The following is an 83,631-nucleotide window of genomic DNA, read 5'->3' as shown; positions in this document are numbered from 1 at the left end:
ACCCCCCCGCCCGCCCCTGCCCCCGCGCCGCGCCCGTGGGCCGCCACCACGCGCCGGTGGCCGCGCGGCCGCCGCGCGCCGACGGCACCGGCTCCCCGTCCGGCCCCGACACGGCGTACCTGCTCCAGGAGATCCAGGCCGTGTCCCAAGCCCTCCGCCACCCCGACGAGATCACGGCGGTACGCGCCCGCGCGACCGCCCCGGCAGAGAGCGTGTCCGCGCATGAGTGAAGCCTCCTCCCCCGCCAGAATCGCCGTCGTGCTGGGGGGATCCCACACCGGCATGCTCGCGGCGCGCGCGCTCGCCGAGTCCGCCGACCGGGTCGTCGTCGTCGAGCGGGACGCCCTGCCCGAGGGCCCCGAACCCCGCAAGGGGCTGCCGCAGGCCCGGCACGCCCACATGCTGTGGTCGGGCGGGGTGCGGGCCGTGGAGGAGCTGCTGCCGGGCATCACCGACGCGCTGAAGGCCGCCGGGGGCCGCCGCCATCCGGTCACGACCGGCGTGGTGGCCCTCTCCGCGCAGGGCTGGTTCCGGCGCTGGCCCGAGTCCCACCACGTGATCCTGGCCGGCCGGGACCTGCTGGACGCGACGATCCGCGCACAGGTCCTCGCCGACGAGCGGATCGACCTCCTCGACGGCACCGAGGCGCTGGGCCTCACCGGCACCGGCGCCGCCGTCACCGGCGTACGGATCCGGGCGCGGGACGGCGCCGAGCGCACCCTTGCGGCCGGCTTCGTGGTCGACGCCACCGGGCGTGGCTCCCGGGCCGCGCGCTGGCTCGCGGACCTGGGGCTGCCCGCGCCGCGCATCCGCGAGGTCGACCCGGGCCTGGTCTACGCGAGCCGGCTCTTCCTCGCCCCCGAGGCGGCCCGGGAGGGCTTCCCGGTGGTCAACCTGCAGCTCGATCCGCGAGGCGAGGGTCCCGGCCGCTCCGGCTTCCTGCTCCCCATCGAGAACGGCCGCTGGATCGTCACCCTGCAGGGCACCCGGGGCGGCGAACCCACCGCCGCGAACGAGGAGTTCATCCCCTTCGCCCGGGAGAAGCTGCGGCATCCGCTGCTCGGTGAACTGCTGGAGCGCGCCGAGCCGCTGTCCGACGTGTCGGTCACCCGCGCCACGCTCAACCGCCGCCACTTCTACGAGCGCATGCCGGCCTGGCCCGAGAACCTCACCGTCCTCGGCGACGCGCTCGCCGTGTTCAACCCGGTCTACGGCCACGGGCTGTCCGTCGCCGCACAGAGCGCGGTGCGGCTCCGCCAGGTGATACGACGGCACGGCTGGGGCACGCCGGGGCTGGCGCGCCGTGTGCAGCGGGCGGTCGCCCGCCCGGTCCGCGCGGCCTGGGACCTCGCCCTCGGCCAGGACGTGTTCCACCCCGGCGCGACGGAGCACGGCCCCACTGTGCGGGACCGGCTCCTGTCCGCCTACGTCGACCGCCTGATGTACACCGCGACGGGCAACGGACGCATAGCGCGCCGGGTGACGGACGTGACGTCCCTGGAGCGCGGGGCGCAGGTGCTGCTGACCCCGGGCATGCTGCTCGCGGCGGCGGTGGGTCCGCTCCGACCCCCGTTGGCGGGACCGCCGCTGACCACGGAGGAGCGGAAGGCGGTGGGCGTGGTGTAGGCCGCGGGGGGATGCCCCCGGCCGCCGCCAGGCACGGTCAGCCCTGGAACGCCGGTTCGGGCAGGCCCCTGCCCGCCCCCGGAACCACCAGGAGCGAACCCGACAGCGGATGCGGAGCCGGCAGACCGGTCCGGGCCGTCGTGACGTACAGGTCGGTCAGGCCGGCACCGCCGAACGCGCAGGCCGTCGTGCGCGGGGTCGGCAGCGGGATCACCCGGTCCAGTCGGCCGCCCGGCGTATAGCGGCGCACCGCACCCCCGTCCCACAGCGCCACCCACACACAGCCCTCCGCGTCGACCGTCAGGCCGTCCGGGAAGCCCGCGCCCTCCTCGATCTCCACGAACGGGCGACGGGCGTGGACGTGCTCGCCGTCGTGGTCGAAGACGTCCACCCGGCGGGTGGGAGTGTCGACGTAGTACATGAGGCGGCCGTCGGGGCTCCAGCCCGTGCCGTTGCTGACCGTGGCGTCGGACAGGACCGTCCGAGCCGTGCCGTCGCCGGTCAGCCGGGTCAGCGTGCCCCCGCCCGGCGCCTCGTCGTAGCGCATGGTGCCCGCCCACAACGAGCCGTCGGGCGCCACCGCGGCCTCGTTGGCACGGCGGCCCGCGACCGGCTCGTGGTGCAGCCAGCGGAAGGTGTCGTCGGGGTCCAGCAGGCCGACGCCGTCCCGCAGGTTGAGGACCAGGCCGCCGCCCGCGCGGGGCTTGACCGCGCCCACGTGCTGCTCCGTCGTCCGCACCGTCCGCCGGCCCGTGGCCGGGTCGTAGGTGTGGACGCGCATGCCCAGGATGTCGAGCCATAGCAGCCGGCCCGTCGCCGGGTCCCAGGTCGGCCCCTCGCCCAGCTCCGCCTCCGCCCGTACGGCGACCTCGTACCCGGCGCTCACGCCGCGCCCCGGTGACCCAGCCGCTCCGACAGCTCGGCCGCGCCCTTCACCGCCAGCTGCTCCAGCTCGGTCCGGCGCTCGTCGCTCCAGCGGATCATGGGGACCGAGATGGACAGGGCCGCGACCACCTGCCCCGTGCGGTCGCGCACCGGTGCGGCCACGCAGCTCACGTCCGGGTTGGACTCGCGGCTCTCCACCGCGATGCCCCGCTGCCGGATCTCGGCGAGCGCCTCGCGCAGCGCGGCGGGGTCGGTGATGCTGTTGGGGGTCATCGCGGTCAGCTCCGCGTCGTCCGGGATCCGTGCCGTGAGCTCCTGCTCCGGCAGCGAGGCCAGCAGCATCTTGCCGACGGAGGTGCAGTGGGCCGGGAGCCGGCGGCCGGCGGCCGAGACCATGCGGACGGCGTGCGTGGAGTCGACCTTGGCGATGTAGATGACGTCCGTGCCCTCGAGGATCGCCACGTGGACCGTCTCGTCGCAGGTCTCGGCGACCGAGCGGGCCACCTGCTGGCCCTCGGCGGCGAGGTCGAGCTGCTCGGCGTAGCGGCTGCCGAGCTGGTACGGGCGTACGCCGAGCCGGTAGCGTCCTGGCTGTCCCGGCACCTGCACGATGTACGACCGTGCGGCGAGCGTGGTGACCAGCTCGTGCACGGTGGTGCGCGGCAGCTGGAGCCTGCGCACGATGTCGGGGGCGGAGAGCGTCCCGTCCCCGTCGAGGAACAGCTCAAGAATGTCCAGAGCCCGGGTCACGGCAGGCACGAGGCGTCCCACGTCCGGCCCCCTCCCTTGGGTCTAAGCGCCCGGTCGACACCTCGACACCGAGATGTTCGAGATATCAACAGGCGATCGGCATGACGAACACAGGCTAGTCATGGAGGGTGGCGCGGGCAATGGGCGTGACCAGGCCGGGCACCATGGGTGCCATGGATCTCGACTTCCAGCTGGTGCTGCTGCGCCGCATGGCCGACCACAACCCGGATCTGGTCGAGGACGCCCGGCACCGGCTCGGGGTGTCCATCGCCGAGATGCGGGAGACCAACAAGCGCTGGCAGGCGATGGTCCGCTCGCCGAGGGCCCGCTCCGCCGCCGCCCGGTACCGCTCGGTCCTGGGCGAGCCGGAATCCGTCCTCCCCCGCCGCCTCGGCGACGTCGACTGCGAGGCCCGGCGCTGGGCCCTGCCGCTCTGGCCCGACCTGCGCTTCGAGGTGCTGGTCGGGCCTGACGGGGCGGTGTGGAACGAGTGGCTGGTACGGGCGCCGGGCGCCCCCGCGCCGAAGCTGGAGACCTTGGACGACCTCGCTCCCTGGTCCTGCACGGTGGACGAGGCCGCCCGCGCCTTCGCCCCGGCCCGCCCGCTGGAGGGCACCGCGCCGACCCGCTGGGGCCTCGCCTTCACCGCGCCCGGCCCGGACGGTGTACGGCACGAGGTGGTCGCCGAGTTCACCTGGGGGCTGCTGCAGCGGACGGCCGTCCTAGACGGATAGCTCAGGCGTCGAAGGCCGTCGCCCGGGTGCGCTTCTCCCAGGCGGTGACCTCCTCGCGGACCTGATCGAGGTGGCCCAGGACCGCGCTCACGCCGTCGTCGCCGAGCGGCAGCCGCAGCGGGGTGTCCTCGGCCTCCAGCGCGGCCAGGATCAGGGCGGCCGCCTTGGCCGGGTCGCCGGGCTGGCTGCCGTGTCCGCCCGCGACGGCACCGCGGGTCTCACCGACCCTGGCGTACACCCCGGCGTCGGAGCTGGCCCCGGCCCGGTCGGCCTCGAACAGCGAGGTCCGGAACGCGCCCGGCTCGACGATCAGCACCTTGACGCCGTACTCCCGCACCTCGTCGGCGAGCGCCTCGGACAGGCCCTCCAGGGCGAACTTCGTCGCGCTGTACGCCCCGAAGCCCGCGAAGGACATCTGGCCGCCCATGCTGCTCATCTGCACGATCGCACCCGAGCGCCGCTCCCGCAGGTGGGGCAGCACCGCCCGGACGAGCGCCGCCGGGCCGAAGAAGTGCAGGTCGAACAGGTCGCGCAGCTCGGCGTCGGTGGTCTCCTCGACGGCGCCGACGTGGGTGCGGCCCGCGTTGTTGACCAGCACGTCGATCCGCCCGTGCCGGGCCACGACATCGCGGACCGCGGACTCGGCGGCGGTCACGTCGGTGACGTCCAGCCGCAAGGCCTCCACCTGGTCGGGATGGGCGGCCACCAGGTCGTCCAGGGCCTCGGGGCGCCGGGCCGCGCCGACCACCACGTCCCCGGCGGCGACGGCCGCCTCGGTGATCGCCCGCCCGAAACCGCTGCTCGCCCCGGTCACCAGCCAGACCTTGTTCATCAGAACTCCTCATGGATGTCGTCGGGTTCGACACGCACCACACTGCGGCCGCATGCCGTTGCCCGTCCAAGACCCTTGGTGATAACCAACGGCTATGACCATGGACGTCCACGGCCGCGATCTGCGCTACTTCGTCGCGGTCGCCGAGGAGCTGCACTTCACCCGCGCCGCCGAGCGGCTGTACGTCTCACAGCCCGCGCTGAGCAAGCAGATCCGGGCGCTGGAGCGGCAGTTGGGGACGGAGCTGCTGCGGCGCGACCGGCACGGGGTGGCGCTGACACCGGCGGGCGAGGCGCTGCTGCCGCACGCACGCGCCGTACTGTCCGCGTGGGAGGCGGGCGCTGCGGCCGTGGAGGCGGCCAAGGCCGCCCAGCGCAGCACGCTGGTCGTGGGCATGAGCACCAGTCCGGGCCGGGGCGGGCTGCTGCCGGCCATCCGCTCCCGCTTCACCGCCGCGCACCCGGAGACGACGGTCCGGCTGCGCCAGATGAGCTGGGCCGATCCGACGGCGGGCCTGGCGGACGGGACCGTGGACGTCGCCTTCGTGTGGCTGCCGCTGCCCGACGAGGAGCGCTACGCCTGGACGGTGGTCGCCGAGGAACCCCGGCTGCTCGCCCTTCCCGAGACACACCCGCTCGCCGCCCGTCCCGAGATCGACTTCGCCGAGCTGCTGGACGAGCCGTTCCTCGCCCTGCCCGAGAGCGCGGGCCGGCTCCGGGACCACTGGCTCGCCCTGGACGCCCGCGCGGGCCGGCCGCCCCGGATCGGCGCGGAGATCTCCGGGGCGGAGGAGACGTACGAAGCACTCGTCGCGGGCCTGGGCGTCTGCCTGGTGGCGGAGGGCAACGCCCCGCTGATCAGCCTGGGCGGCGTCACCACCCGCCGGGTCCGGGGCATCGGGCCGAGCCGCTATGCGCTGGCGTGGCGACGGGAGGACGGCAGCCGACCGCTGGTACGGGCGTACGCGGAGGCATGTCGAGAGACGGTGCGCTGAGCTAGGCCGCGGCCGCCAGCACCGCCTCCGCGACCCGCTCCAGCGACCCGGGATGCAGCCACAGGAACAGATTCGGCTCCACCAACTCCAGCTCCATCAGCCGGGGTTCGCCCTCCTCCCCGTCCACGAGATCCACCCGCGCGTACAGCAGCTCTGCACCACCGGGCACCACACCCAACGCCTTCTCGGCGACAGCCAGTTCGGCCTCCGTCGGCTGCCAGCGCTCCAGGTCGGGATGCGCCACCTTGTCCGCGTCGTACGGCGTGCCGGGCGCGAGGACGGCGCCCTTGCGGCTGGCGTGCAGCAGCCGGCCGCCGAAGAACTGCAGCGCCCGTTCCCCGCCGGCGTCGATGCCGCGCATATACGGCTGGACCATCGCGGTGAAGCCCTCGGCGTGCATCCGGGCGAGGTGCCGTACCGCCGTCTCGTGCCGGTCGGGCGTGTAGCGGGCGGCGAACCGGGCGCCGGCACCCGAGGTCGGCTTGATCACATACTCGCGGTCGTCGGGCAGGTCGGCCGGCTCGCCCGGCGCTATGTAGCGCGTGGGGACGGTGGGGACGCCGGCCGCCGCCAGCTCGCCGAGGTAGCGCTTGTCGGTGTTCCAGCGCACCACGGGCGCCGGATTGGCGAGCCGGGTCAGCGCGCCGACCCGGTCCACCCAGGCCCCGAACTCCGCGGCGCGCCAGCTGTAGTCCCAGGTGGAGCGGATGACGACGAGGTCGTAGCCGCCCCAGTCGGCGTCCGGGTCGTCCCAGTACCGCGCCTCCGCCTCGGCGCCCGCGTCCGTGAGCGCCCGTACCAGCTCCGGCAGGTCGGTGTCCTTGCCGGGCTCGGCGCCGGGGTCGTAGGTGGCGAGGGCGATGCGGGGCACGGCGGACTCCCTGTCGTACGGCGGTTCGGTCAACGGCGAGGCTAACAACCGCAGGGAACCGGAGCACCGCGGTTGACCTTCACCTTTGGTGAAGCCCCAGCATCGGTGGCGGAGGACGAGGAGCGCGAGGTGCTCATGGAGCTGCTGACGATCGGCGCCTTCGCGAGGGCGAGCCGGCTCTCGCCGAAGGCGTTGCGGCTGTACGACGAGCTGGAGTTGCTGCGGCCCGCCCGGGTCGACCCCGGCACCGGCTACCGCTACTACGCCGTCGAGCAGCTCCGGCAGGCCCGGCTCGTGGCCTGGCTGCGGCGGCTGGGCATGCCACTGGCCGAGATCCGCGCGGTGTGCGCCCTGGACCCGGCAGCCGCCGCGCGGGAGATCCGGGCGTACTGGGCGCGGGTCGAGGCGGAGACGGCCGTACGGCGGGATCTCGCCGCGTTCCTCGTGGACCAGCTGACCGACCAGTCGAGAAGGGACCACACCATCATGCTGGAACTGTGCTGTTCCGCCCACTCCGACCGCGGGCTCGTCCGCCCCGCCAACCAGGACACCGTGTACGCGGGCCGCAGACTGCTCGCCGTGGCCGACGGTTTCGGCCCGGCGGGGACGCCCGCGAGCAGCGCGGCGGTGGAGGCTCTGCGGTTCTTGGACGAGGCCGAGGAACTGCCCGCGGACGGTGTGCTGAGCGTGCTGGAGGACGCGGTGCGCTCCGCGGACGCGGCGGTGTGCGATGTGGCCGAGGGCACCGAGGAGGTCGGCACCACGCTGACGGCGCTGCTGTGGACGGGGGCGCGACTCGCGCTGGCCCACATCGGCGACTCACGGGCGTACCTGCTGCGGGACGGGGACTTGATCCGCATGACCCGGGACCACCGGGTGGAGCCGGAGTCGCTGCTGCTGCTCAAGGCCCTGGCCGGCGGGATGGACCCGGTGCCGGACGTGCGCCTGCAGGAGGTCCGGGAGGGGGACCGGTATCTGCTGTGCTCCGACGGGCTGACCGGGGTGGTGCCGGACGCCCGGATACGGGAGGCGCTGCGCACGTCCTCCGCACCGGGCGACGCCGTGGTAGCGCTCATCACGGCGGCCAACGAGGCGGGTGGCCCCGACAACGTCAGCTGCGTGGTCGCCGACATCGTGGCGGCGGCCGCCTGAGGCAGGGCGGGACTGCGGCCCACCGCGCCCGCAGCCGCAAACGGTGAGGGCCGGCAGGCGGCCGGCCGCCGGTGCGCGTGGCCGAGTTGCGGCTCGCGGCGGACTTGAGCGCGGTCGTCGGGGCCGGGCTCCTGGTGTAGGAAGGGTGGCGACGGTCGACCGACAGTTAGGAGTGCGCCGCGTGTCCTCCCTCTTCCCCGCTGTGACGGGCGGTCCGGGCGAGCGCATCGCCCTGCGGTTCGGCGAACGGTCGCTGACGTACGGCGAGCTGGCCGGGGCCGCCGGTGCGCTCGCCGCCCGGCTGCGCGGTGCCGGCCGGGTGGCCGTGTGGGCCACTCCGGAGCTGGAGACCGCCGTCGCCGTGACGGGCGTGCTGCTCGCCGGGGCGGCCGCGGTGCCGCTGAACCCGAAGTCGGGCGAGAAGGAACTCGCGCACATCCTCTCCGACAGCGCGCCGAAGCTGGTGCTGGCCGCGCCGGGCACCCAACTCCCCGACGTGCTGGGCGAGTTGGAGCGGATCGATGTCGACGCGTCCGCCCGGACCGGCGCCGTACCGGAGGAGGCGGCCACCGACGGGGACCCGGCGCTGATCGTCTACACCTCCGGCACCACCGGCCCGCCCAAGGGTGCCGTCCTGCCCCGCCGGGCCCTCGCGACCACCCTGGACGCGCTCGCCGAGGCCTGGCAGTGGACGGCGGACGATGTGCTGGTGCAGGGGCTGCCGCTGTTCCATGTGCACGGGCTCGTGCTGGGCGTCCTCGGCCCGCTGCGGCGCGGCGGCAGCGTCCGGCACCTGGGCCGGTTCTCCACCGAGGGCGTGGCGCGGGAGCTGAACGCCGGCGCGACCATGCTGTTCGGCGTGCCGACGATGTACCACCGCATCGCCGAGGCCCTGCCGGGCGACCCGCAGCTGGCCGCCGCCCTCGGGCGGGCCCGGCTGCTGGTCTCCGGCTCGGCCGCGCTGCCCGTGCACGACCACGAGCGGATCGCGGCGGCGACCGGGCGCCGGGTGATCGAGCGGTACGGCATGACGGAGACGCTGATGAACACCAGCGTGCGGGCCGACGGGGAGCCGCGGGCGGGCACCGTGGGCGTGCCGCTGCCCGGTGTCGAGCTGCGGCTCGTGGAGGAGGACGGGACGCCGATCACCGCGTACGACGGGGAGAGCGTCGGAGAGATCCAGGTGCGCGGGCCGAACCTGTTCACCGGGTATCTGAACCGGCCCGACGCCACGGCCGCCGCGTTCACCGCCGACGGGTTCTTCCGCACCGGTGACATGGCCGTCCGAGAGCCCGACGGCTATGTGCGGATCGTCGGGCGCAAGGCCACGGACCTGATCAAGAGCGGCGGGTACAAGATCGGGGCCGGTGAGATCGAGAACGCGCTGCTGGAGCACCCGGGAGTGCGGGAGGCGGCCGTCACCGGGGAGCCGGACGCGGACCTGGGCGAGCGGATCGTCGCCTGGATCGTCCCGGCGGATCCGCAGGCGCCGCCCGCCGCCGAGGAGTTGGCCGACCACGTGGCCCGTCGCCTCGCCCCGCACAAGCGCCCCCGTGTCGTCCGCTATCTGGACGCGCTCCCCCGCAACGACATGGGGAAGATCATGAAGCGGGCGCTGGCCGATGTCTGAGCGCCACTCGGCCCGGGAGATCCTGGCCCTGGTCGCGGACCCGGGCAGCTTCAGTGAACTCCCATATGTTGTAAGGGAGTTGACGTCCGACGCACCCCTCGGCTGGCAGGGCTACGACGCCTCGCGCGCCCGTGCCGCCGAACGCACCGGCGAAGAGGAGTCGGTCGTCTGCGGCACCGCGAGCGTCGAGGGCACCCCGGCCGTGCTGATCGCCTTCGAGTTCGGCTTCCTGGGCGGCTCCCTGGGCGAGCGCACCGGAGACCGGCTGGAGGCGGCGTACGGCCATGCCCGAGCGCACCGGTTGCCGGTCGTGCCCCTCATCGCGACCGGGGGCAGCCGGATGCAGGAGGGCATGCTCGCGCTGAGCCAACTCCAGCGCGTGGCCCGGCAGTCGGCGCTCACCCGGGAGTCCGGGCTGCCGCAGATCGCGGTGCTGCGGGACCCGACGACCGGCGGCGGCTGGGCCACGCTCGGCGCCGGAGCGGACGTCGTCCTGGCCCTGCCGGGCGCCCAGGTGGGCTTCGCGGGTTCCCGGGTCCGGCCCGCCGACGCCGACCCGGCGGCCTACACCGCCGAGGGGCAGGCGGCAGTGGGCTCGGCGGACGCGGTGGTACGGCCCGAGGAGCTGCGGGAGACGCTGGGACAGTGGCTCCGGCTGCTCACCACCCCCGCGCAGGAGGCCCCCGTGCCACCGGCCCTCGGCATCGCCGGCCTGCCCGCCACCGGCTGGGAGGCCGTCCGCCGGGCACGCTCCCCCGAACGCCCGCGCGCACAGGCGTACCTGGACGCCTGTTTCACTCACCGCCGCGAGATCAGCGGCGACCGGTGCGGGGGTACGGACACCGGCGGCATGCTGTGCGGGTTCGGTGAGCACAACGGCCGTACCGTCGCGTTCGCCGCGCAGACCGGAACCGCGACCCGGCCCGCCGGGTACCGCACCGCCGCCCGGCTGATCCGGCTCGCGGACCGGCTGGGCATCCCGGTGCTGACGCTGGTGGACACCCCGGGCGCCGCCAACGACGCGGAGGCGGAGCGGCAGGGGGCCGGCGCGGCCATCGCGGAGGTCTTCGGGGCGGTGGCGTCCGCCCGGGTCCCGATCACCACCCTGGTCATCGGCGAGGGCGGCTCCGGCGGGGCCCTGGCGCTGGCCGCACCGGGCAACACCTGGGCCACGCCGGACAGTTACTTCTCGGTGATCGCCCCGGAACTGGCGGCCGCCATACTCAAACGGCCGAAGGACGACGTGGAGGCGACCGCCGAGCAGCTGCGGATCCGGCCGCAGGACCTGGTGGAGCTGGGGGTGATCAGAGGGATCGTGCACCACCCCACCGAGTCCTTGTCGTCGTAGGCCGAGGCCCGTAGCGAGCGGACAGGTTCAGTCGCCTTCCGTCACAATGGAGTTGGCGGATGAGGGAGAGCACGGGGGGCTGACCATGAGCAGACTGGTGGAGTTCACCACGGAGGACGGTGCCGTGGTCGTGGTGGAGACCGCGGACCCGGCGGGCGGCACCCGCCTCGTCTCCCGCGGTGACGGACCGGCCGCCCAGGCCACCCGCACCTTCGAGGGCGCCCTGGACAGCGTGCGCGCGGCGGCCCACTCCGCCCTGCGTGTCCTCCGGGACGGCGCTCTGCGCCCGGACTCCGTGCAACTGGAGTTCGCCGTGAAGCTGACCGCCGAGGCGGGCGCCGTGATCGCCAAGGGCGCGGCGGAGGGACAGCTGGTGGTGCGGCTGGGGTGGTCGGCGGAGCGTCCGGCGGTGGAGCAGCGGACGGAGCCGGTCTCGGCGGACGCGTCGGACACCTCGGCGGTGAGCGGCTCGGAGCCGGCGTCACGGTCATGAGAGGTGCTTCCTGGCACGCCCGCATTGAGTGCGCGGGCACGGTGGCCGGCGCGGGCTTCCTGGTGACTCCCACCACCGTGCTGACCTGCGCGCATGTCGTGCGGGACAGTGAGCCGGGGACGCTGACGGTGTCGTTCCCGCAGCGTCCTGACCTCGGCGGGCTGCCCGCGACGGTGGCCGTGCACGGCGGCTGGCGGGGCGGTGCCACCGACCCCGGCGACCTGGCCGTCCTCGAACTGGCCCGGGACGTGCCGCTGGCTCCGGCCCGGTTCGCCCCGCTGGACGCCGAACCGGCGCTGCCGGAGCTGGCGTTGGAGGCGTACGGCTTCCCCGAGGGTTACGACGAGGGGCAGCTCGCCTGGTACCGGGCACGGTCCGCCACGCGTATAGCGGGCGAGTGGGTGCAGCTGGAGGCCATGACCGGGCACGGGCAGCCGCTGACGCACGGCTTCAGCGGCGCCGCGGCGGCCCTGCCCGACGGCCGGGTGGTCGGCATGGTCGCGCAGGTGGCCGGCGAGCCCGGCGTGCTGGTCGCCCGCATGCTGCCCACCGAGGTGCTGGCCCGGCACTGGCCCGCGCTCGGGGAGCTGGTCCCGGCGCACCAGGGCGCAGGCGATCCGGCGCGGCGGGTGTACGAGCTGGTGCGGCGGGCCGAGGGCACCGGTCTCGTCTGCTCACCGGACCAGCTGTTCGTGGACGCCGTCGGCGACTTCGGTCCGCCGCTGCCGCCGGGCGGCTTCCCCTCGCTGCGGGCGGCGGCCGGCTATGTGCAGTGGGAGGTCGAGGGGCCGGCGGAGGCGCTCACCCGGTTCGCCGACCGGCTCACGGAACTGCTGGAGGGGCCCGGCCCGGCCGCACCGGCACCGGCCGGCTCCGCCTGGGCGCCCATCCTGGTCGAGATCGACCGCAGCGGAGCCGGTCCCGACCAGGTCACGGTCGCGGTGTCGGCGTACCGCGACGGACGCCGGCGGCCCGTGGGCACGGTCCGGTTGCCGCGCGCCGAGGTGCAGGCCCACGTGCAACGGGGTATCGACCGAGCCTTCGCCGAACTCTCCTTCGGTGCCGACGAGTTGCTGGCCTTCGCGCTGCCGCGCGAGCTGCTGAACCTGCCGGTGGCGCACTGGGCGTGCAGCGCGGACGACCCCACGCCGCTCGGCTGTTCCCACCCGGTGGTCGTCACCGACCGCTCCCGGCACCACAGCGCCCGGCTGCGCCACCAGCTCGGCAAGCAGTGGCGGAAGCTGGACGCGGGCGGGAAGCCGGCGCTCCATCGCGTGGACTGCGACACCCCGGCCCTGGGTCTACGCAAACGCTTGCGCGAGCAGGAGGCGGGCCTGGCGGGCTTCGCCGCCCCGCCCACCACCGTACCCGGGCACTTCGACGCCGGCCTGAACATGCCCGTTCCCGTGCTGCTGTGGCCGCGCGAGGGCTGTCCCGGTGCCGCCGCACACACCGCACCGTGCACCGGTACGGCGTTCCTGGACGCCCTCGCCCCGCACGTGGAGGGCGTCCACCCGGCCGAACTGCCGAGACGGATCCAGCTGCTGCGGGAGGAGGCGGAGGAGGAGCCCGCACTGCACTGGGCGAGGGAGGTCCAGCTGCTGTGGGACGACCCGCGCTGCTTCCCCGAACCCGCCGCCAGCCTGCACACCCCCGTGGCCTGAGCCGACCGAGAAGGACCGCATCCCATGCCCCTATGGCCCGTGTACACCGGCGCGACGGAGCCGCACGACGGCATCACCCGGCTGCCGCCGCCCCCGCCCTGGCGGGCCTTCGACGGCGGCCCCGCGCTGAACACGCCCGCCGACGCCACCGACGCCGCGGCCACCTCGCCCGACCGCACCCACCGCGCGGAGACGTACCGGGCCACCCCGCGCACCGTCCAGCTGGTCAACGCGGCCCTGTACCTGCGGCGACCGCTGCTGGTCACCGGCCCACCCGGCACCGGCAAGTCCTCGCTGGCCTACGCGGTGGCCCGCGAGCTGAGACTGGGCCCGGTGCTGCGCTGGAACATCACCAGCCGCAGCACGCTGCAGGACGGCCTCTACCAGTACGACCCCCTCTCCCGCCTGTACGCCGCCCGTCAGGCCCCGGTGACGCCCACGCCGGAGGCGGGCCTGGAGGACCATCTGCGGCTCGGCCCCCTGGGCACGGCCCTGCTGCCCTACGCCCGCCCGCGTGCACTGCTCATCGACGAGATCGACAAGAGCGACCTGGACCTGCCCAACGACCTGCTGAACGTGCTGGAGGAGGGGCAGTACGAGATCCCCGAACTGGTCCGCGCCGCCCAGCACGTCCCGACGGCACGGGTGATGGTCGACGGCACCCACGACCAGGTCCCGGTCGAACGCGGCCGGGTCCGCTGCCGCGCGTTCCCCTTCGTCGTCCTGACCAGCAACGGCGAGCGCGAGTTCCCGCCCGCCTTCCTGCGCCGCTGTGTGACGCTGCGGCTGCGGCAGCCGGACGACCGGCAGCTGGCGGACATCGTCCGCGCCCACTTCGACGACGAGCCGGACGCCTACGCCCAGACCCTGATCAGCCGCTTCCTGTCCCGGGTGGGCGGCGGCGACCTGGCCACCGACCAACTGCTCAACGCGATCTACCTGGCCCGCTCCGCCGACCTGCCCGCCGACTCCCTGGACGACCTCGCGGCACAGCTGATGCCCTATCTCGGCGAAGGCCGGCACACCGATGGGCTCTGACGCCTCCGCGCCCGCGGACCCCCTCGCCCGCCTGGCCGACGCGCTGACCCGGGCGACGAGGGGGATGCGTCCCACGCCGCTGGAGCTGGCCGAACTGCTGTGGCTGGCACGGCAGATGGAACCGGAGCCCGCGGACGCCGATCCGGAGCCCACCGCCACCGGCGCTCCCGGACCGGAGCCCGCCGAACCCCCGGCCCGGGAGCCGCTGCCCCAGCCACCCGCGGCACCGCCCCGGGAACGGCCCCCGACCCCGCCGCCGCAGCCCGCCCCGACCGGACCACGGCAAGCGCACCGGGCCCCGCTGCACCTGCCGTCGCCGGCGCCGGGCGACACCGGCCCGTACAGGGGCCTCCTCGCACCCGCGCCGCCGATGCTGCGCCATCCCCTGGACCTGCAACGCGCACTGCGCCCGCTCAAACGTCACGCCGACGCCCCGGCCGGCCACCGGCTCGACGAGCACGCCACCGCCGACCGCATCGCCCGCCTCGGCGCCTCCCCCGACTGGTGGCTGCCGGTGCTGCGCCCCGCCAAGGAGCGCTGGCTGCGCCTCAACCTGGTGTACGACACGGGTCCGACGATGCCCGTGTGGCGTCCCCTCATGCGCGAACTGCACACGGCGCTCGCCCAGTCGGGCGTCTTCCGCACGGTGAGCCCGGTCCGGGTCACGCCCGAGGGCACGGTGCACGGCGAGGGCACGTTCGGCCCGGCCGACGGCCGCACCGTCACCCTGGTGATCAGCGACTGCATGGGCCCGCAGTGGCGGCCCGGCCCGGCGGGCGGCCGCTGGGAGGCGACCCTGCGCCGCTGGTGCCGCCGGATGCCGGTGGCCGTCGTACAGCCGCTGCCCGAGCATCTGTGGCGGGACACCGCGCTACCGACCGCGCCGGGCCTGCTGACCGCCCCGTCCCCGGCCGCTCCGGCCGCGGCGCTGGCGTTCGCCCCGTACGACGGCGATCCGGCGCGGTTCACGGGCCGGGGCACGGTCGCGCTGCCCGTCCTGGAGGCCGGTCCGCGGTGGCTGGCCAACTGGGCGGCCCTGCTGACCTCGGCCGGCGGCAGCGGAGTGCCGGGCTCGGCCGCGCCGCTGGGCAGCCACCCCGCCCCCGAGACCCGTACCGACCTCGGCCGGCTCTCCCCCGAGGAGTTGGTCCTGCGGTTCCGCGAGACCTCCTCCACGGAGGCGGTGCGGCTGGCCGGCCATCTGGCCGTGGGCCGCCCCGACCTGCCGGTGATGCGGCTGGTGCAGCGCGCGGTCGAGCCCGATCCGCGCCCCCAGCAACTGGCCGAGATCATTCTCAGCGGCCTGCTGACCACGGCCCCCGGACCACCGGGCAGCTACGCCTTCCGCCCCGGCGTGCGGGACCTCCTGCTGCGCGGGCTGCCCCGCTCGTCCCGCAACCGGGTGACGGACCTGCTGGCCCGGGCGGGCGGGCTGATCGAGGAGCGGGCGGGCACGGCACCGGGAGAGTTCCGCGCGGTGACACCGGCGGCGGACGGCACCGGGACGGAGGCGGCGCGCGGGGAGGCGTTCGCGACGGTACGCCCGGAGAGCGTGCGCAGGCTCACCGGAGCCGGGGGGCGGTCGGTGCCGCCGGGGGTGGGCGGCCGTTACCGGCTGCTGCGGCGGATGAGCCCGAGCGGCGCCCTCTGGCTGGCCGAGGACCCCGCGGAGAACCGGACGGTGGTGGTGCGGCTGCACGAGCCGGTCACCGACCGGGAGCGGCGCGCGCAGTTCCTCCGGGAGACGAAGGCGCTGAAGGGGCTCGACCACCCGAACGTGGTGACGGTCCACGAGTTCGGCATCGAGGACGACATCCCGTACGTCGTCATGGAACACCTGGACGGCATCCCGCTGAACACCTTGGCGGCACCGAACGGCTACCACCTGCCGGCGCCGCTGACGGTGTCCATCGGCGCGCAGCTCGCGCGCGCTCTGCGAGCCGCACGCGCGGGCTGGGTCCGGCACGGCGCCCTGGGCATGTCCCGGGTGGTGCTCCTGCCCGACGGCACGGTGAAACTCAGCCTGTTCGAGCCGTTCCTGCCGTCGAATGTGCCGAGGGACGAGGACGAGCGGGCGCTGGGTCAGCTGATGCTGCACCTGGCCGCCGGGAACCCGCAGGCCGACGCGGAAAGCACGCTGCGCCGTCTCCCCGAGCCGTTGCGTCGACCGTACGCGAAGGCTTTCTCCTCCCTGCTGTCCATGCCGCAGTACGGCGAGGGCATGCCGACGCTCCAGAACGACCGGATGCTGGAGGAGGCCCGGAAGGCGTACCGCCCACGGTCCTACTCGCTCCTCGGCCCGGTGACCGTCGACGTACCCGGCCGCCCGGCGGAACTCCCGCCGCCGGCCCGCGCGCTGCTCGCCATGCTGCTGCTCCGGCACGGCCGCAAGGTGACGCACGACGAGCTGCGGGCCGGACTGTGGGCCCCCGCCGAGGAACCGAAGGACGCGATGGCGGTGCTGGGCCGCCTGGCGTCGGCGCTGCGCGAGACCCTGGGCCCCGGGGCCGCGCTGGCGACACTTCCCGACGGGTACGCCCTCCACGCCAGCGCCGACCGCGTGGACCTGCTCGACTTCGAAGAACTGGAGCGTACGGCCGCCGAGCTGGACGCTCGGGGCTTCGCCCGGCAGGCGCGGGACCACCTGGACCAGGCACTGGCCCTGTGGCACGACGCCGGCCCCCTCGCCGACGTCCCCGGCCCCGCCGCCCGCACCGCCCGCACCCGGCTCCTGCAGCTGCGCCTCGCCCTGTACCGCAGGCGGGCCGAACTCGACCTGGACCTGGGCGAGTTCGAGCGTGCGGCGGCGGACCTCGGCGAACTCCTGCGCGCGCACCCGGCACGCGCGGACTACCGCCGCCTGCTGCTGCTCGCGCTGCAGCGGCTGGGCCGCGTCGAGGAGGCCCTGGAGGCGTTCTGGGAGTACGAGGAGTCCGGCGGCGACGACCCCGCCCTGCTGGCTCTCGGGCACGAACTGCGCCGTGACCACGCCGACCACGCCGAGCCGGCGGACGCGGAGGAGCCCTCCGAGTACGACCCGGACCCCGGCCACGCCTGGACCGAGGGCCCCGACGGGCTGCCGCTGGGCTCGTTCCCCACCGAGGACGATCTGCCCTCGCTCCTGTACGGCCCCGAGGACGCGGCGGAGGACCGGCCGCTGCCGCAGGACGACGTGCCCGACAGTCTCTTTTCGGCGGAGGACGCCCCGACCGCTTCGGCCCTGCGCGCCGTGGCGCTCTTCGAGCTCGCGGACGGACCCGGGGACGCGGACGACGTGTCGGCGCTCGGCCGGGCGGTGGTGCGGCTGCTGCTGGCGGCCGGGCTGGACCCGGACGACTACGAGCTGCGGACCGAGGGGAACGGATACCTTGTCCTGCTGCGCGTCGGTGTGCCGGAACTCGGGTTCCTCTCCGTCACCCTGCGGGAGTTCCGGGACCGGGTCGCGGAGACAGGCCGGTTGCGGTGGCGGGTGACGTTCGCGGAACCCTCGGACGACGACCCGGAGCTCTGGCGGGCGGCGGAGGGGTTCCCCGACCACGTGCTGGACGAGAGCGGCGCCCTGGGCGTCGTGACCTTCCCCGACGCGCTCCGGATCGGGCTGGCCGCGGGCGGCCTGCTGGACGGAGTCCCGGTGCTCGCGACCCGTTTCGGGCCGGCCAACGGCTGGTACGTCGTCGCGCCTGTGCCGGCCGCCGGTGCCGTCGAGCCGATTCAGGGTCCCTTCCGGCTGCCCGCCGGGGTGCCGCTGCCCGAGCCCGCGGGCAGGACGCGTGCCGTCGTCTTCACGGCATACGGTCCCGGGTTCACCCTTGACCGCCCCGGCGGCGACTCCTTCTACTACGAGGTGGATCTCACCCGGCGCCGGCTGGAGCTGACCGAACTGGGTCCGACGGTCAACGGCGTCCCCGCGTTCACACTCACCGGGGAGGCCGGCTGGCGGATCGAGGACCCGGTCCGTGCCGTGCCGGACGCGTCCCGGCGCGCTCCCTCCGCGCTCGTCGTCGAGCATGTGCGGGACAGCCTGGGCATGGTCTCGCCGCTCTACCCGCCGCGCCGGGCGGCCGAGGCCCACGCCCGGCTGGAAGAGGTGGTGCGCGATCACCCCCCGTCCGGGTACGCCGTCACCTGGCAGGGCTCGCTCACCCCGACCCGCGGCTCCCTGGTGGCCCCGCCTCGGGAAGAGGTCGACGGAGAGCTCGTCGAGGCCCTGCGCACGGCCGATGCCGTGCTCCTCGGCTTCGACGGGGTGCTGACCCGCCTCTACGGCCGCCGGGGCGCCGACCGCGACGGGGCGACGCCCGTGCAGAAGGCGGCCCACCACCTGTCCCGCGAGTACGGCGGCGGGGAGAGCGGCAGCTACCTTCCCCCGCTCGACCTCCTTCGGGCCAGGAGGTCGATCTCGGGCAGCCGGCTCGAACGGGACGTGCGGCTGCTGGAGACGACCGCCGTACAGGACGCGGAGCCTGTGGCGAACGCCGAACTGTTGCTGCGCACTCTGGCTGACAAGGGCCTGCCGTTGGCCGTGGTCACCGACTGCTCGACGGAAGCGGCCACCCTGTACCTGGCGCGGCGCCGGCTCCTCGAGGAGCTGGCCGGCGGCGTACACGGGCGTGACCGCCTCGACAGGCCGCTGATGCCCCATCCTCGGCGCATCCTCCAGGCCGTGGCCGGGCTCGGTGTGCCGCCGGACCGGTGCCTGATGATCGGCACCGGCGACGCCGAGTGGGAGGCGGCCCGCGCCGCCGGAGTCGTCTTCGTCTACGTGGACGCCGCATCCCTCGAGGTCCACCGCACTTCCGTGTTGACGAGCTTCGGCCTTTTACCTCTTCTGCGCGCCGCGCAGAGCCTGTGACGCGCCCAAGGCCGCGAAGAACCCCCCGTTCAGCGGCACCCCGCCCGGCCCCCTCCAGCAGGCGCCCGCCCCCGGGCGCCGCGCAGGATGCAGTGAGAGGAGGACACCCGCCGAGCGGCGGGCGCCCAAGGCCCGCGCACTCGGGAGGACCCGCCGTGACCGTCAGTCTGGAGCAGTTGCGCCGCTGCCACTTCGCCGTCGACCTGGGCGCGGCCCGCACCCGGGTGTATGTGAAGGGCGCCGGACTCATCGTCGACCAGCCCTCGGTCGCCGCCGTGAACACCCGTACCGGAGCGCTCATAGCCGTGGGCGACTTCGCGGAGCAGATGACGGGACGGACGCCGGGGTACATCCGGGTCGTCCGGCCCATCTCCGGCGGCACGGTGGTCGACATCGAGATGGCCCAGCGCATGCTGCGGCAACTGCTCGGCGACAAGGCGCGCCGTCAACTGCGCCGAAATCTCCGGCTGCGCGCGGCGGCCTGCACCCCGCACGACGCCGATCCGCTGGCCCAGCGGGCGACCGTCGAGACGCTGGTCGGGCTGGGGGCGCGCCGGGTCGAACTGGTGGACACGCTGATCGCCGCCGCGGTGGGGTGCGGGCTGCCGGTGGAGCTCCCCGAGGCCACGATGATCATGGTGTGCGGGGCCGCCGCCACCCAGGTGGCCGTCCTCTCGCTCGGGTCCATCGTCACCGCCGAGCGGATCCCGGTGGGTGGTGAGGCCGTGGACCACGCGATCGTGCAGCTCCTGCGGCACGAGCACGAGCTGATGCTGCCCAGCCAGTCGGTACGGCCGCTGCAGCTGGCCCTGTCCGGCAACGGGCTGACCCCGCAGGGCCCGGAGACCACGGAGATCCACGGCCGGGACGTGGCCACCGGGCTCGCCCGCAGTGTGCACGTCGACACGGCCACCGTGCGGGACGCGATCCAGACCCCGCTGACCGCCGTCCTGGACGGCATCGGCAAGGTGCTGCGCGGCTGCCCTCCCGACCTGGTCGCCGACCTCGCCGACCGCGGGATCATCATGGTCGGCGGCTCGGCGCTGCTGCCCGGCTTCGACCAGATGCTGCGGCAGGCCACCGGGATGCCGGTGCACATCGCCGAACGGCCCGACATCTGCGCGGTCCAGGGCCTCGGCGCCATGCTGGAGGGCAGGATCGAGCCACTCGTCCTGAACCCGCTGGCCGCCTGAGAACGTGGACCGCTTCGGCCGTGACCTGCCGGCCGGAGCCCAGCAGACGCTGCTGCAGGGCTCGATGGCGGCTCTGCTCCCCCACCTGCGGGCGCGGCGTCAGTACGGCAGGATGCGCCCCGACGGCGTCCTGCGGTCGATCTCCCGGTCGCGCGGGGCGGCGGGGCGTCGGATGACGCGTACCCGGATGCGACGGTCCATGACGCCCTCCCTCTGCCGAAGTGGCCCGGCGATCGGCACCGGTAGGAGGTGGGTGCCCAGGACACGGGCTGTTCAAGCATGTACGGGTCAACCAGTCGGGTGCGGGCGGCAGTCGGCGCGCCGGGTCAGTCCTTGATCTCGCAGATCGTCGCGCCGGAGCCGAGCGTCGCCCCGACCTCGGCCCTGAGGCCGATGACGGTGCCGGACTTGTGGGCGTGGACCGGCTGCTCCATCTTCATCGCCTCCAGCACGACGACGAGGTCCCCCTCGGCGACGGTCCGGCCGTCCTCGACGGCGACCTTGACGATGGTGCCCTGCATCGGCGACGCCAGCGTGTCACCGGAGACCGCGGAACCGGACCTGCGGGCGCCGCCGCGCCGCCTGACCGAGCGGGTGGCCTCCGCCGCCGTGTCCGGCTGCGGCCTGCCGAGGGACGCCGGGACGGAGACCTCGATCCGTTTGCCGGCGACCTCGACGACGACGGTCTCGCGGCCCGAGCGCTCCTCCTCGGTGCCGCCGGCGCCGGGCGCGTAGGGCGGGACGGTGTTGTGGTACTCGGTCTCCATCCAGCGGGTGTGCACGCGGAACGGTTCGTCCGTGAAGGCGGGGTCGGTGACGACGGCGCGGTGGAAGGGCAGGGCGGTGGCCATGCCCTCGACCCGGAACTCGGCCAGGGCGCGGGCGGCCCGCCGCAGCGCCTGGGCGCGGGTGGCGCCGGTGACGACGAGCTTGGCGAGCAGGGAGTCCCAGGCGGGGCCGATCACGGAGCCGGTCTCCACCCCGGCGTCCACGCGCACCCCGGGGCCGCCGGGCGGCTCCCAGCGGGTGACGGTGCCGGGGGCGGGCAGGAAGCCGCGGCCGGGGTCCTCGCCGTTGATGCGGAACTCGATGGAGTGGGCGCGGGGTTCGGGGTCGTCGTAGCCCAGCGGCTCGCCGTCGGCGATGCGGAACATCTCGCCGACCAGGTCGATGCCGGTGACCTCCTCGGTGACCGGGTGCTCCACCTGGAGGCGCGTGTTGACCTCCAGGAAGGAGATGGTGCCGTCCTGCCCGACGAGGAACTCGCAGGTTCCGGCGCCGACGTACCCGGCCTCCTTGAGGATGGCCTTGGACGCGGAGTACAGCTGCTCGGTCTGCGCGCCGGTCAGGAACGGGGCCGGCGCCTCCTCGACCAGCTTCTGGTGCCGGCGCTGCAGCGAGCAGTCGCGGGTGGACACGACGACGACGTTGCCGTGGGTGTCGGCCAGGCACTGGGTCTCCACGTGGCGGGGCCGGTCGAGGCAGCGCTCCACGAAGCACTCCCCGCGCCCGAACGCGGCGACGGCCTCGCGCACGGCGGAGTCGTACAGCTCGGGGATCTCCTCGAGGGTGCGGGCCACCTTCAGGCCCCGGCCGCCGCCGCCGAACGCGGCCTTGATCGCGATCGGCAGGCCGTGCCGCTCGGCGAAGGCGACGACCTCGTCCGCACCGGAGACCGGGCCGGGGGTGCCGGCGACGAGGGGCGCGCCGGCACGCCGGGCGATGCCGCGGGCGGCGACCTTGTCACCGAGGTCGCGGATGGCCTGCGGGCCGGGGCCGATCCAGGTCAGTCCGGCGTCCAGGACGGACTGGGCGAAGTCGGCGTTCTCGGAGAGGAATCCATAGCCGGGGTGGACGGCGTCGGCACCGGAGCCGGCGGCGGCCCGCAGCACCTTGGCCTGGTCGAGGTAGCTGGTGGCGGGGGTGTCGCCGCCCAGCGCGAAGGCCTCGTCGGCGGCCCGGACGTGCGGCGCGTCCCGGTCCGGGTCGGCGTACACGGCCACCGAGGCGATGCCGGTGTCCCTGCACGCCCGCGCGACCCGGACCGCGATCTCACCGCGGTTGGCGATCAGCACCTTGCGCAAGACCATGGTCTGTTCCCGTCTTCTCTCGGTGACGTGCGACAGTGGATTCGGCTGCTGTGCGTGCGGGACCACGGATCAGTCGATGCCGCGGTGGATGTGCGGGTCGAGCACGGCCTCCTCCTCGTCCTCCCCGGCGAGCAGGGGAAGGGGGGCGTGTTCCTCGCGCTCGGAGGGCTGCTCGTGCGAGTGCTTGCGTGGTGGCGGCTCCATCTGCGTCGCTCCTCCGTTTCGCCGCTGGGCCGTTGACGGGACGTCAGCTCTGCCAGCTGAGCGGGGAGCGGTAGAACGCGTTGCGCTCCGGGCGCTCCCAGCCCGGGACGACCGGGGCGACCGGCCGGTCCCCGGGCCGGGCGGCACCGGTGCCGGCGCGGGTGAGGAGTACGGCGGTCAGGGCCGCCAGTTCCTCGTCGGAGAGGGTGCCGCGCTCGACGCGGACGGACCGCTGGTCCGCGGGTTCCATGACGGTGGTCACCGGTTCACTCCTTCTGCCCGGTCAGTGGGGCGGGTTGCCGTGTTTGCGGGCCGGCAGGCCGGCGTGCTTGGTGCGCAGCATGTGCAGGGAGCGGATGAGCACCTGCCGGGTGTCGGCGGGGTCGATGACGTCGTCGACCAGGCCGCGTTCGGCGGCGTAGTACGGGTGCATCAGCTCGGCCTTGTACTCCTCGACCACGCGCCGGCGCATGGCCTCGGGGTCCTCGGCGGCCTGGATCCGACGGCGGAAGACCACGCCCGCGGCGCCCTCGGCGCCCATCACCGCGATCTCGTTGGTCGGCCAGGCGTACGACAGGTCCGCTCCGACGGAGCGGGAGTCCATGACGATGTAGGCACCACCGTAGGCCTTGCGCAGGATCAGCTGGATCCTCGGCACGGTGGCGTTGCAGTAGGCGTACAGCAGCTTGGCGCCGTGCCGGATGATGCCGCCGTGCTCCTGGTCGACGCCGGGCAGGAAGCCGGGCACGTCCAGCAGGGTGACGACGGGCATGTTGAAGGCATCGCACATCTGCACGAAGCGGGCGGCCTTGTCGCTGGCGTCGATGTCCAGGACCCCGGCGAGGGACTGGGGCTGGTTGGCGACGATCCCGACGGCCTGGCCGTCCAGCCGGGCCAGGGCGACGAGCACGTTGGTCGCCCAGCGCTCGTGGATCTCGAGGTACTCGCCGTCGTCCACGACCGCCTCCAGGACGGCCCGCATGTCGTAGGGCCGGTTGCCGTCGGCCGGCACCAGGTCCAGCAGCTCCTCGCAGCGCCGGTCGGCCGGGTCCCTGGTGACGGCCCGGGGCGCGGTCTGACGGTTGTTCTGGGGCAGATAGGACAGCAGGTAGCGGACCTCCTCCAGGCAGGACTCCTCGTCGTCGTGGACGAAGTGGGCGACGCCGGAGACCTCGGCGTGCACATCCGCGCCGCCCAGGCCGTTCTGGGTGACCTGCTCGCCGGTGACGGCCTGGACCACGTCGGGTCCGGTGATGAACATCTGCGAGGTGTCGCGGACCATGAAGACGACGTCGGTGAGCGCCGGGGAGTACGCGGCGCCGCCGGCGCAGGGGCCGAGCATGACGGAGATCTGCGGGATGACCCCGGAGGCCTTGGTGTTGCGGGCGAAGATGCCGCCGTAGCCGGCCAGCGCGCTGACGCCCTCCTGGATGCGGGCCCCGGCGCCGTCGTTGAGGGAGACCAGTGGCGCGCCGGCCGCGATGGCCATGTCCATGATCTTGTGGATCTTGGTGGCGTGCGCCTCCCCCAGCGCGCCGCCGAAGATGCGGAAGTCGTGGGCGTACACGAACACCGTGCGCCCGTGCACCGTGCCCCAGCCGGTGACCACGCCGTCGGTGTAGGGCCGCTTGTTCTCCAGCCCGAACCCCGTGGCCCGGTGCCGGCGCAGCGGCTCGACCTCGTTGAACGATCCCTTGTCCAGGAGCAGTTCGATCCGCTCCCGTGCCGTCAGCTTGCCCTTGGCGTGCTGTGCCCGCGTCGCCTGCTCGCCCGGGCCGGCCGTGGCCTGATCCCGGATGTCCCGCAGCTTGGCCACCCGGCAGTGGGTGCTGTCCGTGGTCACCACGTGAGCCTCCTCGTCGTTTCCGCCTGTGAGGGAACGCCGGAAATGCCGCGCCGGTAAATGTAGCCGCCGAACTCACCGGCCAGGAAGGAAACAACGGCGATGGTCTCGTTCGCGTTTCCGGCAACGGTTCGGTGTCATATCGGTTGAGTGATTCCCGTGAACTCGAAGTGTTTTGGTGACGCGTGGGTGAACGGGCTCGTCGCGATCACTCGGGTACGGCAATTCCCTGTCAGCGCAACACCAGTCGAGAACACAGCACGCTCGGGAGACTGGCGGTATCAGGCCACAGGAGAAGCGCTTTCATTCGAGGGTAGGTGGCGTGAAACTATCGGGGGCCAGTGTGATTCAACCGGCAGGCATCAATCCGACTCAGGTCGAAAGCGTCCCCATCATGTCGCTGCGGGCCGGCGAGTCGCCGCGGCTGAACGGGGACGACAAGGCACACATCGCCAGGCTCGCCGAGACGGAGGGGCCACTGCCGCCCATCCTGGTGGACCGGCGCACCATGCGGGTGATCGACGGGATGCACCGCCTGATGGCGGCGTCCCTCCAGGGCCGCCAGTCCATCGACGTGGTCTTCTTCGACGGCAGCGAGGCGGACGCGTTCCTGCGCGGCGTCCAGGAGAACGTCACGCACGGGCTGCCGCTCACCCAGGCCGACCGCCGGGCGGCCGCCGAGCGCATCATCGGGACGCACCCGCACCTGTCCGACCGGGCCATAGGCCAGGTGACGGGCCTGGCCGCGAGGACCGTCGCCGCGATAAGGAAACGTTCAACTGAAGAGTCGGCGCAGTCGAACGCCAGGGTGGGCAGGGACGGCAGGGTCCGGCCGCTGGACAGCAGCGAGGCCCGGCGGCGCGCCGCGGAACTGCTCACCGGGCAGCCGAGGGCGTCGCTGCGGCACGTGGCGCGCGCGGCGGGCATCTCCCCGGCGACGGTCCTCGACGTGCGCAAGCGCCTCGAGCGCGGCGAGTCACCGGTGCCGCAGCGGCCCGCCGCGACCGGCACCGACGGGTCCGGAGAGGCGGCCGCGGAGGCGGCCGCGGCCGCCTCTCCGGCCCGGGAACCGCTCGATCCGCCACGGCGTCCGGGCACCCGGACCCCGGCCGCCGCCGACCCGGCCGCCACCGTGGAGAGACTGCTGCGCGACCCGTCTCTGCGGAACACCGAACGCGGAAAGGGAATGCTCCGCCTGTTGCACATCAATGCCGTCGGAGAGGCCCAACTGCCCGACACGGTCGAAGCCGTGCCTCCGCACTGCGCCGCGATCGTCGTGCAGCTCGCCCGTCATTACTCGAAGATGTGGCAGGACTTCGCCAAGGAACTCGACGGCAGGGCGCGGATCGCGGACCCGTCGGCCGCCGGACGCTGACGTTTCCCGGAAACCTCGGGGAAACAGAACAAGGGAGTGCGGGAAAGGGCCGGTCGGCAAGCCGACCGGCCCTTTCTATTGCGAGAATTGTTCACGTTCCGACGGCGTGAAATCCGCCGTCCACGTGGACGATCTCACCGCTGGTGCTGGGAAACCAGTCCGACAACAGGGCGACACATGCGCGGGCCGCGGGTTCGGTGTCGGTGACGTCCCAGCCCAGCGGCGCGCGTTCCCGCCAGGCGGATTCGAAGCGGCCGAAGCCCGGGATGCTGGTGGCCGCCTGGGTCCGCAGGGGTCCGGCGGCCACCAGGTTGACCCGGACGCCGGAAGGACCGAGGTCACGGGTGAGATACCGGGTGACGGACTCCAGCGCGGCCTTCGCCACACCCATCCAGTCGTAGCCGGGCCAGGCGACCGAGGCGTCGAAGTCCAGCCCGACGACCGAGGCGGGCCTGGCCAGCACCGGCAGGCAGGCCGTGGCGAGCGCCTTCAGGGAGTACGCCGAGACGTGCACGGCCGTCGCCACGTCCGGCCACGGCGTGTTGAGGAACCCGCCGCCCAGCGCGGACTGCGGCGCGAAGGCGATCGCGTGCAGCACGCCGTCGAGCTGCGGGTGATACGCGCCGACCCGCTCCGGGAGAGCGGCGAGGTCCGCCTCGCTGGTCACGTCCAGCTCGATCACGGGGGCCTTGGCCGGCAGACGCTCCGCGACGAACCGGGTGATACGGCCCGCACGCCCGTAGGAGGAGAGCAGCACCTCGGCGCCCTCCTCCTGGGCCCGGCGGGCGACCGCGTAGGCGATGGAGGACTCGGTGAGCACCCCGGTCACCAGGATGCGCTTACCCGCGAGCACACCGGCCATCAGCCGGCCACCACCAGCTCGCGGGCGCGGCGCAGGGTGGCCACGCTGTTGCCGCCGATCGACCGGCGGACCAGCGCGCCGGCCTGCTCCACCGTGGCCTCGGGGCCGAGCACCGCGGTGATGGCCTCCTCCTTGAGGACGACCGTGTGCCGCGCGACCGTCGTACCGTCCTCCCGCACGTGCCACGAGCCGACATGGGCGTGCAGGAAGGCGGGCAGCGTGGTCTGTTTGTACACGATCGTGTCCGGGGACAGCAGGACGCGGACCGAGACCGTGGTGTGGACGTCGTCGCCGCCGGAGCTCTCCACGGTGTCCATCTCCAGGTACTGCACACCCTGCGGTTCCTCGGCCAGTTCCACCCGTGCCACGTGCGGGATCAGCCCGGGCCACTTCCCGGCCTCGGCGAGGAAGCCGAAGACCTTCTGCTGTCCGCCGCCGACGGCCACCTCGTCCTCGAAGTCCACCAGCAGGTGGGCGCGGCCGGCCGCGGCACGCAGCGAGTCCAGCTCGGCCCGCGAGTTGCGGTCGACGACCTCCTCGATCTTGTCCAGGAGGGCCGCGTCGTCGCCCTCGGCGGAGAACCAGTGCCGGAAGACGACACGGGACTCGGCACCGGACGGGACGACGGTCCACTCCCCGCGCATGGCCGCCACCGGAGCGGCGGGCTCGGTCTGGCGGAAGCCGATCCGGCGGGCCGCACCGTCCAGCGTGCGGTGCGAGACCCAGCACTTGACGGCGCCCCCGGCGAAGGCCCAGATCTTCAGCCGCTGTTCACCGCCGGGAGCGGGCGGAAGGTACTCGACGTGGACGGTCGGGGTGAAGATCGCGGGCCAGCGAGCGGCGTCCGCGATCAGGTCGTAGACGGTGTCGGCCGCGGCGGGAACGGTGATGACGTGTTCGGTGTGCCGGGTTCGCATGACTGCCTCTCAGTAGTTGCCCAGGCCACCGCAGACGTTGATGGCCTGGGCGGTGATGGAGTCGGCGGTGTCCGTGGCCAGGTAACCGATCAGGCCGGCCACCTCCCGCGGCGTCGAGTACCGGCCCAGCGGGATCTTCGCCAGGAAGCGCTTCAGCACCTCCTCCTCGGAGATCTGCCAGCCGGCCGCGTACCCCTGGCGCACCTTGGCGGCCATGGGGGTCTCCACGTATCCGGGGCAGACCGCGTTGACGGTGATCCCGCTCCCGGCCAGCTCCAGGCCGAGCGCCTTGGTGAAGCCGATCACCCCGTGCTTGGAGGCGGAGTACGGGGCGGCGTACACCACGCCCTGTTTGCCGCCGGTGGAGGCGATGTTGATGATCCGCCCCCACGGGCGCGCGGCGAGTCCGCCCGCCTTCAGCACCTCACGGGTGACGCGGAAGGTGCCGGTGAGGTTGGTGTCGATGACCGCCTGCCACACCTCGTCGGTGACGTCGGCGGTGATCCCGCCGCCGCCCCGCCCGGCGTTGTTGACGAGGACGTCGATCCGCCCGAAGCGACGCGTGGCCTCCCGCACGAGCGCCGTCACGTCCGGGCCGGACGACACGTCGGCCACGGTGCCGTCGGCCTCCAGCCCCTCGTCGGTCAGCTCCTTGACGGCCGTGGCGATGCCGTCGGCGCCCCGTGCGCACAGGAACACCCGGTGGCCGGCCGCGCCCAGCGTCCGGGCCGCCTCCAGACCGATGCCGCTGGTGGCGCCGGTGACCAGCGCCACCCGCGTGCTGTCGTCTGCCATCACCACTCCTTACGGGATCTCGATGACCTGGCCGGCGTAGACCAGGCCGGAACCGAAGCCGATCGTCAGCGCGCGCATCCCGCTGCTCACCTCGCCGGACGCCAGCAGCCGGTCCAGGGCGAGCGGGATGGAGGCGGCCGAGGTGTTGCCGGTCTCGACGATGTCGCGGGCGACCACCACGTCCTTGCGCAGCCCCAGTTGCCGGACCAGCTCCTCGATGATCAGGAGGTTGGCCTGGTGCGGGATGAAGACGTCGAGGTCGGCGACGGTCAGCCCGGCGGCATCGACCGCCCGGCGCGCGGCGGGGGCCAGTTCGGTGCTGGCCCACCGGTAGACCCGCCAGCCCGACATGCCGAGCCGTGGCCAGGGCAGCGACGGGTCGCCGTGCAGCGCGGGGTCCCAGTAGCCGGTCATGCCGACGGCGTCGGCGCGGGACCCGTCGCTGCCCCAGGCGACCGGGCCGATGCCCGGCCGGTCCGAGGTGCCGACGACGACCGCACCGGCGCCGTCGGCGAACAGGAAGGCGGTGGAGGCGTCGTCCCGGTCGAGGATGTCGGTGATCCGCTCCGCGCCGATCACCAGGACGTGGTCCGCGGTGCCCGCCCTGACCAGGTCGGAGCCGAGGGCGAGCGCGTAGGGGAAGCCGGCACAGGCGGCGAGGATGTCGAAGGCGGCCGCGTTCCGCGCGCCCAGCGCGTGGGCCACCTGCGAGGCCAGGGACGGCATCTGGGACAGATGGGTGGTCGTCGCCACCACGACACAGCCGAGGGCCGCGGGTTCGACACCCGCGCTCGCCAGCGCCTTCCCCGCCGCCTCGCGCGCCATCATCAGCAGCGTCTCGCCGGGCTCGGCGTAGCCCCGGTGTCTGATGCCGGAGCGTTTGACGATCCAGTCCTCGTCGATGCCCAGGCGCCCGGCGATCTCGGCGTTGCCGACCGAGCGCCCGGGCCGGTGCACGCCGAGCCCGAGTATGCGGCTGTGGCGTGTCATCGCACGCTCTCGTGGAGCTGCCGGTTGACGTAGTCGAGCACGTCCCGCGGAGTGGTGAAGTCGGCCACCGCGTCGTCGGATATGGCCAGGTGGAAGTCCTGCTGGATGTGGGTGACGAGTTCCAGCACGGCCAGTGAGTCGAACGCCAGGTCCGTGAAGGGCTTGTCGAGGAAGTCGCCCTCCAGGTCAAGGCCGATCTCCTCGGCGATGCTCAGCATGGTGTCCTTGAGCTCCAGGACGGTGAAGCCGCTCATGTCTCGCTCCCTCGGGGTTCCGTGACGGATTCGGTCGGCGCGGTGAGGACCACCGCGGAGTTGAAACCGCCCAGGCCCCTCGCCAGGACCAGGGCGTGCTTGACGGTGTGCGGGCGGGGCTCGTCCAGGACCAGGTCCAGGTCGATACCGGGCGCCTGCGTGGTCACGTTGACGGTCGGGGGGATGACGCGGTCCCTGATCGCCAGCAGCGCGGTGACCAGGTCGACGGCACCGCCGCCCGCGTACAGGCGACCGGTCATGGTCTTCGGCGCGGTCACCGGGACGCCCCGCGGGCCGAACAGCTCGGTGATCGCGGTGGCTTCCTCCAGGTCGGGACCCGGCAGGCCCCAGGCGTCGGCGAACACCACGTCGATGTCGCCGGGCGCGATCCCGGCGTCGGCGAGCGCCAGTTCGGCGGCGCGGCGCAGCCGTGGCACCCGGCCGGAGCCGCGCGGTGGATCGTAGGCGCGGGCGTCGGATCCGGGACCGTCGTCGTCGGCGGGCGGGTCGAAGGTGGCCGCGTAGCCGGTGATGGTGCCGTAGCAGCCGGGCGCGCCCCGGGTCCGTGCGGCGGCCCCGTCCTCCAGGACGAGGACCGCACCCCCGTTGCCCGGCAGATATCCCCTGGCGTCGCGGTCGAAGGGCACATAGGCGCGGGCCGGATCGCCCTCGGTGCTGAGCATGCCCGTGGCGATCTGGAAGGCCAGGCCGCCGGGGGACAGCGAGGCGTCGCTGCCGCCCGTGACCATCAGCGGGGTGCCGCGCCGGATCTGCCGTCTGGCGTGACCGACCGCGTCCAGCCCGCCCGCCTGTTCGGCGGCGAGGACGAGCGCCGGCCCCTTCATGCCGTGCCGGATCGACAGCTGCCCGGCGGTCGCGGCGTAGAACCAGGCCACCGACATGTACGCCGAGACGTACGTCGGCCCCTGCGACCACAGCCGCTGCAGCTCCCGCTGGCCGAACATGATCCCGCCGGAGGAGTTGGCCACCGTGACGCCCATGTCGAACTCGGGCAGCTCGGCGGGGTCCACTCCGGCGTCCTCGAGCGCCATCACGGTGGCCGACATGGCCAGATGGGTCATGTGGTCGGTCTGCACCCGGAACTTGCCGGGGATGTGGGCGGCGGCGTCGAGTTCGACCTCGCCCGCGAGCTTCACGGGGTAGGGGCCGGCGTCGAACAGCCGGATCGGGCCGATGCCGCTGCGGCCGGCCAGGGTCGCCTTCCAGAACTCCTCCGTGCCGACGCCGTTCGGGGCGGCGACACCGACTCCGGTGATGACGGCCTCGGTCATGACACCGTCCGATCGGGCGCGGCGAGCACCATCGCCGACTGGAAGCCGCCGAAGCCGCTGCCGATGGTGAGCACGGTGCCGGCGCGCTGCTTGCGTGCCACCAACGGCACGTAGTCCAGGTCGCACTCGGGGTCCTGCTCGGTGAGGTTGGCGGTGGGCGGGATGATCCCGTCCTGGATGACGAGCACGCAGGCCGCGATCTCTATCGCTCCGATCGCACCGAGTGAGTGGCCCACCATCGACTTGATGGAGCTCATGGGTACGTCGTAGGCGGCTCTGCCGAGGGCGTTCTTGACCGCGTTGGTCTCGTGCAGGTCGTTCTGCCGGGTGCCGGAGCCGTGTGCGTTGACGTAGCCGATGTCGCCCGGGGTGACGTGTGCCTGGTCCAGAGCGGCCCGGATCGCCTCGGCGAGTTCCAGCCCCTCGGGCCGCAGACCCGTCATGTGGTAGGCGTTCGCGCGGTTGGCGTAGCCGACCACCTCGGCGAGGATGTTCGCCCCGCGGCGCCTGGCGTGCTCGAGCTCCTCCAGGACGAAAACGGCCGCGCCCTCGCCGAGCACGATGCCGTCCCGGTCCCGGTGGAAGGGACGGCAGCCGCTGGCCGGGTCCTCGTTCCTCGGCGTGGTCGCCTTCAGCGCGTCGAAACACGCCATCGTGATCGGGGTCAGCGGGGCCTCCGTGGCGCCCGTGACCATGACGTCGGCGGTGCCGTCCTCGATGAGCTGCACGGCGTGGCCGACGGCGTCCAGGCCCGAGGTGCAGCCGGCCGACACGACCATGGCCGGGCCCTCGCAGCGAGCCGCCCAGGCCACCTCGGTCGCCAGCGTGCCCGCGGCGATGTACGAGTAGGAGTAGGGGACGGCGAAGCGGTGGTCCACCAGCCAGTCGCGCCCGCCGTCGCTGATGGCGACGTACTCCTCCTCCATCCGGGTCGAACTGCCGACGGCGCTGCCCAGGCTCACTCCGAGCCGCGACCGGTCGACGGTGTCGTCGAGCCCGCTGTCCGCCAGCGCCTCACGGGTGGCCACCACCGCGAACTGACCCGCCCGGTCCATGCGGCGGATCTCCTTGGGCGACAGTCCCTCCCGAGCCGGGTCGAAGTCGACCTCCGCGGCGATGCGGCAGCGGAAGGGCGAGGCGTCGAACAGGGTGATGGGGCGGGTGGCGGTGCGCCCGGCGGTCAGCAACTCCCAGAAGGCCTTGGTGCCGACGCCGCCCGGCGCGACCACGCCGAGGCCGGTGATCACGGCCCGTCGCGTCCGCCCGGTCACCGCGGGCTCGCCTTGATGACGACCGGCTTGAGGACGTCCCCGAACCAGCGGTCGGCGACGCCGGCCGCGTCCGTGTCCGGATGCCCGGCCGCCCAGGCCACGTGCCCGTCGGGACGGACGACGAGCCGCACGTCCTGCTCGCGGTCCCCGGTCACGATGACGGCCTGCCGGCCCAGCGCGGCCGTCTCGCTCGGCAGCGGTTCCCTGCGCAGCGCCCGGACGAACCGGGCCGGAGACAGCCGCGGCCCGGTCCGGGTGCTGCCCATGTAGTGGGTGTCGAGTCCCGCTATGGAGCGCGCGACCTGCCGCCGGAACGCCGGCGACCGCTCCAGCCGGGCTCGCGTGGCTTCTCCCGGCCGCCGGTCGGCCCCGAAGATCAGGGCCTCCTGTTCGCGGACGCTCTGCTGCATCCTCGCCGTCGCCTCCGCCCGTTCTCGTCCGTAGGTGGCGGCCAGTTCGCCAGGTGCCCCGGCGCACAGGGCCGCCAGTTTCCATGCCAGGTTGTGGACGTCCTGCAGGCCGGAGTTGAGCGAGCTGCCGCCCACCGGGGGCTGGTCGTGGGCGGCGTCACCGGCGAGCAGGACGTTGCCCGTGTCCCACCGCGCGACGGTCGTACAGCCGTTGGAGAACTGGTCCAGCCAGACGCACTCGCCCTTGTCGACGTGCTCGCCGGTGGCCGCCAGCCAGTCCCGGCACACGTCCTCGAACGTGACCGTGTCCGTGGCCCGGTACCGGGGCGCGTAGAGCATCAACCGGGCGATCTCTGGGGAGATCTGACCGGCCGTCACCACGGCGTCGCCGTGCCGCTCGAACCTGCGCGGTGTCACGCTGATCCCCGTGACGTCGCAGCGGATCATGTGGCGGGTGGCCGCCACGTGCAGGGGGGTGAAGCCGAGCGCCGTCCGCACCGCGCTGCCGGCGCCGTCCGCGCCGACCAGGTACCTGCTCTCGTAGGTCTCGCCCGCCGCGCCGTACACGAGCACCGACGACGGCCGGGCCTCGGCCCGGGTGAAGGTCACCCCGGTTCGCACGACGGCACCGCTCGCCACGGCCCAGTCCCGCAGGAGCCGTACGAGGTCGGGCTGCGGCATCCGCCACAGGCCGGCCCAGGGGCTGTCGACCTCGTCGAGGCCGACCGGGATGCCCCCGTAGTGTCCCGTCGTCGAGTGCGGTCTGTCCTCGAGGCCGGGGACCTCCAGGGAGGACATGATCTCCATCGAGCGGGAGTTCAGGGTGCTGGCACGGGTCTGGTCGGAGATGCCGGTGTCGCGCTCCAGCAGCAGCGCGGAGGCTCCGTGCCGGGCCACCGCGCCGGCCAGCAGGGTCCCGACCGGACCCGCGCCGACGATGACGACGTCCCACTGCCCGGTCATCACGGCTGCCATCGGTAGAAGGAGGACGCCATGGCGTCCTTCGGGCTCTGCCAGTTCGGGTCGTACGGGTCGAAGAACGGGCGGAGGTCCTCGCTGATCTGGATGAACCGCGGGTCCTTGCGGGCCGCTTCCACCTGCTCGGGGCCGTGGTCCTCGGCGAAGTCCTGGGCGTGGATGTACAGGTCGTGGTAGTGGAAGAGCTGCCGCCGCAGGGTGCCCATGCGATGCGGCATGTCCGTCTTGTCGAACTCCCCGAAGAGCTCGGAGATGGCGCCGAAGTCCGGCTTCTTGAAGCGTGCGATGATCAGTGTGCTGTACATGAGATGCTCCGATCTCGGTGTCGGAGGTCCTCCGGCCGGCGGAGGTCCTCTAGCCGGCGGTGCCGAACCAGCGCGTCAGCGCGTCGGAGAGCGGTTCGGTCCCGTGGGATGTCCAGGCCACGTAGCCGTCGGGGCGCACCAGCAGGGCGGCGTCGGACCGCTCGCCGGTCCCGGGCACGGTCGTGACGTCCACGCGCGCCTTCCACCGGCGCAGGAGGGCTTCGGTCTCGTCGTCCTCGGCGTCCTTGCCGGACCTCAGGAAGAGTCCGCGGCCCTCGCGCAGCAGCCCGTGGGGCGGGCCGTCCTCACCGGGCAGCCGCAGGTGCCTGGTGGGGAGCAGGCGGCCGACGGGCTCGGGGGCGCCGTCGCCCGTGTCGTAGCGCAGCGCCATGCCGGTGACCTCGTCCGCGGCGAGCGATGCGGCCTCGGGGATGGTGAAGAGGCGTTGCAGCAGGCCGCGTATGGGGTCGACCTCCGCGCCGCGGAGGAAGAGCTGGCCCTGGGCCCGGGTGTTCGCCAGCAGCTCGGCGGCCGCCTGGCGGCGTTCGGTGTCGTAGGAGTCGAGCAGGTCGTCCGGGGCCCAGCCCTGGACGGCCGCCGCGAGCTTCCAGCCCAGGTTCACCGCGTCCTGGAGGGAGACGTTCATTCCCTGTCCGCCGGCGGGGAGGTGGATGTGGGCCGCGTCGCCGGCCAGGAAGATGTTGCCCATGCGGAACCACGGGGCCATGCCGGAGGCGTCGTTGAAGGAGCTCGCCCAGCGGATGTTCCCGGCCGGGAGGTCCTCACCGGTGACGTTCCGGTACGCCTGTTCCAGGTGTTTCGCCTCGACCCGGGTGCCGCGTTCGAGCGGCTCGGCGTGGAAGTCGCAGACGATCAGCCGGTCCACCGTGTCGGTGAGCGGTCCGGACATCACCATTCCGTGGGGCGTCTTCTTCCCGAAACGGTTGTTCGGCAGGCCCACGTGCTCGATGTCGGCCAGCAGCATCTGCACGTTGGGCGGGGTGAGGGGGAATTCGAGGCCGGCTTTCTTCCGCACGGTGCTGTGCGCCCCGTCGCAGCCGACGACGTACCGCGAGCGTACGGTGACGGTTCCGCCGGGGCCCTCGGCGACGGTCTCCAGGGCTCCCTCGAGTTCCCGGACATCGCGCACCGTGTGTCCCGGCCGGACGGCGGCGCCCAGACGGGTGGCCCTGCCCCGCAGCACGGCCTCCGTCCTGTACTGCGGAAAACGCATGGCCGACGGATGCGGGGACGAGATGTGATCGGCGGGAATGACGATTCCCGCGAAATGCACGGCATGACTCAGCTCGAGCGGGCCGAACTCCTCGAGCATGTCCCGGTGCGCGAATATCTCGAGAGTACTGGGCGTGAAACCCAGGGCGCGCGACTCCCACTCCGGGGTTGCCGCGGTGCCGAGCACCAGGCAGTCGACACCGCACAACTGGAGTTCGCTGGCCAGCATGAGGCCGGTCGGCCCCATTCCGACGATGAGGACGGGTATTTCAGCAGGAATGGACTGTTGGTCGCTCATGGACCCCTCGCCTGGGAATCGTGTGACCTCCTCGAAAAAGGATCCAGGTGACCGCGGGTTAAATCCAGTTCGGGCGGGGGTGGTTGAACAGACCCTGGCCCCGTTCAACTGGTGCACATAAGCAGTTGAACGGCAACACAAAAAGGGTCCTCCCGGCGCACACCCGGTCAGGGGCGTGCCGGGAGGACCCGGTGACACATGTGCGGAAGAAGCGCGGCCGGCTACGCGGCGGACCCGGAGTGCTCGACCCGGTAACTGTTCCAGTCGCTGGAAATCGTCAGCGCGTTCCGCTTGATTTCCGTGGCGCGCCGCGCCGGCGACCACTGTGCGGCGGGAGAGGCACGGAACGCGTCGTAGGCCTCCTTGCCGTCCCACTGCGAGTAGACGACGACGAAGGAGTTCTCGGCGCCCACCTCCTTGAGCGCGTTGTCGCCCTCGGGACCGCGGGCGCGCACGCCGCGCAGCACGCTCTGCGAACGGTACCCGGGGATTTCCACCAGCCATTCGTGAGCGGCGCCGACAGCGGCGATCAGGGCGCTCTGGCTTTCCGGCGCCACGTCGAGGACCTCGACGACCGTGTAGTCGTCGCGGTCGGCCGAGATTTCGGCGACGTCACCCAGCCCCGGGCGGCACTGGCTCAGTTCCGCCTCGGCCTGCAACAGCCGGGCGAAGGTGAGGAGTTCCAGGAACAGCGCCATGTCATGGTGTTTGAAGATCTCACCGGCGTACCACGCGGCGAGATCTTCCGCACTGCGCCACTGGATGAAGTTCAGTGTGCCGAACCTGTCCTGGCCGCCGTGGATGGTGCTCGAGATCCATCCGGGGAAATCCGCCTGGTCGATGATCTGCCGCGCCGCGCCGAGCAGCCGCTGCTGCTTCTCCGCCGAGTCGGTCTTCAGCAGGTTCATGACGGTGAGGTAACCGTCCTTGGGATTGATGAAGGGCACTGTCTCCTCGCCTTTCGTTGGCAGGGATGATGCGGGTCCGGGTGATCGCGCCGCGGACTACTGCGGCTCGTCTGCCTGGTACGGCGGCGCGGGGTAGTACTGCAGGCGCCACTGCACCGCGCGGGCGTGCTCCCGGCCGTGCAGCTGTCCCACGACCCACAGCGCCATGTCGATGCCGGCCGTGATGCCCTGGGTGCTGATCACATTGCCGTCGACGACGTACCGCGCGTCCGGGACCACCGTGACGTCGCCGAAGGCCCTGAGCTTCTCGAGGTAGGCGTGGTGCGTCGCCATCCGGCGCCCGCGCGCCGGCCCGGCCTCGCGGAGCAGGAAGGCGCCGGTGCACACGCTGGAGGTCCAGGCGGTGCTGGGGGCCGTCTTCCTGATCCACTCGGTGACCACCGGGTTCTGGAGCTGCTGCAGGGTCCCGCTGCCGCCGGGCACCACCAGCACGTCCAGCGGCGGGTGGTCCTCGAGGGTGTGGCTCGGCACCACCTTCATGCCCTTCTGGCAGCTCACGACGTCCCGGTTCTGGGCGATCAGCACGGAGGTGTCGGCGTCGTCGCGCAGGATCGAGGAGACGTTGAACACCTCCCAGGGGCCGGTGAAGTTCAGTTCGTCCGCGCCGTCGAAGATCAGCATTCCGTACGTGGTCATCTGTACCTACCTTCCGTTGTGGACCGGAACCGATCCCGATACGTGGCGTGTGCGATGCCGGCGCGCAGGGGGGAAACGCGCCACGCGCGCTCTCTCGCGAGGGCGAGGTCACGCCGTCCTGCGACGGCGCGGACCGGCCGGTGGCCGGGCTCCGGGGTGGCACGAGCGCGCCCGGCAGGGATCACCGGCACGGCGCCGCGGAGGGGGTCGCAGGCCGGCTGGCGCCGACCCTAGCGCCGGGGCCGGGGCGTTCAACAGCGACCGCCGGCGGCACCGGGACGCGGTCGACGGCCGGGCGGACGGCGAGGTCTCACGAGGTGAACGCCGGTCGCCCACGGGCGACTTGGCCGCTGGGGCCGTGGCAGACTGTCGGGCGCGCCGGGGCTCCGGCGGACGGGGCGAGCGGACTCACCGCCGTCGACCGGAGTTCCGCCGGGTCGGTCACGGCCCCTTTGCCCGCCATCGGTTCGCATCCGCCTGCCGGGCCCGCACCGTCCAGGCACCGCACCGTCCAGGCATCGCCACGGCCCTGCCGGCATCCGAGCACCCGCATCGCCGGGGAACCGTTCACCACACCCCGCGCCGAACGTTCACCGCACCCGCGCCGAGCGAGAAAGCGAGCTGTCATGACCCAGTGCACCACCGTCTGTGACGTCCTGGTCGTGGGGGCCGGTCCGGCCGGCCTGACCGCCGCCCACGAGCTGGTCCGCAACGGTCTGTCCGTCCTCCTGGTCGACGCGGCCGACGGCCCCGCCACCACCAGCCGCGCCCTCGGCATGCACGCCCGCACGCTGGAGACGTTCGACCAGATGGGCGTGGTCCGCGACATCCTCGCCCAGGGCCGCAGGGTGGATCACCTCACGCTCTACCAGAACGGCGGCCGGCTGGTCCGGTTCGACGCCGACTACGGCCGTCTGCCGACCCGTTACCCCTACACGGTGATGATCGACCAGGCCCGCGCCGAGCGGATCCTGCGTGACGCCGTGACCCGCCAGGGCCTCGGCATCGAGTGGGGCACGAAACTCGTCGGCTTCACCGACGACGGCGAGGGCGTCACGGCCGAGCTGGCGCGGACCGACGGCGGCACCGAGTCGGTCCGCGCGACCTGGCTGGTCGGCGCCGACGGCGGCCACTCCACCGTCCGCAAGCGCCTCGGCCTCGAGATGCGCGGCAAGCAGACCGAGACCTGGCTGATCGCCGACGCCGAAGTCCACTGCGATCTGCCTCCCGACTCCATCTACTGGATGCGCACCCGCGAGGGCACGGTGATGCTCGTGCCGTTCCCGGACGAGGGAAGGTGGCGGCTCGTCGACACCCGGGACGTCGGTCATGTCGACACCGGTGACCGCGAGGCCCTCGCCGCGCGTCTGGCCCGCAAGATCCAGGCCGGCATCGGCGCCCCGGTCACCGTCGAGGCCCCGAGCTGGGTCTCGGTGTTCACCATCCAGCAGCGCATGGTCCCCGCGATGCGGTCGGGCCGCTGCTTCGTCGTGGGCGACGCGGCGCACGTCCACAGCCCCGCCTCCGGGCAGGGCCTCAACACCGGTGTCCAGGACGCCTGCAACCTGGCCTGGAAGCTCGCCGACGTCCGGCACGGCCGCGCGGACGCGCGCCTGCTCGACAGCTTCGGAGCCGAACGCCTCCCGGTCGCGGCCACGTTGCTGGATTCCACCCGGTTCGTCACCGCGCTGACGCAGCTGCGCAACCCGGTCGCGGCGGCCTGGCTGGGGACGATGTTCACGGTCGTACGGAACGTCAGGCCGCTGAAGTCGAGGATCGAACGGAAGATCATGGCCGGCATGTCGGCGCTCGGCCTGAGCTACCCGGCCGGGCCGGCCGGGTCCGACGCCGCGCTCGCGGTGGCGGCGGGCGAGCGCGTCGCCCGGGTCACGGCCTCCCAGGAGGCGGCCTCCGGCGGCTGGCGCTCGCTGCTCGCCGAGCTGCGCAGGCCCGGCTGGCTGCTGCTGGCCTTCGCCCGGAGGGGCGACGGCCCGGCCCTGCGCCGACTGGCCGAGGAGTACGACGGTGTGCTGCGGGTCTGCACGGTTCCGGCGCCGGATGCGCGTGGCGGGGACGACACGGTGCCGGGTCCGCTGCCGGATCCGGGCGGGCTGCTGGCGGACGGACTCCGGGCCCGGCGCGGCAGCTGGCTGCTGATCCGGCCGGACGGCTACCTCGCCGCCTCCGGCCGGCTGGGCTCGTCCGACCCGGCCGCCGCTGCCGCCTCCCTCGGACTGCGGACCCCCACCGGCAACCACACGGCAACCCCGCTGCCCGACCCGACGGCAACCCCCTGACCACCGCACGCCACGCCCGGCGCCGATCGACGGCGCCGGGTTCAGCGCCCAGCGGCAGGAGCGCGCGCCGCTGCCTGCCGGTGCCCTCTTCGGCGCGCTGGTGGTGGCACCGGCCCCCCGGCTCTCCTTCTCCAAGGCCCCGGCGCGGGCGGCGCGCGCGTGCCCGTCGGGCGGCATGGGGTGCATCGGTCCCGGTCGGCAACCGGCGGGCACGGAGGGGGAGTTGAGCGTCGGCGTCGGCCTCAGCGGCGCGCGGGGGCCCGCTGCGGGAGGGCGGCCACCAGAAGCAGCGCGACCAGGACGAAGCCCGCGCCGGCCAGCATGGCGAGCTGGGCACTGTGACCGTACGCCCGCGCCAGGGTGTCCCGGCCGGGTCGGATGTCGAGGGTGCCGAACAGAACGGTGCCGACCACCGCGATGCCGATGGCGCTGCCGACGCGCTGCGCGGTGGTGAGGGTGCCGCCCGCGGTCCCGGCCTCCTCCCGCGGCACGTGTGCCATGACGAAGTCCTGGTTGGGCGCGATCACCATGCCGCTGCCCAGCCCCGCGGCCAGCAGCGGGCCCACCAGCTGCCACCCGCCCGGATGCGGCGCGGCGAGATGGAGCACCCCGGCGGTTCCCACGAGGCCGGCGCAGACCAGCACGCATCCGATGAGCAGCACCGTGCGGCCCAGCCGTGCCGAGAGCCTGGCGCCGGCCGCCGCCCCGGCCAGGCTGCCGAAAGCGAACGGCATCACGACCAGCCCGCTCGCCAGCGCACTGTGCCCGAGCCCCACCTGCCACAGGATGGACAGCGCGAAGAAGGCGCTGGTGAAGCCGGCGAAGAAGACGATCGCGAGGGCGGCGCCGGCGGCGAACGACGCGCGCGCGAGCAGCGCCGGCTTGAGCAGGGCGTCCCCGCCCCGCCGTTCGGTGCGCACCTCCCAGACCGCCAGCAGGGCCAGTGCCACCACGGATGCGCCGATGCATCCGTAGGTCCAGCCGGGCCAGCCGTTCTGCTGTCCTTCGATCAGCGGGATGAGCAGCAGCAACAGGCCCGCGGTGAACAGGGCGAGACCGACCGGGTCGATTCCCCGCCGCATGCGCGCCACCGGTGCCGGGAGCAGCCGGGCGGCCAGCGGCAGCGCGATCGCGCCGACGAGCAGGTTGACCAGGAACACCCACCGCCAGCCGTCGGCCGCGCCCGCGGCCTGGATGATCAGGCCGCCGAGCAGCGGCCCGAGCGCCGCGGACGCCCCGATCACGGCGCCCAGGGTCCCGAACGCCTTCGACCGCCGGGGGCCGGTGAAGGTGAGCTGGATCGTGGCGGAGATGGCCGGGTAGTACACCCCGGCTCCGACGCCCTGCACCACGCGGGCGGCGATGATCTCGCCGGTGGTGCGGGAGATCCCGCAGGCCACGCTGGCCAGCGTGAACAGCGCGAGCCCGGCGATGAACTGCCGCTTGTGGCCGATCCGGTCGCCGACGCGGCCGGCGGGAACCAGGACCAGGCCGTAGGCCAGCGCGTACCCGGACACGATCCACTCCAGGCCGGCGGGCGAGGCGTGCAGGGCGGTGCGGATCGACGGCAGCGCCACGTTCACGATCGTGGTGTCCAGCAGGGCCATGAAAGCTCCGACGAGGACGACGGCGACGGCCCGCCGGCCATGGCGGCCGTCCTGTCGCGAGGCGCCGGGCGCAGGGGGTGCCTCGGTGGTCTCTCGGGTCATGCCCACATGGTGTGTCAGACCTAAACTTATGTCAAACCTAAGATATGGGGGGCGTCGGGACCCTGGTTCGCGACAACCGGTTCTTTAACTTCCCTTTTTGAGGGGCTGGTTGCTCGACCGGGTTGAACACCGCTGAATGGAGGGGCTGCGAGCCACCCCCCTCATCCGAACAGGACAGACGGAACGGGAAGCGCATGCGCCGAGACAACGGGGAGCCGGCCGCCCGGCTGGCTGACGTGTTACGCCACCATCGCCGCAGAGCAGGGCTCACCCAGCAGGAACTGGCCACGAGGGCGGGCCTCAGCCTCGCCGCCCTCAGAGACCTGGAACAAGGCCGCAGGCGCCGGCCCAGACCCGGATCCCAGGCGGCCCTGGTGCAGGCGCTCGACCTGGATCCCCGGGAAGCCGCGGAGCTGACCTCCAGCATGACCGTGCCCCGGCGGCGCACGGCGCCGGTGACCGAGTCCGCGGCACCGGACGCCGGTCCGCCGGGCAGGGCGGGAGTACGGCAGGGGCTGTGGCTGCGGGTCCTCGGCCCCCTGGAGGCCTCGCGCGACGGCACACCGCTGCCGCTCGGACCCCCCAGGCGCCGGGCGGTGCTCGGCCTGCTGGCGATGAATGCGGGCGGCGTCGTACGGCGGGACTCCATCATGGACGCGCTGTGGGGGCAGTCGGCCCCGAGTACCGCGCCGAACCTGGTCCAGGCGCACATCAGCCGGCTCCGCAGGCTCCTGGCGCCGCAAGGGAAGGGCCACGAGATCATCGCGTCCGCCGGGGGCGGATACCGGCTGAACGTCCCCGTCGAGCAGCTCGACCTGCTCTCCTTCAGGGCGCTGGCGGCCGATGCCGAGGCCGCGTGGGCGCTCGGCGAGAAGCCGAGGGCGTGCGCCCTGTACGAACAGGCCCTGGGACTGTGCCGCGGCGAGCCTCTGGCCGACCTCGACGTGCTGCACGATCAGCCCGGGGTGGCGGCCCAGCGGCGCCAGCAGGCCGATGCGATCCTGCGGTACGCCGAGGCCGCCTGCGGTCTCGGGCTCCACGACCGGGTGCTGCCCCGCCTGCACGCACTGGCGGCGGCGGAACCGCTGGACGAACGCGTCCACGCCCACCTGATGATCGCGCTCGCCGGGGTCGGCCGGCAGGCGGCGGCCCTCCGCGTCTACGAGGAGCTGCGCGACCGCCTGAACCACGAGTTCGCGATCTACCCCGGCGAGGCGCTCACCGAGGCGCATCTGCGGGTACTCCGCCAGGACATACCCGTCGTACGGCGCACGTACGGGCAGCCGCCGTGGCCCGACTGTGCCGAGAAGGCGGACTGAACCGTCGGCTCTCACCGTGCCCACAGGGACACACCGCCGCCGGCTCGCCGACCAGGTGGCCGGCGGCGGCACGGGACGGACGACGACAGGGACGGACACACCGTGGGCCGGGCCCTGTCGCCAGACCGGGCCGGGGCCGCAGACCGCAGACCGCAGGCCGCGGTCACGCCGAACGGAAGCGACGGGACATCAGCAGCCGCGGAGCGCCCGGCCATTGGGGAAGCGGCTGAGGACCCGGTCCGCTCAGGCCTTGACGCCGTAGTCCCCCAGGGACGGTTCGAGCAGGTCGAAGGCCTGGCGGGCGGCCTCCGCGAGGATCTGACGGATCTCGTCCCGCGACTGACCGTCCAGGATGCGCCTGGCGCCTTCCGCGAACAGCACCCGGTGCACCGAGGCGAGCTGGGCCGCGACGATCCGCTGCTGCGGGTCGTCCACGCCGGACTCCGCGGCGATGGCGTCGCCGAGCGCCTGCTCGCACAGATCGGCGATCTCCCGCCTCCGGCCGGTGAGCACATGGCTGTTCTGCACCATCCGGGCGAAGGCCGGCGTGGGCACGCCGAGGGTGACGTCGCCCGCGGCGATCCGCTCGGCGAAGTCCCGGCGGATCGCGGTGAGCAGGCTCTCGCCGGGCGCCCGGGCGGCGACCGCGTCGGCCAGGCTGCGGATGATCACCTCGGCCCGGTCGAAGACGAGGTCCTCCTTGCGGGCGAAGTAGTTGGTGACGGTCATCTTCGACACCCCGGCCGCCTCGGCGACCTGAGAGATCGTCACCTCGTCGAAGCCCTTGGCCGCGAACATCTCCATCGCCACACCGGAGATCGCCTGCCGGGCCTCCTGTTTCCGGCGCTCCCGCAGTCCTGTCGTCACGCTGCCACGATACCAGCGGCTTAGGGCGAGCCGAAGATTAGGTTTGACATAAGTTTAGGTCTGACCTAGCTTGATTGCCGGCAGGTTCCTTCCTCCATGCGACCGAGCCGGTCCGCCTTGCGGCACGCAACGCGACTTCGAGGCTCGTAGGAGATCACGATGTCGACACTGGGAATCGTCGGCCGCGCTTGCTTCCGTCACCGCTGGATCACACTGATGGCCTGGATCGCCGCGCTGGCGTGCCTGGTCACCCTGTGGCAGCTGTACGGGGCCGGCTCCGACAACGACTTCAACACCAGCGATCCCGGGCAGACGCTGCTCGATCGGCACTTCCACCAGCAGTCGGGTGACCGCTTCACGCTGGCGATCAAATCCACGGCGCCCGTCACCGACGCCTCGGTGCGCTCCCGCGTGGGCGCGGCCATCGCACCGCTGCGTGGCGCGCCGCACGTCACCGAGGTGAGCGACCCCTACACGCACGTCTCCCGGAACGGGCACATCGCGTTCGCCACGGTGCAGTTCGACGAACCGAGCGCGTCCATCCCGACCGCCGAGGTCCAGAAGATGATGGACCGCGCGACCGCGTCCTCCGGCCACGGGGTGGACTTCAACCTCGCCGGAGACGTCGTGGACACCATCGACACGCCCGGCGGCGGATCCTCCGACGCGTTCGGCGTCGTGGCGGCCATGATCGTGCTGCTCATCGCGTTCGGCTCGCTGCTGGCCATGGGACTGCCGATCGCGACCGCCCTCTTCGGCATCGGCACCGGCCTGTCGCTGCTCGCGCTGCTCGGCCACCTCTTCCCGGCGCCGTCCTACTCCGCGATCATCGCTTCGGGCATCGGCCTCGGCGTGGGTGTGGACTATGCGCTGTTCATCGTCACGCGGTTCCGCGACGAACTGCGGTCGGGCGCCGACCCGGAGACGGCGACGGTGACCACGATGCGCACGGCCGGCCGCTCGGTGCTCACCGCGGGGGCCACCGTCGTGATCGGCATGCTCGGACTGCTGGTGCTGCGCGAATCGCTGATGAACGGCGTCTCGGTGGCCGCCTCCGCGACGGTGGCCATGACCGTGCTGGCCTCGCTGACGCTGCTGCCCGCACTCCTCGGATTCAGCGGGACGCGACTGGCCAGGCCGTCGCGTTTCACGCTCCGCCGCCGGCGGCCCGCCGCGGACGAGGCTCCGGACGCGGCGGAGAGCGGACCGCATCCCGCCGAACGGTGGGCACGGCTCATCCAGCGGCGCCCGGTGACGGCGGTGGCCGCCTCCACGGTGGTGATCCTGGCCCTGGCCGCGCCCGCCCTGGCCATGAAGCTGTCGATGCCGGACGACTCGACCCAGCCGCGTCACTCGATGGGCTACAAGGCGTACGCGACGATGTCCGAGGGATTCGGCCCCGGGTTCGACGCCCCCCTGATCGTGGCGGCCAAGCTGCCCCGACCGGACGCCGCCGCGTCGGACGGCGGGCGTATCGTCGACGCGCTGCGGACGGTGCCGGGCGTGGCCGAGGTGACACCGCCGGTCACCTCCTCCGACGGCAAGGCCCTGATGATCGTCGCCTACCCCACGACGCAGAAGCAGGCCCCGGAGACCAACGCGCTCGTCAACACGCTGAATACGACGACGCTGCCACGAGCGACCGCCGGAACCGGGATGCACGCGTACCTGACGGGCCCCAACGCGGGGAACGTCACCTTCGCCGACTTCATGGGGCGCAGGCTCCCCTGGGTGATCGCCACAGTCGTGGTGCTGTCGGTGCTGTTGATCCTCGCGATGTTCAGGTCGGTGGTGATCGCGCTGACGGCGGCGGTGATGAACCTGTTGTCGGTCACCGCCTCCTACGGCGTGCTGACCGCCGTCGCCCAGTGGGGCTGGGCCGGGAAGCTGTTCGGCTTCCCGGAGAAGATGCCCGTCACGACCTGGGTGCCCGTCTTCCTGTTCGTGATCCTGTTCGGGCTGTCGATGGACTACGAGGTGTTCCTGCTGTCGCGGATCCGGGAGGTGTGGCTGCGCGGTTCGGACAACTCCACGGCCGTGACCCGGGGCCTCGTGGTCACCGCGCGCGTGATCACCGCCGCCGCGGCGATCATGTTCCTGGTCTTCCTCGGGTTCGTCGCCACACCCGATGTGGCGGTCAAGCAGATCGGCCTCGGGCTCGCGGTCGCGGTGCTCGTCGACGCGACGATCGTGCGGCTGGTGCTGGTGCCGGCGGCGATGGAAGTCCTGGGCAAGGCGAACTGGTGGATGCCGTCCTGGCTCGACCGGTGCCTGCCGCGCATCGAGGAGGAGACCCTGAGCGGTCAGGAGCCCGTGAAGGTGCCGACCGCCTGAGGCCGGCCACCCCGACGCCCCACGCGGCGGCGCGAACGGGGCCACACCGGCCCCCACTTCGCGCCGCCGCACGCGTTTGCACAGTTCAGAACGATTCTCTTACCCGTTCTTGGTGGGGCGGGTGGGACTCGAACCCACGGCCGACGGATTATGAGTCCGCTGCTCTAACCGGCTGAGCTACCGCCCCATAGCGGCGTGTCGCGTACAAGTGTGCGCGCCTGCTGCCGCAGCATAGCCGCTCATACGATCTCCTGCTTCAGGATGGTCGGCTTCTGCGCTGCTCATGACCTTGAGGACATGGACGCAGGCGCGGCGGTTCCCGCGGACATGAAAAAGGACCCCCAAGGGGTCCTCGTTCATCGCGCTCCCCCGACTGGACTCGAACCAGTAACCTGCCGGTTAACAGCCGGCTGCTCTGCCAATTGAGCTACGGAGGACCGAAGCTCCCCCGACTGGACTCGAACCAGTAACCTGCCGGTTAACAGCCGGCTGCTCTGCCAATTGAGCTACGGAGGATCGCCTCGATTGCATCGAACGTACCTACCTGGGTATTCGCCAGGGGGCGGGCGCTCGCTGCGACACATACATTAGCGCAAGCAGGGGGGTGCTCCGCCAATCGGTTCCCCCGGCGCCCACGTCGCTCCAGCAGACCCAGGCAAGGGAAGGGTGGCAGCCATGCGCTACCGGCTCACGTTCGTCGCCGGACTGGCCCTCGGTTACGTACTCGGCACGAGGGCCGGACGCGAGCGCTACGAGCAGCTGAAGAAGTCCGCTCGGCGGATCGCGCAGAACCCGGCCGTCCGCAACACGGCCGAGACCGCCGCCCAGCAGGGCCGCCAGTACGCCGGCAAGGCCTTCCACACGGTCAGCCACAAGGTCGGCGACCGGGTCCCCGAGACCGTCGCCCAGCGGGTACGTTCCCTCCGCGAGCGGAACCTGAACGGCACGCCGGAGGACGACTGGGGCACCAGCAACACGTAGGGCCGCACACTTCCCCACACCCCCTTGGCCGCCCTCGGCCACCGCATCCACAGGAATGCTGCAAAATTCAGGGCATGGGGATAGTCGCCGGCTTGGACAGCTCACCGGACTTCACACGCATCGTGGTCTGCGACACGGACACCGGTGCCGTACTGCGGCAGGGATACGCCTCGCACCCAGTGGAGGGCCGCCCGAGCGACATAGATCCGCAGGCCTGGCTGCTCTCCCTCGGCGAGGCGGCCGGCGGCGGCCTCCTCGAGGGCGTGCAGGCCATCGGGGTGTCGGCCCAGCAGAACGCGCTGGTCCCGCTGGACGCCCAGGGCAACACCGTGCGCCCGGCGCTGGTCGGCGGCGACAAGCGGGCCCAGGTCGCGGCGGCCGACCTCGTCGACGCGCTCGGCGGACGGGAGGCCTGGGCGCAGGCCGTGGGATGCGTACCGTCGGCCGCACAGCCCGTCACCAAGCTGCGCTGGCTCGCCAAGACCGAGCCGGAGAACGCCCGCAGGACGGCCGTACTGCTCCAGGCGCACGACTGGCTGGTCTGGCAGCTGCTCGGGCGGCCGGTGCGCAGGACCACCGACCGCGGCGGCGCCTCCGGCACCGGGTACTGGTCGGCGGCCACCGGCGCCTACCGGCCCGACCTGGTCGAGCTGGCGCTCGGCCACCAGGCGATGCTGCCGGAGGTGATCGGCCCGTCGGACGCGGCCGGTACGACCCCGGAGGGGCTGCTGATCTCCGCCGGGACCGGGGAGACCATGGCCGCCGCGTTCGGGCTCGGGATCGGGCTGGGGGACGCGGTGGTGTCGCTCGGGGCCTCCGGGTCCGTCATGGCCGTGCACCCCGAGGCGCTCGCCGACCAGTCCGGGATGATCACCTCGCTCGCCGACGCCACCGGCATGCACCTGCCGGTCGTGACCACCCTGAACGCCGTACGGGCCCTGCGCGGGACCGCCGAACTCCTCGGGCTGCCGGACCTGGAGAGCCTGTCAGAGCTGGCGATGAAGTCCACACCGGGCGCGCACGGGCTGGTCCTGCTCCCCTATCTGGAGGGTGAGCGGACGCCGAATCTGCCGCACACCGCCGGGACTCTCGCGGGCCTGAGGCGCGAGTCGATGAAGCCCGAGCATCTGGCGCGGGCCGCGTTCGAGGGCATGCTGTGCGGGCTCGGCGACGCGCTGGACGTGCTGCGCGGGCGGGGCGTGGACGTACGGCGGATCTTCCTGCTGGGCCCGGCCGCCGAGCTGCCCGCCGTACAGGCCTCGGCGCCCTCGCTGTTCGGCGCGCAGGTCGTCGTACCGCAGCCCGCGGACTACGCGGCGATCGGCGCGGCCCGGCAGGCGGCCTGGGCGCTCGGCGTGTCGCAGGGCACCCTCGATCCGCGCACCCCGCCGGCCTGGCAGGGCGCGGCGGCGCAGGTGCTGGAGCCGGGCGACGAGCTGGCCGTGGGGCAGGCGGTGCGGCAGCAGTTCACGGCGGTGCGGGAGCAGACCCACCCGGGGGCGTTCCGCGGGTGAGACGTAGGGCCGGCGGCCGAGGACCCTCGGCCTTTGGTCCGCTGTCGGGTTAATCGGTTGAGGTAACGCGGGTGGAGTGACCGACGATAGGGGCCAGGGGCAACCGACCAGCCCCCACCCGCCGACTCCGAGAGACCTAGCGTGCTCATACGACTCCTGCGGACCTATCTCAGGCCCTACAAGAAGCCCATAGCCCTCCTGGTGCTGCTGCAGTTCCTGCAGACCTGCGCCACCCTCTACCTGCCCACGCTGAACGCGCACATCATCGACAACGGTGTCGTGAAGGGTGACACGGATTACATCCTGTCCTTCGGCGCCCTGATGATCGGCATCTCGCTCGCACAGGTCGTGTGCAACATCGGCGCCGTGTACTACGGCGCGCGGACCGCCTCCGCGCTCGGCCGGGACGTGCGCGGCGCCGTCTTCGACCGGGTGCAGTCCTTCTCCGCGCGGGAGGTGGGTCACTTCGGAGCGCCCTCCCTCATCACCCGTACGACGAACGACGTACAGCAGGTCCAGATGCTGGCCCTGATGACGTTCACCCTGATGGTGTCGGCGCCCATCATGTGCGTGGGCGGCATCGTGCTGGCGCTCGGCCTGGACGTGCCACTGTCCGGGGTGCTGGTGGCGGTGGTCCCGGTGCTCGGCATCTCCGTGACGCTGATCGTGCGCCGGCTGCGGCCGCTGTTCCGGTCGATGCAGGTCCGCCTGGACACGGTGAACCGGGTGCTGCGCGAGCAGATCACCGGCAACCGGGTGATCCGCGCCTTCGTCCGCGACGAGTACGAGATGGGCCGTTTCGGAAAGGCGAACGGCGACCTGACCGAGATGCAGCTGGCCACCGGTCGGATGCTCGCGCTGATGTTCCCGATCGTCATGACCGTGGTGAACCTGTCGTCGATCGCGGTGGTGTGGTTCGGCGCCCACCGCATCAACAGCGGCGGGATGCAGATCGGCGACCTGACCGCGTTCCTCGCCTATCTGATGCAGATCGTGATGTCCGTGATGATGGCCACCTTCATGTTCATGATGGTGCCGCGCGCCGAGGTGTGCGCCGAGCGCATCGAGGAGGTCCTCGGGACCGACTCCAGCGTGGTGCCGCCCCTCGCGCCCGTCGCCGAGCTGCGCCGCCACGGCCACCTCGAGATCCGGGGTGCGGGCTTCCGCTATCCGGGGGCCGAGGAGCCGGTGCTGAAGTCCATCGACCTGGTGGCCCGCCCCGGTGAGGTGACCGCCGTGATCGGCTCGACCGGCAGCGGCAAGTCGACCCTGCTCGGGCTGGTCCCGCGGCTGTTCGACGCCACCGAGGGCGAGGTCCTGGTCGACGGCGTGGACGTCCAGGAGGTCGAACCCCGGTTGCTCGCGCGGACGGTCGGGCTGGTGCCGCAGAAGCCGTACCTGTTCGCGGGGACGGTCGCCACCAACCTGCGCTACGGCAACCCGGACGCCACCGACGAGGAGCTGTGGCACGCGCTGGAGGTGGCGCAGGCCAAGGACTTCGTGAGCAAGCTGGAGGGCGGCCTGAACGCGCCCATCGCGCAGGGCGGTACGAACGTCTCCGGCGGCCAGCGCCAGCGCCTCGCCATCGCGCGCACCCTGGTCCAGCGCCCGGAGATCTACCTCTTCGACGACTCCTTCTCCGCGCTCGACTACGCCACCGACGCGGCCCTGCGCACCGCGCTCGCCCGCGAGACCGCCGAGGCGACCGTCGTCATCGTCGCCCAGCGGGTGGCGACCATCCGGGAGGCGGACCGGATCATCGTGATGGACGAGGGCCGGGTGGTCGGCTCCGGCCGGCACCGGGAACTGATGGCGGGCAACGAGACGTACCGGGAGATCGTGCTCTCCCAGCTGACGGAAGCGGAGGCTGCCTGATGGCCGGGCCCATGCGCATGATGGCCGGGGGCGGGCCCGACCAGCGCTCGATGGACTTCAAGGGGTCGGGCAAACGGCTCGTCTCCCTCTTCAAACCCGAACGGCTCACGATCTACGGCCTGCTGCTGTGCGTGGTCGTCAGCGTGACCCTCAGCGTGATCGGCCCGAAGATCCTCGGCAGGGCCACCGACCTGGTCTTCGCCGGCATCATCGGCCGGCAGATGCCGGCGGGGGCCACCAAGCAGCAGGTCCTCGACCAGATGCGGGCCCATGGCAAGGGCTCCATCGCGGACATGCTGAAGAGCACCGACTTCACGCCCGGCAAGGGCATCGACTTCGGTGCCGTCGGCGACGTCCTGCTGCTCGCGCTCTGCACGTTCCTGGTCGCCGGCCTGCTGATGGCGGTGGCGACCCGGCTGGTCAACCGGGCCGTGAACCGCACGATGTACCGGATGCGCGAGTCGGTGCAGGCGAAGCTGTCGCGGCTGCCGCTGTCGTACTTCGACAAGCGCCAGCGCGGCGAGGTGCTCTCCCGCGCGACCAACGACATCGACAACATCGGTCAGACGCTCCAGCAGTCGATGGGCCAGCTGATCAACTCGCTGCTGACCATCATCGGCGTGCTCGCGATGATGTTCTACGTCTCCTGGATCCTGGCACTGGTGGCCCTGGTCACCGTGCCGCTGTCGTTCCTGGTGGCCACCCGGGTCGGCAAGCGCTCGCAGCCGCACTTCGTGCAGCAGTGGCGCTCCACCGGCAAGCTGAACGCGCACGTCGAGGAGATGTACACCGGGCACACCCTGGTGAAGGTGTTCGGCCGGCAGCAGGAGTCGGCGAAGCAGTTCGCCGAGCAGAACGAGGCGCTGTACGAGGCCGCGTTCAAGGCGCAGTTCAACAGCGGTGTCATGCAGCCGCTGATGATGTTCGTGTCGAACCTGAACTACGTCCTGGTGGCGGTGGTCGGCGGCCTGCGCGTCGCCTCGGGTTCCCTGTCCATCGGTGACGTCCAGGCCTTCATCCAGTACTCGCGGCAGTTCTCGATGCCGCTGACCCAGGTGGCGTCGATGGCGAACCTGGTGCAGTCCGGTGTCGCCTCGGCCGAGCGGATCTTCGAACTCCTGGACGCGGAGGAGCAGGAGGCGGATCCGGTGCCGGGCGAGCGGCCGGCGGAGCTGCGCGGCCGGGTGCGGCTGGAGCACGTGTCGTTCCGGTACGACCCGGAGAAGCCGCTGATCGAGGACCTCTCGCTCACGGTGGAGCCGGGTCACACGGTGGCGATCGTCGGTCCGACGGGCGCGGGCAAGACCACGCTGGTCAACCTGCTGATGCGGTTCTACGACGTCTCGGGCGGCCGGATCACCCTCGACGGGGTCGACATCCGGAAGATGTCCCGGGACGAACTCCGGTCCGGGATCGGCATGGTGCTGCAGGACACCTGGCTGTTCGGCGGCACGATCGCGGAGAACATCGCGTACGGGGCGTCCAGGGAGGTCACCCGTGGGGAGATCGAGGAGGCGGCACGGGCTGCGCACGCCGACCGGTTCGTCCGCACCCTTCCCGACGGGTACGACACCGTGATCGACGACGAGGGCACGGGCGTCAGCGCCGGTGAGAAGCAGCTCATCACCATCGCGCGGGCGTTCCTGTCCGACCCGACGATCCTGGTGCTGGACGAGGCGACGAGTTCGGTCGACACCCGCACCGAGGTGCTGATCCAGAAGGCGATGGCGAAGCTGGCGGCGGGGCGGACGTCGTTCGTGATCGCGCACCGGCTGTCGACCATCCGGGACGCGGACACGATTCTCGTCATGGAGAACGGCTCGATCGTGGAACAGGGCGCGCACACCGAGCTGTTGGCGGCCGACGGTGCGTACGCCCGGCTGTACAAGGCCCAGTTCGCGCAGGCCGTGGCCGAGGTGGACTAGCCGCACGGGGGCCGCCGGCGGGCGGCCCCCGTTCAGTCCAGGTAACCCCTCAGCTGGTCCGCGAAGGCATGGTCCCGGAGCTTGTTGAGGGTCTTGGACTCGATCTGCCGTATCCGCTCCCGGGTCACCCCGAACAGCCGGCCTATCTCCTCCAGGGTGCGGGGCCGGCCGTCGATGAGCCCGTAGCGGAGCTGCACGACCTTCCGCTCCCGCTCGCCGAGGGTGGAGAGGACGGCCTCCAGGTGCTCCCTCAGCAGCAGGAACGCCGCCGACTCCACGGGGCTCGCGGCATCCCCGTCCTCGATCAGGTCGCCGAGGGCGACGTCGTCCTCCTCGCCGACCGGGGCGTGCAGCGAGACCGGTTCCTGGGCCAGGCGCAGCACCTCGGAGACCCGTTCGGGCGGCAGGTCGAGGTGCGCGGCGACCTCGTCGGGCGTCGGCTCGTACCCCCGCTCCTGGAGCATGCGCCGCTGGACGCGCACGACCCGGTTGATCAGCTCCACCACGTGCACCGGGACCCGTATGGTGCGGGCCTGGTCGGCCAGGGCCCGGGACATGGCCTGGCGGATCCACCAGGTGGCGTACGTCGAGAACTTGTAGCCGCGGGCGTAGTCGAACTTCTCCACCGCCCGGATCAGCCCGAGGTTGCCCTCCTGGACCAGGTCGAGCATGGTCAGGCCGCGGCCGACGTACCGCTTGGCGACGGAGACGACGAGCCGCAGGTTGGCCTCGATGAGCCGCCGCTTGGCCATCCGCCCCATGACGACGAGCCGGTCCAGGTCGAGCGCCAACTGGCTGTCCAGATCGGGCGCGTTGCCGAGCTTCTCCTCCGCGAACAGGCCGGCCTCGACCCTGCGGGCCAGTTCGACCTCCTCGGCGGCGGTGAGCAGCTGGATACGGCCGATCTCGCGCAGGTACTGGCGGAACAGGTCGGCCGAGGGCCCGCCGGTCTCGGCCCGGGCCGGGACCGGCGTCTCGACGGGCTCGGCCGCGTCCTCCGGCTCGTCCGCGAGCGCTTCTGCCGGTGGTTCCGAGGGTTCGGCGGGCACCGCCTCCGGGTGGAGGGCGGCGCGGCCCTGCGGCGGCACGGCCACGACAACGTCCGTCTCCGCGTCCGGCTCGTCAGCGGTCATGGCGGTGGTGCTGGTGGCACTGGTCGCGCTGTCGGTCTGGCTGAGGGTCTGGGTCTGCACGGGGGCGACCTCCAGGATGATCGCTGCTGAAGGCTGTGCGGCAGCGGTACTTCGGGAGCGGAGAGTCGACGGCCTGCGCTCCTGGGACAGGCCCCGGGGACTCGGGCACCGGACCCAGTGTGGAGTACGACACATCCCCGCCACGAGGGGCTTGCGGTGACTTTTTGCGTCCGGTTCGTGACCGGCTGGTGATCCGGGACCGAAAACCGGGCGTCGTATCCGGCCGTGATCTGGGAGGATCCCCGGGTGTCCGGACTCCTGTACGAAACCCATGTGACCGTCCGCTGTGCCGGCCCCGCCGAGAGGGAGCGGCTGCGCGGCTGGGCGGAGGCGGCCGGGCTGAAGCTGACGCACATCGTGCTGGCCCGCGGCCGGATGCGGGACCAGCCGATGCTGACGCTGACCGGTTCGTCCTCGTACGCCGAGCAGTCGGCACGGGCGGCCAGGACGGTGGCGGCACTGCGGTCGGCCGGTTTCGCGCCGGTCCGGGTGAAGACGGAGTCGGCGCCGTGCGCACCGGAGGTGCCGGACGGGCCGTGCGGGGGCGGGCGGTACTTCGAGCACCACGTGAAGCTGCTGCTGGACGCGGAGACCGACCTGACCTCGTTGACCGCGCGGGTCGTCCCGCACGGCGCGCATCTGTCGTGGAACGCCCGGCGGGTCCGCGAGGGCGGGCGGCACGAGCGGTTCGTGACGCAGCGCTGCCGGGGTGTGCGGGACGCCGAGGCCGAAGAGGCGCTGCGCCTGCTGCTCGCGGAGCTCGACGGGCTCGAAGTCCTGTCCGTGGAGCGGGAGTTCGTGCTGTACGACAGCGACGAGTCGGTGGACGAGGGATGGCTGGAGGTGTCGGCGTGAGCGAGATGTGGCGCGCCCTGTGGCGCAGCGAGCGGCTTCCCGCAGAGCCCCTGGACGAGGCGACCCGGCGGGCGAACGACCTGCCAAGCACACTGACGCAGGTACCGGGCGACGACGTGACCCAGCGGCCCGTCTTCGAACCGGCCCTCAAGCAGTACCAGAACGCCTACCGCGCCACCGACCCCGCCTTCGCCGACCCGGCGCGCGGCGAGGCGTGGCGTACGGCCCGGCGGCGGGCGCTGCATCTGGTCCTGGCCGGGATCGGGGACTCCGAGTGGGCCGAGTCCCTGGTGCTGCGCGGCAGCCTGCTGATGTCCCTGTGGTTCGGGGAGGCGGCCCGCGAGCCCGGTGACCTGGACTTCGTGGTCGTACCGGCGGACTGGGGGATCGAGGAGGCGCGCACGCCCCGGATGCTCGACGGCATCGCGGAGGCGGCCCAGGCGCGGGCGGCGGCGGATGCCGGCGGAGTGAGGTTCGCGGCCCGGAGCACCCTCGTGGAGGACATCTGGACCTACGACCGCGTGCCCGGCCGCCGCATGCTCCTGCCCTGGTCGGCACCCGGCCTGCCCGGCGGGCACGTGCAGCTGGACTTCGTCTTCACCGAGGAGCTGCCCGAGCCGCCGGAGCCGGTCGAACTGCCCGGCCGAACCGTGCTGTTGGCCGCGTCCCCCGCGCTGTCGCTGGCCTGGAAGCTGATGTGGCTGATCGACGACATGCATCCCCAGGGCAAGGACCTGTACGACGCCGTGCTGCTGGCCGAATCCCACCCGCTCCCCTACGACCTGCTGCTGCGGGTCTTCCAGCTCTCGGGCAGCGCCGGCCGGGACCGCGAGCTGGTCACCCTGCGGGAGGTGGCACAGGCCGCGGAGTACGCCGAGTGGGACCACTTCGTCACCGAGTACCCGCGGTTCGCCCACCGCGGGCGCGAGTTCGCGAAGCGGCTGGTGCAGGCGGTGACACCGACCTTCGCGGGCCGCTAGAGCGCCTCCGCGCCCCGCTCCCGCAACGCCTGGTCGTACTGCTGCAGGACCCACATCTCGTTCTGTACGGCCGCCAGCTGGGCCGGGTCGCCGCCGGTGGCCAGGCGGGTCAGCTGGGACTGGATGTCGTGGATACGGCGTTCGACGGCGCGGCGGCGGATCTGGACCAGGACCGTGCCGGCGTACGTCTCGTCCACCGTGCGGCGCAGGATCGGCTCCACGGCCAGCTCGGTGACCATCGCGCGGACGGTGTCGTCGGGCGCGGCCTCGCGGACCCGGACCAGGTACTCCTGCGGGTCCTGGACGCCGTACTCCGCGCCGCCCGCCTCCGCGACCGTCTGGCGCACGGCCGCGTACGGCGGCGCGGTGAACTCGTCCACGCCGTACGCGTCGAAGGCCGGGGAGACCAGTTCGGGGCGCTGCAGGGCGAGTTTGAGCAGTTCGCGTTCGGCGGCGTGGACCGGGTTGCGCAGGGTCAGGGCCGGGCCGCTGTTCGCGGGACGCGGCGCCGCAGCCCACTGCTGGTCGGCCGCGCGGGGACGGCCCTGCTGCTGCGGGCCCTTGCCCTCCCGGGCCCAGCGGGCCAGCTGGGCCACCCGCCGGACCACGAACTGGGTGTCGAGGATGCCGAGCATGCCGGCCAGTTCGACGGCGACCTCGTGCTGGGCGCCGCTGTTCTTGATGCGGGCGACGATCGGCGCGGCCTCGTCCAGCGCGGCCGCCCGGCCCGCCGGGGTGTCCAGGTCGTAGCGGCTCAGGATCTGGCGGAGCGCGAACTCGAAGAGCGGCGTCCGCGGTTCGGCCAGGTCCGCCACCGCCTCGTCGCCCTTGGCCAGGCGCAGCTCGCACGGGTCCATGCCGTCGGGCGCGATCGCGATGTAGGTCTCGGCGGCGAACTTCTGGTCGTCCTCGAAGGCGCGCAGGGCCGCCTTCTGGCCGGCCGCGTCGCCGTCGAAGGTGAAGATGACGCGTGCGCTGCCGTTGTCCATCAGCAGGCGGCGGAGGATCTTGATGTGCTCGCCGCCGAAGGCCGTACCGCAGGTCGCGATGGCGGTGGTCACTCCGGCCAGGTGGCAGGCCATGACGTCCGTGTAGCCCTCGACCACGACCGCGCGGCTGGTCTTCGCGATCTCCTTCTTCGCCAGGTCGATGCCGTACAGCACCTGGCTCTTCCGGTAGATCGCCGTCTCCGGCGTGTTCAGGTACTTCGGGCCGTTGTCCGCCTCGTACAGCTTGCGGGCGCCGAAGCCGACGACCTCGCCGCCGATGTCCCGGATCGGCCACATCAGACGGCCCCGGAAGCGGTCGATGGGGCCGCGGCGGCCCTCCTGGGACAGGCCGGACAGGAGCAGCTCCTTGTCGGAGAAGCCCTTGCCGCGCAGATAGCGGGTGAGGTGGTCCCAGCCCTGGGGGCTGTAGCCGACGCCGAAGTGGACGGCGGCGGCCTGGTCGAAGCCGCGCTCGGCGAGGAAGATCCGGCCGGTCTCGGCCTCGGGGCCGGTGGCGAGCTGCTCGGCGTACCACTGCGCGGCGATCTTGTGCGCCTCGACCAGGCGGATGCGCTCGCCGCGCTGGTGGGCCGGGTTGTACCCGCCCTCCTCGTAGCGCAGGGTGATGCCGGCCTGGGCGGCGAGCCGCTCGACCGCCTCGGAGAAGGAGAGGTGGTCCACCTTCATCACGAAGGTGATGGTGTCGCCGCCCTCCTGGCAACCGAAGCAGTGGAAGAGTCCCTTGCTGGGGCTGACCTGGAAGGACGGCGACTTCTCGTCGTGGAACGGGCACAGCCCCTTGAGGTTGCCGCCGCCCGCGTTGCGCAGCTGGAGGTACTCGGAGACCACGGCGTCGATCGGGACCGCGTCCCGTACCGCCTTCACGTCCTCGTCGTTGATCCGTCCTGCCACGAGGCGATTCTACGGGGGTGCACCGACAGTCCCGCCGTTCCCGGTGTTCCCGGTGGTCAGGAAGCGAGGCCGTCCAGAGGGACGTGCGGGTCGGCCAGGGCCTCCGTGTTCACCCGGGCCCTGGAACGGATCAGCTTCTGGATCTGCTCTGTGACATCCCACACGTTCACGTTCATCCCGGCCAGCACGCGTCCCTCCCTCACCCAGAACGCGATGAACTCCCGCTTGCCGGCGTCGCCCCGGATCACCACCTCGTCGTACGACCCGGCCGGCGCCCAGCCGCTGTACTCCATGCCCAGGTCGTACTGGTCGGTGAAGAAGTACGGCACGCGGTCGTACGTCACGTCCTGGCCGAGCATCGCGCGGGCCGCCGCCGGGCCGCCGTTCAGCGCGTTCGCCCAGTGCTCGACCCGCAGCCGGGTGTCGAACAGGGCGAGGGGGAAGTTCGCCACGTCACCGGCCGCGTAGATGTCCGGGTCGGACGTGCGCAGCCGCTCGTCGACGACGATGCCGCCGCCGTGCGCCCGGTCGGCGATCTCCAGGCCCGCCGCCTCGGCGAGGCCGACACGCGGGGCCGCGCCGATCGCGGCGAGGACGTCGTGCGCCGGGTGCTCCTCGCCGTCGTCGGTGCGGACCGCGAGGACCATGCCGTCCTGGCCGACGATCTCGGTGAGCTGCCGCCCGAAGTGGAAGCGGACGCCGTGCTCGCGGTGCAGCTCCGCGAAGACGCCGCCGAGCTCGGGGCCGAGGACGCCGTGCAGCGGGGTCGGCGCCGGTTCGATCACCGTGACCTCCGCGCCGTACTCGCGGGCCGCCGCCGCGACCTCCAGGCCGATCCAGCCCGCGCCCGCGATCACCAGGTGCCCGTTGTCCCGGCCGAGGGCCGTGAGAACGCCCTTGAGGCGCTCGGCGTGGGCGAGGCGGCGCAGATGGTGCACGCCCGCCAGGCCGGTGCCGGGGATGTCCAGGCGGCGGGGCTCGGCGCCGGTGACGAGCAGCAGCTTGTCGTAGCGGACGAGGGTGCCGTCGTCGCCGAAGCGGACCGTCTTCGCGCTGCGGTCGATGCGGTCCACGAACTGGCCGAGGTGCAGCTCGATGTCGTTCTGCGCGTACCAGGCCGGTTCGTGCACGAAGACGCTGTCGCGTTCCTTCTTGCCGAGCAGAAAGCCCTTGGACAGCGGCGGTCGCTCGTAGGGGTGGTCGCGCTCGTCGCTGATCAGTATCACCCGGCCGGTGAAGCCCTCCGCCCGGAGTGTCTCGGCCGCCTTCGCGCCGGCGAGACCGCCCCCGACGATGACGAATGTCTGATCCGCGTCGACCACTTGATGCCTCCTCGTAAGGGTGCCGCCATATGCGAGCGTCCCGCACCGGGCGTGCTGCGGGAAGAGGGAGTGACCCGATCAGGCCACGGAGGGTCATGTTCCTCTCACATATGCCCCGTAAGTCTCGCGTGCAGCGAGCGCGCGGAGGCGTCGGTGAGGGAGGCGATCTGGTCGACGATCACCCGCTTGCGTGCATGGTCGTCGCCTGCCCCGTCGAACAGGGCCCGAAACTGTGGATCCAGCCCGTCCGGCGCGCGGGCGGTGAGCGCCTCCGCCAGCTCCGCCACGACGACCCGCTGGTCCGCGCGCAGCCGCTCCTGCTCCGCGCGCTGCATCACATACCGGTCCGCGACCGCCTTGAGCACCGCGCACTCCATGCGGGCCTCGCGTGGTACGACGAGTTCGGCGTCGTAGCGGGTGAGCCGGCCGGTGCCGTACGCGGCGCGGGTGGCGCCCTCGGCGGCCAGGCAGAACCGGCCGATGAGCTGGCTGGTGGCGTCCTTCAGCCGGGCCTGGGCGACCGCGGTGCCGTCGTAGCCGTGCGGCCACCACTCCTCGTCCTGGAGGCGGTCGAGGGCGGCGGCCAGTTCGGCCGGGTCGGTGTCCGCGGGGACGTACCGGCCGATGGCGACCTCGAACACCGCCTGCCGCTCGGGCTCGGCGTGCAGGCAGTTGGGGTCGATGTGACCGGCGTGCAGGCCGTCCTCGACGTCGTGGACCGAGTACGCCACGTCGTCCGACCAGTCCATGACCTGGGCCTCGAAGCAGGTGCGGGTGCCGGGGGCGTGCGCCCTGACCCAGTCGAACACCGGGCGGTCGTCCTCGTAGACGCCGAACTTCCGCGACGCCGGGTCGGTGGGGTGGGCGCCGCGCGGCCAGGGGTACTTGGTGGCGGCGTCGAGGGTGGCACGGGTGAGGTTGAGGCCGACCGAGCGGTCCTCGGTGAACCGTTTCGGCTCGATGCGGGTGAGGAGCCTGAGGGACTGGGCGTTGCCCTCGAAGCCGCCGCAGTCGTCAGCGAAGGCGTTCAGCGCCTGTTCGCCGTTGTGGCCGAAGGGCGGGTGACCGAGGTCGTGGGCGAGGCAGGCGGCCTCCACCAGGTCGGGGTCACAGCCGAGGGCCGCGCCGAGTTCCCGGCCCACCTGGGCGCATTCGAGTGAGTGGGTGAGCCTTGTTCTGGGGCTGGCGTCCCATACCTGGCTGTGGGCTCCTGGGGTGACGACCTGGGTCTTGCCGGCGAGTCTTCTGAGCGCGGCGGAGTGGAGGATGCGGGCGCGGTCGCGTTGGAAGGCGGTGCGGCCGGGGCGTTTGTCGGGCTCTGGGGCCCAACGCTCCGCCGAGGTCGGGTCGTAGGGGCCGTTGTCGAGTGCGGTGCCTTCCATTCTTCGACAGTATGCCCACTCGTCCGCCCTGTTCCGTTCTGGGGCGCGTGCGGGTCGTGGGTGGCTTGTCGCGCAGTTCCGCGTGCCCCCTCTTTTCGCAGCCCTTCTTTCAAGCCGAGGCCGGTTCGGCCACTGTCACCGCTCTCACCTGGTCGTATCTGTGCAGGATCAGGCGGGCCATCGCCGGATGCGCGCCCAGGGGGGCCGAGGCCGTCCACGGCGCCGCCTTCGCGCACTGCGTCGCGAAACGCCCCGGGGCCGTGAAGTACGAGGCGACCGCCACCCGGTGCCGGCCCCTCGCCGTCAGGGCCCGTATCGCCGTCGGGACCGTCGGGGTCGCCGCCGAGGCGTAGGCCGGGACGACCGGCACGCCCAGCCGGTCCGCCAGGAGCCGGGCCGTGCGGCGGGTGTCGGTGGCCGAGTCGGGGTCGCGGGAGCCGGCCGCGGCCAGCACGACCGCGCTCGCACGGCGGGTGGCCGGGTTGGGGGCCGTGGGCCAGCCGGCCTCGAGGAGGCGGTCGTAGAGGGTCTCCACCAGGAGCGGGTGCGGGCCGAGCGGGGCGGCCAGTCGGGTGGGTGCCTGTGCGGCGGCGGCCATCTGGGGGATGTCCTGCTTGACGTGGTAGCCACGGGAGAGGAGCAGCGGGACCAGGACGGCGGGGGTGTCGCCGAGCGCGGCGAGGGTGTCCGGGAGCAGGGGCTCGTTCAGCTCGATGTGGCCCAGGTGGACGGGGAGGCCGGGGCGCAGTTCGCGTACCCGGTCCGCCAGCGTCCGTACGGTCTCCAGGGCGCGCGGGTCGCGGCTGCCGTGGGCGACCAGGACGAGGGCGGGCGGGGCCGTGCGGCGGTGGCCGAGCGGGGAGACCAGCCGGAGCCGGCCGGCGAGCTGGCTGCCGATGCTGTTCATGAGGTGCGCCGTGCTGTCGAGGTCGACGCGGGGCTCGGAGCGGGGAGGGTGCGACGCCGTCATGCAAGGATCCTGACGGCACCAGGTTGCGCGGCCGTTGCCGGGCCGTCACGAGCGTTTTCCGCTGCTTCACGTCGTACGGATGCTCGATGTGAGGCGAACCGGACGGCTGCCGGTGGCGTCCTCCATGGTCGGAACCGGTCGGAACCGATCCCTGGGGGCCATATGAAGATCCGTCGACCGCGGCTGCCGCGCACCCGCACGGGGCAGCGGCGGCTGGTGCAGGCCGTGATGGCCGGGTGTGTGCTGGCGCTGCTGCCGGCGACCTGGCTGTTCGTGTCCACGGCGGACCGGCTGCGCACGACGGCGGACGCCCCGCGGACCCAGGTCGCCATGGTCTTCGGGGCCGGGCTGTGGAACGGGGAACCGTCGCCGTATCTCGCGCACCGGCTGGACGCGGCGGCGCGGCTGTACCGGGCGGGGCGGGTCCACGTCGTGCTGGTCACCGGGGACAACAGCCGCAAGGACTACGACGAGCCCGACGCCATGCGCGCCTACCTCACGCACCACGGGGTGCCGGGTGACCGGATCGTCAGGGACTACGCCGGGTTCGACACCTGGGACTCCTGCGTCCGGGCCAAGAAGATCTTCGGTGTGGACCGGGCCGTGCTGATCAGCCAGGGCTTCCACATCCGGCGGGCGGTGGCCCTGTGCGAAGCGGCAGGGGTGGACTCGTACGGGGTCGGGGTGGCCGACAAGCACGACGTGACCTGGTACTACGGCGGGACGCGCGAGGTGTTCGCGGCGGGCAAGGCGGTGCTGGACGCGGTGTTCCACCCGGATCCGACGTTCCTCGGGCCGCGGGAGAGCGGAGTCACCAAGGCGCTGGCGGGGGCCCGGGACTGAGCATGGAGATCACGGATCTGACGCCCGCCGAGCGCCGCGTCCGCGACGCCTTTCCGCTCGGCGAAGGGGTCGACTTCCGGGAGAGCGACGACGAGGACCCCGCGCAGGGCGCCTCATGGGGCCCGGAACGGACGCTACGGGCGGAGGTGCTGCGGGCGCTGCTGCTGGACGGGCCGGTGCGGGGCGACCGGATCGCCGGGCTGAAGGTGTGGGGCGCGCGCATCACCGGGGTGCTCCAACTGATGTACGGCACGGTCGACCACCCGGTCCGGCTGCGGGCCTGCCACTTCGACGAGACCCCGAACCTGTACGGGGCGAGCATTCCCGCCCTGGTACTGGCCGATTCGGTCCTTCCGGGGCTCACCGCGGGCACCCTCCGCGTCGGCGGGGCGCTCCGGATCACCTGCTGCCGTGTCACGGGTCCGGTACGGCTGGCGGGCGCGAAGATCTCCGGGGCGTTCTTCGCCAATGGTGCGCTGCTCGGCAGACCCGGCGAGGTCCCGGAGGAGCCGGTGCTCCAGCTGGGCCACGCCGAGGTGGCCACGGACGTGTGGGCGCCGGGACTGGTCGCGCACGGAAAGGTGCACCTGAACGGCGCGGTCGTGCGCAACCAGGTGAACCTGAACGACGCCGAGCTGAACGCCCCCGGCGAGACCGTGTTGCACGCCGAGGTCCTGACGGTCGGCACCGACCTGCACGCCATGCGGTTGCGGGCCCGTGGCCGGGTCAACCTGGGCGGTGCCCGGATCCCCCGCCAGCTCAACCTCGCCTACGCCCGGCTGTCCAATCCGGGCGGCCAGGCCCTGCGCGCCAGCAGCAGCGCCGTCGGCGAGCTGTGGCTGCGGGAGGCCGCTCCCGTCGAGGGTGCCGTGAATCTGCGCCGGGCCCAGCTCGACCTGCTGCACGTGCCGCCCGAGGTATGGCCCGGGCAGGTCCAGCTCGACGGGCTCAGCTACCGCGTCCTGACCCCGCACCTCCCGGCCGAGCAGCGCCTCCCGCTGCTGGAACGCGAGACGGACGGCTATCTTCCCCACCCCTACGAGCAGTTGGCCACGGCGTACCGCACGGTGGGCGACGACGCCGCAGCGCGCACCGTCCAGCTGGCCAAGCTCCGCCGGCACCGCCGTACCCTGCCGCCGTACGCCCGGGTGTGGGGCCGGCTCCAGGACGCGGCCGTCGGCTACGGCTTCCGCCCGATGCGGGCCGCGGGCTGGCTGCTGCTCCTGCTGTGCACCGGCACGCTCGCCTTCGCCCTGCACCATCCGCCCGCGCTCAAGCCCGGCGAGGCGCCCGCGTTCAACCCGCTCTTCTACACGCTCGACCTGCTGCTGCCGATCATCGACTTCGGCCAGGAGGCGGCGTACGCGCCGCGCGGGTGGTACCAGTGGCTGTCGTATCTGCTGATCGTCACCGGCTGGGTGCTGGCGACGACGATCGCGGCCGGCGTCAGCCGCTCGCTGAGCCGGCAGTAGGGACCTCACGGCCTCCCCGGCCCCGCGGGGAGGTCGCCGTGCCGGGCGTGTAACGGGAAGCGGCCGGGGCCGTAACACGCCCGACGCACGCTGGCGGCATGGAACCGATCGCCTCGACGCCCACCCACTGCCCGTACTGCGCCTTGCAGTGCGGGATGAACATCACGCCCCTGCCGCAGGGGGGCGTCGAGGTGACCGAACGGACGGACTTCCCGGTGAACCGGGGCGCGCTGTGCGGCAAGGGCCGTACCGCGGCCGAGGTGCTGTCGCCGGCGGTACGGCTGACCTCGCCGCTGGTGCGGTCCGGTGGCCGGCTGGTCGAGGCGAGCTGGGCCCAGGCCCTGGACCGGATCGCGGAGCGGCTCGGGAGCACACGGCGGGAGTACGGCGCCGACGCGCTGGGCGTGTTCGGCGGGGGCGGGCTGACGAACGAGAAGGCGTACGCGCTCGGGAAGTTCGCCCGGGTGGTGCTCGGCACCTCGCAGATCGACTACAACGGCCGGTTCTGCATGTCGTCGGCCGCGGCGGCCGGGACGAGGGCGTTCGGCCTCGACCGGGGCCTCCCCTTCCCCCTGGAGGACATCCCGAAGACCGGGTGTGTGATCCTCGTCGGGTCGAACCTCGCGGAGACCATGCCGCCGTCCCTGCGCTTCTTCACCGAACTGCGCCAGAACGGCGGCACGTTGATCGTCGTCGACCCGCGCCGGACGAGGACGGCCGAGCAGGCGGACCTGCACCTGGCCCCCCGCCCGGGCACCGATCTCGCCCTGGCCCTCGGCCTGCTGCACCTGGTGGTGGCGCAGGGGCGGACGGACGACGAGTACATCCGACAGCGGACGACGGGCTGGGAGCAGGCGCGCGCGGTGGCGATGGCGCACTGGCCGGAGCAGGTGGAGCGGATCACGGGAGTGTCGGTTCCGCAACTCCGGGAGGCGGTACGGCTTTTCTGCGAGCCGGAGTCGGCGATGGTGCTCACCGCCCGCGGGCCGGAGCAGCAGTCCAAGGGCACGGACACGGTGGGCGCGTGGATCAACCTGTGCCTGGCGACCGGCCGGGCGGGCCGCCCGCTGTCCGGATACGGCTGCCTGACCGGGCAGGGCAACGGGCAGGGCGGCCGCGAACACGGCCAGAAGGCGGACCAGTTGCCCGGCTACCGCAGGCTGGACGACCCAACGGCGCGGGCGCATGTGGCCGGGGTGTGGGGCGTGGACCCGGATGCGCTTCCCGGCCCCGGACGCAGCGCGTACGAGCTGCTCGACGCCCTCGGCACGGACATCAGGGCGCTGCTGCTGATGGGCTCCAACCCGGTGGTGTCGGCGCCGCGCGCGGCCCATGTCGAGGAGCGGATCAGGTCCCTTGATTTTCTCGCCGTTTGCGACGTGGTGATGTCGGAGACGGCTCAGCTGGCGGACGTCGTCCTGCCGGTCACCCAGTGGGCGGAGGAGACGGGCACCACGACCAGCCTGGAGGGCAGGGTCCTGCTGCGCCGCCGGGCGGTCACCGCGCCGTCCGGGGTCCGCAGCGACCTGTACGTCCTGCACGAGCTGGCGGCCCGCCTCGGCGTGGAGAAGGGCTTCCCGACCGACCCCGAGGAGGTCTTCGCCGAGCTGCGCCGGGCGAGCGCGGGCGGCCCGGCGGACTACTCGGGGATCACCTACGGGCGGCTGGCCACGGAGAACGGGGTGTTCTGGCCGTGCCCGGAGCCGGCGGAGGGCACCGCGGCCGAAGTCCATCCGGGCACTCCCCGCCTCTTCCTGAACCGTTTCGCCACGGACGACGGCCGGGCCCGGTTCGCCCCCGTGACCCACCGCCCGACGGCGGAGGAACCGGACGCGGAGTATCCGCTGCTGCTGACCACCGGCCGGGTGGTCTCGCAGTACCAGTCGGGCGCCCAGACCCGGCGGGTGGCCGAGCTGAACGCCGCCGCTCCCGGCCCCTTCGTGGAGCTCCACCCCCGGCTCGCGGCGCGTATCGGCGCGGCCGAGGGGGACCGGGTGACCGTGACCTCCCGCCGGGGCCGGGCGACCGCCCCCGCCCGGATCACCTCCGCCATCCGCCCGGACACCGTCTTCATGCCCTTCCACTGGCCCGGCGAGGGCCGCGCCAACACCCTGACCAACCCGGCCCTCGACCCGACGTCCCGGATGCCGGAGTTCAAGTCGTGCGCGGTGCGGGTGGAGACGGCGACATCCCCGGGGGCCTCGTCATGAACGCCGGCGGCCGCAAGGGTGCGTTCGTACGACTTCCCTGGTGAGCGCGGGCACCGGCGGCGGTGTGTTCGTACGGATTCCGTGGAGATGGACTCAGCACAGGCGACTGAGACATGCGTACGGGGGAGAGCGGCGTGGCGTGGGACGAGTGGGAACGGCTCAAGCCGGAGGCCCGCAGCAGCTACAGCCACCTGACCATCCCGCACAAGGACCTGGTCCCGGTGATGCGGGCGATGGCCGAGGACGGGCACGCGTTCGCGCAGGTGCATGACGCCGAGACACGACAGGGCGCTGGCCAGGGACTTCCGGGCGGCGCTGGCCCGCGCGGGCGGCTGCGTGTAGAGGGTGCCGGCTGCCGTGGATTGCCGGTATGGCTGACATGGACCGGTTCGACCTGAGCGCCTACCTGGAGCGGATCGGACGGCGGAGCGGCGGCGGGCGGGCGGGGCGGGTCGTACTCGAAGGGCCCCTGGAACTGCTGGAGTTGCAGACGTACGAGCGCCAGGAGCAGGACTGGGTGGGCCAGTACGCGTTCGCCCTGGAGCCGTTCGCCGCCCCGGACCACGAGGTGTTCGACCGGCACGTCGGCACCAACCCCCGCTCCCCCTTCACCAGGCGCCCGTACCTCCAGCGGACCACTGCCGAGTGCCATCTGGAGGAGTTCGGGATCGTGGTGCCGGAGGGGCTGACGCTGCTCGCCCGATTCAGCGCCCAGACAGCCAGTCGCCGTCCTCGATCGGTTTTCCCTCGGCACGCAGCCGGGCGGCGACGGGCGGGGCGGCCAGGTAGACCCAGGCGAGGGCGGTCGTGCCGTCGGCGGTGCGCAGGACGGTGCGCGCCGCGCGTTCATAGAGGTTGCGGGGGTCGCCCGGGGTGTACTCCTCCAGGCGGTCCAGCGCGGCGAGCAGTTCGGCGTACGACTCCGGCCGGGCGGTGATCAGTTCGCCCCGGACCTCGCCGCCCGCCCGCTCCACGGCGTAGGGATAGCCGGGGCCGTCGTACAGCGCGGCGTCCCGCAGGCGGGCCGGTTCCTCCCAGGCGGTGCGGCCCCGCAGGAACAGGTCGTGGTTGGCCTCGCCGGGGCGGAGCGTGCCGTAGACGAAGAAGGGCAGCGGGGTTCCGGGCTCCTCGGGGTCGTTCTCGTTCTTCTCGGTGATCACGGAAACGATTCTCTACCCCCTTCGGCTCCCCACACATCTCCATGAAGGAGCTATGGACATGACATGTCAGGGCCCCTTGAATCACTGGGTACATCAGCGCCGCCCCCACGCCTTGACGGGCGCTTCCCCGAGGAGATCCATGAGCCGGATACGCCAGCACGTCCGAGGATCCCGTCGTCTCACCACCGCCGGCGTCGCCGTCACCACCGCGACCCTGCTGTCCGTGGCCCTCTCCCCCGCCGCCCACGCCGACGCCAGACCGACCAGGGCCGCCGCGATCCAGCACGCGGCGTCGGCACTCCTGGCCCATGCCGCGAGCCTGGGCCTGACCTCCGCCGAGGACACCAGCGTCCGCGACGTGATCGTGGACAGGAACGGCACCCAGCACGTCCGCTACGACCGCACCTACCACGGACTGCCCGTACTGGGCGGCGACTTCGTGGTCCACCTGGCCCCGAACGGTGCCTACCGCAGCGCGAACCGGGCGACCCGCGGGACCATATCCCTCGGCTCGATCCTCCCGGCGGTCCCGGCGTCCAAGGCCACCGACCTCGCCGTGAACGCCCTGCGCGCCGCCAACCTCGGTGATGCGCTCAAGCAGGTCAAGGCCAGGCCCGAGCTGATCGTCGACGCCCTGCACGGCACCCCGAGGCTCGCCTGGCGCACCACCGCGGCCGGCCTGGACTCGCTCGGCAACCCGGTAGCCCGGACCGTGCTGACCGACGCCCGCACCGGCCGCCAGATCGACGCCTGGGACAGCATCGAGACCGCCGCCGGCGACGGAAAGTCGCTGTACAGCGGGACGGTGCCGCTGGAGACGACCCAGTCGGGATCGTCGTACCAGCTCAAGGACCCGACACGCGGCAACACCTACACCGGCGACGCCGAGGGCAAGACGGACCTGTGCTTCTTCGGCATCTGCTTCAGCCGGGCGCCCGCGGACCTGTTCACGGACGCCGACAACCACTGGGGCACCGGCACCACCTCCGACCGCGCCTCGGCCGCCGTCGACGCCCAGTACGGCACCGACATGACCTGGGACTACTACAAGAACGTCCAGGGGCGCAACGGCATCGCGGGCGACGGCAAGGGCTCGTACAACCGCGTCCACTACGGCAGCAACTACAACAACGCCTTCTGGGACGACAGTTGCTTCTGCATGACGTACGGCGACGGTGACGGGACCACCTTCGGTCCGCTGGTCGCCCTCGACGTCGCCGGGCACGAGATGACCCACGGAGTCACCTCCAAGACGGCCGCGCTGACCTACTCGGGCGAGTCCGGCGGCCTCAACGAGGCCACCTCGGACATCCTCGGCACGATGGTGGAGTGGTACGCGAACAACCCGTCCGACCCCGGTGACTACCTCATCGGCGAGAAGATCGTGAAGCCCGGCTTCGGCCACACCGCCCTGCGCTACATGGACAAGCCGTCCAAGGACGGCAACTCCGCGGACTACTGGAGTTCGTCGGTCGGGAACCTCGACGTCCACTACTCCTCCGGTGTCGCCAACCACTTCGCCTATCTGCTGGCGGAGGGCAGCGGTCCGAAGACCATCAACGGGGTCAGCTACGACTCCCCCACCTACAACGGCTCCACGGTCACCGGCATCGGCCGGGACAAGGTCGGCCGGATCTGGTACCGGGCGCTGACGGTCTACATGACCTCCTCCACGAACTACGCCGGGGCGAGGACGGCGACGCTGAACGCCGCCAAGGACCTGTACGGCGCGGGCAGCACGGAGTACGACGCGGTGGCGGCGGCCTGGAGCGCCGTCAACGTGAACTGACGGCCGCCTCCATTCGTGTTTTCTTCATACCGGTCATTCCTCTGGGGCCCCCGCACTCCTGCGACCTGCCGGAATCCGGCGGGGGCTGGGCCGTGTGGGGGCCGGGGAGGACACCCGTTCACCGCAATTCTGACGGGCCATCAGGGAGCGCGGCTCCCGGACTGCGACTTACCTCGGTAAGGGACAGACCGAGACGCGAGACCTGGGGAGCACCATGCGACGCATCGCCCGTCTGCTGGCCGGTACCGCGCTCATCGTGGCGGCAGCCACACCCGCCTGGGCCGGCACCGGCAGCCTGGACGTGTACCCCTCCGGCGTGGCGCCCGGCGGCCAGGTCTCGGTGAACACCGCCGCGTGCGGCGACAAGGGCTCGGCGGTCGGGGACGCGAGCGCCGTCGGCGCCGGCACCTTCACACTGGCGCCCAGCTCGCACGACGGCGAGGCGATCGGACAGTTCCAGGTGCCGGAGGGCGCGCAGCCGGGGACGTACGAGATCGTCGCCAAGTGTGCGGAGGGCAAGCGGCAGGTGACCGGCGACCTGGTGGTGACCCTGAGCGCGGCGCACGAGCAGGTGCAGCCGCGAGGAAGCGTGAAGACGGGGGTCGGCGGCGCACTCGGCACCGACCCCGTGAAAACCGCGGCGGGTGTGACGGCGCTGGCCGTCGCCGCCGCGGGCGGTACCTGGCTCCTGCATCGCCGGGCGAGAGGCGACGGGTTCTGACGGACACCCTCCGCTGTCCGTCAGCCGGTACCGCACATCCCGCCCCCTCCGGGTCCGATGCCCCTCGTGGCCCGGAGGGGGAGGGAGCCAAGGACGGTCGAGCCCCCGGCCCTCGGGGGCCAGGCCCCCGGTCTTCGGGTCCGGCCCCCGGGCCTTCGAGGCTCCGGCCCCCGGAGTTCGGGGCCCGCCCCCGGTCTTCGGGGGCCCGGCCCCCGGTTGTCCGGGGCCCGCCCCCGGTGTCTGGGGCCCACCCCCGGTCTTGGGGGTCTGCCCCCGGGTATCCGGGGCCCGGTCCCCGGAGTTCGGGGCCCCCAGTGCTTGGGGACGGCCCCGGTCTTCGGGGGCCCGGACCCTGGTTGTTTCGGGGCCCGCCCCCGGTGTCTGGGGTCCGGCCCCGGTGTCTGGGGTCCGGCCCGCGGTATTCGGGTCCGGCCCCCGGTATTCGGGTCCGGCCCCCCGGTATTCGGGTCCGGCCTCCGGGTCTTCGGCGGCCGCCCCGGGTCCTCGGGGATCCGCCCCCGGGAGAAGGGTTCGTATGCGCACCAGAACCAAGCGCGACAGGCTCGGCGACACCGCGATAGCCGCGGTCACCGTCGTGGCCCTCGGTTCCGGGGTGTGGCTGCTCGGCGGCGGCGCCGGGACGCACACGCCGCCGCAGCCCGCCGCGGCCGAGGGGCGCCCGGAACCGGGACGCGAGCGGCTCGCGGCCCCCGCCCTCGCCCCCTCCACGCCCACCCGCATCCGCATCCCGGCGATCCGCGTGAACGCCCCGCTGATGGGCCTGGCCCTGACCCGCTCCGGCAGCCTGGACGTCCCCCCGGCCCAGAACAAGAACCTCGCCGGCTGGTACGAGGCCGGCACCATACCCGGCGAGACGGGCACCGCGATCGTCGCCGGCCATGTCGACAACGCCGAGGGCCCCGCCGTCTTCTACGACCTGGGCGCACTGAAACGGGGCACCCGCATCGAGGTGGACCGCCGGGACGGCTCCGTGGCCGTGTTCACCGTGGACGCGGTGGAGGTGTACGCGGCGAACAACTTCCCCGACGAGAAGGTCTACGGCGCGGCGCCCCGCCCCGAACTCCGTGTGATCACCTGCGGCGGCGGCTACTCGAGGGCCACCGGCTACCTGGGCAACGTGGTCGTCTTCGCGCACCTGACCGGGAGCCGCGCCCCTTCGGCGCACTAGTGTGCCGTCTCGCCGCCGAGGACATGCTCCCTCCCCCACGCCCCGAGCGGCGCCAGTGCCTCGTTCAGCAGGGCGCCCCGCCGTGTCAACGCGTACTCGACCCGCGGCGGCACCTCCTCGTACTCCTCGCGGTGCACGATCCCGTCGGCCTCCAGCTCGCGCAGCTGCGCGGCGAGCACCTTCTCCGTGACGCCGGGCAGGGCCCTGCGCAACTCGCCGAAGCGGTGCGGGCGTTCCTGCAGCGCCCAGAGGATGAGCCCCTTCCACTTGCCGCCGATGACGTCCATCGCCGCGTCGATTCCGCAGACGTACGCCCCGGGCCGTCGTCCGACCGGCATGCCCTCCCCCTTCGTGGCCTGCATCCTTTCCTCCGGGTAACCACCCACTTCCAAGTGGGTACTTACGCCGGGCGGCTCCCCCGGCGAGCCTAGCCGTCATGACCGACATCTCACCCCTGACCCTGCTCGGCACCGGCACGATGGGCACCGCGCTCGGCCGGGCCTGGCTGGCCGCCGGGCACCCCCTGACCGTCTGGAACCGCACCCCCGAACGCACCGCCGCCCTCACCGCCGAGGGCGCGGTGGCCGCCGGGAGCGCGGCGGAGGCGGTGGCCGTGAACCGGCTCACCGTCGTCTGTCTGCTGGACGACGCCTCCGTGGGCAGCGCCCTGGCGGACGCCGACCTGACCGGCCGGGACCTGGTGAACCTCACCACCGGCACCCCCGCCGACGCCCGCGCCCGGGCCGCCTGGGCCGAGGAGCGCGGCGCGCGCCTGCTGGACGGCGGGATCATGGCCGTACCGCCGCTGATCGGCACGCCCGGCGCGTACGTCTTCTACAGCGGCCACCGGGAGCTGTTCGAGGAGACCCGGGGCACGCTCGCCGTGCCGGCCGGCACCCGGTACGTCGGTGCCGACCCCGGCCTCGCCGCGCTGCACGACGTGGCCCTGCTGAGCGCCATGTACGGCATGTTCGCCGGCATCACGCACGCCTTCGCCCTGGTGCGCGGGGCGGACGTGGCGCCGGGGGAGTTCGCGGACGTGCTCGTGCCCTGGCTGGACGCGATGGCCGGCATGGCCCACCGGACGGCCGAGCGGCTGGACAGCGGCGACCGCACGAGCGGGGTGGTCTCCCCCCTGGCCATGCAGGTCGCGGGCGCCGGAACCCTGCTGCGTACGGCGCAGGAGCAGGGGGTGAGCGCGGAGCTGCTCACCCCGTTCCTGGACCTGATGGCCCGGCGTCTCGCCGACGGTCACGGCCAGGAGGACACCGCAGGCCTGGTGGACCTGCTGCGTCGCTGAGGTCCGGTCCGCGCCTCCTCACAGCCCTCCCCCGCCCGCGCACGGACCCCTCACACCCCCCGCCCGCCCCCGCTGAGGGCAGCGTTCCTCACGGGAAACAGGCGTGATGCGGCCGGGTAACGTCGGGACCGCACGCTCAAGGGCATGACCTCGAATACGCGTGTGGTGGTGATCGGCGCCGGCCTCGCGGGCGTACGGCTCGCCCTGCGGCTCGGCGAGCTGGGCGTGCCCGCGCTGCTCGTCGGCGAGGAGGAGCACCCGCCGTACAACCGGGTGCTGCTCGCCGAGGTGCTGGCCGGACGGTACGCCCCCGAGGTGATCGCCCTGCCGGCGCCCGAGGACCTGCTGCGCGCCCGGGTCACCCGTGTCGACCGGGGTGCCCGGACCGTCGAGTGCTCCGACGGCTCCTCGATCGCATACGACACGCTGGTTCTCGCCACCGGGTCCAATCCGGTGCTGCCGCCGCTGCGCGGTCTGTTCACCCCGGATCACCAACTTCCGGAGGGCGTCCACGCGTTCCGTACGATGGACGACTGCCAGGGGCTGGCGAAGGCGGTCCGGCCGGGTGCGCGCGCGGTCGTCATCGGCGGCGGGCTGCTCGGTGTGTCCGCCGCCCGCGCGCTCGCCGTGCGCGGCGCCCAGGTGGTCCTCGCCCAGCAGGCCGAGCGGCTCATGGAACGCCAGCTGGACCCGGACGCCTCCCGGCTGGTGCTGCGGCACCTGACCGACCTGGGCGTCGAGGTGCACACCGAGTGCCGGGTGCGGGACGTGCGCTGCGTCGCGGGCGCCGTCCGCTCGGTGGAGATGGCCGACGGTTACGCCCTCGACGCCGACCTCGTCGTCCTCGCCTGCGGGGTACGGCCGCGCACCGGACTGGCCGAACAGGCCGGTCTCGCCGTGCACCAGGGCATCCTCGTCGACGACGCACTGCGCACCTCCGACCCGCACATCCACGCCGTCGGCGACTGCGTCCAGCACGACGGCACGGTCTACGGCCTCGCGGCACCCGCCGTGGAACAGGCCGACGCCCTCGCCGAGCTGCTCGCGGGCAACCCCGGTGCCCGGTACTCCGGCACCCGTTCCCTGACCCGGCTGACCCTCACCGGCCCGGGCTCCCCGTTCGACCTGGCCGCGTTCGGCGAGACCGAGGCGCGTCCCGGCGACGACGTCGTACGGCTCGCCGACGCCACCCGCGGCACCTACCGCAAGGTCGTCGTCCGCGAGGACCGCCTGGTCGGCGGGGTCCTCGTCGGCGAACTCGGCACCGTCGGCGCGCTCGCCCGCGCCTGGGAGGGAGCAGAGCCGCTCCCCGCCGACGGCGGCCCCCTGCTCCACCTGCTCACCAATGATGGAGGCTCCTGATGACCACCGCCCTGGGGGCCACCCCCACGATCGTGCTCGTCGGCCACGGCATGGTCGGCCAGCGCTTCCTCGAAGCGCTCGCCGAGCGCGGCCTGACCGCCACGCACCGCGTGGTCGTGCTGTGCGAGGAGCCGCGTCCCGCGTACGACCGCGTCGCCCTCACCTCGTACTTCTCGGGCAGGACCGCCGAGGACCTCTCCATGACCGACATGGGGTTCATCAAGGACCACGGCATCGAGCTGTACGTCGGCGACCCGGCGGAGACGATCGACCGCGAGACGAGGACGGTCACCGCGAGGTCCGGCCAGGTCTTCGCGTACGACACCCTCGTGCTGGCCACCGGGTCCTGCCCGTTCGTGCCCCCGGTCCCGAACAAGGACGCGACCGGCTGTTTCGTCTACCGGACCATCGAGGACCTCCTCGCCATCGAGGAGTACGCGAAGACGCGGGCGACGACCGGCGCCGTGGTCGGCGGCGGCCTGCTCGGCCTGGAGGCGGCCGGCGCGCTCAAGGGGCTCGGACTGGCCACGCACATCGTGGAGTTCGCGCCGCGCCTGATGCCGGTGCAGGTCGACGAGGGGGGTGGCGCGGCGCTGCTGCGGACCATCGCGGGCATGGGTCTGAGCGTGCACACGGGCGTGGGCACGCAGGAGATCGTCACGGACGCGTCCGGCGCGGTCACCGGCATGAGGCTGTCCGACGGTTCCGAACTCCCCACGGACATGGTGGTGTTCAGCGCCGGTGTCCGCCCCCGCGACCAGCTGGCCCGGGACTGCGGCCTGACGGTCGGCGAGCGCGGCGGCATCACGGTGGACGAGCAGTGCCGTACCGTCGGCGACCCTCACGTCTTCGCGATCGGCGAGTGCGCGCTGGCGGCGGACGGCCGGGTGTACGGCCTGGTGGCGCCCGGCTACGAGCAGGCGCAGACGGCCGCGGCGACGATCGCCTCCGACGAGGCCGCTTTCGTCGGCGCCGACCTGTCCACCAAGCTGAAGCTGCTCGGCGTGGACGTGGCGTCCTTCGGCGACGCGCACGGCACCACCGAGGGCTGTCTGGACGTCGTCTACTCCGACTCCCGCGCCGGCCTGTACAAGAAGCTGGTCATCGGCCCGGACGGGACGCTGCTCGGCGGCATCCTGGTCGGCGACGCGGAGGCGTACGGCACCCTGCGCGCCCTGACCGGCTCGGTGCCCCCCGTCTCCCCCGAGTCGCTCGTCCTGCCCGCCGGAGCCGACTCGGGGGCCCAGCTGGGCCCGTCCGCGCTCCCGGACGAGGCGATCATCTGCTCCTGTCACAACGTCAGCAAGGGCACGATCCGGGGCGCGGTCACGGAGCACAGGTGCACCACCGTGCCCGAGGTGAAGAAGTGCACCAAGGCCGGTACGGGGTGCGGCAGTTGCGTCAAGGTGCTCGGCCGGCTCGTCAACGCCGAGCTGGAGGCGTCCGGCGTCGAGGTCGACAAGGGCCTGTGCGGCTGCTTCCCCCAGACCCGCGCGGAGCTCTACGAGATCGTCCTCGCGCTGCGCATCACGTCGTACCAGGAGCTGCTGGACCGCTACGGCCGCGAGGGCGCCCGGGGCGGCGACGGCTGCGAGACCTGCAAGCCGGCGGTCGGCTCGATCATCGCCTCCCTCGCCCCGGCGATCGGCGCGAGCGGCTATGTCCTGGACGGCGAGCAGGCCGCCCTGCAGGACACCAACGACCACTTCCTGGCCAACCTGCAGAGGAACGGCTCGTACTCGGTCGTGCCGCGCATCCCCGGCGGCGAGATCGCGCCCGAGAAGCTGATCGTGATCGGCGAGATCGCCCGGGACTTCGGCCTCTACACGAAGATCACCGGCGGCCAGCGCATCGACATGTTCGGCGCGCGGGTCGAGCAACTGCCGCTGATCTGGGCCCGGTTGGTGGACGCCGGCTTCGAGTCGGGCCACGCCTACGGCAAGGCGCTGCGCACGGTGAAGTCGTGCGTGGGGCAGACCTGGTGCCGCTACGGCGTTCAGGACTCGGTCCGCATGGCGATCGACCTGGAGCTGCGCTACCGGGGCCTGCGCTCCCCGCACAAGCTGAAGTCGGCGGTCTCCGGCTGTCAGCGCGAGTGCGCCGAAGCCCAGTCGAAGGACTTCGGGGTGATCGCCACGGCCAACGGCTGGAACCTGTACGTCGGCGGCAACGGCGGCGCCACCCCGCGCCACGCGGACCTGCTGGCCCAGGACCTCTCCGACGCGGAACTGGTCCGTCTGATCGACCGTTTCCTGATGTTCTACATCCGCACGGCCGACCGCCTGGAGCGCACGAGCGTGTGGCTGGAGCGGATCCCGGGCGGCCTGGACCACGTACGGGACGTGGTGGTGCACGACTCGCTCGGCATCTGCGACGAGCTGGAGCAGCTGATGCGGGCGCACGTCTCCCACTACCGCGACGAGTGGGCGGAGACCATCAACGACCCCGAGAAGCTCGCCCGGTTCGTGTCCTTCGTGAACGCCCCGGACACCCCGGACCCGGTCGTCGCCTTCGTCCCCGAGCGCGACCAGATCAAGCCCGACCTGCCGCTGCTGAGCATCGGCCTGCGGCCCGCCGACGACGTCCTGGAAGGAAGCGCCCGATGACCCTGGCTGTCGAGACCACCGACCTGAAGGTCCAGCTCCGGCTCACCGACGACGACTGGTTCACGGCCTGCGACCTGAGCGCGCTCACCCCGGGCCGCGGGGTGGCCGCCCTGCTGCCGGACGGCCGCCAGGTGGCCCTCTTCCGGGACCGCGCCGGCCGCCTGTACGCCGTCGACAACCGCGACCCCTTCACCGGCGCGGCCGTCCTCTCCCGCGGCCTGACCGGCACCCACCAGAGCCGCCCCTTCGTGGCATCACCCCTGCTGAAGCAGCGCTTCGACCTGGTCAGCGGGGAGTGCCTGGACGACGGGGAGGTGCGGGTGGCCGCGTACGAGGTGCGGGCGGCCTAGCCCCCGCCCCGGTTTGTTTGACCGATCGTTACAGAAAGCCTAGGCTGCGGTACGTGGCCAGGACCAAGGAGTTCGATCCGGACGCCGCGCTGCAGTCGGCCCTGGAGCTGTTCTGGCGGCGCGGCTACGAGGCGACGTCGATGGCCGACCTGGTCGAGCACCTCGGCATCGGCAGGGCGAGTCTGTACGCGACCTTCGGGAACAAGCACGAGCTGTACCTGAAGGCGCTGGAGCGCTACGAGGAGTCGGGGCTCACCCGGATCGTGCGGGAGCTGTCCCAGGCGGGCCCCGCCCTGCCGGCCGTACGCGCGGTCGTACGCCGGTACGCGGCGGAGGCGGCCGACGAGCGGCTGCGGCTGCACGGCTGCCTGATCACCAACACGGCCGCCGAGCTGGCCCCGCGCGACCCGGCGGCCGCCCGGCGCGTCGAGCGCAACTGGGACCACCTGGAGACACTGCTGCATTCCGCGCTGGTCCGCGCCCAGAACCAGGGCGAACTGCCGGCCGACCGCGATCCGCTCGCCCTGGCCCGCACGCTGCTGGTGCTGATGCAGGGCCTGCGGGTCGTCGGCAAGGCGTCGGCGGACCCCGCCCGGGTCCGGGACGCGGCGGAGCAGGCGCTGGCGCTGCTCGATTGACGAACGCCCTCCGCCCGAGGGCGTTTTTTCACACCCCCATACTGAACCGATCGTTCTAAATAAAGGAGATCACCATGGCTCGCTTCACCAGCCGGACGGCACTGGTCACCGGCGCCGGATCCGGCATCGGCCGGACCGTCGCCCTCGCCTTCGCCGCCGAAGGGGCCCAGGTGGTCGTCGCCGGCCGGCGGCCCGAGCCCTTGACGGAGACCGTCCGGCTGATCGAGGAACAGGGCGGCAAGGCCCTCGCGGTGAGCGCCGACGTCGCCCACGCGGAGGCCGCGGAGACCTTGGTCCGCGCCGCGGTCGAGAACTTCGGCTCGCTCGACGTGGCGGTCAACAACGCGGGCGTCTTCCGCGGCGGCCGGCCGATCACGGACCTCCCGGAGGAGGACTGGCACACCCAGCTCGCGACCAACGTCACCGGCGTCTTCCTGGCCCTCCAGGCGCAGATCCGCCGGATGCGCACCCAGCCGGGGGGCGGCGCGATCGTGAACATCTCCTCCACCTTCGGCTTGCACACCGCCTCCCCCGGGGCCGCCGCCTACGCCGCGACCAAGGCCGCCGTGACCGCGCTCAGCCGGGGCGCCGCGCTGGACCACATCCGCGACGGCGTCCGGATCAACGTCGTCAGCCCCGGTGCCACCGAGACCTCCATGTCCCTGCGTTCCGGCGAGAGCGAGGCGGACCGGGCCGAGCGCGCGCGGGCCGCCCTCCCGCTCGGCCGCATCGCCACCACCCGGGAGATCGCCGCCGCCGTCCTCTACCTGGCCTCGGACGACGCGGCCTCCGTCGTCGGCACCGATCTGGTGGTGGACAGCGGCGCAACACTGTGAACCGTCGGGGGTCAGTCGATCCCCGAACGCTCCACCCCCGCCACGATCCACCGCTGGAAGCACAGGAACACCAGCAGCAGCGGCAGGATCGACACGACGGCCGCGGCGAACAGTTCGTGCAGCCGGATCACCTGGGACGTGGTGAACGACGACAGCGCCACCTGCACCGTCCAGGCACTCTGGTCCTGCCCGATGACCAGCGGCCACAGGAAGGAGTTCCAGGCGCCGAGGAACACGATGGTCCCGACGGCGGCGAACACCGGCCGCGCGTTCGGCACGACCACCAGCCAGTACGTGCGCCAGTACCCGAGCCCGTCGACCTGCGCCGCGTCCTCCAACTCCCGGGGGAAGCCGAGGAAGTACTGCCGGAACACGAAGCAGGCGAACGCCGAGAACAGCGTCGGGACGACCAGCCCCCGATAGGTGGAGATCCAGCCCAGCGACGACACCAGCACGAAGCTGGGTACGAAGGTGACGGCGGCCGGGACCATCAGCGTGCCGAGGATGCCGTAGAAGACCTTGTTCGCGTGCCGGTAGGGGATGCGGGCGAGGCCGTAACCGGCGAGGGAGGCCAGGAGCAGGGTGCCCAGGGTGGTCGCGACGGCGATCAGCGCGGAGTTCAGCAGCGAGCGGGCGAACGGGACGGACGGGTCCTCGAACAGCTCCCGGACATTCCCCCACCTCAACTCGCCCGGGAAGAAGGCCCATTCGGGCGAGGTGATGTCCTGCTCGCTGGACAGGCCGTTGCGCACCAGCAGATAGAAGGGGATCAGGAACAGCAGGGCGAGCGCGATCAGCAGGACCAGCCTGAGTGCCCGTCCCACCCGTACCAGGGCGTCATCCATCGGCGTCCGTCCTCCCCAGCCGCAGCCACCGCGCCTGCCCCACCGTGACGACCGCGATGATCAGCGCGAGGATCACCGCGCCCGCGCTGCCCAGCCCGAGGTTCTGCCCCTGCCCGAGGGCGGTGTAGTAGAGGTAGACCAGCGGCGGCCGGGCGTAGGGCGGATACCCCCGCGCGTCCGAGAGCAGGTTGTAGAACTCGTCGAAGGCCTGGAAGGCGTTGACGACGAGCAGCAGCACCACCGCGACCGAGGTGGCCCGCAGCTGCGGCAGGGTGATGTGCCGCAGCACCGTCCAGCCCGGCCGGGCCCCGTCGACGGCGGCCGCCTCGTACAGCACCGGGTCGATCCGCTGCAGCCCGGCCAGGAACAGGATCATGTAGAACCCGGCCTGCAGCCACAGCCGTACGGTCACGATGACCAGCCAGTACCAGGGCGGATCGGTGCCGGCCAGCCAGGCGACGGGATCCTGGCCGACCCAGCCGAGGACGGTGTTGGCGAGCCCGAACCGCACCCCGTTGAAGAGCGACATCTTCCACACCAGCGCGGCGACGACGTAACTGCACGCGGCCGGAAGGAAGAAGACCGACCGGAAGAACGCGCGAGCGTGTGCCAGGCGGTTGACCATCAGGGCGAGGGCGAGGGAAAGGAGGTACGTGACCGGCACGATGAAGGCGGTGAAGAGGAGAAAGGTCCGCAGGCTGGCGACGAACGCGTTGTCCTTCAGCATCGCGGTGTAGTTGTCCAGCCCGACGAAGTGCGTGGGCGTGACGGTGTTGTGCGCGTCGAAGAAGCTCAGGCCCACGCTCCACAGCAGCGGAACGCAGGTGAACAGCGCGAGCCCGAGCGCGAACGGCCCGACGAACACCCAGAACCAGAGGGTCCTGCGGCGCCTCACGACGTCTTCTTCACGTTCTTCACGCGGTCGAGTTCTGCGGCCACCTTCCGTACGACGGCCCGCAGTTCACCCTCCGGACTCGCCCCGCTGCCGATGATCCGGCTGAGCGCGTCCTGGTAGGCGGTCTGGGCGGCCGGGGTCCACAGCAGCGGCTGGGCGCAGCCGTGGTCGGTGGTGAAACGCACGGCCTCGGCGGCGGCCCCCGACCGCAACCGGGTGGCCCTCCTGGCGAGGGAGATCCGGGCCGGGATGTGAAAGCCGTACGACAGCGCGAAGTCCTCCTGGAAGTCGGTGCGTTGCACCCACAGCCACCGCACGAACTCCTTGGCGGCCTCCTTGTGCTTGCTGCGCGCGCTGACGGCGGCACCGTAGGCCCCGACGGGTACGGCGGGCCTGCCCTGGCCGCCGTCCTTGGGAAAGGGAAGGACTCCGAAGTCGTCCCCCAGCTCCTTCTGGATCTGCGGCAGCGCCCACAGCCCGGACCACTGCATCGCGGTCAGCCCCTGGGTGAAGGCGGACGGGTCGGACCAGTCGGCGGGCGCGCCGAGGAGGAGGGACTTGTCGGCGTACAGCCGGTGGAGCTTGCCGAGGGTGCGGGCGGCGGCGGGGTCGTCGAAGCCGACCTTGCCGTCCTCGGTGACGAGCTGCAGCCCGGCGGCATACAGGGGCGTACCGCCGAGCACACCGGCTCCCCCGTCGTTCCCCAGGAACAGCCCCTTGACCTTGCTGCCGGTGAGCCTGCGGGCCGCCTCCACGAGGGCGTCGAGCGTGTCCGGCGGCTCGACGCCGGCGTCCCTCAGCAGGCTCTTCCGGTAGTAGAGCATCTGCATGTCGATGACCTGCGGAACGCCCCAGACCCGGCCGTCGTACGTCTTGGGCGCGAGCACGGCCGGATCGAAATCGTCCCTGACATCCTTGACGAGCTCGGTGAGGTCGACGACCTGACCGCCCTGGATCTGGTCCAGCGTCGGCCCGTTGACCTCGAAGACGTCCGGCCCGGAGTCGGTGAGCAGGGCGGCGGCGGTCTGCTGGTCGTAGTTCCCCGGCCGCCACTGCACGCTGACGCGCGCCTTGCGGTAGGCGCCGGCATACCGCTCCACGGCCTGCTCGGTACCGGGCTCACCGTACTGGTGGTACCACTGCGACAGCTCCGTCCCCTTGCCGTCCCCGCCCCCGCGCCCGGTGTTGGACCCGCAGCCGGCGAGCAACCCGGCCCCTGCCGCCGTCCCGGCTCCCGCGGCCAGCACTCCCCTACGGCTCATCGTCATCGTCGGTGCCCCCTGACGTCGGTTCTCTGCGTCATCGATGCACGGCCCAACGATCAACCATGCGGGTCGATTACGAAAGGCGGGTTGCGGCCGTATGTCACGGTCGGCGGACTTCGCGGGACATCGGCGGCGATCCACAACTTTTCCGGCCCGCAGCGCATCCAACGAAGTGACCTTCATCCACCCATCCACCCCTTCACCCGATGGAGGCGGATGCACCATGTCCCGGTATCCGTATCCGTATCCGCACACGTATCCTCCGAGAATCCTCCGGACGCTCCCCAGGCGCGGCGCGGCCGCCGCGCTGACCGCCGCTCTCCTGGGCCTCACCGCCGCGGGAGCCGCGTGGAGCGCGACCCCGTCGGCGGCACGGGCCTCGACCACGGTCCGGACCTGCGCCGTGAGCGACCTGTACCTCTCCATGGGCCGCAAGGAAGGCGCGGCGGGTTCGCTGTACTGGTCGATCCGCTTCACCAACACCAACACGACCAGTTGTGCCCTGCGCGGCTACCCGGGCGTCAGCGTCCTGGACACCGCCCACCACCAGACAGGTCCGGCCGCCACCCGCAGCGGCCGCTCGTACGGCACGGTCACCCTCGCCCCCGCCCATTCGGCCTCGGCGGTCGTCCGCACCACCAACGGCCCGATCGGCGGCCCCTGCCTGCGCACCGGCACCTACCTGCGCGTCTACCCCCCGGCCTCCCGCACGGCGACCCTGGTCCCGGCGCCCTGGACGATCTGCTCCGACGTCTTCCAGGTCGGGCCGGTGAACGTACAGGGCGCGTTCTGAGAGGGGGCAGAAGCACCGAACGGGCGGCACCCACACCGGGTACCGCCCCACCGTCGCTGTGCCTTCCCTAGTCCCGCCGAATCAACTCCGGATCGATCCGCCGGCCGACGAGGGGGAGGGAGCCGAGGGCGGCGACGACAACGGCCCCTGACGCACAGGCGAGCAGCAGTGGCACGCCCTTCCCGTCCCAGAAGATCGCACCGCCTCCAGTGACGAGGTAACTGGACTCGGCGGCCTTCCCGGTGACGACGGCCAACACCAGCCCCACGGCCAACGGCACCACGACCTGCGCGACCTGCGCGGCTCGCAGGGTGCGGGGACGCGCACCGAGCAAGGCCAGTGCCGTGACCTGTGCCCTCCGTTCCATGGCCCGGTCCGTGGCCGCGACCATGTAGGCGGCCACACCGATGGTCAGGCCGAGCACCATGCCGATGGCAAGCAGGGTTTTGACGACGGCGATCTGCTGGAGGGCGGTGACGTTGATGCCGTAGGGGTCGACGGCGATCGTGGGATCGACGCCGCCGATCCCGTCCAGCACGTCGCGCACGGTCGCGGGGTCGGAGTCACTGACCAGAACCAGGGTGGCGCTGTCGGGACGGTAACCGGCGGGGACGAAGGACGGTGGTACGAGGACGTCCGCGTCCATCGCCTGAATGTCGCTCCAGTCGCGGTACCGAAGGATGTCATGCGGCACTTTCAGTCGCTTAACGCGGCGCTGTCCGTCCTTCCAGAAGCGAAATGGGAAGGTCGCACCCGGCTTGACGTCGTCGTGACGATATCCGTTGGCGGCGTCGAGCAGCCGGACGGGGTGTCCGTCGACACACCCGTCCACTTTCGGCACCGACGCTCGCAGCTGGCCGCATGTGGCGATCACCGCGTCGAGAGTGGGTTGATAGGAGTCGACCCGGAGATCCGTCCACGAGTGCACTCGGACGCCATGCCCCCGAACGCCTCTGATGCTCTCCAAGGCGCGCTGTTGTTCAGCCGTCACGCCGTCGAGTCCGACGCCGTAGATCTGTACCGGCGAGTTGTGCTTGGAAATCTGGTCGAGTTCGATCAGTACGCCCTGGACGAGCGAGGCCGCGTACACCAAGAGGACGAGGCCCGTCGCCACGCGGAGGGCACCACCCGGTTCCGCCTCATTGCGACGCATGGCCAGGCCCAAGGACAGCGAGTCGCTCGAATGGGCCATCCTGCGGGCAAGGACCTGTGAGAGGAGGGGAAGCGTCAGGGCGAGACCGGCACCGACCAGTACGACGGCGAGTGGCATGAGGACGGCGGACATTCGGGTGTCCCGCGGCGCATGGCCCGTCGCACCCACCACGCAGTACCCGGCGACGATACCCAACCCGGGAACGAGGGGGAGCAGCCCCCACTTGGCGGGCGGTTTCTGTACGGCACTGCGCCGCACGGCCAGGGGGTTCAATGCCGCCTTCCGAGCACTCGCCCGACCCACGAACCATGCGAGGGCGGGGCAGCCGAGCAGGCAGACAAGGATCGTCGAGAGGCTCGGAGTGCCGTCACTCGGATACCACTTGAAGCCGGGGAGGCCCGCACGGCTGATCATTTGATTGACCAGCTCGTAGATACCGAGGCCGAGCACGGCACCGAACAATGCGGCAGCAACCGTCTCGGCCGCATTCACCCGCTGAACAGCCTTCGTACTCAAGCCGAGAAGTCGTAGTGCGGCCAACCGCCGTACTCGGACGGCCGCAGAGAGTCTGGCGCACACCGAGAGGAAGACCCCCAGTGGCAGCAACACGACGCCGGCGAGGGTGAACCGCACGATGTCGAGGGTCGAGCTCTCCACTGTCCGGCTCGGCGGGTAGGGCGTGCCGAAGAGGGTTACGCCGTCGGCGTCCTTGAGCCTGTCCGGGGAGACGCCGATGTACGCGTACAACTCATCGGGATGTGCGAGTCCTTGGGCTCCGATGAGTCCCCGCTCCCGCCCTGGGAGGAGTTGGGCGAGCCCTGGCTCCCCACGGAGCACCTCGTGCAATCGCGGAGACAGGAAGATCTCGCCCTGGCGCGGGAGGGCCGCCAGCCCCGGTGGCGGTGCGATGTGTTTGGTACCGGCTGCCATGAAGACGCGGGTCATGGGCCGGGAACCGAGCGGGTCCGTCATGGTCAGTTCCCGTGGGGCCCCCTTGGCTCCTGTGCAGTGCCCCTGTGAGTCCCTGGCACAGGTCGGCTGGCGCGCTGCCATGCGGGCGTCCTGGGCAGCCAGGATCCCCGGGATGGTCAGGACCACAGCGAGGCAGCCCACACCGATCGCGCTGCCCAGGGTCATGAGGAGGAACCTCACCCGGCTTCCTCGCCCGCTGCCCAGGAGCAGGCGCAGCCCCAGGAGCAAGTCCCTCATGTCGCCTCCCGGGCCAGGGTGCTGAGAGAACCGTCGCGCATCGTGTAGTGGGTGTCAGCTCGGGCTGCCACCTGCTGGTCGTGCGTGACGAGCACCACCGCCGTTCCCTGGGACCGTGCGAGTGTCAGGAACTCCTCGAGTACAGCGGTGGCGTTGGCACTGTCGAGGGATCCTGTGGGCTCATCGGCGAACACCACGGCCGGCTGGTGCACCAACGCGCGAGCCACGGCGATGCGCTGGTTCTGCCCTCCGGACACCTGAGAGGGCCGGCGTCGCCGCAGATCGGCGAGGCCGAGCCGACCGAGTACCTCGCCCGCGGCGGCGAGCGCCGGGGCCTTGCGTTTTCCAGCTAGGCGAAGAGGCAGCGCTGTGTTCTCCTCGATGGTCAGCTCGGGGAGGAGTTCGCCGTACTGGAAAACAAATCCGAACTGCTCACGGCGGAGGGCGCTGAGTTCCTCGTCGGGCAGCTCGGCGAGCACGCGCCCCTCGAATCGGACCTCGCCACAGGCGACGGGCAGCACTCCGGCCAGGCAGTACAACAGCGACGACTTGCCCGAGCCGCTCTGCCCTGTGATCGCCGCCACCTCGCCGCGACGCAGGGAGATCTCCGCGTTACGTACCGCGGGGGTGTCACCGTAGAAGAGGCCGACACCCGCGGCGGACAGGACTACTGACGTATTGATGGCTTCCCCTTAAGACGTCGTCTCATTTGGTGTTCTGGGTAGTCTGCACCGTGTGGTGATGGTCGAGCGCATGGTGCCGGACGAGTTGTGGGAACTGTTCCAGCG

At 72.4% G+C, this 83,631-nt stretch carries 68 protein-coding genes, 3 tRNA genes and 2 pseudogenes; 36 read left to right on the top strand and 37 right to left on the bottom strand.

Annotated features, from left to right (window positions below):
- Positions 1 to 230: pseudogene (locus ABT288_RS17820) on the top strand (hypothetical protein); the annotation flags it as partial.
- Positions 223 to 1,626: an FAD-dependent oxidoreductase gene (locus ABT288_RS17815; protein WP_351608271.1), complete on the top strand. Its 1,404-nt coding sequence runs from the start codon at positions 223 to 225 to the stop codon at positions 1,624 to 1,626. The pseudogene ABT288_RS17820 and the gene ABT288_RS17815, both read left to right, overlap by 8 nt.
- Before the next feature lie 37 nt (positions 1,627 to 1,663).
- On the opposite strand, the gene ABT288_RS17810 is transcribed toward ABT288_RS17815, so the two are convergent.
- On the bottom strand, positions 1,664 to 2,512 hold the full coding sequence (locus ABT288_RS17810; protein ID WP_351608269.1) for an SMP-30/gluconolactonase/LRE family protein: 849 nt from the start codon (positions 2,510 to 2,512) through the stop codon (positions 1,664 to 1,666).
- The gene (locus tag ABT288_RS17805) at positions 2,509 to 3,282 is read right to left on the bottom strand and encodes an IclR family transcriptional regulator (protein ID WP_351608267.1); all 774 of its coding nucleotides are present in this window, start codon (positions 3,280 to 3,282) and stop codon (positions 2,509 to 2,511) included. The genes ABT288_RS17810 and ABT288_RS17805 overlap by 4 nt, the downstream gene beginning before the upstream one ends.
- A 152-nt stretch (positions 3,283 to 3,434) precedes the next feature.
- Here ABT288_RS17805 and ABT288_RS17800 point away from each other — a divergent pair, with 152 nt between their 5' ends.
- Positions 3,435 to 3,995 (top strand): hypothetical protein, encoded by a 561-nt coding sequence (locus ABT288_RS17800; RefSeq protein ID WP_351608264.1) that lies wholly within the window; start codon positions 3,435 to 3,437, stop codon positions 3,993 to 3,995.
- Position 3,996: 1 nt separating this feature from the next.
- Here the strand turns inward: ABT288_RS17800 and ABT288_RS17795 are convergent, their stop codons facing one another.
- Positions 3,997 to 4,827, bottom strand: coding sequence for an oxidoreductase (locus tag ABT288_RS17795; protein ID WP_351608261.1), 831 nt, complete (start codon positions 4,825 to 4,827; stop codon positions 3,997 to 3,999).
- A 94-nt stretch (positions 4,828 to 4,921) separates the two neighbouring features.
- Here ABT288_RS17795 and ABT288_RS17790 point away from each other — a divergent pair, with 94 nt between their 5' ends.
- Positions 4,922 to 5,821, top strand: a complete 900-nt coding sequence (locus ABT288_RS17790) for a LysR family transcriptional regulator (RefSeq protein WP_351608259.1) — start codon at positions 4,922 to 4,924, stop codon at positions 5,819 to 5,821.
- A gap of 1 nt (position 5,822) precedes the next feature.
- Here ABT288_RS17790 and ABT288_RS17785 read toward each other — a convergent pair whose 3' ends face one another.
- A complete protein-coding gene (locus tag ABT288_RS17785; RefSeq protein WP_351608256.1) occupies positions 5,823 to 6,692 on the bottom strand; it encodes an ATP-grasp domain-containing protein in 870 nt (289 codons plus the stop codon).
- Between the two features lie 135 nt (positions 6,693 to 6,827).
- On the opposite strand from ABT288_RS17785, the gene ABT288_RS17780 reads away from it, so the two are divergent.
- The 8 genes from ABT288_RS17780 to ABT288_RS17745 all read left to right on the top strand — a co-directional run bounded on the left by ABT288_RS17780 (position 6,828) and on the right by ABT288_RS17745 (position 20,062).
- Positions 6,828 to 7,844, top strand: coding sequence for a MerR family transcriptional regulator (locus ABT288_RS17780; protein WP_351608282.1), 1,017 nt, complete (start codon positions 6,828 to 6,830; stop codon positions 7,842 to 7,844).
- A 181-nt stretch (positions 7,845 to 8,025) separates the two neighbouring features.
- Positions 8,026 to 9,474, top strand: coding sequence for an acyl-CoA synthetase (locus tag ABT288_RS17775; RefSeq protein WP_351608253.1), 1,449 nt, complete (start codon positions 8,026 to 8,028; stop codon positions 9,472 to 9,474).
- The gene (locus tag ABT288_RS17770; RefSeq protein WP_351608250.1) at positions 9,467 to 10,822 is read left to right on the top strand and encodes a carboxyl transferase domain-containing protein; all 1,356 of its coding nucleotides are present in this window, start codon (positions 9,467 to 9,469) and stop codon (positions 10,820 to 10,822) included. The genes ABT288_RS17775 and ABT288_RS17770 overlap by 8 nt, the downstream gene beginning before the upstream one ends.
- Positions 10,823 to 10,907: 85 nt before the next feature.
- Positions 10,908 to 11,315: a CU044_2847 family protein gene (locus tag ABT288_RS17765; protein ID WP_351608247.1), complete on the top strand. Its 408-nt coding sequence runs from the start codon at positions 10,908 to 10,910 to the stop codon at positions 11,313 to 11,315.
- Positions 11,312 to 12,979 carry a VMAP-C domain-containing protein gene (locus ABT288_RS17760; RefSeq protein WP_351608245.1) on the top strand — a complete coding sequence of 556 codons (1,668 nt, stop codon included), beginning with the start codon at positions 11,312 to 11,314 and terminating at the stop codon, positions 12,977 to 12,979. The genes ABT288_RS17765 and ABT288_RS17760 overlap by 4 nt, the downstream gene beginning before the upstream one ends.
- 24 nt (positions 12,980 to 13,003) lie before the next feature.
- Positions 13,004 to 14,017 carry an AAA family ATPase gene (locus ABT288_RS17755; RefSeq protein ID WP_351608243.1) on the top strand — a complete coding sequence of 338 codons (1,014 nt, stop codon included), beginning with the start codon at positions 13,004 to 13,006 and terminating at the stop codon, positions 14,015 to 14,017.
- Entirely contained in the window at positions 14,007 to 18,869 is a 4,863-nt protein-coding gene (locus ABT288_RS17750) for an SAV_2336 N-terminal domain-related protein (RefSeq protein ID WP_351608240.1), read from the top strand. Before ABT288_RS17755 ends, ABT288_RS17750 begins: the two co-directional genes overlap by 11 nt.
- 155 nt (positions 18,870 to 19,024) lie before the next feature.
- Positions 19,025 to 20,062 carry a rod shape-determining protein gene (locus ABT288_RS17745; protein WP_351608237.1) on the top strand — a complete coding sequence of 346 codons (1,038 nt, stop codon included), beginning with the start codon at positions 19,025 to 19,027 and terminating at the stop codon, positions 20,060 to 20,062.
- A 326-nt stretch (positions 20,063 to 20,388) separates the two neighbouring features.
- Here the strand turns inward: ABT288_RS17745 and ABT288_RS17740 are convergent, their stop codons facing one another.
- From ABT288_RS17740 to ABT288_RS17725, 4 genes are all read right to left on the bottom strand, one after another.
- Complete coding sequence (locus tag ABT288_RS17740) at positions 20,389 to 22,146, bottom strand: acetyl/propionyl/methylcrotonyl-CoA carboxylase subunit alpha (RefSeq protein ID WP_351608280.1); 1,758 nt, start codon at positions 22,144 to 22,146, stop codon at positions 20,389 to 20,391.
- A gap of 75 nt (positions 22,147 to 22,221) precedes the next feature.
- A complete protein-coding gene (locus tag ABT288_RS17735) occupies positions 22,222 to 22,356 on the bottom strand; it encodes a hypothetical protein (RefSeq protein WP_351608234.1) in 135 nt (44 codons plus the stop codon).
- 43 nt (positions 22,357 to 22,399) lie between these two features.
- Positions 22,400 to 22,618, bottom strand: coding sequence for an acyl-CoA carboxylase subunit epsilon (locus ABT288_RS17730; protein WP_351608228.1), 219 nt, complete (start codon positions 22,616 to 22,618; stop codon positions 22,400 to 22,402).
- Positions 22,619 to 22,639: 21 nt separating this feature from the next.
- Complete coding sequence (locus tag ABT288_RS17725) at positions 22,640 to 24,202, bottom strand: acyl-CoA carboxylase subunit beta (RefSeq protein ID WP_450860098.1); 1,563 nt, start codon at positions 24,200 to 24,202, stop codon at positions 22,640 to 22,642.
- Positions 24,203 to 24,593: 391 nt separating this feature from the next.
- Between ABT288_RS17725 and ABT288_RS17720 the strand changes: the two genes are divergently transcribed.
- Positions 24,594 to 25,574, top strand: a complete 981-nt coding sequence (locus ABT288_RS17720; protein ID WP_351608223.1) for a ParB/RepB/Spo0J family partition protein — start codon at positions 24,594 to 24,596, stop codon at positions 25,572 to 25,574.
- A 91-nt stretch (positions 25,575 to 25,665) separates the two neighbouring features.
- Here the strand turns inward: ABT288_RS17720 and fabI are convergent, their stop codons facing one another.
- From fabI to ABT288_RS17660, 12 genes are all read right to left on the bottom strand, one after another.
- Positions 25,666 to 26,436, bottom strand: a complete 771-nt coding sequence (gene fabI, locus ABT288_RS17715; RefSeq protein WP_351608220.1) for an enoyl-ACP reductase FabI — start codon at positions 26,434 to 26,436, stop codon at positions 25,666 to 25,668.
- Entirely contained in the window at positions 26,436 to 27,353 is a 918-nt protein-coding gene (locus ABT288_RS17710) for an aromatase/cyclase (protein WP_351608217.1), read from the bottom strand. Before ABT288_RS17710 ends, fabI begins: the two co-directional genes overlap by 1 nt.
- Positions 27,354 to 27,362: 9 nt before the next feature.
- Positions 27,363 to 28,148 carry an SDR family NAD(P)-dependent oxidoreductase gene (locus ABT288_RS17705; RefSeq protein ID WP_351608214.1) on the bottom strand — a complete coding sequence of 262 codons (786 nt, stop codon included), beginning with the start codon at positions 28,146 to 28,148 and terminating at the stop codon, positions 27,363 to 27,365.
- A 9-nt stretch (positions 28,149 to 28,157) separates the two neighbouring features.
- The gene (locus tag ABT288_RS17700; RefSeq protein ID WP_351608212.1) at positions 28,158 to 29,138 is read right to left on the bottom strand and encodes a beta-ketoacyl-ACP synthase III; all 981 of its coding nucleotides are present in this window, start codon (positions 29,136 to 29,138) and stop codon (positions 28,158 to 28,160) included.
- The gene (locus ABT288_RS17695; RefSeq protein WP_351608210.1) at positions 29,135 to 29,392 is read right to left on the bottom strand and encodes an acyl carrier protein; all 258 of its coding nucleotides are present in this window, start codon (positions 29,390 to 29,392) and stop codon (positions 29,135 to 29,137) included. The genes ABT288_RS17700 and ABT288_RS17695 overlap by 4 nt, the downstream gene beginning before the upstream one ends.
- Complete coding sequence (locus ABT288_RS17690; protein ID WP_351608208.1) at positions 29,389 to 30,684, bottom strand: ketosynthase chain-length factor; 1,296 nt, start codon at positions 30,682 to 30,684, stop codon at positions 29,389 to 29,391. Before ABT288_RS17690 ends, ABT288_RS17695 begins: the two co-directional genes overlap by 4 nt.
- Complete coding sequence (locus tag ABT288_RS17685) at positions 30,681 to 31,955, bottom strand: beta-ketoacyl-[acyl-carrier-protein] synthase family protein (RefSeq protein ID WP_351608206.1); 1,275 nt, start codon at positions 31,953 to 31,955, stop codon at positions 30,681 to 30,683. Before ABT288_RS17685 ends, ABT288_RS17690 begins: the two co-directional genes overlap by 4 nt.
- On the bottom strand, positions 31,952 to 33,340 hold the full coding sequence (locus tag ABT288_RS17680; protein ID WP_351608204.1) for an FAD-dependent monooxygenase: 1,389 nt from the start codon (positions 33,338 to 33,340) through the stop codon (positions 31,952 to 31,954). Before ABT288_RS17680 ends, ABT288_RS17685 begins: the two co-directional genes overlap by 4 nt.
- Entirely contained in the window at positions 33,328 to 33,648 is a 321-nt protein-coding gene (locus tag ABT288_RS17675; protein ID WP_351608202.1) for a TcmI family type II polyketide cyclase, read from the bottom strand. Before ABT288_RS17675 ends, ABT288_RS17680 begins: the two co-directional genes overlap by 13 nt.
- A 49-nt stretch (positions 33,649 to 33,697) precedes the next feature.
- Positions 33,698 to 35,179, bottom strand: coding sequence for an FAD-dependent monooxygenase (locus ABT288_RS17670; protein ID WP_351608199.1), 1,482 nt, complete (start codon positions 35,177 to 35,179; stop codon positions 33,698 to 33,700).
- Positions 35,180 to 35,400: 221 nt separating this feature from the next.
- Positions 35,401 to 36,087: an antibiotic biosynthesis monooxygenase family protein gene (locus ABT288_RS17665; protein WP_351608196.1), complete on the bottom strand. Its 687-nt coding sequence runs from the start codon at positions 36,085 to 36,087 to the stop codon at positions 35,401 to 35,403.
- Between the two features lie 96 nt (positions 36,088 to 36,183).
- Positions 36,184 to 36,783, bottom strand: coding sequence for a DJ-1/PfpI family protein (locus ABT288_RS17660; RefSeq protein ID WP_351608193.1), 600 nt, complete (start codon positions 36,781 to 36,783; stop codon positions 36,184 to 36,186).
- A gap of 626 nt (positions 36,784 to 37,409) precedes the next feature.
- Between ABT288_RS17660 and ABT288_RS17655 the strand changes: the two genes are divergently transcribed.
- Positions 37,410 to 39,080 carry an FAD-dependent oxidoreductase gene (locus ABT288_RS17655; RefSeq protein ID WP_351608190.1) on the top strand — a complete coding sequence of 557 codons (1,671 nt, stop codon included), beginning with the start codon at positions 37,410 to 37,412 and terminating at the stop codon, positions 39,078 to 39,080.
- Positions 39,081 to 39,322: 242 nt separating this feature from the next.
- Here the strand turns inward: ABT288_RS17655 and ABT288_RS17650 are convergent, their stop codons facing one another.
- Complete coding sequence (locus ABT288_RS17650) at positions 39,323 to 40,789, bottom strand: MFS transporter (RefSeq protein WP_351608188.1); 1,467 nt, start codon at positions 40,787 to 40,789, stop codon at positions 39,323 to 39,325.
- 194 nt (positions 40,790 to 40,983) lie between these two features.
- Here ABT288_RS17650 and ABT288_RS17645 point away from each other — a divergent pair, with 194 nt between their 5' ends.
- Positions 40,984 to 42,108, top strand: a complete 1,125-nt coding sequence (locus ABT288_RS17645; RefSeq protein WP_351608185.1) for a BTAD domain-containing putative transcriptional regulator — start codon at positions 40,984 to 40,986, stop codon at positions 42,106 to 42,108.
- Between the two features lie 243 nt (positions 42,109 to 42,351).
- Here the strand turns inward: ABT288_RS17645 and ABT288_RS17640 are convergent, their stop codons facing one another.
- A complete protein-coding gene (locus tag ABT288_RS17640) occupies positions 42,352 to 42,975 on the bottom strand; it encodes a TetR/AcrR family transcriptional regulator (RefSeq protein WP_351608183.1) in 624 nt (207 codons plus the stop codon).
- A gap of 159 nt (positions 42,976 to 43,134) precedes the next feature.
- Here ABT288_RS17640 and ABT288_RS17635 point away from each other — a divergent pair, with 159 nt between their 5' ends.
- Entirely contained in the window at positions 43,135 to 45,309 is a 2,175-nt protein-coding gene (locus ABT288_RS17635) for an MMPL family transporter (RefSeq protein WP_351608181.1), read from the top strand.
- Positions 45,310 to 45,419: 110 nt separating this feature from the next.
- Here the strand turns inward: ABT288_RS17635 and ABT288_RS17630 are convergent.
- From ABT288_RS17630 to ABT288_RS17620, 3 genes are all read right to left on the bottom strand, one after another.
- Positions 45,420 to 45,496: transfer RNA gene (locus ABT288_RS17630), tRNA-Ile, on the bottom strand.
- Between the two features lie 177 nt (positions 45,497 to 45,673).
- A tRNA-Asn gene (locus ABT288_RS17625) sits at positions 45,674 to 45,746 on the bottom strand.
- A gap of 6 nt (positions 45,747 to 45,752) precedes the next feature.
- A tRNA-Asn gene (locus ABT288_RS17620) sits at positions 45,753 to 45,825 on the bottom strand.
- Between the two features lie 159 nt (positions 45,826 to 45,984).
- On the opposite strand from ABT288_RS17620, the gene ABT288_RS17615 reads away from it, so the two are divergent.
- The 4 genes from ABT288_RS17615 (at position 45,985) to ABT288_RS17600 (ending at position 51,604) form a co-directional block, all read left to right on the top strand.
- Positions 45,985 to 46,290, top strand: coding sequence for a YtxH domain-containing protein (locus tag ABT288_RS17615; protein ID WP_351608178.1), 306 nt, complete (start codon positions 45,985 to 45,987; stop codon positions 46,288 to 46,290).
- 74 nt (positions 46,291 to 46,364) lie between these two features.
- Positions 46,365 to 47,804: an FGGY family carbohydrate kinase gene (locus tag ABT288_RS17610; protein ID WP_351608176.1), complete on the top strand. Its 1,440-nt coding sequence runs from the start codon at positions 46,365 to 46,367 to the stop codon at positions 47,802 to 47,804.
- 141 nt (positions 47,805 to 47,945) lie between these two features.
- Positions 47,946 to 49,679 (top strand): ABC transporter ATP-binding protein, encoded by a 1,734-nt coding sequence (locus tag ABT288_RS17605; RefSeq protein WP_351608174.1) that lies wholly within the window; start codon positions 47,946 to 47,948, stop codon positions 49,677 to 49,679.
- Positions 49,679 to 51,604: an ABC transporter ATP-binding protein gene (locus tag ABT288_RS17600; RefSeq protein WP_351608173.1), complete on the top strand. Its 1,926-nt coding sequence runs from the start codon at positions 49,679 to 49,681 to the stop codon at positions 51,602 to 51,604. The genes ABT288_RS17605 and ABT288_RS17600 overlap by 1 nt, the downstream gene beginning before the upstream one ends.
- Positions 51,605 to 51,636: 32 nt before the next feature.
- Here ABT288_RS17600 and ABT288_RS17595 read toward each other — a convergent pair.
- Positions 51,637 to 52,915 (bottom strand): annotated as a pseudogene (locus ABT288_RS17595) (RNA polymerase sigma factor).
- 128 nt (positions 52,916 to 53,043) lie between these two features.
- Between ABT288_RS17595 and ABT288_RS17590 the strand changes: the two are divergent.
- Both ABT288_RS17590 and ABT288_RS17585 read left to right on the top strand, forming a co-directional pair.
- Positions 53,044 to 53,652 (top strand): hypothetical protein, encoded by a 609-nt coding sequence (locus ABT288_RS17590; RefSeq protein WP_351608171.1) that lies wholly within the window; start codon positions 53,044 to 53,046, stop codon positions 53,650 to 53,652.
- Between the two features lie 5 nt (positions 53,653 to 53,657).
- Positions 53,658 to 54,632, top strand: a complete 975-nt coding sequence (locus tag ABT288_RS17585; protein ID WP_351608277.1) for a nucleotidyl transferase AbiEii/AbiGii toxin family protein — start codon at positions 53,658 to 53,660, stop codon at positions 54,630 to 54,632.
- Here ABT288_RS17585 and dnaG read toward each other — a convergent pair.
- The 4 genes from dnaG to ABT288_RS17565 all read right to left on the bottom strand — a co-directional run bounded on the left by dnaG (position 54,629) and on the right by ABT288_RS17565 (position 60,207).
- A complete protein-coding gene (gene dnaG, locus ABT288_RS17580) occupies positions 54,629 to 56,533 on the bottom strand; it encodes a DNA primase (RefSeq protein ID WP_351608169.1) in 1,905 nt (634 codons plus the stop codon). The genes ABT288_RS17585 and dnaG overlap by 4 nt on opposite strands.
- 56 nt (positions 56,534 to 56,589) lie before the next feature.
- Positions 56,590 to 57,855, bottom strand: a complete 1,266-nt coding sequence (locus tag ABT288_RS17575) for an NAD(P)/FAD-dependent oxidoreductase (protein WP_351608166.1) — start codon at positions 57,853 to 57,855, stop codon at positions 56,590 to 56,592.
- 104 nt (positions 57,856 to 57,959) lie between these two features.
- Entirely contained in the window at positions 57,960 to 59,237 is a 1,278-nt protein-coding gene (locus ABT288_RS17570; protein ID WP_351608163.1) for a deoxyguanosinetriphosphate triphosphohydrolase, read from the bottom strand.
- Between the two features lie 109 nt (positions 59,238 to 59,346).
- Complete coding sequence (locus tag ABT288_RS17565; protein WP_351608160.1) at positions 59,347 to 60,207, bottom strand: sirohydrochlorin chelatase; 861 nt, start codon at positions 60,205 to 60,207, stop codon at positions 59,347 to 59,349.
- 162 nt (positions 60,208 to 60,369) lie between these two features.
- On the opposite strand from ABT288_RS17565, the gene ABT288_RS17560 reads away from it, so the two are divergent.
- The 4 genes from ABT288_RS17560 (at position 60,370) to ABT288_RS17545 (ending at position 65,130) form a co-directional block, all read left to right on the top strand.
- On the top strand, positions 60,370 to 61,050 hold the full coding sequence (locus ABT288_RS17560) for a SanA/YdcF family protein (RefSeq protein ID WP_351608157.1): 681 nt from the start codon (positions 60,370 to 60,372) through the stop codon (positions 61,048 to 61,050).
- A 2-nt stretch (positions 61,051 to 61,052) separates the two neighbouring features.
- The gene (locus ABT288_RS17555) at positions 61,053 to 62,522 is read left to right on the top strand and encodes a membrane-associated oxidoreductase (protein WP_351608154.1); all 1,470 of its coding nucleotides are present in this window, start codon (positions 61,053 to 61,055) and stop codon (positions 62,520 to 62,522) included.
- Between the two features lie 98 nt (positions 62,523 to 62,620).
- On the top strand, positions 62,621 to 64,732 hold the full coding sequence (locus tag ABT288_RS17550) for a molybdopterin oxidoreductase family protein (protein WP_351608152.1): 2,112 nt from the start codon (positions 62,621 to 62,623) through the stop codon (positions 64,730 to 64,732).
- Positions 64,733 to 64,866: 134 nt separating this feature from the next.
- Complete coding sequence (locus tag ABT288_RS17545) at positions 64,867 to 65,130, top strand: hypothetical protein (protein WP_351608149.1); 264 nt, start codon at positions 64,867 to 64,869, stop codon at positions 65,128 to 65,130.
- 306 nt (positions 65,131 to 65,436) lie between these two features.
- On the opposite strand, the gene ABT288_RS17540 is transcribed toward ABT288_RS17545, so the two are convergent.
- On the bottom strand, positions 65,437 to 65,892 hold the full coding sequence (locus ABT288_RS17540) for a gamma-glutamylcyclotransferase family protein (RefSeq protein ID WP_351608146.1): 456 nt from the start codon (positions 65,890 to 65,892) through the stop codon (positions 65,437 to 65,439).
- Between the two features lie 139 nt (positions 65,893 to 66,031).
- Here ABT288_RS17540 and ABT288_RS17535 point away from each other — a divergent pair, with 139 nt between their 5' ends.
- The 3 genes from ABT288_RS17535 to ABT288_RS17525 all read left to right on the top strand — a co-directional run bounded on the left by ABT288_RS17535 (position 66,032) and on the right by ABT288_RS17525 (position 69,591).
- Positions 66,032 to 67,681 (top strand): M4 family metallopeptidase, encoded by a 1,650-nt coding sequence (locus ABT288_RS17535; protein WP_351608143.1) that lies wholly within the window; start codon positions 66,032 to 66,034, stop codon positions 67,679 to 67,681.
- Between the two features lie 214 nt (positions 67,682 to 67,895).
- Entirely contained in the window at positions 67,896 to 68,402 is a 507-nt protein-coding gene (locus ABT288_RS17530; protein ID WP_351608141.1) for a hypothetical protein, read from the top strand.
- Between the two features lie 535 nt (positions 68,403 to 68,937).
- Entirely contained in the window at positions 68,938 to 69,591 is a 654-nt protein-coding gene (locus ABT288_RS17525) for a class F sortase (RefSeq protein ID WP_351608138.1), read from the top strand.
- Here ABT288_RS17525 and ABT288_RS17520 read toward each other — a convergent pair.
- Complete coding sequence (locus tag ABT288_RS17520; protein ID WP_351608135.1) at positions 69,588 to 69,953, bottom strand: winged helix-turn-helix transcriptional regulator; 366 nt, start codon at positions 69,951 to 69,953, stop codon at positions 69,588 to 69,590. The two genes, ABT288_RS17525 and ABT288_RS17520, sit on opposite strands and share 4 nt — an antisense overlap.
- Positions 69,954 to 70,027: 74 nt before the next feature.
- Here ABT288_RS17520 and ABT288_RS17515 point away from each other — a divergent pair, with 74 nt between their 5' ends.
- The 6 genes from ABT288_RS17515 (at position 70,028) to ABT288_RS17490 (ending at position 76,683) form a co-directional block, all read left to right on the top strand.
- A complete protein-coding gene (locus ABT288_RS17515; protein WP_351608132.1) occupies positions 70,028 to 70,891 on the top strand; it encodes an NAD(P)-dependent oxidoreductase in 864 nt (287 codons plus the stop codon).
- Between the two features lie 144 nt (positions 70,892 to 71,035).
- Positions 71,036 to 72,253, top strand: coding sequence for an NAD(P)/FAD-dependent oxidoreductase (locus tag ABT288_RS17510; RefSeq protein ID WP_351608129.1), 1,218 nt, complete (start codon positions 71,036 to 71,038; stop codon positions 72,251 to 72,253).
- Complete coding sequence (gene nirB, locus ABT288_RS17505) at positions 72,253 to 74,859, top strand: nitrite reductase large subunit NirB (RefSeq protein WP_351608126.1); 2,607 nt, start codon at positions 72,253 to 72,255, stop codon at positions 74,857 to 74,859. The genes ABT288_RS17510 and nirB overlap by 1 nt, the downstream gene beginning before the upstream one ends.
- The gene (gene nirD / locus ABT288_RS17500; protein ID WP_351608123.1) at positions 74,856 to 75,209 is read left to right on the top strand and encodes a nitrite reductase small subunit NirD; all 354 of its coding nucleotides are present in this window, start codon (positions 74,856 to 74,858) and stop codon (positions 75,207 to 75,209) included. Before nirB ends, nirD begins: the two co-directional genes overlap by 4 nt.
- Before the next feature lie 53 nt (positions 75,210 to 75,262).
- Positions 75,263 to 75,847 (top strand): TetR/AcrR family transcriptional regulator, encoded by a 585-nt coding sequence (locus ABT288_RS17495; RefSeq protein WP_351608120.1) that lies wholly within the window; start codon positions 75,263 to 75,265, stop codon positions 75,845 to 75,847.
- Positions 75,848 to 75,921: 74 nt separating this feature from the next.
- Positions 75,922 to 76,683, top strand: coding sequence for an SDR family NAD(P)-dependent oxidoreductase (locus ABT288_RS17490; RefSeq protein WP_351608117.1), 762 nt, complete (start codon positions 75,922 to 75,924; stop codon positions 76,681 to 76,683).
- Between the two features lie 11 nt (positions 76,684 to 76,694).
- Here ABT288_RS17490 and ABT288_RS17485 read toward each other — a convergent pair whose 3' ends face one another.
- The 3 genes from ABT288_RS17485 to ABT288_RS17475 are packed head-to-tail and all read right to left on the bottom strand — an operon-like array spanning position 76,695 to position 79,691.
- Positions 76,695 to 77,528: a carbohydrate ABC transporter permease gene (locus ABT288_RS17485; RefSeq protein ID WP_351608115.1), complete on the bottom strand. Its 834-nt coding sequence runs from the start codon at positions 77,526 to 77,528 to the stop codon at positions 76,695 to 76,697.
- Entirely contained in the window at positions 77,521 to 78,423 is a 903-nt protein-coding gene (locus tag ABT288_RS17480; protein ID WP_351608113.1) for a carbohydrate ABC transporter permease, read from the bottom strand. The genes ABT288_RS17485 and ABT288_RS17480 overlap by 8 nt, the downstream gene beginning before the upstream one ends.
- Complete coding sequence (locus ABT288_RS17475; protein ID WP_351608110.1) at positions 78,420 to 79,691, bottom strand: ABC transporter substrate-binding protein; 1,272 nt, start codon at positions 79,689 to 79,691, stop codon at positions 78,420 to 78,422. Before ABT288_RS17475 ends, ABT288_RS17480 begins: the two co-directional genes overlap by 4 nt.
- Before the next feature lie 220 nt (positions 79,692 to 79,911).
- On the opposite strand from ABT288_RS17475, the gene ABT288_RS17470 reads away from it, so the two are divergent.
- On the top strand, positions 79,912 to 80,481 hold the full coding sequence (locus ABT288_RS17470; RefSeq protein ID WP_351608107.1) for a DUF4232 domain-containing protein: 570 nt from the start codon (positions 79,912 to 79,914) through the stop codon (positions 80,479 to 80,481).
- A 67-nt stretch (positions 80,482 to 80,548) separates the two neighbouring features.
- Here ABT288_RS17470 and ABT288_RS17465 read toward each other — a convergent pair whose 3' ends face one another.
- Both ABT288_RS17465 and ABT288_RS17460 read right to left on the bottom strand, forming a co-directional pair.
- The gene (locus ABT288_RS17465; RefSeq protein WP_351608104.1) at positions 80,549 to 82,843 is read right to left on the bottom strand and encodes an FtsX-like permease family protein; all 2,295 of its coding nucleotides are present in this window, start codon (positions 82,841 to 82,843) and stop codon (positions 80,549 to 80,551) included.
- Positions 82,840 to 83,526 carry an ABC transporter ATP-binding protein gene (locus ABT288_RS17460; RefSeq protein ID WP_351608274.1) on the bottom strand — a complete coding sequence of 229 codons (687 nt, stop codon included), beginning with the start codon at positions 83,524 to 83,526 and terminating at the stop codon, positions 82,840 to 82,842. The genes ABT288_RS17465 and ABT288_RS17460 overlap by 4 nt, the downstream gene beginning before the upstream one ends.
- Positions 83,527 to 83,631: the final 105 nt, after the last annotated feature.

The sequence above is a fragment of the Streptomyces sp. NPDC001093 genome (assembly GCF_040298985.1).
Taxonomy (GTDB): domain Bacteria; phylum Actinomycetota; class Actinomycetes; order Streptomycetales; family Streptomycetaceae; genus Streptomyces.
The sequence above is the reverse complement of the archived record's forward strand: the minus strand, read 5'-3'. Positions and strand labels throughout refer to the sequence as shown.

Excerpts from the sequence above, each read along its gene's own strand:
- ABT288_RS17550 (WP_351608152.1), top strand. The coding sequence starts at position 62,621 with ATGGAACCGATCGCCTCGACGCCCACCCACTGCCCGTACTGCGCCTTG.
- ABT288_RS17530 (WP_351608141.1), top strand. The coding sequence starts at position 67,896 with ATGCGACGCATCGCCCGTCTGCTGGCCGGTACCGCGCTCATCGTGGCG.
- nirB (WP_351608126.1), top strand. The coding sequence starts at position 72,253 with ATGACCACCGCCCTGGGGGCCACCCCCACGATCGTGCTCGTCGGCCAC.
- ABT288_RS17655 (WP_351608190.1), top strand. The coding sequence starts at position 37,410 with ATGACCCAGTGCACCACCGTCTGTGACGTCCTGGTCGTGGGGGCCGGT.
- ABT288_RS17570 (WP_351608163.1), bottom strand. The coding sequence starts at position 59,237 with ATGGAAGGCACCGCACTCGACAACGGCCCCTACGACCCGACCTCGGCG.
- ABT288_RS17525 (WP_351608138.1), top strand. The coding sequence starts at position 68,938 with ATGCGCACCAGAACCAAGCGCGACAGGCTCGGCGACACCGCGATAGCC.
- ABT288_RS17600 (WP_351608173.1), top strand. The coding sequence starts at position 49,679 with ATGGCCGGGCCCATGCGCATGATGGCCGGGGGCGGGCCCGACCAGCGC.
- ABT288_RS17665 (WP_351608196.1), bottom strand. The coding sequence starts at position 36,087 with ATGAACCTGCTGAAGACCGACTCGGCGGAGAAGCAGCAGCGGCTGCTC.
- ABT288_RS17635 (WP_351608181.1), top strand. The coding sequence starts at position 43,135 with ATGTCGACACTGGGAATCGTCGGCCGCGCTTGCTTCCGTCACCGCTGG.
- ABT288_RS17485 (WP_351608115.1), bottom strand. The coding sequence starts at position 77,528 with ATGGATGACGCCCTGGTACGGGTGGGACGGGCACTCAGGCTGGTCCTG.
- ABT288_RS17690 (WP_351608208.1), bottom strand. The coding sequence starts at position 30,684 with ATGACCGAGGCCGTCATCACCGGAGTCGGTGTCGCCGCCCCGAACGGC.
- ABT288_RS17565 (WP_351608160.1), bottom strand. The coding sequence starts at position 60,207 with ATGACGGCGTCGCACCCTCCCCGCTCCGAGCCCCGCGTCGACCTCGAC.
- ABT288_RS17705 (WP_351608214.1), bottom strand. The coding sequence starts at position 28,148 with ATGGCAGACGACAGCACGCGGGTGGCGCTGGTCACCGGCGCCACCAGC.
- ABT288_RS17790 (WP_351608259.1), top strand. The coding sequence starts at position 4,922 with ATGACCATGGACGTCCACGGCCGCGATCTGCGCTACTTCGTCGCGGTC.
- ABT288_RS17750 (WP_351608240.1), top strand. The coding sequence starts at position 14,007 with ATGGGCTCTGACGCCTCCGCGCCCGCGGACCCCCTCGCCCGCCTGGCC.
- ABT288_RS17520 (WP_351608135.1), bottom strand. The coding sequence starts at position 69,953 with ATGCAGGCCACGAAGGGGGAGGGCATGCCGGTCGGACGACGGCCCGGG.
- ABT288_RS17770 (WP_351608250.1), top strand. The coding sequence starts at position 9,467 with ATGTCTGAGCGCCACTCGGCCCGGGAGATCCTGGCCCTGGTCGCGGAC.
- ABT288_RS17560 (WP_351608157.1), top strand. The coding sequence starts at position 60,370 with ATGAAGATCCGTCGACCGCGGCTGCCGCGCACCCGCACGGGGCAGCGG.
- ABT288_RS17735 (WP_351608234.1), bottom strand. The coding sequence starts at position 22,356 with ATGGAGCCGCCACCACGCAAGCACTCGCACGAGCAGCCCTCCGAGCGC.
- ABT288_RS17760 (WP_351608245.1), top strand. The coding sequence starts at position 11,312 with ATGAGAGGTGCTTCCTGGCACGCCCGCATTGAGTGCGCGGGCACGGTG.
- ABT288_RS17680 (WP_351608204.1), bottom strand. The coding sequence starts at position 33,340 with ATGGCAGCCGTGATGACCGGGCAGTGGGACGTCGTCATCGTCGGCGCG.
- ABT288_RS17465 (WP_351608104.1), bottom strand. The coding sequence starts at position 82,843 with ATGAGGGACTTGCTCCTGGGGCTGCGCCTGCTCCTGGGCAGCGGGCGA.
- ABT288_RS17610 (WP_351608176.1), top strand. The coding sequence starts at position 46,365 with ATGGGGATAGTCGCCGGCTTGGACAGCTCACCGGACTTCACACGCATC.
- ABT288_RS17765 (WP_351608247.1), top strand. The coding sequence starts at position 10,908 with ATGAGCAGACTGGTGGAGTTCACCACGGAGGACGGTGCCGTGGTCGTG.
- ABT288_RS17650 (WP_351608188.1), bottom strand. The coding sequence starts at position 40,789 with ATGACCCGAGAGACCACCGAGGCACCCCCTGCGCCCGGCGCCTCGCGA.
- ABT288_RS17490 (WP_351608117.1), top strand. The coding sequence starts at position 75,922 with ATGGCTCGCTTCACCAGCCGGACGGCACTGGTCACCGGCGCCGGATCC.
- ABT288_RS17555 (WP_351608154.1), top strand. The coding sequence starts at position 61,053 with ATGGAGATCACGGATCTGACGCCCGCCGAGCGCCGCGTCCGCGACGCC.
- ABT288_RS17470 (WP_351608107.1), top strand. The coding sequence starts at position 79,912 with ATGTCCCGGTATCCGTATCCGTATCCGCACACGTATCCTCCGAGAATC.
- ABT288_RS17645 (WP_351608185.1), top strand. The coding sequence starts at position 40,984 with ATGCGCCGAGACAACGGGGAGCCGGCCGCCCGGCTGGCTGACGTGTTA.
- ABT288_RS17675 (WP_351608202.1), bottom strand. The coding sequence starts at position 33,648 with ATGTACAGCACACTGATCATCGCACGCTTCAAGAAGCCGGACTTCGGC.
- ABT288_RS17780 (WP_351608282.1), top strand. The coding sequence starts at position 6,828 with ATGGAGCTGCTGACGATCGGCGCCTTCGCGAGGGCGAGCCGGCTCTCG.
- ABT288_RS17510 (WP_351608129.1), top strand. The coding sequence starts at position 71,036 with ATGACCTCGAATACGCGTGTGGTGGTGATCGGCGCCGGCCTCGCGGGC.
- ABT288_RS17795 (WP_351608261.1), bottom strand. The coding sequence starts at position 4,827 with ATGAACAAGGTCTGGCTGGTGACCGGGGCGAGCAGCGGTTTCGGGCGG.
- ABT288_RS17515 (WP_351608132.1), top strand. The coding sequence starts at position 70,028 with ATGACCGACATCTCACCCCTGACCCTGCTCGGCACCGGCACGATGGGC.
- ABT288_RS17710 (WP_351608217.1), bottom strand. The coding sequence starts at position 27,353 with ATGCGAACCCGGCACACCGAACACGTCATCACCGTTCCCGCCGCGGCC.
- ABT288_RS17475 (WP_351608110.1), bottom strand. The coding sequence starts at position 79,691 with ATGACGATGAGCCGTAGGGGAGTGCTGGCCGCGGGAGCCGGGACGGCG.
- ABT288_RS17695 (WP_351608210.1), bottom strand. The coding sequence starts at position 29,392 with ATGAGCGGCTTCACCGTCCTGGAGCTCAAGGACACCATGCTGAGCATC.
- ABT288_RS17720 (WP_351608223.1), top strand. The coding sequence starts at position 24,594 with ATGTCGCTGCGGGCCGGCGAGTCGCCGCGGCTGAACGGGGACGACAAG.
- ABT288_RS17670 (WP_351608199.1), bottom strand. The coding sequence starts at position 35,179 with ATGAGCGACCAACAGTCCATTCCTGCTGAAATACCCGTCCTCATCGTC.
- ABT288_RS17615 (WP_351608178.1), top strand. The coding sequence starts at position 45,985 with ATGCGCTACCGGCTCACGTTCGTCGCCGGACTGGCCCTCGGTTACGTA.
- ABT288_RS17815 (WP_351608271.1), top strand. The coding sequence starts at position 223 with ATGAGTGAAGCCTCCTCCCCCGCCAGAATCGCCGTCGTGCTGGGGGGA.
- fabI (WP_351608220.1), bottom strand. The coding sequence starts at position 26,436 with ATGGCCGGTGTGCTCGCGGGTAAGCGCATCCTGGTGACCGGGGTGCTC.
- ABT288_RS17700 (WP_351608212.1), bottom strand. The coding sequence starts at position 29,138 with ATGACACGCCACAGCCGCATACTCGGGCTCGGCGTGCACCGGCCCGGG.
- ABT288_RS17800 (WP_351608264.1), top strand. The coding sequence starts at position 3,435 with ATGGATCTCGACTTCCAGCTGGTGCTGCTGCGCCGCATGGCCGACCAC.
- nirD (WP_351608123.1), top strand. The coding sequence starts at position 74,856 with ATGACCCTGGCTGTCGAGACCACCGACCTGAAGGTCCAGCTCCGGCTC.
- ABT288_RS17535 (WP_351608143.1), top strand. The coding sequence starts at position 66,032 with ATGAGCCGGATACGCCAGCACGTCCGAGGATCCCGTCGTCTCACCACC.
- ABT288_RS17660 (WP_351608193.1), bottom strand. The coding sequence starts at position 36,783 with ATGACCACGTACGGAATGCTGATCTTCGACGGCGCGGACGAACTGAAC.
- ABT288_RS17755 (WP_351608243.1), top strand. The coding sequence starts at position 13,004 with ATGCCCCTATGGCCCGTGTACACCGGCGCGACGGAGCCGCACGACGGC.
- ABT288_RS17585 (WP_351608277.1), top strand. The coding sequence starts at position 53,658 with ATGTGGCGCGCCCTGTGGCGCAGCGAGCGGCTTCCCGCAGAGCCCCTG.